This window comes from Saccharothrix xinjiangensis (genome assembly GCF_039527585.1).
Classification (GTDB): Bacteria; Actinomycetota; Actinomycetes; order Mycobacteriales; family Pseudonocardiaceae; genus Actinosynnema; species Actinosynnema xinjiangensis.
In genome coordinates, this window is record NZ_BAAAKE010000019.1 from 57,117 (window position 1) to 170,394 (window position 113,278).

At 72.7% G+C, this 113,278-nt stretch carries 107 protein-coding genes, 1 tRNA gene and 1 riboswitch (2 of these 109 only partly in view); of the genes, 57 read left to right on the top strand and 51 right to left on the bottom strand.

The window, feature by feature from the left end; translation table 11 throughout:
* The 3 genes in view from ABD223_RS29445 to ABD223_RS29455 are tightly spaced (at most 26 nt apart) and all read right to left on the bottom strand, a layout consistent with a single transcriptional unit that may run on beyond the window.
* Positions 1 to 19, bottom strand: the start of a protein-coding gene (locus ABD223_RS29445) for an SRPBCC family protein (RefSeq protein WP_344039844.1). It extends 419 nt beyond the left edge of the window; 19 of the gene's 438 nt are visible here — the first part of the coding sequence; the start codon lies at positions 17 to 19; the stop codon falls past the left edge of the window.
* Positions 20 to 45: 26 nt separating this feature from the next.
* On the bottom strand, positions 46 to 834 hold the full coding sequence (locus ABD223_RS29450) for a metallophosphoesterase family protein (RefSeq protein ID WP_344039845.1): 789 nt from the start codon (positions 832 to 834) through the stop codon (positions 46 to 48).
* An 11-nt stretch (positions 835 to 845) separates the two neighbouring features.
* The gene (locus tag ABD223_RS29455; RefSeq protein ID WP_344039846.1) at positions 846 to 1,226 is read right to left on the bottom strand and encodes a polyketide cyclase / dehydrase and lipid transport; all 381 of its coding nucleotides are present in this window, start codon (positions 1,224 to 1,226) and stop codon (positions 846 to 848) included.
* Positions 1,227 to 1,337: 111 nt separating this feature from the next.
* On the opposite strand from ABD223_RS29455, the gene ABD223_RS29460 reads away from it, so the two are divergent.
* Positions 1,338 to 3,146, top strand: a complete 1,809-nt coding sequence (locus ABD223_RS29460) for an AMP-dependent synthetase/ligase (protein ID WP_344039847.1) — start codon at positions 1,338 to 1,340, stop codon at positions 3,144 to 3,146.
* Positions 3,147 to 3,462: 316 nt separating this feature from the next.
* Complete coding sequence (locus ABD223_RS29465; protein WP_344039848.1) at positions 3,463 to 6,399, top strand: AfsR/SARP family transcriptional regulator; 2,937 nt, start codon at positions 3,463 to 3,465, stop codon at positions 6,397 to 6,399.
* Positions 6,400 to 6,655: 256 nt separating this feature from the next.
* Here the strand turns inward: ABD223_RS29465 and ABD223_RS29470 are convergent, their stop codons facing one another.
* From ABD223_RS29470 to ABD223_RS29490, 5 genes are all read right to left on the bottom strand, one after another.
* Positions 6,656 to 6,871, bottom strand: a complete 216-nt coding sequence (locus ABD223_RS29470) for a hypothetical protein (protein ID WP_344039849.1) — start codon at positions 6,869 to 6,871, stop codon at positions 6,656 to 6,658.
* A gap of 268 nt (positions 6,872 to 7,139) precedes the next feature.
* Complete coding sequence (locus ABD223_RS29475; protein WP_344039850.1) at positions 7,140 to 8,270, bottom strand: glycosyltransferase family 4 protein; 1,131 nt, start codon at positions 8,268 to 8,270, stop codon at positions 7,140 to 7,142.
* A gap of 9 nt (positions 8,271 to 8,279) precedes the next feature.
* On the bottom strand, positions 8,280 to 9,566 hold the full coding sequence (locus ABD223_RS29480) for a hypothetical protein (protein WP_344039851.1): 1,287 nt from the start codon (positions 9,564 to 9,566) through the stop codon (positions 8,280 to 8,282).
* Positions 9,567 to 9,598: 32 nt separating this feature from the next.
* Positions 9,599 to 10,639, bottom strand: a complete 1,041-nt coding sequence (locus ABD223_RS29485; RefSeq protein WP_344039852.1) for a C40 family peptidase — start codon at positions 10,637 to 10,639, stop codon at positions 9,599 to 9,601.
* 295 nt (positions 10,640 to 10,934) lie between these two features.
* Positions 10,935 to 12,284: an NYN domain-containing protein gene (locus ABD223_RS29490; RefSeq protein ID WP_380648400.1), complete on the bottom strand. Its 1,350-nt coding sequence runs from the start codon at positions 12,282 to 12,284 to the stop codon at positions 10,935 to 10,937.
* A 205-nt stretch (positions 12,285 to 12,489) separates the two neighbouring features.
* On the opposite strand from ABD223_RS29490, the gene ABD223_RS29495 reads away from it, so the two are divergent.
* Together ABD223_RS29495 and ABD223_RS29500 are read left to right on the top strand one after the other, a co-directional pair.
* The gene (locus ABD223_RS29495) at positions 12,490 to 14,193 is read left to right on the top strand and encodes a DEDD exonuclease domain-containing protein (RefSeq protein ID WP_344039853.1); all 1,704 of its coding nucleotides are present in this window, start codon (positions 12,490 to 12,492) and stop codon (positions 14,191 to 14,193) included.
* Between the two features lie 39 nt (positions 14,194 to 14,232).
* Positions 14,233 to 14,517, top strand: coding sequence for an Lrp/AsnC family transcriptional regulator (locus tag ABD223_RS29500; RefSeq protein ID WP_344039854.1), 285 nt, complete (start codon positions 14,233 to 14,235; stop codon positions 14,515 to 14,517).
* 324 nt (positions 14,518 to 14,841) lie between these two features.
* Here the strand turns inward: ABD223_RS29500 and qcrB are convergent, their stop codons facing one another.
* The 4 genes from qcrB to ctaE are packed head-to-tail and all read right to left on the bottom strand — an operon-like array spanning position 14,842 to position 19,095.
* Positions 14,842 to 16,515, bottom strand: coding sequence for a cytochrome bc1 complex cytochrome b subunit (gene qcrB / locus ABD223_RS29505; RefSeq protein ID WP_344039855.1), 1,674 nt, complete (start codon positions 16,513 to 16,515; stop codon positions 14,842 to 14,844).
* The gene (gene qcrA / locus ABD223_RS29510) at positions 16,512 to 17,636 is read right to left on the bottom strand and encodes a cytochrome bc1 complex Rieske iron-sulfur subunit (RefSeq protein ID WP_344039856.1); all 1,125 of its coding nucleotides are present in this window, start codon (positions 17,634 to 17,636) and stop codon (positions 16,512 to 16,514) included. Before qcrA ends, qcrB begins: the two co-directional genes overlap by 4 nt.
* Complete coding sequence (qcrC, locus tag ABD223_RS29515) at positions 17,633 to 18,442, bottom strand: cytochrome bc1 complex diheme cytochrome c subunit (protein WP_344039857.1); 810 nt, start codon at positions 18,440 to 18,442, stop codon at positions 17,633 to 17,635. Before qcrC ends, qcrA begins: the two co-directional genes overlap by 4 nt.
* A 44-nt stretch (positions 18,443 to 18,486) precedes the next feature.
* Positions 18,487 to 19,095, bottom strand: coding sequence for an aa3-type cytochrome oxidase subunit III (ctaE, locus tag ABD223_RS29520; protein WP_344039858.1), 609 nt, complete (start codon positions 19,093 to 19,095; stop codon positions 18,487 to 18,489).
* A gap of 84 nt (positions 19,096 to 19,179) precedes the next feature.
* Between ctaE and ABD223_RS29525 the strand changes: the two genes are divergently transcribed.
* The 3 genes from ABD223_RS29525 to trpD are packed head-to-tail and all read left to right on the top strand — an operon-like array spanning position 19,180 to position 21,088.
* Positions 19,180 to 19,572 carry a hypothetical protein gene (locus ABD223_RS29525; protein ID WP_344039859.1) on the top strand — a complete coding sequence of 131 codons (393 nt, stop codon included), beginning with the start codon at positions 19,180 to 19,182 and terminating at the stop codon, positions 19,570 to 19,572.
* A gap of 50 nt (positions 19,573 to 19,622) precedes the next feature.
* The gene (locus tag ABD223_RS29530; RefSeq protein ID WP_344039860.1) at positions 19,623 to 20,033 is read left to right on the top strand and encodes a hypothetical protein; all 411 of its coding nucleotides are present in this window, start codon (positions 19,623 to 19,625) and stop codon (positions 20,031 to 20,033) included.
* Positions 20,034 to 20,038: 5 nt separating this feature from the next.
* The gene (trpD, locus tag ABD223_RS29535) at positions 20,039 to 21,088 is read left to right on the top strand and encodes an anthranilate phosphoribosyltransferase (RefSeq protein WP_344039861.1); all 1,050 of its coding nucleotides are present in this window, start codon (positions 20,039 to 20,041) and stop codon (positions 21,086 to 21,088) included.
* A 55-nt stretch (positions 21,089 to 21,143) separates the two neighbouring features.
* Here trpD and ABD223_RS29540 read toward each other — a convergent pair whose 3' ends face one another.
* A complete protein-coding gene (locus ABD223_RS29540) occupies positions 21,144 to 21,323 on the bottom strand; it encodes a hypothetical protein (protein ID WP_344039862.1) in 180 nt (59 codons plus the stop codon).
* Between the two features lie 58 nt (positions 21,324 to 21,381).
* Here ABD223_RS29540 and ABD223_RS29545 point away from each other — a divergent pair, with 58 nt between their 5' ends.
* Positions 21,382 to 22,047 carry a lysophospholipid acyltransferase family protein gene (locus ABD223_RS29545; RefSeq protein WP_344039863.1) on the top strand — a complete coding sequence of 222 codons (666 nt, stop codon included), beginning with the start codon at positions 21,382 to 21,384 and terminating at the stop codon, positions 22,045 to 22,047.
* Between the two features lie 86 nt (positions 22,048 to 22,133).
* Here ABD223_RS29545 and ABD223_RS29550 read toward each other — a convergent pair whose 3' ends face one another.
* Complete coding sequence (locus ABD223_RS29550; RefSeq protein WP_344039864.1) at positions 22,134 to 22,550, bottom strand: cytochrome c oxidase subunit 4; 417 nt, start codon at positions 22,548 to 22,550, stop codon at positions 22,134 to 22,136.
* Between the two features lie 12 nt (positions 22,551 to 22,562).
* The gene (gene ctaC, locus ABD223_RS29555; protein ID WP_344039865.1) at positions 22,563 to 23,498 is read right to left on the bottom strand and encodes an aa3-type cytochrome oxidase subunit II; all 936 of its coding nucleotides are present in this window, start codon (positions 23,496 to 23,498) and stop codon (positions 22,563 to 22,565) included.
* A gap of 191 nt (positions 23,499 to 23,689) precedes the next feature.
* Here ctaC and asnB point away from each other — a divergent pair, with 191 nt between their 5' ends.
* A complete protein-coding gene (gene asnB / locus ABD223_RS29560) occupies positions 23,690 to 25,618 on the top strand; it encodes an asparagine synthase (glutamine-hydrolyzing) (protein WP_344039866.1) in 1,929 nt (642 codons plus the stop codon).
* Positions 25,619 to 25,752: 134 nt separating this feature from the next.
* On the top strand, positions 25,753 to 25,923 hold the full coding sequence (locus ABD223_RS29565; protein WP_344039867.1) for a hypothetical protein: 171 nt from the start codon (positions 25,753 to 25,755) through the stop codon (positions 25,921 to 25,923).
* A 151-nt stretch (positions 25,924 to 26,074) separates the two neighbouring features.
* Here the strand turns inward: ABD223_RS29565 and ABD223_RS29570 are convergent, their stop codons facing one another.
* On the bottom strand, positions 26,075 to 26,449 hold the full coding sequence (locus ABD223_RS29570) for a HesB/IscA family protein (RefSeq protein ID WP_344039868.1): 375 nt from the start codon (positions 26,447 to 26,449) through the stop codon (positions 26,075 to 26,077).
* Positions 26,450 to 26,536: 87 nt separating this feature from the next.
* Entirely contained in the window at positions 26,537 to 27,544 is a 1,008-nt protein-coding gene (locus ABD223_RS29575) for a glycerate kinase family protein (protein ID WP_344039869.1), read from the bottom strand.
* Positions 27,545 to 27,595: 51 nt separating this feature from the next.
* Between ABD223_RS29575 and ABD223_RS29580 the strand changes: the two genes are divergently transcribed.
* Entirely contained in the window at positions 27,596 to 28,237 is a 642-nt protein-coding gene (locus ABD223_RS29580; RefSeq protein WP_344039870.1) for a DUF3043 domain-containing protein, read from the top strand.
* 67 nt (positions 28,238 to 28,304) lie between these two features.
* Positions 28,305 to 29,291 (top strand): aldo/keto reductase family protein, encoded by a 987-nt coding sequence (locus tag ABD223_RS29585; RefSeq protein ID WP_344039871.1) that lies wholly within the window; start codon positions 28,305 to 28,307, stop codon positions 29,289 to 29,291.
* Positions 29,292 to 29,335: 44 nt separating this feature from the next.
* Here ABD223_RS29585 and ABD223_RS29590 read toward each other — a convergent pair whose 3' ends face one another.
* Positions 29,336 to 29,554 carry a DUF397 domain-containing protein gene (locus ABD223_RS29590; RefSeq protein WP_344039872.1) on the bottom strand — a complete coding sequence of 73 codons (219 nt, stop codon included), beginning with the start codon at positions 29,552 to 29,554 and terminating at the stop codon, positions 29,336 to 29,338.
* A 193-nt stretch (positions 29,555 to 29,747) separates the two neighbouring features.
* On the opposite strand from ABD223_RS29590, the gene cutA reads away from it, so the two are divergent.
* Entirely contained in the window at positions 29,748 to 30,074 is a 327-nt protein-coding gene (cutA, locus tag ABD223_RS29595) for a divalent-cation tolerance protein CutA (RefSeq protein WP_344039873.1), read from the top strand.
* Here cutA and ABD223_RS29600 read toward each other — a convergent pair.
* Positions 30,058 to 31,326 (bottom strand): helix-turn-helix domain-containing protein, encoded by a 1,269-nt coding sequence (locus ABD223_RS29600; RefSeq protein WP_344039874.1) that lies wholly within the window; start codon positions 31,324 to 31,326, stop codon positions 30,058 to 30,060. The two genes, cutA and ABD223_RS29600, sit on opposite strands and share 17 nt — an antisense overlap.
* A gap of 322 nt (positions 31,327 to 31,648) precedes the next feature.
* Between ABD223_RS29600 and ABD223_RS29605 the strand changes: the two genes are divergently transcribed.
* On the top strand, positions 31,649 to 31,969 hold the full coding sequence (locus tag ABD223_RS29605; RefSeq protein ID WP_344039875.1) for a hypothetical protein: 321 nt from the start codon (positions 31,649 to 31,651) through the stop codon (positions 31,967 to 31,969).
* A gap of 6 nt (positions 31,970 to 31,975) precedes the next feature.
* On the opposite strand, the gene ABD223_RS29610 is transcribed toward ABD223_RS29605, so the two are convergent.
* Entirely contained in the window at positions 31,976 to 32,176 is a 201-nt protein-coding gene (locus ABD223_RS29610; RefSeq protein ID WP_344039876.1) for a hypothetical protein, read from the bottom strand.
* 77 nt (positions 32,177 to 32,253) lie between these two features.
* Between ABD223_RS29610 and cobU the strand changes: the two genes are divergently transcribed.
* Genes cobU through ABD223_RS29625 form a run of 3 tightly spaced genes read left to right on the top strand, consistent with a single transcriptional unit; the run spans position 32,254 to position 34,572 of the window.
* Entirely contained in the window at positions 32,254 to 32,811 is a 558-nt protein-coding gene (cobU, locus tag ABD223_RS29615; RefSeq protein WP_344039877.1) for a bifunctional adenosylcobinamide kinase/adenosylcobinamide-phosphate guanylyltransferase, read from the top strand.
* Entirely contained in the window at positions 32,808 to 33,845 is a 1,038-nt protein-coding gene (gene cobT, locus ABD223_RS29620) for a nicotinate-nucleotide--dimethylbenzimidazole phosphoribosyltransferase (RefSeq protein ID WP_344039878.1), read from the top strand. Before cobU ends, cobT begins: the two co-directional genes overlap by 4 nt.
* Before the next feature lie 13 nt (positions 33,846 to 33,858).
* Positions 33,859 to 34,572 (top strand): adenosylcobinamide-GDP ribazoletransferase, encoded by a 714-nt coding sequence (locus ABD223_RS29625; protein WP_344039879.1) that lies wholly within the window; start codon positions 33,859 to 33,861, stop codon positions 34,570 to 34,572.
* On the opposite strand, the gene ABD223_RS29630 is transcribed toward ABD223_RS29625, so the two are convergent.
* Complete coding sequence (locus tag ABD223_RS29630) at positions 34,565 to 35,668, bottom strand: branched-chain amino acid aminotransferase (protein ID WP_344039880.1); 1,104 nt, start codon at positions 35,666 to 35,668, stop codon at positions 34,565 to 34,567. The two genes, ABD223_RS29625 and ABD223_RS29630, sit on opposite strands and share 8 nt — an antisense overlap.
* 75 nt (positions 35,669 to 35,743) lie before the next feature.
* The gene (locus ABD223_RS29635) at positions 35,744 to 36,949 is read right to left on the bottom strand and encodes an APC family permease (protein WP_344039881.1); all 1,206 of its coding nucleotides are present in this window, start codon (positions 36,947 to 36,949) and stop codon (positions 35,744 to 35,746) included.
* Positions 36,950 to 37,144: 195 nt separating this feature from the next.
* Between ABD223_RS29635 and ABD223_RS29640 the strand changes: the two genes are divergently transcribed.
* A complete protein-coding gene (locus ABD223_RS29640) occupies positions 37,145 to 38,641 on the top strand; it encodes a leucyl aminopeptidase (RefSeq protein WP_344039882.1) in 1,497 nt (498 codons plus the stop codon).
* A gap of 38 nt (positions 38,642 to 38,679) precedes the next feature.
* Here ABD223_RS29640 and ABD223_RS29645 read toward each other — a convergent pair whose 3' ends face one another.
* Positions 38,680 to 39,000, bottom strand: coding sequence for an oxidoreductase (locus ABD223_RS29645; RefSeq protein WP_344039883.1), 321 nt, complete (start codon positions 38,998 to 39,000; stop codon positions 38,680 to 38,682).
* A 175-nt stretch (positions 39,001 to 39,175) separates the two neighbouring features.
* Here ABD223_RS29645 and lpdA point away from each other — a divergent pair, with 175 nt between their 5' ends.
* The 7 genes from lpdA (at position 39,176) to ABD223_RS29680 (ending at position 46,903) form a co-directional block, all read left to right on the top strand.
* Complete coding sequence (gene lpdA, locus ABD223_RS29650; RefSeq protein ID WP_344039884.1) at positions 39,176 to 40,546, top strand: dihydrolipoyl dehydrogenase; 1,371 nt, start codon at positions 39,176 to 39,178, stop codon at positions 40,544 to 40,546.
* 55 nt (positions 40,547 to 40,601) lie between these two features.
* Positions 40,602 to 42,341 carry a 2-oxoglutarate dehydrogenase, E2 component, dihydrolipoamide succinyltransferase gene (sucB, locus tag ABD223_RS29655; RefSeq protein ID WP_344039885.1) on the top strand — a complete coding sequence of 580 codons (1,740 nt, stop codon included), beginning with the start codon at positions 40,602 to 40,604 and terminating at the stop codon, positions 42,339 to 42,341.
* 502 nt (positions 42,342 to 42,843) lie between these two features.
* Positions 42,844 to 43,728 carry a TIGR01777 family oxidoreductase gene (locus ABD223_RS29660; RefSeq protein ID WP_344039886.1) on the top strand — a complete coding sequence of 295 codons (885 nt, stop codon included), beginning with the start codon at positions 42,844 to 42,846 and terminating at the stop codon, positions 43,726 to 43,728.
* 43 nt (positions 43,729 to 43,771) lie between these two features.
* Positions 43,772 to 44,479 carry a phosphatase PAP2 family protein gene (locus ABD223_RS29665; RefSeq protein ID WP_344039887.1) on the top strand — a complete coding sequence of 236 codons (708 nt, stop codon included), beginning with the start codon at positions 43,772 to 43,774 and terminating at the stop codon, positions 44,477 to 44,479.
* Positions 44,466 to 45,233 (top strand): lipoyl(octanoyl) transferase LipB, encoded by a 768-nt coding sequence (gene lipB, locus ABD223_RS29670; protein ID WP_344039888.1) that lies wholly within the window; start codon positions 44,466 to 44,468, stop codon positions 45,231 to 45,233. Before ABD223_RS29665 ends, lipB begins: the two co-directional genes overlap by 14 nt.
* A 109-nt stretch (positions 45,234 to 45,342) precedes the next feature.
* Positions 45,343 to 46,374 carry a serine hydrolase gene (locus tag ABD223_RS29675; RefSeq protein WP_344039889.1) on the top strand — a complete coding sequence of 344 codons (1,032 nt, stop codon included), beginning with the start codon at positions 45,343 to 45,345 and terminating at the stop codon, positions 46,372 to 46,374.
* Position 46,375: 1 nt separating this feature from the next.
* On the top strand, positions 46,376 to 46,903 hold the full coding sequence (locus ABD223_RS29680) for an ArsR/SmtB family transcription factor (RefSeq protein WP_344039890.1): 528 nt from the start codon (positions 46,376 to 46,378) through the stop codon (positions 46,901 to 46,903).
* 33 nt (positions 46,904 to 46,936) lie between these two features.
* Here ABD223_RS29680 and ABD223_RS29685 read toward each other — a convergent pair whose 3' ends face one another.
* Together ABD223_RS29685 and ABD223_RS29690 are read right to left on the bottom strand one after the other, a co-directional pair.
* Positions 46,937 to 47,866: an LLM class F420-dependent oxidoreductase gene (locus ABD223_RS29685; RefSeq protein ID WP_344039891.1), complete on the bottom strand. Its 930-nt coding sequence runs from the start codon at positions 47,864 to 47,866 to the stop codon at positions 46,937 to 46,939.
* Between the two features lie 82 nt (positions 47,867 to 47,948).
* The gene (locus tag ABD223_RS29690; protein ID WP_344039965.1) at positions 47,949 to 48,614 is read right to left on the bottom strand and encodes a TetR/AcrR family transcriptional regulator; all 666 of its coding nucleotides are present in this window, start codon (positions 48,612 to 48,614) and stop codon (positions 47,949 to 47,951) included.
* Between the two features lie 131 nt (positions 48,615 to 48,745).
* Between ABD223_RS29690 and ABD223_RS29695 the strand changes: the two genes are divergently transcribed.
* Genes ABD223_RS29695 through lipA form a run of 3 tightly spaced genes read left to right on the top strand, consistent with a single transcriptional unit; the run spans position 48,746 to position 51,277 of the window.
* Positions 48,746 to 49,312 carry a hypothetical protein gene (locus ABD223_RS29695; RefSeq protein WP_344039892.1) on the top strand — a complete coding sequence of 189 codons (567 nt, stop codon included), beginning with the start codon at positions 48,746 to 48,748 and terminating at the stop codon, positions 49,310 to 49,312.
* 18 nt (positions 49,313 to 49,330) lie between these two features.
* Positions 49,331 to 50,257: an oxidoreductase gene (locus ABD223_RS29700; RefSeq protein WP_344039893.1), complete on the top strand. Its 927-nt coding sequence runs from the start codon at positions 49,331 to 49,333 to the stop codon at positions 50,255 to 50,257.
* Between the two features lie 15 nt (positions 50,258 to 50,272).
* A complete protein-coding gene (lipA, locus tag ABD223_RS29705) occupies positions 50,273 to 51,277 on the top strand; it encodes a lipoyl synthase (protein ID WP_344039894.1) in 1,005 nt (334 codons plus the stop codon).
* Positions 51,278 to 51,322: 45 nt separating this feature from the next.
* Here the strand turns inward: lipA and ABD223_RS29710 are convergent, their stop codons facing one another.
* Positions 51,323 to 52,345 carry a saccharopine dehydrogenase family protein gene (locus tag ABD223_RS29710; protein ID WP_344039966.1) on the bottom strand — a complete coding sequence of 341 codons (1,023 nt, stop codon included), beginning with the start codon at positions 52,343 to 52,345 and terminating at the stop codon, positions 51,323 to 51,325.
* A gap of 1,353 nt (positions 52,346 to 53,698) precedes the next feature.
* Here ABD223_RS29710 and ABD223_RS29715 point away from each other — a divergent pair.
* Positions 53,699 to 55,330, top strand: a complete 1,632-nt coding sequence (locus ABD223_RS29715) for a TIGR04141 family sporadically distributed protein (RefSeq protein WP_344039895.1) — start codon at positions 53,699 to 53,701, stop codon at positions 55,328 to 55,330.
* A gap of 528 nt (positions 55,331 to 55,858) precedes the next feature.
* On the opposite strand, the gene ABD223_RS29720 is transcribed toward ABD223_RS29715, so the two are convergent.
* Positions 55,859 to 56,902 (bottom strand): NAD(P)-dependent alcohol dehydrogenase, encoded by a 1,044-nt coding sequence (locus tag ABD223_RS29720; protein WP_344039896.1) that lies wholly within the window; start codon positions 56,900 to 56,902, stop codon positions 55,859 to 55,861.
* 92 nt (positions 56,903 to 56,994) lie between these two features.
* Here ABD223_RS29720 and ABD223_RS29725 point away from each other — a divergent pair, with 92 nt between their 5' ends.
* Positions 56,995 to 57,585, top strand: a complete 591-nt coding sequence (locus ABD223_RS29725) for a TetR/AcrR family transcriptional regulator (protein ID WP_344039898.1) — start codon at positions 56,995 to 56,997, stop codon at positions 57,583 to 57,585.
* 98 nt (positions 57,586 to 57,683) lie between these two features.
* Here ABD223_RS29725 and ABD223_RS29730 read toward each other — a convergent pair whose 3' ends face one another.
* A complete protein-coding gene (locus ABD223_RS29730) occupies positions 57,684 to 59,027 on the bottom strand; it encodes an NsdA family TPR-like regulatory protein (protein WP_344039899.1) in 1,344 nt (447 codons plus the stop codon).
* Positions 59,028 to 59,279: 252 nt separating this feature from the next.
* Between ABD223_RS29730 and ABD223_RS29735 the strand changes: the two genes are divergently transcribed.
* From ABD223_RS29735 to ABD223_RS29755, 5 genes are all read left to right on the top strand, one after another.
* Positions 59,280 to 59,633, top strand: coding sequence for a hypothetical protein (locus ABD223_RS29735; RefSeq protein ID WP_344039900.1), 354 nt, complete (start codon positions 59,280 to 59,282; stop codon positions 59,631 to 59,633).
* A gap of 18 nt (positions 59,634 to 59,651) precedes the next feature.
* Positions 59,652 to 60,497 (top strand): helix-turn-helix domain-containing protein, encoded by an 846-nt coding sequence (locus ABD223_RS29740; RefSeq protein WP_344039901.1) that lies wholly within the window; start codon positions 59,652 to 59,654, stop codon positions 60,495 to 60,497.
* A complete protein-coding gene (locus ABD223_RS29745) occupies positions 60,494 to 60,742 on the top strand; it encodes a helix-turn-helix domain-containing protein (RefSeq protein WP_344039903.1) in 249 nt (82 codons plus the stop codon). Before ABD223_RS29740 ends, ABD223_RS29745 begins: the two co-directional genes overlap by 4 nt.
* Positions 60,743 to 61,290: 548 nt before the next feature.
* Positions 61,291 to 61,626 (top strand): DddA-like double-stranded DNA deaminase toxin, encoded by a 336-nt coding sequence (locus ABD223_RS29750; protein ID WP_465269847.1) that lies wholly within the window; start codon positions 61,291 to 61,293, stop codon positions 61,624 to 61,626.
* Entirely contained in the window at positions 61,623 to 62,180 is a 558-nt protein-coding gene (locus ABD223_RS29755; RefSeq protein ID WP_344039905.1) for a hypothetical protein, read from the top strand. The genes ABD223_RS29750 and ABD223_RS29755 overlap by 4 nt, the downstream gene beginning before the upstream one ends.
* A gap of 380 nt (positions 62,181 to 62,560) precedes the next feature.
* Here the strand turns inward: ABD223_RS29755 and ABD223_RS29760 are convergent.
* The 3 genes from ABD223_RS29760 to ABD223_RS29770 all read right to left on the bottom strand — a co-directional run bounded on the left by ABD223_RS29760 (position 62,561) and on the right by ABD223_RS29770 (position 63,608).
* Positions 62,561 to 62,632, bottom strand: a tRNA-Val gene (locus ABD223_RS29760).
* Positions 62,633 to 62,645: 13 nt separating this feature from the next.
* The gene (locus ABD223_RS29765) at positions 62,646 to 63,107 is read right to left on the bottom strand and encodes a peroxiredoxin (protein ID WP_344039967.1); all 462 of its coding nucleotides are present in this window, start codon (positions 63,105 to 63,107) and stop codon (positions 62,646 to 62,648) included.
* A gap of 69 nt (positions 63,108 to 63,176) precedes the next feature.
* On the bottom strand, positions 63,177 to 63,608 hold the full coding sequence (locus tag ABD223_RS29770; RefSeq protein WP_344039906.1) for a DUF3052 domain-containing protein: 432 nt from the start codon (positions 63,606 to 63,608) through the stop codon (positions 63,177 to 63,179).
* Between the two features lie 260 nt (positions 63,609 to 63,868).
* Here ABD223_RS29770 and aceE point away from each other — a divergent pair, with 260 nt between their 5' ends.
* Positions 63,869 to 66,655 (top strand): pyruvate dehydrogenase (acetyl-transferring), homodimeric type, encoded by a 2,787-nt coding sequence (aceE, locus tag ABD223_RS29775; protein WP_344039907.1) that lies wholly within the window; start codon positions 63,869 to 63,871, stop codon positions 66,653 to 66,655.
* A 261-nt stretch (positions 66,656 to 66,916) separates the two neighbouring features.
* Here aceE and ABD223_RS29780 read toward each other — a convergent pair whose 3' ends face one another.
* On the bottom strand, positions 66,917 to 67,288 hold the full coding sequence (locus ABD223_RS29780) for a hypothetical protein (RefSeq protein WP_344039908.1): 372 nt from the start codon (positions 67,286 to 67,288) through the stop codon (positions 66,917 to 66,919).
* Between the two features lie 224 nt (positions 67,289 to 67,512).
* Here ABD223_RS29780 and ABD223_RS29785 point away from each other — a divergent pair, with 224 nt between their 5' ends.
* Positions 67,513 to 68,799 carry a substrate-binding domain-containing protein gene (locus tag ABD223_RS29785; protein WP_344039909.1) on the top strand — a complete coding sequence of 429 codons (1,287 nt, stop codon included), beginning with the start codon at positions 67,513 to 67,515 and terminating at the stop codon, positions 68,797 to 68,799.
* The gene (locus ABD223_RS29790; RefSeq protein ID WP_344039911.1) at positions 68,799 to 70,043 is read left to right on the top strand and encodes an ABC transporter substrate-binding protein; all 1,245 of its coding nucleotides are present in this window, start codon (positions 68,799 to 68,801) and stop codon (positions 70,041 to 70,043) included. The genes ABD223_RS29785 and ABD223_RS29790 overlap by 1 nt, the downstream gene beginning before the upstream one ends.
* Here the strand turns inward: ABD223_RS29790 and pnuC are convergent.
* The gene (pnuC, locus tag ABD223_RS29795) at positions 70,040 to 70,657 is read right to left on the bottom strand and encodes a nicotinamide riboside transporter PnuC (protein ID WP_380648435.1); all 618 of its coding nucleotides are present in this window, start codon (positions 70,655 to 70,657) and stop codon (positions 70,040 to 70,042) included. The genes ABD223_RS29790 and pnuC overlap by 4 nt on opposite strands.
* Before the next feature lie 62 nt (positions 70,658 to 70,719).
* Positions 70,720 to 70,843, bottom strand: a riboswitch (FMN riboswitch).
* Between the two features lie 110 nt (positions 70,844 to 70,953).
* Between pnuC and ABD223_RS29800 the strand changes: the two genes are divergently transcribed.
* On the top strand, positions 70,954 to 72,201 hold the full coding sequence (locus tag ABD223_RS29800) for a phytase (RefSeq protein ID WP_344039913.1): 1,248 nt from the start codon (positions 70,954 to 70,956) through the stop codon (positions 72,199 to 72,201).
* Positions 72,202 to 72,711: 510 nt separating this feature from the next.
* On the opposite strand, the gene ABD223_RS29805 is transcribed toward ABD223_RS29800, so the two are convergent.
* Complete coding sequence (locus tag ABD223_RS29805) at positions 72,712 to 74,235, bottom strand: alpha/beta fold hydrolase (RefSeq protein WP_380648418.1); 1,524 nt, start codon at positions 74,233 to 74,235, stop codon at positions 72,712 to 72,714.
* 119 nt (positions 74,236 to 74,354) lie between these two features.
* On the opposite strand from ABD223_RS29805, the gene ABD223_RS29810 reads away from it, so the two are divergent.
* The 6 genes from ABD223_RS29810 (at position 74,355) to ABD223_RS29835 (ending at position 80,837) form a co-directional block, all read left to right on the top strand.
* Positions 74,355 to 75,689, top strand: coding sequence for a PucR family transcriptional regulator (locus ABD223_RS29810; RefSeq protein ID WP_344039915.1), 1,335 nt, complete (start codon positions 74,355 to 74,357; stop codon positions 75,687 to 75,689).
* A 238-nt stretch (positions 75,690 to 75,927) separates the two neighbouring features.
* Positions 75,928 to 76,872: an ACP S-malonyltransferase gene (locus ABD223_RS29815; RefSeq protein WP_344039916.1), complete on the top strand. Its 945-nt coding sequence runs from the start codon at positions 75,928 to 75,930 to the stop codon at positions 76,870 to 76,872.
* Positions 76,869 to 77,846 (top strand): beta-ketoacyl-ACP synthase III, encoded by a 978-nt coding sequence (locus tag ABD223_RS29820; protein WP_344039917.1) that lies wholly within the window; start codon positions 76,869 to 76,871, stop codon positions 77,844 to 77,846. The genes ABD223_RS29815 and ABD223_RS29820 overlap by 4 nt, the downstream gene beginning before the upstream one ends.
* A gap of 61 nt (positions 77,847 to 77,907) precedes the next feature.
* On the top strand, positions 77,908 to 78,147 hold the full coding sequence (locus ABD223_RS29825) for an acyl carrier protein (RefSeq protein WP_344039918.1): 240 nt from the start codon (positions 77,908 to 77,910) through the stop codon (positions 78,145 to 78,147).
* Positions 78,144 to 79,379: a beta-ketoacyl-[acyl-carrier-protein] synthase family protein gene (locus tag ABD223_RS29830; RefSeq protein ID WP_344039919.1), complete on the top strand. Its 1,236-nt coding sequence runs from the start codon at positions 78,144 to 78,146 to the stop codon at positions 79,377 to 79,379. The genes ABD223_RS29825 and ABD223_RS29830 overlap by 4 nt, the downstream gene beginning before the upstream one ends.
* 24 nt (positions 79,380 to 79,403) lie before the next feature.
* The gene (locus ABD223_RS29835) at positions 79,404 to 80,837 is read left to right on the top strand and encodes an acyl-CoA carboxylase subunit beta (protein WP_344039920.1); all 1,434 of its coding nucleotides are present in this window, start codon (positions 79,404 to 79,406) and stop codon (positions 80,835 to 80,837) included.
* A gap of 211 nt (positions 80,838 to 81,048) precedes the next feature.
* Here the strand turns inward: ABD223_RS29835 and ABD223_RS29840 are convergent, their stop codons facing one another.
* Positions 81,049 to 81,627, bottom strand: coding sequence for a hypothetical protein (locus ABD223_RS29840; protein WP_344039921.1), 579 nt, complete (start codon positions 81,625 to 81,627; stop codon positions 81,049 to 81,051).
* Positions 81,628 to 82,128: 501 nt separating this feature from the next.
* Here ABD223_RS29840 and lanKC point away from each other — a divergent pair.
* The 4 genes from lanKC (at position 82,129) to ABD223_RS29860 (ending at position 88,309) form a co-directional block, all read left to right on the top strand.
* A complete protein-coding gene (lanKC, locus tag ABD223_RS29845) occupies positions 82,129 to 84,690 on the top strand; it encodes a class III lanthionine synthetase LanKC (RefSeq protein WP_344039922.1) in 2,562 nt (853 codons plus the stop codon).
* Between the two features lie 39 nt (positions 84,691 to 84,729).
* Positions 84,730 to 84,891, top strand: a complete 162-nt coding sequence (locus ABD223_RS29850; RefSeq protein ID WP_344039923.1) for a SapB/AmfS family lanthipeptide — start codon at positions 84,730 to 84,732, stop codon at positions 84,889 to 84,891.
* Between the two features lie 128 nt (positions 84,892 to 85,019).
* Positions 85,020 to 86,612 carry an ABC transporter ATP-binding protein gene (locus ABD223_RS29855; RefSeq protein ID WP_344039924.1) on the top strand — a complete coding sequence of 531 codons (1,593 nt, stop codon included), beginning with the start codon at positions 85,020 to 85,022 and terminating at the stop codon, positions 86,610 to 86,612.
* Positions 86,612 to 88,309 (top strand): ABC transporter ATP-binding protein, encoded by a 1,698-nt coding sequence (locus tag ABD223_RS29860; RefSeq protein WP_344039925.1) that lies wholly within the window; start codon positions 86,612 to 86,614, stop codon positions 88,307 to 88,309. The genes ABD223_RS29855 and ABD223_RS29860 overlap by 1 nt, the downstream gene beginning before the upstream one ends.
* Positions 88,310 to 88,326: 17 nt before the next feature.
* Here ABD223_RS29860 and ABD223_RS29865 read toward each other — a convergent pair whose 3' ends face one another.
* The gene (locus ABD223_RS29865; protein WP_344039926.1) at positions 88,327 to 88,830 is read right to left on the bottom strand and encodes a DUF3145 domain-containing protein; all 504 of its coding nucleotides are present in this window, start codon (positions 88,828 to 88,830) and stop codon (positions 88,327 to 88,329) included.
* Positions 88,831 to 89,261: 431 nt separating this feature from the next.
* Between ABD223_RS29865 and ABD223_RS29870 the strand changes: the two genes are divergently transcribed.
* Positions 89,262 to 90,506, top strand: a complete 1,245-nt coding sequence (locus tag ABD223_RS29870) for a hypothetical protein (protein WP_344039927.1) — start codon at positions 89,262 to 89,264, stop codon at positions 90,504 to 90,506.
* 19 nt (positions 90,507 to 90,525) lie between these two features.
* Here the strand turns inward: ABD223_RS29870 and ABD223_RS29875 are convergent, their stop codons facing one another.
* From ABD223_RS29875 to ABD223_RS29890, 4 genes are all read right to left on the bottom strand, one after another.
* Positions 90,526 to 90,897 (bottom strand): hypothetical protein, encoded by a 372-nt coding sequence (locus ABD223_RS29875; RefSeq protein ID WP_344039928.1) that lies wholly within the window; start codon positions 90,895 to 90,897, stop codon positions 90,526 to 90,528.
* A 119-nt stretch (positions 90,898 to 91,016) separates the two neighbouring features.
* Positions 91,017 to 92,378: a dihydrolipoyl dehydrogenase family protein gene (locus tag ABD223_RS29880; RefSeq protein ID WP_344039968.1), complete on the bottom strand. Its 1,362-nt coding sequence runs from the start codon at positions 92,376 to 92,378 to the stop codon at positions 91,017 to 91,019.
* 54 nt (positions 92,379 to 92,432) lie between these two features.
* Positions 92,433 to 92,999 (bottom strand): TetR/AcrR family transcriptional regulator, encoded by a 567-nt coding sequence (locus ABD223_RS29885; RefSeq protein ID WP_344039930.1) that lies wholly within the window; start codon positions 92,997 to 92,999, stop codon positions 92,433 to 92,435.
* A gap of 226 nt (positions 93,000 to 93,225) precedes the next feature.
* Entirely contained in the window at positions 93,226 to 93,885 is a 660-nt protein-coding gene (locus ABD223_RS29890) for a hypothetical protein (protein ID WP_344039931.1), read from the bottom strand.
* A 651-nt stretch (positions 93,886 to 94,536) separates the two neighbouring features.
* Here ABD223_RS29890 and ABD223_RS29895 point away from each other — a divergent pair.
* Together ABD223_RS29895 and ABD223_RS29900 are read left to right on the top strand one after the other, a co-directional pair.
* Entirely contained in the window at positions 94,537 to 96,786 is a 2,250-nt protein-coding gene (locus tag ABD223_RS29895) for a HelD family protein (protein WP_344039932.1), read from the top strand.
* A 3-nt stretch (positions 96,787 to 96,789) separates the two neighbouring features.
* The gene (locus ABD223_RS29900; protein WP_344039933.1) at positions 96,790 to 99,405 is read left to right on the top strand and encodes an NACHT domain-containing protein; all 2,616 of its coding nucleotides are present in this window, start codon (positions 96,790 to 96,792) and stop codon (positions 99,403 to 99,405) included.
* On the opposite strand, the gene crcB is transcribed toward ABD223_RS29900, so the two are convergent.
* From crcB to ABD223_RS29915, 3 genes are read right to left on the bottom strand one after another with little or no spacing between them, the layout of a single operon-like run.
* Positions 99,395 to 99,727 (bottom strand): fluoride efflux transporter CrcB, encoded by a 333-nt coding sequence (gene crcB, locus ABD223_RS29905; RefSeq protein WP_344039934.1) that lies wholly within the window; start codon positions 99,725 to 99,727, stop codon positions 99,395 to 99,397. The genes ABD223_RS29900 and crcB overlap by 11 nt on opposite strands.
* Positions 99,724 to 100,077, bottom strand: a complete 354-nt coding sequence (locus ABD223_RS29910) for a fluoride efflux transporter FluC (RefSeq protein ID WP_344039935.1) — start codon at positions 100,075 to 100,077, stop codon at positions 99,724 to 99,726. Before ABD223_RS29910 ends, crcB begins: the two co-directional genes overlap by 4 nt.
* Positions 100,067 to 100,504 carry a MarR family winged helix-turn-helix transcriptional regulator gene (locus ABD223_RS29915; RefSeq protein ID WP_344039936.1) on the bottom strand — a complete coding sequence of 146 codons (438 nt, stop codon included), beginning with the start codon at positions 100,502 to 100,504 and terminating at the stop codon, positions 100,067 to 100,069. Before ABD223_RS29915 ends, ABD223_RS29910 begins: the two co-directional genes overlap by 11 nt.
* A gap of 252 nt (positions 100,505 to 100,756) precedes the next feature.
* On the opposite strand from ABD223_RS29915, the gene ABD223_RS29920 reads away from it, so the two are divergent.
* Genes ABD223_RS29920 through ABD223_RS29930 form a run of 3 tightly spaced genes read left to right on the top strand, consistent with a single transcriptional unit; the run spans position 100,757 to position 103,995 of the window.
* Positions 100,757 to 101,563, top strand: a complete 807-nt coding sequence (locus ABD223_RS29920; protein WP_344039937.1) for an SAM-dependent methyltransferase — start codon at positions 100,757 to 100,759, stop codon at positions 101,561 to 101,563.
* 6 nt (positions 101,564 to 101,569) lie between these two features.
* On the top strand, positions 101,570 to 103,576 hold the full coding sequence (locus tag ABD223_RS29925; protein WP_344039938.1) for an EAL domain-containing protein: 2,007 nt from the start codon (positions 101,570 to 101,572) through the stop codon (positions 103,574 to 103,576).
* Between the two features lie 14 nt (positions 103,577 to 103,590).
* Complete coding sequence (locus ABD223_RS29930) at positions 103,591 to 103,995, top strand: VOC family protein (protein ID WP_344039939.1); 405 nt, start codon at positions 103,591 to 103,593, stop codon at positions 103,993 to 103,995.
* A gap of 60 nt (positions 103,996 to 104,055) precedes the next feature.
* Here the strand turns inward: ABD223_RS29930 and ABD223_RS29935 are convergent, their stop codons facing one another.
* The 5 genes from ABD223_RS29935 to ABD223_RS29955 form a co-directional block, all read right to left on the bottom strand.
* Complete coding sequence (locus ABD223_RS29935; protein ID WP_344039940.1) at positions 104,056 to 105,423, bottom strand: NAD(P)(+) transhydrogenase (Re/Si-specific) subunit beta; 1,368 nt, start codon at positions 105,421 to 105,423, stop codon at positions 104,056 to 104,058.
* On the bottom strand, positions 105,420 to 105,695 hold the full coding sequence (locus ABD223_RS29940) for an NAD(P) transhydrogenase subunit alpha part 2 (protein WP_344039941.1): 276 nt from the start codon (positions 105,693 to 105,695) through the stop codon (positions 105,420 to 105,422). The genes ABD223_RS29935 and ABD223_RS29940 overlap by 4 nt, the downstream gene beginning before the upstream one ends.
* On the bottom strand, positions 105,692 to 106,789 hold the full coding sequence (locus ABD223_RS29945) for a Re/Si-specific NAD(P)(+) transhydrogenase subunit alpha (RefSeq protein WP_344039942.1): 1,098 nt from the start codon (positions 106,787 to 106,789) through the stop codon (positions 105,692 to 105,694). Before ABD223_RS29945 ends, ABD223_RS29940 begins: the two co-directional genes overlap by 4 nt.
* Positions 106,790 to 106,875: 86 nt before the next feature.
* Positions 106,876 to 108,027 carry a nitric oxide synthase oxygenase gene (locus tag ABD223_RS29950; RefSeq protein WP_344039943.1) on the bottom strand — a complete coding sequence of 384 codons (1,152 nt, stop codon included), beginning with the start codon at positions 108,025 to 108,027 and terminating at the stop codon, positions 106,876 to 106,878.
* 198 nt (positions 108,028 to 108,225) lie between these two features.
* Positions 108,226 to 109,329, bottom strand: coding sequence for an FAD-dependent monooxygenase (locus ABD223_RS29955; protein ID WP_344039944.1), 1,104 nt, complete (start codon positions 109,327 to 109,329; stop codon positions 108,226 to 108,228).
* 61 nt (positions 109,330 to 109,390) lie between these two features.
* Here ABD223_RS29955 and ABD223_RS29960 point away from each other — a divergent pair, with 61 nt between their 5' ends.
* Positions 109,391 to 109,975 carry a TetR/AcrR family transcriptional regulator gene (locus ABD223_RS29960; protein WP_344039945.1) on the top strand — a complete coding sequence of 195 codons (585 nt, stop codon included), beginning with the start codon at positions 109,391 to 109,393 and terminating at the stop codon, positions 109,973 to 109,975.
* A gap of 548 nt (positions 109,976 to 110,523) precedes the next feature.
* Here ABD223_RS29960 and ABD223_RS29965 read toward each other — a convergent pair.
* The 3 genes from ABD223_RS29965 to ABD223_RS29975 are packed head-to-tail and all read right to left on the bottom strand — an operon-like array spanning position 110,524 to position 112,500.
* Complete coding sequence (locus tag ABD223_RS29965; RefSeq protein ID WP_033437276.1) at positions 110,524 to 110,763, bottom strand: helix-turn-helix transcriptional regulator; 240 nt, start codon at positions 110,761 to 110,763, stop codon at positions 110,524 to 110,526.
* A gap of 16 nt (positions 110,764 to 110,779) precedes the next feature.
* On the bottom strand, positions 110,780 to 111,631 hold the full coding sequence (locus ABD223_RS29970; protein ID WP_344039946.1) for an ABC transporter permease: 852 nt from the start codon (positions 111,629 to 111,631) through the stop codon (positions 110,780 to 110,782).
* Complete coding sequence (locus tag ABD223_RS29975) at positions 111,628 to 112,500, bottom strand: ABC transporter ATP-binding protein (RefSeq protein WP_344039969.1); 873 nt, start codon at positions 112,498 to 112,500, stop codon at positions 111,628 to 111,630. Before ABD223_RS29975 ends, ABD223_RS29970 begins: the two co-directional genes overlap by 4 nt.
* 187 nt (positions 112,501 to 112,687) lie before the next feature.
* Here ABD223_RS29975 and ABD223_RS29980 point away from each other — a divergent pair, with 187 nt between their 5' ends.
* Positions 112,688 to 113,278, top strand: partial view of a cytochrome P450 gene (locus ABD223_RS29980; RefSeq protein WP_344039948.1) — the 5' end (the start) only. The gene runs 609 nt beyond the window's last position; the window shows 591 of its 1,200 coding nt (coding positions 1-591); the start codon lies at positions 112,688 to 112,690; its stop codon lies off the right edge, out of view.

Consider the following 113,278-nt stretch of genomic DNA (forward strand, 5'->3'; position numbering starts at 1 on the left):
GGGTGGACTCGTCGGCCATGCGGGGAGGCTACCCGGTGGTCGGGTTCACCAACGCAGCACGTGGGGCGTGCCGGTGCGCTGGAAGTGGCCGACGTTGACGCACTCGGTCCAGCCCAGCCGCACCCTCCTGGCGAGCGGCTGGTGGACGTGCCCGAACACCGACCACCGGGGCCGCACGCGCTCGATCACCCCCACCAGCGACGTGGAGCCGCGCTCGGGCCTGCGCGCGACCACGTCGTAGGTCAGTTCGGGCACCGCGGGCGGCACGTGCGTGCACAGCACGTCCACCTCGCCCAGGGCCTCCAACGCCGCGCCGAAGTCCTCCTCGGTGCGCAGGTAGGGCCGCCACGGCGCGCGCCGGTTGGGCACGAAACCGCGGTCGAGCACGGCGCCGCCCGCGAAGCCGAACCGCAGGCCGCCGATCTCGGCGGTCCCCCCGTCGAGCACGTGCACGCCGTCGCCGGCGAACAGCGGCCACAGGGACGGGTCGTCGACGTTGCCGGGCGTGGCGTAGGTGGGCGCGCTCATCACCGCGAACAGCTCGGTGTACTGCTCCAGGATCGCCTCGCGGACCACCTCGGCGGCGTTGTCCAGGCTCTCCCACAGCGACCGCATGTAGTGGACGGTGTCCGCGCCGACGTGCCCGCGGCGCAGCCTGGCGAACACCTCGACCTTCTCCCGGCCGAACACCCGACCGAGGATCCCCTTGCCGTGGTCGTGGTAGTCGACGAAGTCGACCAGGTCGCCCAGGACGACCAGGGCGTCCGCGCCGTCACCCGCGCGGGCGAGGGCCTCCGCGTTGCCGTGGACATCAGAGACGACGTGAACCCGCACGAGTGGGGAATCTACGGCAGGGCGGGCGCGACACCCGGAGGGCGACCGGCCTCCAGGGTCGTCTTCAGGCCCAGCGAGACCTCCTTGGCGGCCAACTGGCGCCGCCGCACCTCCCGCCGGACGCGCTTGGCGGGCGGGTCGCCCGGCAGGTCCGCGCGGAGGAAGTAGTGCAGCAGGGTGCCGTCCAGGACGGGCTCCAGCCACACCTCCATCGTCCCGACCAACGCGCCGGCGACCGTCCAGCGCAGGCCCTGGACGCCCCGGTCGGCGTACACGTCGAGGGTGAGGTCGGGCCAGTACCCGCGCCACGCCGGCGGCTGCGCGAAGGCCGCCGCGACCACGGCCGGCGGCACCGCGAGGAAGGTCTCGTCCACGACGTCAACGCTGGGCACGGGTGGGAAGAGTGCCACGACACGGTCACGGAACCGTCGCCCGGCCTGGTGTATCGCCGGAATCACAGGCTAAGTTTCCCCACCGGTAACAACCAACGTCCGGAGGTTGACGTGCGCGAGTTCAGCGTCCCCGCCACCGCCACTGTGGCCGCCGAGGAGAACCTCACCGACATGGTGTGGGCGAACGCGGAGCGCTTCGGCAACGCCGTCAGCTTCCGCCGCCGCGTCGAGGGGACGTGGGTGGACCTCACCGCCCGCGACTTCGCCGCGCAGGTGCTCGCGGTGGCCAGGGGTCTGCTCGCGGCGGGGCTCCAGCCCGGCGACCGCGTCGGCCTGATGTCGAAGACCCGCTACGAGTGGACGCTGCTCGACCTCGCCATCTGGCACGCGGGCGGCGTCGTGGTGCCCATCTACGAGACCTCGTCGGCCGAGCAGGTCGAGTGGATCCTGTCCGACTCCTCGGCCAAGGCCGTGTTCGTGGAGACCTCGGAGCACCGCGCGATGGTGGAGCCCTTCGCCGGCGGCCTGCCCGAGCTCAAGCACGTGTGGCAGATCGACGGACCGTCCGGCGACGTCGGCGGCGCGATCGAGGAGCTGACCGGGCTGGGCGCGTCGGTGACCGACGAGGACGTGCACGCCCGCCGCAAGGGCGTCGCCGCGGACGACACCGCGACCATCGTCTACACCTCGGGCACGACCGGCCGGCCCAAGGGCTGCGAGCTGACCCACCGCAACCTGCTGTCGGAGATCCGCGCGGACATCACCGCGTTCCCGCGGCTGATGCAGGCGGGCAACTCGCTGCTGCTGTTCCTGCCCCTGGCCCACATCCTGGCCCGCGCCATCGCGCTGACCAGCGTCTACGCCCGGGTCACGCTGGGGCACACGCCGGACGTGAAGAACCTGGTCGAGGACCTCCAGTCGTTCCGGCCCACGTTCGTGGTGGCCGTGCCGCGCGTGTTCGAGAAGGTCTACAACGGCGCGAAGCAGAAGGCCCACGCGGGCGGCAAGGGCAAGATCTTCGACGCCGCCGAGGCGACCGCCGTGGCCTACAGCCAGGCGCAGGACGGCGGCGGCGCGGGCCTGGGCCTGAAGGTCAAGCACGCGGTGTTCTCGAAGCTGGTCTACAGCAAGCTCCAGGCGGCCCTGGGCGGGCGGTGCCTGGCGGCGGTGTCCGGCGGCGCGCCGCTGGGCGAGCGGCTGGCGCACTTCTTCCGCGGCGTCGGCGTGCCGGTGCTGGAGGGCTACGGCCTGACCGAGACCAGCGCGGCGGCGTGCGTGAACACGGAGGCGGCGTTCCGGGTGGGCACGGTCGGCCGCCCGCTGGCGGGCACCTCGGTGCGCATCGCCGAGGACGGCGAGATCCTCGTCAAGGGCGAGGTGGTGTTCCGCAGCTACTGGAACAACGAGAGCGCCACGTCCGAGGCCCTGGAGGACGGCTGGTTCCACACCGGCGACATCGGCAAGCTGGACGGCGACGGCTTCCTCAAGATCACCGGCCGCAAGAAGGAGATCATCGTCACCGCGGGCGGCAAGAACGTCTCCCCCGCCGTGCTGGAGGACCGGCTCCGGGCGCACCCGCTGATCAGCCAGTGCATGGTGGTCGGTGACGCGCAGCCGTTCATCGGGGCGCTGGTCACCATCGACCCCGAGTTCTTCCCGACGTGGAAGGAGCAGAACGGCAAGCCGGCGTCGGCCGAGGTGGCGGACCTGGTGGACGACGCGGCGCTGCGCGCGGAGATCCAGTCGGCGGTGGACGAGGCCAACGCGGCGGTGTCCAAGGCGGAGGCGATCAAGAAGTTCCGCATCCTGCCGGTGGACTTCACCGAGGCGGGCGGCGAGATGACGCCGAGCCTGAAACTGCGCCGCTCGGTGGTGGCCAACACCTACAAGCAGGACATCAAGGCCATCTACGAGGACTGATCGCCCTGCCCCCGGCAGGACTCGGCCACAGGTACAGACGGGTGGCCCGCACCATTTCGGTGCGGGCCACCCGACCCCCAGTGATCGCGTATCCGCTGACGCGGACCCGATGAGTTGTCGTCCCGGTCCCCCAACCGGGACGTCTTGAAGACTGCCGTAGTTCGCTGTCGTATCGCTGACGCGGTGATGACTCGCGGTGTCAGCGCTCGCCCTAGGCTGTACCCGGCAGGGTGCGACGAGGGGACGCGAGCGGATGGGGTCTGGGCCGTGGTTCGGTCTTCTCGGCCCGCTTGAAGTGCGCATACAGGGTCAGCCGGTGCCCGTGCGGGCCGGGAAGCACCGGGCGCTGCTGGCCGCGCTGGCGTTCCGCGCGAACCGCGTCGTCTCAATTGGCGAGCTGGTGTCGTTCCTGTGGGGCGACGACCCGCCGGCGCGCACGCGCGGCACGTTGCAGACCTACGTGATGCGGCTGCGGCAGCTGCTCGGGGACCCGTCGCTGATCCGGACCACTTCGGACGGCTACCGGTTGGTGGTGCCGCCCGAGCAGGTGGACGTGCACCGGTTCACCGCCACCGCGAGCCGGGCCCGGCAGGCCGCGCGGTCGAACCGCCTGACCGAGGCGTCCGACCTCTACGCCGAGGCGCTGGGCCTGTGGCGCGGCCCGGTGCTGGCGGACGTGCCCTCCGACGCGCTGCGCGACGACGAGGCGCCCCGGCTGGCCGAGCGGCTGCTGGTGGCGCACGAGGAGCGCGTCGACGTCGAACTGGCGCTGGGCAACCACGAGCGCGTGGTCCCGGTGCTGCGCGCGCTGACCACGGACCACCCGCTGCGCGAGCGGTTCTGGGCGCAGCTGATGATCGCGCTGTACCGGGGCAGCAGGCAGGCCGAGGCGCTGGAGGCGTTCCGGCTCGTCGACCGGGTCCTGGACGAGCAGCTGGGCATCGAGCCGGGCGCGGCGCTGCGCGAGCTGCACCAGGCGATCCTGGTGGGCGACCCGAGCCTGGCCGCGCCGGCCGGGCGGGTCGCGCCGGACGTGCCGGACCAGCTGCCGCCCGAGGTGCCCGGGTTCGTGGGTCGCGTCGAGGCGGTGGAGCGGATCTCCCGGCTGGTCGCGCCGGACGGGCAGCGCACCGCGGTGCCGATCGTGGTGCTGACCGGGGTGGCGGGCGTGGGCAAGACGGCGCTGGCGGTGCACGTGGCGCACCGGCTGCGGGACCGGTTCCCGGACGGGCGGCTGTACGTGGACCTGCGCGGGTACTCGGTGGGGCCGCCGACACCGGTGGTCGACGTGCTGACCCGGTTCCTGCGGGCGCTGGGCGTGCCGCCGGAGCAGATCCCGGTGGACCCCGACGAGCAGAGCACGCTGTTCCGGTCGCTGCTGGCCGGGCGGCGGATGCTGCTGGTGCTGGACAACGCGGCGGCGCCGGACCAGGTCCGGCCGCTGCTGCCGGGCGCGGCGAGCTGCCCGGTGCTGGTGACCAGCCGGGACGACCTGCGCGGCCTGATCGCCGTCGACGGCGCCCGGCGGGTCGGGCTGGACGTGCTGGAGCCCGCCCAGTCGCTGGCCGTGCTGGGGAGGTCCGGCGCGGCGGCGGAGGAGCTGGCCCGGCGGTGCGGGCACCTGCCGCTGGTGCTGGACGTGGCGGCGGCCTCGGTCGGCGGCGGTTCCGTGGCGCGGTACCTGGACCGGTTGGACCACCGGGACCCGCTGCACCTCGCGCACGAGGCCCTGCCCCCGGCGGCGCGGCGGCTGTTCGGGCTGCTCAGCGTCGTGCCGGGGCCGGACTTCACGCCGGAGGCGGCGGCCGCCGCGGCGGACGTGCCGGTCGCCACGGCCGCCGCGCTGCTCGACCGGCTGGCCGAGGCGCGGCTGGTGCGGTCGGTGGGCGGCCGGTACTCGTTCCACGACTCGATGGCGCGGTTCGCCGCGTCGGTCGCCGGTGACGTGGCGCCCGCGCGCCTGCGGCTGCTGGAGTTCTACGTGCGGGCGGTGGACCACTGCGCGGAGCTGCTGTACCCGGACCTGATGCGGTTGCCGTCGGCGGGCGGCGGCGGCGCGCGGCCGGCGGGGGTGGACACGGCGGCGCGGGCGCGGGCGTGGCTGGACGCGGAGCGGGCGAACCTGGCCGCGGCGATCCGGTCGGCGGCGGAGCACGGGCCGGCGGCGGTGTCGTGGCGGCTGGCCGACGGGCTGCGCGGGTACCTGTGGATCGGCAAGCACGTGACCGACTGGCTGCTGACCGCGCAGTACGGGATGGACGCCGCGCACGAGCAGCGGGACGTGGCCGCCGAGGCGGCGATGCACCAGAACCTGGGCACGCTGCACTGGCGGCTGGGCGACTTCGCCAAGTCGATCGCGCACTGCACGCGGGCGGTAGAGCTGCACCGGGTGACCGGCGACCTGGCGTCGGAGGCGGGGGTGCGCGGGAACCTCGGCGTGGTGCGGCTGGAGGCGGGCGACCTGGCGTCGGCGCGCAACGACCTGGAGACGTGCCTGGCGCTGAAGCGCGAGTCGGGCGGGCCGCGGTCGGGTGAGACGGGGGTGCTCACCGGGCTGGGGGTGCTGGCCATCGAGACCGGCGAGCTGGCCGAGGCCGTCGACCTGCTGGGCGAGGCGCTGGCGGTCAGCGTCGAGCACGGGTTGCGGAGCAGCGAGATCACGGCGTTGACGCTGTTAGGCGTGGCGGCTCAGGCGATGGGTGAGCCGCAGCGCGCGCTGTCGCGCCTGGCCGACGCGTTGCGGTTGGCGACCGAGGCGGGATTCCGGGAGGCCGCGGCGAGGGCGCTGGAGGTCACCGCGTCGGTGCGGCTGGACCTGGGCGAGCACGCGGAGGCGCTGGACCTCGCCGACCGGGCGCTGGGCGAGCTGTGCGAGGGCGGTGACCAGCGGATCACCACGAACGTGCTGGTGGTGATGGCGTCGGCGAACCGGGGCCTGGGTTCGCTGCGCGCGGCGGACGGGCAGTTCCAGCAGGCGTTGACCAAGGCCCGCCGGATCGGCTACCCGTCGGGCGAGGCGCGGGCGCTGGTGGGGCTGGCGGGCGTGCGGCGGCTGCTGGGCGAGGCGGGCGAGGCGCGGGCCCTGGCCACCGAAGCGGTCTCCCTGACCACCCGCCTGGGCTTCCGCCTGATCGAGCGGGCCGCGCGCACCGAACTGGCCGCCGCGCACCGCGCCCTGGGCGACGACCTGGCCGCCACCACCGAACTGGACCAAGCCACCCACCTGCTGGACCTCCCCCCTCCACCCCCCTAACCCCGCGTGTCCTCCACTCAGGCATCGCGTGTCCTCCACTCAGGCATCGCGAGTCGAACACTCAGGTCGACCGTGTCCCACGTTCAGGACCCCCGAGTTCTACGTTCAGGCAGCCCTCGGGGGTGACGCGAACGTAGAACTCGGGGGTCCTGAGTGTTCGACTCGCGCGGTCTGAACGTTCGACTCGCGGTGTCGGAGTGGAGGACACGTGATGCCTGAGTGGAGGACACGTGATGTCCGAGTGGAGGACACGCGGTTAGAGGTGGGATTGGTCCGGGTGGTCGTCGGAGAGGGGGACGGCGCGGAGTTGGTCAGCCACGTCGGCCGGGTCCGCTTCCAGGGTGTCGGGGACGGAGGTGGAGGGGGTGTCGCGGCCTACGGCGGCTTCCTCGTCCAGGTCGACCCCCTCCGGTTCCGGCACGGCGGGGCGCAGCTGGTCGGCCGCGTCGTTCGACGGCGTCTCCGGACTCATTCGGTGATCCTCCCGAGGCGCAGGGCTAAGGCTCGCTGCCACCGTAGGCGGCGGCAGGCGCGCTCGCATCTTGTCGTCCGGCGGGTAGCAGGTGAGCGCGTCACCGCCGAGGCCGAACCGCTGCTCGACCCGCTGTCGGAGGAGGTCCCGGCGCAGCGGGACGAGCTGGAACTCGCGAGTTGACGGCCGCGCCTCGGGCGCGGGTACGACCGCGAGCCAGACCGGGACCGGGACCAAACCCAGACCGGGCGCGCCCCGCCCCTCGGGTTCAGCCGTTGATCAGGTTCGCCAGCCGGTCCGCCAGGTCGTCCCACCGCCAGTGCCGCGTGACCCACTCGCGCCCGGCCTCGCCCATCTTCGCCGCGGTGCCCGGGTCGGCCAGCAGCTCGGCCACCGCCGACGCCACCTCCGACACCTCGCGGCCGTCCACCACGCGCCCGGTCACGCCGTCGCGCACCGTCTCCGGCGCGCCGCCCGACCGGCCCGCCACCACGGGCAGCCCGCTCGCCGACGCCTCCAGGTACACGATGCCCAGGCCCTCGACGTCCAGGCCCCGGCCCCGGGTCCGGCACGGCATGGCGAACACGTCGCCCGCGTTGTAGTGCGCGGGCAGCTCCTCCCACGGCACCGAGCCGGTCAGCACGACGTGCTCCTCGACCCCCTCGGCCACCGCCAGCTTCTCCAACGCCGCCCGGTACGGGCCGCCGCCGACCACCAGCAGCGCCGCGCCCGGCACCCGCCGCCTGATCTCCGGCAGCGCCCGCACCAGCACGTCCTGCCCCTTGCGCGGCACCAGCCGGGACACGCACACCACCACCGGCCGGTCGCCGAGGCCGTAGCGGGCGCGGAGGTCGGCGCGGGCGGCCGGGTCCGGCCGGTAGACCGAGGTGTCCACGCCGGACGGCAGGTGCTCCAGCGCCGCCATCGGCCCGAACGCCGCGGCGAACCGGGACCGCGTGTACCGGCTCACGAACGTCACCACGTCCACATCGGACCCGATCCGGCGCAGCGCCTGCCGCGCGCCGGGCAGCATCGACCAGCCCACCTCGTGCCCGTGCGTGGACGCCACCACCCGCTCCGCGCCCGCCGACCGCAGCCACGGCGCCATCAGCGCCAGGGGCGCCGCCGCGCCGAACCACACGGCGTCGCAGCGCGCGCCGCGCGCGATGTCCGCCGCCCGGCGCACCACGTCGGGCGTGGGCAGCATCAGCGTGCCGGGGTGCCGCACCACCTCGAACGGCTGCACCTCGTCGAACTCCGGGTGCGAGCCCGCGGGCGAGGTCCACGACGGCGCGTACACCACGAGGTCCGGCAACCGCACGGCCAGGGCGTGCAGGTAGGCCTGGATGCCACCGGGCCGGGGCGGGAAGTCATTGGTCACCAGGAGGGTCCGACGCACGCGCACACGTTACGGGAACGTCGCCGCCAGGTACTCGCGCCAGCCCGAGACCAGCTCGGCGACGCCCCAGCCGGTCAGCTCCGGCAGCAGCTCGTCCACTTCGGACGCGGGCGCCCGCGCCAGCCGCCGGTACAGCTCCACCAGGCCCGGTTCGCCCAGCACCGACGCCAGGTACTCGTTGAGCGACCACGCCTGCTGGTAGGCCAGCTCCATGTCGGGCCCGCGGAAGTCGGCGTCCGAGGGCAGCCCGGTCGGCGGGGCCTCGCGCACCGCGGCGGCCAGCAGCGGCGCGGCCCGCCGCGGCGGCACGCCGCTGCCCCGGTAGCCCACGTAGTCGGCGAACCCCTCCAGCAGCCACATCGGCGCGCCGTCCGCGGTCTCGCCGCGCACCGCGACGTGCGTGATCTCGTGCCGCAGCAGCACCCGCAGCGCGATCGGCGACAGGGCGCCCGCGCTGTCCGGGTTGAGCACGACCCGCTGGCCGCGCGCGGTGCGCGTGGCCGGGTCCACCCGGTCGGCCACGGCGACGCCCGCGATCGCGCCGGTGGCGAACCCTGGCCCGACCAGCGCGCTCATCTCCTCGACGCCGGAGGGCACCAGCACGGCCACCTGCCGCGCCCACGCCCGCCCCCACACCTCGGTGACCGCGCGCACCGCGCCGTCCAGCTCGGCCAGCGCCCGGCGCGCCAGCACCTCGCCGCCGGGGTGGGAGATCACGAAACCGCCGGGTCCGCCGTGCACCTGGCAGGGCCCGAAGTCCCACGGCCCGCGCCAGGTGCGCCTGCCCAGCGGCTCCAGGGCGGTGTCGGAGTTGAGGTACCAGCGGTCGCCGCGCCGGGTGAACAGGTAGGCCATGCCCTGGCCGCTGGGTTCGGCGTCCACGCCGCGCAGCCGGTAGGACAGCCGCACGCCCGGCGCCCACGCCTCGTCGGCGGCGGGCGGGACCAGCGAGGACAGGTCGGTCTCGCCGCTCCCCAGCAGGTAACCCCACTCGGCCAGCGGCACGGCGGCGAGGTTGCGGAACAGGTCGCGCTGCCGCTGCCGGAACCCGGGGTCGGCCAGCGGGTCGAGGTCGGCGGTGAACGCCGCCTCGTCGCGGGCGAGCAGCGCTCGGGCCCGCCGGTCGAGCAGCGACCGGACCTCGGTCACCCGCGCGGGCGCGGCCTCGGCGGCGGGCGCGGGCCGGTCCGGCGCCACGGCCGTGGCCAGGCCGCCCAGGAAGGTCAGGGCCACGAGCAGGGCCAGCGGCACCCGGTAGCGGCTCACGGCGCGGGGAAAGGGCGTCGGCGGGGCCATCCCGTCCAGGATGGCCCCGCCGGTCGCTCTTGTCAGCCCTCGATGCGGCGCATCGCGTAGATGGTGCCGGGGTTGGACAGCGGCACGATCTTCACCGGGACGCCGTCCGTGGAGGCGTGCACGACGTTGGCGTTGTCCACGGCCATGCCGACGTGCATTCCGCCGTTGTAGATGATCAGGTCGCCGGCGCGGACCTCGGCGCGGCTGACCGCGCGGCCCGCGCCCGCCTGGCCCTGGCTGGTGCGCGGGATGCTGATGCCCGCGAACGCGTAGGACTTCATGGTCAGGCCGGAGCAGTCCCAGACGCTGGGGCCGGTCGCGCCGTACTGGTACATGTCGCCGATCTGGTCCAGCGCGTGCTGGAGGGCCCGGCCCGCCGTGCCCGCGGGCACGGTCACGTTCGGCACGCTGCCCACCGACCGGAGCGTGGTGCGCTCCTGGGTGGTCAGCCGGTCGAGCTGGCTCTTGACCTCGGTCTTCTGCTTGTCGAGGTCGTTCTTGCGCGCCTTGATCTCGTCCGCGATGCGGATGGCCTCGTCGGTCGCGGCCTGCGCGTCGGCCTGCGCCTTGGCGGCTTCCTCGCGCGCGTTCTCGGCCGCGTCGACGGCGCCGGAGAGCCGGTCGAGCGCCTCGTCGTTGTCGGCGGCCAGCACGCCCAGCGCGGACATGCGGTTGAGGAAGTCCTGCTGGGACTCCGCGACCAGCAGCGCCGACAGCTGGCTGAACCGCGCGCCCTCGAAGGAGGCCTCGGTCAGCTTGTCGACCTGGCCCCGGAACTCCTCCTCGGCCGACTTGGCCTGGTCACCCTCCTGGGTGGCCTGGGTGAGGTTCTGGTTGGCCTGGTCGAGCTTGCCCTGGTTGAGGTCGCGCTGCTCCTCGGCGCGCAGCAGCTCCTCGTTGAGCTTGGTGGCCTGCTCGGCCAGCTCGTTGTACTTCTTCAGCGCCTCGGAGGCGTTCGCGGGGGTGTTCGGTTGCGCTCCGGCCGGTACGGGCATCGCGCCCACCGCCGCAGCGGCCACCGCCGTGGCCGCCATCGCCCCGCGCAGTCCGCGCTTGAGTCGTTGCGACGCCACAGTCGCGTGTGTCTCCTTCAGTGTGAACCGCCTACCGGTCCGGGCACGCGCAGGCGCCCGGCAGCTCAGCTGAACGTTTCCGGCTCGGCTCCCCGACAGGCCGATTCGGCGGTGAACCCGCGCCGCCGCCCAGGATGGTCGGCTGCCTCCGCGAGGTCTCGGCTAGGTTACGAAAAGTGAGCCCAATCGTCCACTAGCGGGGGACGCAAAACCTCAAGAGTTCACTTCCAGTACCGAACGGGCCAGCCGTGACCTCATGGTGTGACCCCCGGTGGTGTTAAAAACACGATCCGTGTCACACCCGGACGAGCCGGGCCAGGAGCACCGGCGAGGGCACCGGGTGGGCGCCCCGCCGCCGGACGGAGTCCGCGACCGCCCGGTCGGAGGTCACCACGACCACCGGCCGGCCCTCCGGTTCTGCGGTCACCAGCGCCCGAATCACGTCGTCGGCCAGCACGCCCGGGTCGCTGAACAGCACCCGCACCCCGCGCGGCGCGGCCGTCGGCACGGCCACCACGCCCGCGCCGTCGAACACCAGCGTCACCTCCGCGCCGGTGCGCGCCGCCAGCACCGCCAGCTGGTGCACCAGGCGGTCGCGCTGGTCGGACAGCGACAGCTCCGGGTAGCCCGTCTTGGTCACGTTGTAGCCGTCCACGATCAGGTGGACCGCGGGCAGCGCGAGCAACCGGTCCAGCGCCGCGGGGTCCTCCACCCGGCCGACCGCGCCCTGCGCCGCGCTGGCGCCCCGCACGAGGTCCGCCGGGCGCGGCCCCGAGCCGCCGAGGGCCAGCTCGCGGCGCAGGCCGTTCACCGCGCCGTCCAGGGTGTCCACCAGCAGCGCCAGGCGCACCTCGTCGGCCTGGCGGGCCTCCTTCGCGGACTGGCGCGCCACCTCGGCGTCGGCCGCGGCCCGCTGCGCCTTGGCGCGCTCGCTCTCGGCGCGCTCGCGCTCCCGGTCGCGCTCGGTGGTCAACCTGCGCACCTCGGCCTCGGCCTCCGCGCGCACCCGCTCCACCTCGACCGCCGCCGACTCGGCCCGGTCCTTGGCCTCGCGCACCCGCACGCCCTGCTCCCGCAACCGCTTGCGCAGCCGCTCCAGCTCGGCGTCGGCGCCCTGCCGGACCTGGTCCACCGCGCCGTCCAGCTCGGCCCGCTCCTCCCGCAGCCGCACCAGCTCGTGCTCCAGGCGCTCGGCCCGCTGCACGGCGGCGTCCCGCTCGGTCCGCAGCGCCGCGTCCGCCACGCGCCGGGTGACCAGCTCGATGAAGTGGTGCGCGACCTCCTCGCCCTGGAGGACCGCCGCCGCGCCCGCCGCCACCGGGTCGGGCGCGGTGACCTCCAGCGTCGCCGGCCGGTTGCGCTGGAGCCACTCCACGACGGCCGCGCGGAAGTTCGCCGACGACCGCAGCCCGGCGATGAGGGCCCCGCTGCCGAGCCGGGCGCGCTTGGTGGGCGCGAACCGCGCCACGGCTCGCAGCGACTGCGGGACGTCGACCTTCGCCAGGTCGGCCAGCGCGTCGGCGCTCAGCTCGGCCAGCCTCGTGCGCAGCGGCTCGGGCAGCGCACTCCAGTCCACAGTGGACTCGACGGGCTCGTCCGGTTCACCGGTGTCGAGCTCGTCCAGGGGCGCGGTCGGGTCTTGCACCCGTACAGGCTACGGCCCACCCTACCCATCCACCGATCCGGTAACACGGGGCAGCGGCGCTGACTGTCAGTACCGACCCACCGCACGACCGGCTGATCCCGCACCCGGTCGCCGACCCCCTCCCCGCCCGCTCCCTCCCCTCCCCTCCCTCCCTCCCGCTCCCCCCACCTCGTTTGTCGGTGGTGGCGGCTACCGTGCCGACCTGATGACCAGTCAACTCACGTTCGACGAACTGGGCACCCCGCTCCGCGACACCACGTTCGTCGTGTTCGACCTGGAGACCACGGGTGGTCGGGCGGACGAGGACGCGATCACCGAGATCGGCGCGGTCAAGGTGCGCGGCGGGCGGGTGCTCGGGGAGTTCGCCACCCTGGTCGACCCGGAGCGGGGCATCCCGCCGCAGGTCAGCGCGCTGACCGGGATCACGCAGATGATGGTCACCGGCGCGCCGCGGCTCACCACCGTGCTGCCCGCGTTCCTGGAGTTCGCGGCCGGCGCGGTGCTCGTCGCGCACAACTCCGGCTTCGACGTGGGCTTCATGAAGGCCGCCTGCCACCGCCACGGCTACGCCTGGCCCAAGCCGACCGTCGTCTGCACGGTCCGCCTGGCCCGCCGCGTGCTGACCCGCGACGAGGCGCCCAGCTGCCGGCTGTCGGCGCTGGCCGCGCTGTTCGGCGTGGCCGAGCAGCCCAACCACCGGGCGCTCACCGACGCCCGCGCCACCGTCGAGGTGCTGCACCGCCTGCTGGAGCGGGTCGGGTCGGTCGGCGTGCACTCGCTGGAGGAGCTGCTCGCCTACCTGCCCGAGGTGACCGCGGAGCAGCGCCGCAAGCGCACCCTGGCCTCGGACCTGCCCTCGACGCCGGGCGTGTACCTGTTCCGGGGTCCCTCGGACGAGGTGCTGTACGTCGGCACGGCCTCCGACCTGCGAAGACGCGTGCGGCAGTACTTCACCGCCAGTGAGGGCCGGAAGCGGTTGCGGGAGATGGTCGCGCTCGCCACGCGGGTGGACGTGGTCGAGTGCGCCCACCCGCTGGAGGCCGAGGTGCGGGAGCTGCGGCTGATCACCGCGCACAAGCCCGCCTACAACCGGCGCTCCAAGAACCCCAAGGGCGTGTGGTGGCTCGTGCTGACCGACGAGGCGTTCCCGCGCCTGTCCGTGGTCCGCGCGCCGAGGGAGGGCGCGTTCGGCCCGTTCCGGTCGCGGCGGCTGGCCGAGGCGGCGGCCGAGACCCTGCTGGAGGCCGTGCCGCTGCGGGCGTGCGCCCAGCGCATCCCGGCGCGCAACCCCTCGGGCGCCCCGTGCGCGCTCTACGAGCTGGGCCGGTGCAAGGCCCCGTGCGCCGGGAGGCAGTCGGCGGACGAGTACGCGCCCGCCGCCGACGCGTTCCGCAGGCTCGTCGCGGGCGTCGACACGGAACCGCTGGGCGTGCTGGCCGCCCAGCTGGACGCCCTGGCGGAAGCGCACCGGTTCGAGGACGCGGCCACCCGGCGCGACCGGGTGTCGTCGCTGGTGAGGGCGCTGGACCGGGGGCAGCGGCTGGCCGCGCTCGCCGCCCTGCCGGAGCTGGTGGCGGCACGGCCCGACGGCTCGGGCGGCTGGGAGTTCGCCGTCGTCCGGCACGGGCGGCTGGCGTCGGCCGGGGTGGCGCGGCGCGGCACGCCGCCGATGCCGGTGGTGGACGCGCTGGTGGCGGCGGCGGAGACCGTCGTGCCGGGCGAGGGCCCCCTGCTCGGCGCGCCGGGCGAGGAGGTGGGCGTGGTGCTGCGGTGGCTCGACCGCCCCGGCACGCGCCTGGTCCGCTGCGACGTGCCGTGGACCTCGCCCGCCGGCGGCGCCGGGTCGTGGCGGGGGTGGGTGGCGCGCGCCGACGCCGGTCGCGACCAGTACCGGGACGTGGGCCACTAGCATGTGGGCGGTCGAGAACCCCGACTGAGGAGGACCGCTGTGATCACCGCGATCGTGCTGATCCAGGCCGCCGCCGACACCATCCCGGACGCGGCGCAGGCGATCGCCGACATCGAGGGCGTCACCGAGGTCTACTCGTGCGCCGGCGACGTCGACCTGATCGCCCTGGTCAAGGTCGCCCGGCACGAGGACCTGGCCGACCTGGTGCCCGGCCGCATCTCCAAGGTGCCCGGCGTGCTGAACACGGACACCCACATCTCGTTCCGCTCGTACTCCAAGCGCGACACGGACGCGGCCTTCGCCATCGGCCTGGACGACGCCTGACCCCCACCCACGCGCGAGTCGTCCCCCCAGACCCCGCGAGTCGTACCCCCAGAACGCGCGAGTCGTACGCCCAGAACCACCGTGTCGTACGTCCAGAACGCGCGAGTCGAACGTTCAGGACCATCGTGTCGAACGCTCAAGACCCCTGAGTTCTACGTTCGCGCACCCCCGCCGACCTGCGCGGGGGTACCTGAACGTTGAACTCGGGGGTCCTGAACGCACGACACGGTCGACCTGGGCGTACGACTCGCGCGTTTGCGGAAGCACTTGGGCCCGGCTGCACCCCTGAAGAAGAGGGGTGCAGCCGGGCCCGTGTGGTGTTGGTCAGTCCTCGGGTTGGGACGGCTTGCCGGCCAGTTCGCCCGCGGACGCGTTCTCGCCGCTCAGCGCGTCGTTCCCCGAGACGCCGCGCTCGGCCCGCGCACGGGTCAGCGCCGTCGTCTCCTCCGGCGGGTCCGGGGTCAGGAAGCTGCCCGGCACCGGGTGCCCGGCCGACCCCAGCTTGTTCATCTTCTTCGGCACCGGCGCCGCCTGGTACTCCAGCGGCAGCGGGTGGCCGTGGTCGTCCACCGGGCCCAGCGGCTGGTGGACCTCGATGAACTCGCCGTGCGGCAGCCGCTTGATGATGCCGGTCTCCACGCCGTGCTCCAGCACCTCGCGGTCGGCCCGCTGGAGGCCGATGCAGAGCCGGTAGGTGAGGAAGTACGCCAGCGGCGGCAGCACCAGCAGGCCGATGCGGCCCATCCACGTCGTCGCGTTCAACGAGACGTCGAACTTGTACGCGAAGATGTCGTTCGCGCCCATGACCAGCAGCACCATGAAGTACGTGATGGCCATGACGCCCAGCGAGGTGCGGACCGGCACGTCGCGCGGGCGCTGGAGCAGGTTGTGGTGCGCGTAGTCCTTGGTGAGCTTCCGCTCGATCCACGGGTAGACCGCGGCGATGCCGGTCAGCAGCGGCAGGCCCAGCATGAACGGCAGGAACGGCTCGGGCACCGTGTAATTGCCCAGGTACAGCTCCCACGCGGGCCAGATGCGGACCAGGCCGTCGGTCCAGCCCATGTACCAGTCGGGCTGGGAGCCCGCCGAGATGTGACCCGCGTTGTACGGGCCGAAGTTCCACACCGGGTTGATCTGGAACACGCCGCCCATGATCGCCGTGACGCCCACGACGATGGCGAAGAAGCCGCCGCCCTTGGCCGCGAACACCGGCATGATGCGCACGCCGACGACGTTGGTCTCCTTGCGGCCCACGCCCGGGAACTGGGTGTGCTTCTGGTACCAGACCAGCGCCAGGTGCGCCGCGACCAGCGCCAGGATGATGGCCGGGATGACCAGGATGTGCAGCGTGTAGAACCGCGGGATGATCTCCGTGCCCGGGAACTCGCCGCCGAAGGCCAACCAGTTCAGCCAGGTGCCGATGACCGGGAACGACAGCAGCAGGCCCGCCATCACCCGCAGGCCGGTGCCGGACAGCAGGTCGTCGGGCAGCGAGTAGCCGAGGAAGCCCTCGATCGCGCCGAGCATGAACAGCACGATGCCGATGACCCAGTTGATCTCACGCGGGCGGCGGAACGCGCCCGTGAAGAAGATCCGGAACATGTGGATGACGATCGCGCCCATGAACAGCAGGGCCGCCCAGTGGTGGACCTGCCGCACGAACAGGCCGCCGCGCACTTCGAACGAGATCTCCAGCGTCGACTCGAACGCGCGGGACATCGGGATGCCCTGGAGGTTCTGGAACGTCCCGTCGTAGATGATCTCCTCCATGGAGGGATCGAAGAACAACGCCAGGTACGTGCCGGACAGCAGCAGGATGATGAAGCTGTAGAGGGCGATCTCGCCCAGCAGGAACGACCAGTGGGTCGGGAAGACCTTGTTCAGCTGCTTCCGCATGCCCGAGGCCATGTGGAAGCGGTCGTCAGCCCACTTCGCGGCGCCGCCCGTCACCCGGGCGGCCGCTCCTTGCCGCTTCGTCGGCGTGGTGATGCCGCTCATGACTTACGCTCCCAGAACGCCGGACCCACAGCCTCGATGAAGTCGCTGCGGGCAATCAAGTATCCCTCTTCGTCCACCGTGATCGGAAGCTGGGGAAGGGCGCGGGTCGCGGGGCCGAAGCGCGGCTTGCCGTAGTGGAAGACGTCGAACTGCGACTGGTGGCACGGGCACAGCAGCAGACCGGTCTGCTGCTCGTACAGCGACGCCGGGCAGCCCAGGTGGGTGCAGATCTTCGAGTAGGCGTACAGGTCGCCGTAGTTGAAGTCCTCCTGGCCGGCCCGCTTGACGATCTCCTGGCCGGGGCGGAAGCGCAGCAGCAGGACCGGGGCGTCGACCCGCTTGGTCGCCACGATGAGGGCGTGCTCGTCCTCGCGCTCGGACTCGCGGAACGGGAAGACGGTCATGTAGCCGCCGGCGTCCAGGTCCTCCGGGCGGACCAGCTGCACCTCGTGCGGGTCGCCCGTGTAGTTGCGCAGGTAGACCTTCTCGCCGTTCTCCGACTTCCAGCCCGTGTGCCACAGCGAGTCCTTGTTGTCGCTGTCCTTCCACGGGTCGCGGATGAGGCTGCCCAGCGGCAGCGCCGCCACGCCGATGCCGAACACGCCGGCGCCCAGGCCCGCGGTGCGCTTGATGAGCGACCGGCGGGCGATGGTGCTGCGGTCGCCCGCGTCGGCCAGCTCGGCCAGCACGGTCGCCTTGTCCACCTCGGCCGAGCCGCCGTCGTGGCGCTGCTGGACGGACAGCTCCTCGGGGATGAACTTCTTCGTGTACAGCAGCGCGCCCACGCCCAGCGCCGTGACGGCCAGGCCCAGGGTGAGGCCGATGATCGGCGTGTACAGGCTGTACAGGAAGTGCGCGTCGGTGCGGGGCGTCTCGTACTTCCACGGCCACCAGATGAAGGCGACCAGGAACGCGATGCCGGAGAGCGCGGAGATCAGGAACCACAGGGCGACCAGGCGCTCGGCGCGCTTCTCGGCGCGCGTGCCCTTGACCGGCCAGCGCTCCTCGTAGTGGACGATCTCCACGCCGTCCATGTTGGTGCCGAGCTTGACCAGCTCGTCCCTGCTCATGCCGGCGAGTTCCGCCTCGCCGGGCAGGTTGGTCGGCTTCTCGCCGCTCATGCCTTGGCTCCGATCCAGAGGGTCACGCCGATCAGGGCGGCGATACCCACGATGAACGCGATCAGACCCTCCGATACCGGCCCGAGGCCGCCGAGGGGGGCGCCGCCGGGGTTGTTGTTCCCGTCGGACACCGACTTGATGTACGCGATGATGTCTTCCTTCTCCTCCGGCGTGAGCTGCCGGTCGGAGAACTTCGGCATGTTCTGCGGGCCCGTCTGCATGGCCGTGTAGATCTGCTCCTCGGTCACGCCCTCCAGCTCGGGCGCGAACTTGCCGGACGACAGCGCCCCGCCGCGACCGGTGAAGTTGTGGCACGCCGCGCAGTTGAGCCGGAACAGCTCGCCACCCCGGGCCGGGTCGTCACCGCGCAGCTCGGCGCCGGTCTCCTCGGGGGACCGGGGGCCGCCGCCGCGGGACTGGATGAACGCGCCGAGCGCGTCGATCTCCTCGGGGGTGAACTTGGCGGGCTTGCGCAGGGCCTGCGCCTCCTGCCGCGCCATCGGCATGCGGCCGGAGGAGACCTGGAAGTAGACGGCGGCCTCGCCCACGCCGATCAGGCTCGGGCCGCGCCCCTCGACGCCGTCGAGGTTCTTGCCGTGACAGCTGATGCAGGTGTTGTTGTAGAGCTGCTCGCCCAGCCGCACCTGCGCCGGGTCGTCCTGCGCCACCGCGGTCTGCGGCTGCGGCGCCAGGGCGCTGAACAGGAAGCCCGCGGACAGCAGCGCGAAGCCCAGCGCGAGCAGGCCCGAGATCCGCCTGCGCAGCTTGGTGCTGCGCTTCCGGGCCCGTGTGGTGTTGGTGGTCATGTGTGCGGCAACCCTTGCTGGTGTGAGTTCGGGGTTCTTGCTGGTCAGGGCACGATGTAGATGACGGCGAACAAGCCGATCCAGACGACGTCGACGAAGTGCCAGTAGTAGGACACGACGATCGCGGAGGTCGCCTGCGCGGGCGTGAACTTGCTCAGCTTCGTGCGGACCAGCAGGTAGCCGAACGCGATCAGACCGCCGATCACGTGCAGGCCGTGGAAGCCGGTCGTCAGGTAGAAGACCGTGCCGTAGGCCGAGCCCGGGATGGTCGTGCCGTGCTCGACCAGCTGGACGTACTCGTACGCCTGGCCGCCCACGAAGATCGCGCCCATGATCAGCGTCAGCAGGTACCAGCGGCGCAGCCCGAAGACGTCGCCCCGCTCGGCCGCGAACACGCCCCACTGGCAGGTGAACGAGGACAGCACCAGGATGGTGGTGAACACCAGGGCGTAGGGCACGTTCAGGTGGGTGGGAGCCGGGGGCCACGGGCCCTCGTTCTGGGCCTTCACCGTGAAGAACATGGCGAAGAGCCCCGCGAAGAACATGAGCTCACTGGACAGCCACACGATCGTGCCGACGCTGACCATGTTCGGGCGGTTCAGCGAGTGCACGCGCTGGCCGATTGAGGGCGCTGCCGTTGTCACACGACGCATTATTGCTTGCAGGTTTTCGCCCCGCCCATCGGGTCCGGGCGGGTGCGCTGGTCATCTGGGTCACACGGAGCGGTGGGTGCGGTCATGGGGTTGCTGGGCAGGTTGCGCGGACGGCTGCGCGGCGGGGGCGGACCCGCGCTGCGGATCGATTCACCCGGACTGGTGGTGGTCGTGGAGGCGTTCGACCTCGCGGAGGCCGACTCGGCGGCGCTGGCGCGGTCGCCCGGGTGGCGCGCCGACGAGCCCGCGGTGCTGCGGCACCACCTCGAACTACCCCCTGACCAGGTAGAACGCGCCCGCGAGCTGCTCACGCCGGACGGCTGGGAGCTGCGCGTGGGCGACCGCGTGCACGCCCTGCGGGTGCAGCGGCTGGACGCGCTGCACTGCGCCCAGGAGCGGGCCAGGATGGCCGGGCTGGCGCAGCGGCTGGGCGGCGACTGGATCGGGTGGGACGCGCTTCAGGTCACAGCGCGTTAGCCGGATAACATCTCCGTCACCTGGCACCCGACCCGCCGGAGGACGCGCAGATGAGCACGCAGAAGACCCGGATCCTGGTGTTCAGCCACCGCCCCGAGGTGCGTGAGACGATCGTCACCGCGGTGGGCCGCCGTCCCGCGCCGGACCTGGGCCGCGTCGACTACGTCGAGGTGGGGGCGGTCGCCGAGGTCCTGTACGAGATGGACAAAGGCGGGATCGACCTCGCGATCCTCGACGGCGAGGCGCAGCCGACCGGCGGCATGGGGCTGTCGCGGCAGCTGAAGAACGAGATCACCGACTGCCCCCCGATCGTGGTCGCGGTGCGTCGCAAGGACGACCGGTGGCTGGCGACGTGGTCGCAGGCGGACGCGGTGCTCGTGCACCCGCTCGACCCGCTGGCCGCCGCCGAGACCGTGGCCGAGGTGCTGCGCTCGACGGCGCTGCCGGCCGTGCGCGGTTGATCGCCGTGGAGCGCACCTGGCCGTTACTGCTGAACCAGCTCATCGCCGGGACCGACCTGTCCGAGGAGGACACGTCGTGGGCGATGGACCAGGTCATGACCGGGGCCGCGACCCCGGCGCAGGTGGCGGGCTTCGCGGTGGCGCTGCGCGCGAAGGGCGAGACGCCCGAGGAGGTCGACGGCCTCGCCAAGATGATGCTGCACCACGCCCGCCGGTTCGAGGTGCCCGGCCGGGCGGCGGACATCGTCGGCACGGGCGGTGACCACTCCGGCTCGGTGAACATCTCGACGATGGCGACGCTGGTCGCCGCCTCCGCCGGGGTGCCGGTGGTCAAGCACGGCAACCGCGCGGCGTCGTCCCAGTGCGGGACGGCGGACGTGCTGGAGGCGCTGGGCGTGGCCATCGACCTGCCGCCGCTCGGCGTGCAGCGGACCGTGTCCGAGCTGGGCATCGGGTTCTGCTTCGCGCCGGTGTTCCACCCCGGTTTCCGGCACGCGGGCGCGCCCCGCCGGGAGATCGGCATCCCGACGGTGTTCAACCTGCTCGGGCCGCTGACGAACCCGGCGCAGCCCCGCGTCGGCCTGATCGGGTGCGCGCGGGAGAGCGCGGCGCCGCTGATCGCGGGCGTCCTGGCGCGCCGCGGCAGCACCGCGCTGGTCGTGCGCGGCGACGACGGCCTGGACGAGATCACCACCACGACCACGACCGCGGTGTGGGTGGTCGACGGCGGCGAGGTGCGGCGGGACCGGGTCGACCCGGCGCGGCTGGGCGTGCCGCCGGCGCGGCCCGAGGACCTCAAGGGCGGGGACGCGTCGGTGAACGCCGAGGTCGTGCGGGAGCTGGTGGGCGGGAAGCCGGGCGCGGTGCGCGACGCGGTGGTGCTCAACGCGGCCGGCGCGATCGCGGCGCACGAGGGGCTGTCCGGCGACCTGGAGGCCGACCTGGTGGCGGCGCTGGGGCGGGCGGGCGAGGCGATCGACTCCGGCGCGGCGGCGGACCTGCTGCGGCGGTGGGCGGCCCGGTCGACGGAGCTGAAGGCGACGCTCGGCCCCTGACCGGCCCTGACCGGCCCCAGGGGGACTCACCTGCCCGGAACGCCCGACCGCCCGCCTAGAACGCCGCCGGGTGCAGCTTCCGGCCCCGGTCCTCGTCGAACCGGGCGAGGCCGCGCGCCGCGTTGCCCTGCACGACGGATCGAGACCTCGCAGCCGGGGTCGGGGGCGGCGTCACCGGGTCGTCGGCGGCGCCCGGCCGGGTGTTACCACCGCGGGCGCGCCGCCGCACCGCCACCGCGAGACGCGGGACACCTTTTCGCCCCGGTGTGACGGGCTGGGTTCATCCTGGGCACATGCTCTACACGGTGATGAAACGCGTGGTGGCGCCCACGGCGCGCCTGATCTACCGACCCTCGGTCGAAGGCCTGGAGAACCTGCCCGCGACCGGCCCGGTCATCCTGGCGCCCAACCACCTCTCGTTCATCGACAGCATCGTCATCCCCATGGTGGTGCCGCGCCGCGTCTCCTTCCTCGCCAAGGCCGAGTACTTCGACGGCCAGGGCGTCAAGGGCGCGCTCTCCCGCTACTTCTTCGGCTCCCTGGGCCACGTCCCCGTGCGCCGCGGCCTCGGCCGGGCCGCCAGGGCCTCGCTGGACACCGCCAAGGCCGTCCTGGACACCGGCGGGGCGTTCGCCATCTACCCGGAGGGGACGCGGTCGCTGGACGGCCGCCTGCACCGCGGGCGCACGGGCGTCGCGCGCCTGGCCCTGGAGTCCGGCGCGCCGGTCGTCCCGGTCGGCCTGATCGGCACCGACGAGGTCCAGCCGGTGGACGCGAGGCTGCCCCGGGTGCGGCCCGTGACCATCCGGTTCGGCGAGCCGCTGCGCTTCGACCGCTACGCGGGCATGCAGGAGTCGCTGCCGGTGCTCCGCGCGGTCACCGACGAGGTCGTCTACCGGATCCTGGAGCTGTCCGGGCAGGAGTACGTCGACAGCTACCAGAACACGCAGGCGGCCTGAGCCCCGCCGCGCCCGAGCACCGGGCCGGAACGCCGAAGAGGGCCGTCACCCGGACGGGGTGACGGCCCTCTTCGGGCGGAAGGACTTCAGTCGTGGCTCGGGCCCGTGTGGTACTCGAACACCAGGCCGCCGACCGCGATCAGCACCAGCACGACCGCGATCACCAGCAGCCACACGTGCCAGAACGCCAGCGCCAGGCCGGCCAGCGCCGCGGCGGCCGCCAGGCCGATCGGCCAGTAGCTGCCCGGGCTGAAGAAGCCCAGGTCGCCCGCGCCGTCGCTGACCTCGGCGTTCGCGTTGTCCTCGGGCCGCACCTCGATGCGCCGGGCCACGAACCGGAAGTACGTGCCCACGATCAGCGCCAGGCCGCCGGTCAGCGCCAGCGCCACCGTGCCGGTGGGCTCAACGTGGTCGGTGTCCGCCCACGTCCAGTAGCCGTACACGACGGCCATCAGGAACGAGAACGCCATCACCAAGTCGAAAATGCGTGCTTCGACCTTCATCGCGGCGTCCTCCTAGTTCCCGCCGCCGGACGCCTCGCGGACGTCGCGGTCGGTGTCGAAGGGCTTGGTGGTCACGGCGTGCGGCGTGCACAGCTCGCCGCAGTCCAACTCGGTCAGCGCCTCGGCCGCGGTGTACGGCTGGCCGGTCGCCTCGTTGGTCTGCTTCCGCAGCTCCATGTACCGGTCGAAGTCGCCCTGCTCCAGTGCCCTGACCTCGAAGTTCATCACCGCGTGGTAGGTGCCGCACAGCTCGGCGCAGCGGCCGACGAACGAGCCGGTCCGGTCGATCCGCTCGATCTCGAACGAGTTGTCCTGGTTGTTCTTCTTCGGCTCCGGGAACACGTCCCGCTTGAAGTGGAACTCCGGCACGAAGAACGAGTGGATGACGTCCGTCGACTCCAGGTTGAACCGGATCGAGCGACCCTGCGGCAGCACGAGGAGCGGGATCTCGCCGGACGTGCCGACGGTGCTCACCGGCAGCTCGGCGTTGTCCTCCAGCTTGTGCTCCGGGTAGCGGAACTCCCAGTTCCACTGGAACCCGATGACGTCGACCGTCACGTCGGGGTCGTCGGTCTCCCGGATGACGTAGTTCTGCGTCACCGCGGTGAAGTAGAACAGCACGGCGACGATGATCGTCGGCACGACGACCAGGACGATCTCCAGCGGCAGGTTGTAGGCGACCTGGCGGGGCAGCTCATCGCTCTTCTTGCGGTGGAACGCCACCGACCAGAGGATGAGGCCCCACACGATGACGCCGACCGCGAGCGCGGCGACGACGGACCACGTCCACAGCTCGCGCATCGCCTCGGCCTGGGGGGTGACCCCAACCGGCCAGCCGAAGCGCATCACCTCTTCCGTGGAGCAACCCGTGGCCCCGACGCCGACCAGGCCGACCAGCCCTCCGACCTTCGCCGGCCGGGCTGCCCTGGTGCCCTCCTTCAGGCCCACTGCTCGCCGCCTCCTCGCTGCTTTCAAGCTCGCGGGCAAGGGAAACCGCCCTTGCCGGATCATGCGGGAGCGTAACCCAGCTCAATGGGGCCCACCCCTCGGGGGCCGCACCCGTGCGGTGCAGTTTCGGTCACACGGAGCACCCCCGGCATACTGGGTTCTTCTCCACACGACTCGAAAGGTGTTACGGCGTGTGCGGCCTGGTAGGACTGGTTTGCCCTGGCGAAGACGAGGCACGACGAGCGCGCCCGGCGGTGGCGGGGGCATTGCGCTGCATGCGGCACCGCGGCCCCGACGAGAGCGGCACGTGGCAGGGCGGTGAGGTCGTCTTCGGCTTCAACCGCCTGTCCATCATCGACATCGAGCACTCGCACCAGCCGCTGCACTGGGGTCCGCCCGAGGCGCAGGGCCGGTACGCGATCCTGTTCAACGGCGAGATCTACAACTACCTGGAGCTGCGGGCGGAGCTGACCAAGCAGTTCGGCGCGCAGTTCGCCACCGACGGCGACACCGAGACGATCGTCGCGGCGTACCACTACTGGGGTCCCTCGGCGGTGGCGAAGCTGCGGGGCATGTTCGCCTTCCTGATCTGGGACAAGGCGCGGCGCGTGGTCTTCGGCGCGCGCGACCCGTTCGGCATCAAGCCGCTGTACTACGCGGTCGGGCCGGGCGGCGTGGCGTTCTCCAGCGAGAAGAAGTCCGTGCTGGAGCTGGCGCCCGCCATCGGCATCCGGCCGGAGGTCGACGAGAAGGCCCTCCAGCACTACTTCATCCTCCAGTACGTGCCCGAGCCGGAGTCCCTCCACAGCCGCGTGCACCGCATCGAGTCCGGCACGTCGTTCACGGTCGCGCCGGGTGGCGAGCCGGTGGTCGAGCGGTACTTCCCGGCGACGTTCCGGCCCCGCGCGGTGCGCGGCCAGGCCGACGAGGACCGCCTGTACGACGAGATCACCGAGGCGCTGCGGGACTCGGTGGCCAAGCACATGCGCGCCGACGTGACGGTCGGCTCGTTCCTGTCCGGCGGCATCGACTCGACGGTGGTCGCGGCGCTGGCCAAGGAGCACAACCCGGACCTGATCACGTTCACCACCGGCTTCCAGCGGCAGGGCTACTCGGAGATCGACGTGGCCGCCGAGTCGGCCGCCGCGATCGGCGTGAAGCACGTGGTCCGGGCGGTGACGGCGCAGGAGATGATGGACGCGCTGCCGCTGATCACCTGGTACCTGGACGACCCGGTGGCGGACCCGGCGCTGGTGCCGCTGTGGTTCATCGCGCGCGAGGCGCGCCGGCACGTGAAGGTCGTGCTGTCGGGCGAGGGCGCGGACGAGCTGTTCGGCGGCTACACGATCTACCGCGAGCCGCTGTCGCTGGCGCCGTTCGACAAGGTGCCGACCACGCTGCGCAAGGCCATGGGCAAGGTGTCCACGAAGATCCCGCAGGGCGTGCGCGGCAAGGACCTGCTGCGGCGGGGCGCGCTGACCCTGGAGGAGCGCTACTACGGCAACGCCCGCATCTTCATGGACGACCAGCTGCGGCAGGTGCTGCGCACCTACGACCCGAACGTGTCGCACCAGGACGTGACCGCCCAGGCGTACCGCGAGTCGGCGGACTGGGACCCGGTGACCCGGATGCAGCACGTCGACCTGTTCACCTGGCTGCGCGGCGACATCCTGGTCAAGGCCGACAAGGTGACCATGGCGAACTCGCTGGAGCTGCGGGTGCCGTTCCTGGACAACGAGGTGTTCCGGATCGCCTCGCAGGTGCCGTCGGAGCTGAAGCTCACCCGGGAGACCACCAAGCACGCGCTGCGCCGGGCGATCCGCGACATCGTGCCCGCGCACGTGCTGAACCGCCGCAAGCTGGGCTTCCCGGTGCCGATCCGGCACTGGCTGAAGGACGAGATGCACGACTGGGCGGTGGACCACGTGCGCCAGTCGCAGACCGACCAGTACATCAACAAGGACGGGGTGCTCCGGGTCATCGAGGAGCACCGGTCGGGCGTGGCGGACAACAGCCGCCGGATCTGGGCGCTGCTGATGTTCATGATCTGGCACGGGATCTTCGTCGAGGGCCGGATCCGCCCCGCCATCCCGGAGCCGCAGTACCCGGTCAAGCTCTGACCCGGTCAAGTGCTGACCCGGTCTTCCGAGGGCCCCCGCCGCCACCGCGCGCCGGGGGCCCTCTCCGTCTCCCGCCGGGCGACTACCGCCCGGTAGGGCTGTTGTCAAGCGGTTTTCACGAATACGGTCGACGGGTGAGCACCCCTGAGGCGAACACCCTGGCCGAGCTGATCGACGACTGCACCGCGCTCCCGGAGGAGCTGCGGGTGACCGGGCCGACGCCGCCCGAGCCGGGCGCCGCGGCGCCCTGGCAGGTGGACGACGCGAACTACGCGCAGGTCGCGGACCTGGACGCGTACGTCTGACGCCTCCCGGCCGGCCTGACGGCCCTCGTCCGGCCTGACGCCGCCCGGCCGACCTGACGGCTCCCGGCTCTCGTCCGCCGGCACCCCGAACACGCGAAAGGCCCCCGCCGGAGCGGGGGCCTTTTCCGCGTTCAGCGGTTCGGCGCTCGATTCAGTGGAACGAGTCGCCGCAGGCGCAGGAGCCGCCGGCGTTCGGGTTGTCGATCGTGAAGCCCTGCTTCTCGATCGTGTCCACGAAGTCGATCACGGCGCCCTCGACGTACGGGGCGCTCATGCGGTCGACGGCCACCTTCATGCCGCCGAAGTCGCGCAGGGCGTCGCCGTCCAGCGTGCGCTCGTCGAAGAACAGCTGGTAGCGCAGCCCCGCGCAGCCACCGGGCTGGACGGCGATGCGCAGGTGCATGTCGTCGCGCCCCTCCTGGTCGAGCAGCGCCTTGGCCTTGGCGGCCGCCGCGTCGGTGAGCGTCACACCGTGGGTCGGCGGGGCGTCCGGAGTGGTGGCTGCGGCGTCCTGAGCGGTCGTCATGGCTCTCCCTCAGAGGTCCTTTGCGGGCATCTCTACCCGGGTAACACGGGCAGCACCCGCTTTGTTCCGCTCTCCATGGTCCCACAGCTACGTGGCGCGGGGGTGTGACCACTGCCTCGCGACGTGAGCGGCCAGGTCGGCGAGGGTGCCCGCCGGGTCGGCCAGGCTCCGCTCGACCGAGCCGGCGTGCTCGGCGACCGCGTGGGCGTCCCGCACGCCGACCGCCGCCGCCTCCCGCCTGCCGACCGAGACCTGCCCGGCGAGCACCACGCACGGCAGGCCGCGCTCGGCCGCGCCCCTGGCCACGGCGGTGACGAGCTTGCCGCGCAGCGACTGCCAGTCGAAGCTCCCCTCACCCGTGACCGCCAGGTCGGCGTGGTCCAGCGCCGCGTCGAGGCCGGTCAGCTCGCGGACCAGGCCCGCGCCGGACACGGTGCCCGCGCCGAGCGCCATCAGCCCCGCGCCCAGGCCGCCCGCGGCGCCCGCGCCGGGCCGGTCGCGCACGGCCGCCAGCTCCGCCATGGCCGCGAGCCGGGCCTCCAGGCGCTCGACGGCCTCGGGCGACGCGCCCTTCTGCGGTCCGAACGTGCGGGCCGCGCCGTGCGGGCCGAGCAGCGGGTTCTCCACGTCCGAGGCGACCACCAGCCTGGCGGTGACGGCGCCGGCGGTCGCGCGCATCCCCTCGCCGCCGTCCGTGGTGCCCGAGCCGCCGAGGCCCACGACGATGGTGCGCGCCTCCCGCGCGGCGTTGAGCAGCTCGCCGACGCCCCTGGTGGTGGCGGTCTCGGCGGTGCGCGGGCGCAGGTCGGGCGGGATCAGGTGCAGGCCGCACGCCTGGGCGGACTCCAGGTAGGCGGTGCCGTCGTGCTCCAGCCACCTGGCCTCCACCGGGTCGCCCAGGGGGCCGGTGACGGTGGTGGTGCGCACCACACCGCCGAGGGCGGTGTGCAGCACGTCCACGAAGCCGGGGCCGCCGTCGGCCAGCGGGCGCAGGCTCAGCTCGTCGCCGGGCGCGGCGCGCCGCCAGCCCTCGGCCACGGCCTCGGCGACCTCGCGGGCGGTCAGCGTGCCGCCGAAGCAGTCGGGGGCGATCACAACTCGCACCTCGCGAACAGTACTTATCGAACCATCTCCTACTCTGGTGGGGTGAGGTTCCTGCGCCGCAACGCCGACGAAGCCGCCGAGACCGCCACCACCGAGGACAGCACCCCGGAGGTGACCGCCGCGGAACCCGGACGCACACCGGGCAAGGGTCGGCCCACGCCCAAGCGCCGCGAGGCCGAGGGCAAGCGTCGCGGCCCGGTGCCGCCGCCGCCCCGCACCCAGCGCGAGGCGTTCAAGCGCTCGCGCGGCAGCGGGAGCAAGGTGTCGAAGGAGGAGCGCCGCGCCGCGGCCGTCGAGCGCAGGCAGCGCATGATGGCGGGCGAGGACAAGTACCTGCTCCCCCGCGACCGCGGCCCGGTGAAGGCCTACATCCGGGACGTGGTCGACTCGCGCCGCAACCTCATGGGCCTGTTCATGCCGCTGGCGATCCTGGTGTTCGTGGCGCTGCTCGTGCCGTCACCCGCGATCCAGCAGTACGCCACGCTGCTCACCACGTTCATGCTGCTGGCGATGATCGTGGAGGGCTTCGTGCTGGGCCGGCTGGTCAACCGGCGCGTGCGGCTGAAGTTCCCGAGCGACACGTCGCGCGGCCTGTCGATCGGCTGGTACTCGTTCATCCGGGCCAGCCAGCTCCGCCGCCTCCGCGTCCCGAAGCCGCGCGTGAGCCCCGGCGACAAGGTCTGACGGGGTTCGAGGGCCGGCCCGAACAGTTCATTAGCTTGCCGAACGAATCCTCATTAGACTCGTCGCCATGGAGTTCCGACGCCTCGGCCGCAGTGGCCTGAACATCAGCGAGATCTCGTACGGCAACTGGCTCACCCACGGTTCCCAGGTCGAGGAGGAGCAGGCGACCGCCTGCGTGCGCGCCGCGCTCGACGCGGGCATCACCACCTTCGACACCGCGGACGTCTACGCCAACACCAAGGCCGAGTCCGTGCTGGGCCGCGCGCTGGCCGGGCAGCGCCGCGAGTCGTTGGAGATCTTCACGAAGGTCTTCTGGCCGACCGGTCCGGGCGGCCCCAACGACAAGGGCCTGGGGCGCAAGCACATCGCGGAGTCCATCAACGGCTCGCTCAAGCGGCTCCAGACCGACTACGTCGACCTCTACCAGGCGCACCGGTTCGACCGGACCGTGCCGCTGGAGGAGACCATGCTCGCCTTCGCCGACCTGGTGCGGCAGGGCAAGGTGCTCTACATCGGCGTCTCCGAGTGGAACGCGGACCAGATCGCGCAGGGCGCGGCGCTGGCGCGCGAGCTGAAGATCCCGTTCATCTCCAACCAGCCGCAGTACTCGATGCTGTGGCGCGTCATCGAGTCCCAGGTCGTGCCGACCTCGGAGCGCGAGGGCATCAGCCAGATCGTCTGGTCGCCCATCGCGCAGGGCGTGCTGACCGGCAAGTACCTGCCTGGGCAGCCGCTGCCGGAGGGCTCGCGCGCGACCGACGAGACCGGCTCGAAGTTCATCGCCCGGTTCCTGAACGACGAGGTGCTGGAGAAGGTCCAGCGGCTCAAGCCGCTGGCCGAGGAGGCGGGCCTGTCGCTGGCCCAGCTGGCCGTGGCGTGGGTGCTCCAGAACCCGAACGTGGCGTCCGCGATCATCGGCGCGTCCCGGCCGGAGCAGGTGCACGAGAACGTGAAGGCCGCCGGCGTGAAGCTGGAGGCCGAGCTGCTGGCCAAGATCGACGAGGTGCTCGGCGACTCCGTCGAGTCCGACCCGCGGCTGACCATCACGCCGTGACCGCGTGAGGAACGGGGCGCCTCGCTGGGGGTGCCCCGTTCGCTTCATCGCCGGTCAGGACCCCTTTGGGCCTTGATGAAGGCCGCGAACGAGCGTGCCGGGAAGGTCAGCCGACCCCCGCCGGGGTCCTTCGCGTCCCGGACGAACACCCCGTCGGGCTCGGGACCGGCCGGGACGCCGACCTCCACGCCGCCCTCGTCCTGCCCGCTGTGGCTGCTCGTGCGCCACCGGCCCTCTCCCGGGGCGGGGTCATCCCTCGACACGTGCCGGTTCTCCTAGCGTTATCGCAGGTCAGCGATTCGCGCTCACGATAACTGCCGGTTCCGCTCTTCCTAGACTCCCGCGTCTCAGAAGGTGGACGGGGGACCTACCGCACCGGCTCGACGCCGAACGCGCCCACCCGAACCCCCTTCGCCGGTCGCCGAAGCCCCGCCGGCGAGCACTAGCCTGACGGCCATGGCCGACTTCCTCCAGGTGACCACGACAGCCGCCGACCGCGAGGCGGCGACCCACCTGGCCCGCTCCGCCGTCGCCGGCCGCCTGGCGGCGAGCGCGCACGTGTCCGGCCCGGTGACGTCGTTCTTCCGGCACCTGGGCGAGCAGGGCGAGGGCGAGGAGTGGCAGGTGACCCTGAAGACCACGGTCGAGCGCTACCCCGGGCTGGAGGCGCACCTGCGGCGTGAGCACCCCTGGGACAACCCGGAGGTGACGGCCGTGCCGCTGGCCGCCGCGTCCGAGGACTACCTCGCCTGGCTGCGCAAGACGGTCAACCCCGAGGGGTAGCGGCCGGCAGGGCCGCAGACTCGATCGCCTCGGCCACCGCCGGCGACGAGCGATGCGGCTTCAACCGCCGCACGACCTCCTGGATCTTCTCCACAGGGCGCACCGACCCCACCCCGCCTGCCAGTCGTACAGCGTGTTCGGTGACGGCGGCGGCCTGTTCGACCTCCCTGGCGTCGAGGTACGCATGGGCGAGGGAGGTCAGGTACATCGCCTTGTCGCGGGCATGGGTGTCGCCGTAGCGACTGAGCACGTCCGCCAAGACGGGCACAGCGCGAAGCGGACGCCGCAGTTGCGTCCAGCACCGCCCAGCCATGATCTTGATTTCGTCTTCGTCGACCCAGAAGACCCAGTCAGGCTCAGGACGATCATCCTGCCTGCGGACGACTTCCGCCGCCTCGGCCAGGGCGCGGTCGGCCGCATCGGCCTGACCGGCGACAGCGTGCGTCCAAGCCATGCGGTCCAACAACAACGCTCGCACCTTTGGCGTGGCGCGGCACTCGGCGGTGGCGTACGAGGCCGCGTCCGTCTCGACGTCCGGCTTGCCGACAGCAACCTGCTGATAAGCGAGGAACGAGAGGGCGTTGCCCGCCAGTACCGGGTCCTCGGCTTCCCTGGCCGCAGTGAAACCGGTGGTGTGGTACCGCTTCGCCACGTCGTGCATCCCGGCGTCGAAGGCCGCCCACCCGGCGAGCTGCGCTTGTTCGGCGATGACAGCCGCACAAGCCTTGCGGACCGCGGCCGTGCAACTGGCATCGCGCACCAGCTTCGTGGTCGCCGCCAACTCGGTGGCGTAGAGGTGGACGGTATCCGCACCGCCGAGGTAGTCGTCCAGGCGGCGGAGCCTGGCAGTGCGCACGAGCATCGTCCGCACGTCGCCCATGCCGAGTCGAGGACCCGTCCCCGATCGCACGGCACCGGGCAAGGACACCGCCAACCCCGCCATCGTCCCGAAAAATTCTCGCCGCTGCACGTCATCCCCTCCATGGTGCTCTTGTCGACCGAGCCGACGCTTGGCCTTGGCCGTGGCGACCGCTTGCTTCAAGATGCTCACCGGGACGCCGAAGCTGTCAGCGCAATGCTGCTGCCAGTAAGGCGTCGGCATCCGCTTTCCGGATTCCCAACGGGACACTTCATTGCGAGTGACCGCACGACCGGCACGCTCGGACAAGACATCGGCCTGTTCACTCTGAGAGCGACCGGCTTCGCGCCGAAGGCGGCGCAACAGCTCTCCAATGCCCGCTGGCTCGTGCATGTGACCACCCTGACCGCTGAGCAGGTGAGACGCCATCATTGTGGCCCCCGGTCCTGGCCACCCCCTGCGACATGGCCCCCTCTGGCGGCGACTCCGCCCAAACGGTCTGACGCTCACCCTTGCCACGGGCAACAACACCGGTCCGGCAGAAAGTAGTCACCGCCCCAATAGCGGGCGACACCCATCCGCGGCCTCCGACAATGTTGCTCCTACGCAACGGCGGCACAGCGAGGAGGCGACGATCGCGCACACCTCCCCATCACATTCTTCCGGAACTCGACGGCAGCACCTCCGATGTCGTAGGACAGGAGCAGGAACACCGATGTCATCACCAACCACGGAAAAGGACCGGGCGCGTCTCGTCGTCCCCTACATCGCGATGTGGAGCGAGGAAACGTCAGAAGACCCGCGACTCGTCGAACTCCCCCACGGCGCGGGCATCGCCTACGCGGACGAGATCCTCGCCGACCGCGACAGCCGGGGCGCCCCCTGGCTCATCCCCGACCGCACCCGGCACTGGCCCGGCTGGCCCGAAGGGATGCCCGTCGCCAAACCCCCGATCCGCCAACCCTGCGCACACCTGGCGACCCCGGCCTCGAAACTGGTGCGCCAACTCCAGCGCCGCGCACCCGCGAAAGCCTGAAAAGCCCTACTCCACCGGCGAAAGCGACATCGGCCCGTAGACCTCGGACTCGGCGCGCAGCAACGTCACCTGGGCCACACCGGACGACCGCAGCTCCGCCCACACCTCGCTGAACCAGTCCTCCGCCTCGCCCTGGTCCGCGAACGCCACGTCCGGGCCGTCGACCTCGCGGCCCTCCTCGTCCTGGTACCGCCACCGGTAGTCCACAACGGCCTCCTCCCAGGATGTCCTGCGGGTAACGTTCCCGGTCAGGCTATGTGCTCGTCGAACGGATGGGGTGTGGTGTGACGCGTCGGACACTGGTCCTAGGCGGCGCGCGGTCGGGCAAGTCGGCCCATGCCGAGGGCCTCCTCACCGACCCCGTGGTGACTTACGTCGCCACAGCGCGCCGCTACCCCGACGACCCCGACTGGGAGGAGCGGATCGCCCTGCACGTCGCCCGCCGCCCGGTCACGTGGACCACGGTGGAGGCGCCCGCGCCCGGCGACCTGCCCGCGCTGCTCACCGCCACCACCCCGGACGACCCGCCGATCCTGGTCGACGACCTGGCCACGTGGCTCACGGGCCTGCTGGACGACGCCGACGCGTGGGAGGGTCGCGACCCGGCACGGGTCGAGGCGGGGTGCGACGAGCTGGTGCGCGCGGTCGGGAGCACGCGCAGCCGGCTGGTCCTCGTCTCCGCCGAGGTCGGCCTCGGCGTCGTGCCCGGGACCCGCTCTGGCAGGCTCTTCCGCGATCAGCTCGGCTCGCTCAACGCGCGGCTGGCCGAGGTGTGCGACGAGGTGCTGCTGGTCGTCGCCGGGATCCCACTGCACTTGCGCGAAGCCGGAGGTAGTCGGTGACCATCGAGTTCCCGCCCGTCGAGCCGCCCAGCGGCGCCGCTCGCCGCCAGGCGGTGAGCCGCCACGCGGTGCTGACCAAGCCCGTTGGCTCGCTCGGCAAGCTGGAGGAGTTGGGCGCGTGGGTGGCCGCGTGCCAGGGCACGTGCCCGCCGAGGCCGTTCACCCGGCCGCGGGTGGTGGTGTTCGCCGGTGACCACGGGGTGGCGCGGCACGGCGTGTCCGCCTACCCGAGCGAGGTCACCGGGCAGATGGTGGCCAACTTCCTGGCGGGCGGCGCGGCGGTGAACGTGCTGGCCAACGTGGCGGGCGCGACGGTGCGCGTGGTGGACGTGGCGGTGGACGCCGACACGGCCGTCGGCGACGAGAAGGTGCGCCGCGGCTCCGGGTCGATCGACCGCGAGGACGCGCTGACGCCCGAGGAGGCCGAGCGCGCGATCGAGGTCGGCCGCAAGCTGGTGGACGACGAGGTCGACGGCGGCGCGGACCTGCTCATCGCCGGTGACATGGGCATCGGCAACACGACGCCGGCGGCGGTGCTGATCGCCGCGCTGACCGGGTCGGAGCCGGTGGCCGTGGTCGGCCGGGGCACCGGGGTGGACGACCGGGGCTGGATGCGCAAGACCGCCGCGATCCGGGACGCGCTGCGCCGCGCCCGGCCGGTGATCAACGACCCGGTGGCGCTGCTGGGCCGGTCGTCGGGCGCGGACATCGCCGCGATGGCGGGTTTCCTGGCCCAGGCGGCGGTGCGCAGGACGCCCGTGGTGCTGGACGGCGTGGTGACCGGCGCGGCGGCCGTGGTCGCCGAGGAGCTGGCGCCGGGGGCCCGCGAGTGGTGGGTGGCCGGGCACCTGTCGGCGGAGCCCTCGCACGCGCTGGCGCTGAACCACCTGGGGCTGGAGCCGCTGCTGGAGTTCGACATGCGGCTCGGCGAGGGTTCGGGCGCGGTGGCCGCGCTGCCGCTGGTGGTCATGGCGACGCGGGTCCTGGCCGAGATGGCGACCTTCGACAGCGCGGGCGTCTCCGGGCCGGCCTGATGGGTCCCGCCTGATGCGCCTGGCGCTGTCGCTGCTGACCGTGCTGCCGGTCCGCCTCGCCGGTGACGTCGACGCGCGGGCGGCGCGGCGGGCCATCGCCCTCGCGCCGCTGGTGGGCGTCCTGCTGGGCGCGGTCGCCGCGGGGCTGCTCGCCGTGCTGCCGGGGCTGCTCGGCGGTTTCCTCGTGGTGGGCTTCCTCGCGCTGGCCACGCGCGGGATGCACCTGGACGGGCTCGCGGACACCGTCGACGGGCTGGGCTGCTACGGGCCGCCCGAGCGGGCGCTGGCCGTCATGCGCGACGGGGGCGCGGGTCCGTTCGCCGTGGTCGCGCTGGTCGTGGTGCTGGGCGCGCAGGCCGCCGCCCTGCCGGTGGTCGGGTGGGGCGCGGTGGTGCTGGCGGTGACCGCCGGGCGGGCCGCGTTCGCGCTGTGCTGCCTGCGCGGCGTCCCGGCGGCCCGGCCCGAGGGGCTGGGCGCGCTGGTGGCGGGCTCCCAGTCGCGGTGGGCGGCCGCCGGGTGGTGGGTCGCGCTGGCGGTGGCCGGTTTCCTCGTCCACCCGTGGCTCGGCCCGGCCGCGGTGGTGCTCGCGGCCGGGCTCGTGCTGCTGCTCGTCGGGCACGCGCGCAGGCGCTTCGGCGGGATCACCGGCGACGTGCTCGGCGCGGCCTGCGAGACCGCCACGCTCGCGGTGCTGGCGGTCTGCGCCCTCGGACCGACCCTCAGTTGATCTTCGACATCCAGCCGTGCCGGTCCTCGACCGTGCCCTGCTGGATGCCGGTCAGGTGCCCGCGCAGCTTCATGGACACCTCGCCGGCGCGACCGCCGGAGATCGAGAACTCGCCGTCCGCGTGCTTGACGTGCCCGACCGGCGTGATCACCGCGGCCGTGCCGCAGGCGAACACCTCGGTCAGCTCGCCGGACCCCGCCTTCTTCTCCCACTCCTCGGTGGAGATCCGGCGCTCCTCCACACCGTGGCCGAAGTCGCGCGCGAGCTGGAGCAGCGAGTCGCGGGTGATGCCCGGCAGCAGCGAGCCGGACAGCTCCGGCGTCACCACGCGCGCGTCGTCGCCGGAGCCGAGGACGAAGAACAGGTTCATCCCGCCCATCTCCTCGACCCAGCGGCGCTCCACGGCGTCCAGCCACACGACCTGGTCGCAGCCCTCCGAGGCGGCCTGCGCCTGCGCCACGAGGGACGCCGCGTAGTTGCCCGCGAACTTCGCCGCGCCGGTGCCGCCGGGCGCCGCGCGGACGTACTCGGTCGACAGCCACACCGTCACCGGCTTCAGGCCGCCGGTGAAGTACGAGCCGGCGGGCGAGGCGATGAGCACGTAGAGGTACTCCCCCGACGGCCGCACGCCCAGGCCCCGCTCGGTGGCGAACAGGTAGGGCCGCAGGTACAGCGACTCCTCGCCGCCGCCCTCGGGCACCCAGCGCTCGTCGACGGCCAGCAGTTCCCGGAGCGAACCCAGGAACAGCTCGTCGGTCAGTTCGGGCATCGCCATGCGGCGGGCCGAGGCGCGGAAGCGCTCGGCGTTCGCCTCGGGGCGGAAGGAGGCGATCGAGCCGTCGGGCAGGCGGTACGCCTTGAGCCCTTCGAAGATCGCCTGGCCGTAGTGCAGCACCATGGCCGCCGGGTCCAGCTCCAGCGAGTGGTAGGGCTCGACAGCCGCGTCGTGCCAGCCCTGTTCGCGGTTCCAGCGGATCGTCACCATGTGGTCGGTGAAGTGCTGCCCGAAGCCCGGCTTCGCGAGTACCTCCGCAACGCGCTCCGGGGTCGCCGGGTGCGGGTTGGGGGTCCGGGTGAAAGGCAACGCTGTCGTCATGGCAGCACACTAGCCGCCGCGCGGACATCGGAAAATCGCCGTCCCGACGCTCGGACGTCCGACCATCCGGTCGGGCTACCCGACGGCCTGCCGGACCCGACCCAGCGCGGTCAGCCCGGTGCCCAGCGCGAGCGCCGCGCCCGTGACGAACAACGCCGCCGTGGGCGCGCTCATCGCCAGCAGCACCGACAGCCCGAGCCCCAGGCACGCCGTGCGCATCGGCCACGTGCGGTCTTCCTGGAGCAGCACGCGCGCGGAGGCGTTCGTGAAGCCGTAGTAGAACGCCGTGCCGCACGCGCCGACCGCGAGGGCGGCGCCCGGCGTCAGCGCGACCACGCCGAGCACGGCCAACGCCACCGACACCACCTCCAGCGGCCAGGCCGCGCGCACCGGCGGCAGGTCGCCGGTCTCGACCATGCCGGCGAGCGTGCGGCGGGCCGAGCCGAGCACGAAGAACAGCGAGGACACCGCGGCCACCGCCGCGCCGACGACGAGCACGGGCACCAGCGCGCGGCCGTCGGCGGCGACCAGGGCGTCCCGCAGCGGCGCGGGCGACAGCGCCAGGCGCGCCGGTCCGAGCTGGCGCAGCAGCGCCGCGCCCACGGCGAACGCCACCACCAGCACCACCACGACGACCGCCGGGATCGCGAAGCGCAGCACGCGGACGTGGAACACGCGGTCGCCCGGCAGCGGCGCGGTGATCCGCTCGAACCCGGTGAACAGCACGAACAGCAGCGTCGCGGCGCTCATGAGGCCCTCGAACGACGGGCCGCCGCCCGTCCAGGCCGGGTTGTCCGGCGGTGCGACGGCGAAGCACACGACGACCACGAGCGCGAGCACGCCGAGCACCACCGCCGCGACGGCCGCGCTCAGCCCGGCGCTCCAGCGGAAGCCCGAGGCGCCGAGCGCCGAGGTGGCCACGAGGAGGCCGATCGCGCCGACGAGCTGGTGCTCGGGGACCACGTAGGCGCCGAACGCGCCGGCCAGCGCGGCGGCCACCCCGGCCCGGCCGACCAGGTGGGCGCTCGCGCCGAGGCGCGCGGGCCACGGCCCGAGCTGGTGGCGGACGTAGGCGTAGCCGCCGGGTGCGTCCGGGTAGGCGCGGTGCTGGTCGGCGGTGGAGAACGCGCAGCACAGCGCGGTCAGCGCGGCCAGGACCAGCGCGACGGGGAACCAGGGGCCCGCTGCGGCCGCGGCGGGGGCGAAGCCCGCGAGCACACCGACCCCGAGGGTCGCGCCGAGAGCGAGCACCACGGCCCCGGCACGGGGCGTGATTGTCACCGGTACACGGTGACATATGGACCAGAGGTCCAGCTAACGCCCAAGCGGCTTACCTCCGAACGTGTTAATTGTTACTCCCCGCTATCGAAGGTACCGCCACCAAGTGCAGGAACGAGCCCCTTAGCATTCGACTCGATCAATTCCGCATCCCGACGCACGACCAGGAAGTGCCGGGAGGACCGTCGAGGAGCCGCAGTGACCGCCCCCAAACTCGCCATCACCGACAGTGACCTGAGCACCACCAACGTCGACGCCGTCGTGGTGGGCACCATCCAGGGCCCGGGAGGGCTCGTCCTGGCCGGCGGGGCGGAGGCGGTCGACACCGCGTTCGACGGCGGCCTGGTCGACGTGCTCGGCGCCGTGGGCGCCCGCGGCAGGCAGGACGAGGTCGTGACCCTGCCGACGCTGGGCCGGATCGCCGCGCCGGTGGTGATCGCGGTGGGGCTGGGCAAGCCCGCCGCCGACGGTTCGGTCGCCGAGGACCAGGTGCGCCGCGCGTCCGGCGCGGCCGCCCGCGCCCTGTCCGGCAAGAAGCGCGCCGCGACCGCGCTGTCCGCGCTGCACCTCGGCCCGGCCGTCGAGGGCACCGTCATGGGCGCCTACTCGTTCACCGCCTACAAGTCCGACAAGGGCGACGCCCCGGTCGCTCGGGTGGACCTCGTCGCGCCCGCCGGGGGCGCCGTCCGGGCGCACCGGGCGGTGGTGAAGGCGTCCACCGCGATCGCCGAGGCCGTCACCGCCACCCGCGACCTGGTCAACACCCCGCCGAACGACCTGTTCCCGGCGTCGTTCGCCGAGCGCGCCGCCGCGCTGGCCAAGGCCGAGGGCCTCGAAGTGGAGGTGCTGGACGAGAAGGCGCTGCGCAAGCAGGGCTTCGGCGGCATCCTCGGCGTCGGCGGCGGGTCGAGCCGCCCGCCGCGCCTGGTCCGCATCACCTACCGCGGTCCCAAGGCGACCAAGAAGGTCGCCCTGGTCGGCAAGGGCATCACCTTCGACACCGGCGGCATCTCGATCAAGCCGGCGCCGGGCATGGACGAGATGACCTCGGACATGGGCGGCGCGGCGGCCGTGATCGCCTCCGTGGTGCTGGCCGCGAAGCTGAAGTTCCCGCTGGAGGTCACCGCGTGGGCGCCGATGGCGGAGAACATGCCGTCCGGCACCGCCTACCGGCCCGGCGACGTGCTGACCATGTACGGCGGCAAGACCGTCGAGGTGCTCAACACCGACGCCGAGGGCAGGCTCATCCTGTCCGACGCGATCGTGCGGGCCTGCGAGGAGGGGCCGGACTACCTGATCGAGACCTCCACGCTGACCGGCGCCCAGGTCGTGTCGCTGGGCAAGCGCACCGCCGGCGTCATGGGCACCGACGCGTTCCGCGACCGGGTGGCCGCGCTGGGCCGCGCCGTGGGCGAGCAGGCGTGGGCCATGCCGCTGCCGGAGGAGCTGCGGGGCGACCTGGAGTCCCGCGTGGCCGACCTGTCCAACGTGGCCGGACACCGGTTCGGCGGGATGCTGACCGCCGGCATCTTCCTGCGCGAGTTCGTGGCCGAGGGCGTGACCTGGGCCCACATCGACGTGGCCGGGCCGTCGTTCCACACCGGAGGCCCGTACGGCTACACCACCAAGGGCGGCACCGGCGTGCCGGTCCGCACCATCGCCGCCGTGCTGGCGGACATCGCCGCGAACGGCTGAGGGCGCGCGCGGCCGGCCGGCGGTCCGGCCGGCCGCGCTCAGCCCCTGTTGTCCTTGCGCCGCGAGAACTCGCGCATCCGCTTGGGGTACCCGACGATGCCCGCGTCGTAGATCGGGATGCCCAACTTCTTGGCCAGGCGACGCGCGCCGTCCGTCCCGTCGATGCGCCGGCGCGTCCACTCACCGTCGTGCGCGACGAGCACGACCGTGGTCTCGGTCACCGTCGTCTTCGGCTCGACGTAAGCCTCCACGCCACGACGTGATGAAGCCCACTGCTCCAAGTGGGTGGTGTCGGTGGACGTGGCCGGTCTCAGCACGCCGGGACGCTGCTTCCTGCGAAAACGGTCGAAAAGACCCACCCGGTCACCTCCTGACGGCACTCCTCCACCCAATCGTGCCGGCGCGGAGGTGAAGAGGGGGGCAAGTCCTCCGAACAGGACACCGCGTCGCCGCCACCGTCACCGTAGTGACAAGATGGCCACCACACGCGCGCACCCGCGCGGAGTAAGGCATCAAGCTCTCCAGGGAGATCCCGTGACCGACACGTCCGCCGACCTCGTGATCCTCGGTGGCGGCTCGGGCGGCTACGCCTGCGCGTTCCGCGCCGCGGAGCTAGGCCTGTCCGTCATCCTGGTCGAGAAGGACAAGCTGGGGGGCACCTGCCTGCACCGCGGCTGCATCCCGACCAAGGCGCTGCTGCACGCGGCGGAGGTCGCGGACAACGCCCGCGAGGGCGACCAGTTCGGCGTGAAGTCCTCGCTGGAGGGCATCGACATCGCGGGCGTGAACTCGTACAAGGACGGCGTGATCAGCCGCCTCTACAAGGGGCTCCAGGGCCTGGCCAAGGCCAACAAGGTCACCCTGGTCGAGGGCGCCGGCACGTTCGTCGGCAACAAGACCGTCGAGGTCGACGGCAAGCGCTACACCGGCAAGAACGTGGTCCTGGCGACCGGCTCCTACGCGCGCAGCCTGCCCGGCCTGGAGATCGGCGGCCGGGTGCTCACCAGCGACCAGGCCCTCAACCTCGACTTCATCCCGGAGAAGGCGATCGTGCTGGGCGGCGGCGTCATCGGCGTCGAGTTCGCCAGCGTCTGGGCCTCCTTCGGCGTCGACGTGACCATCGTCGAGGCGCTGCCCCGCCTGGTCCCCGCCGAGGACGAGTACGCGTCCAAGCAGCTGGAGCGCGCGTTCCGCCGCCGCGGCATCAAGTTCAAGACCGGCGTGAAGTTCACCAACGCCACCCGGAACGACTCGGGCGTCTCCGTCACCCTGGAGTCCGGCGACGTGCTGGAGGCGGACCTGCTGCTGGTCGCCGTCGGTCGCGGCCCCAACACCGCGGGCCACGGCTACGAGGAGGCCGGCGTCGCGATCGAGCGCGGTTTCGTCGTCACCGACGAGCGCCTGAAGACCAGCCTGGACGGCGTCTACGCGGTCGGCGACATCGTGCGCGGCCTCCAGCTCGCGCACCGCGGGTTCCAGCAGGGCATCTTCGTCGCCGAGGAGATCGCCGGGCAGAACCCCAAGGTCATCGACGAGGCGGGCATCCCGCGCGTCACCTACTGCAAGCCCGAGGTCGCCTCGGTGGGCCTGTCCGAGGCCGCGGCCAAGGAGAAGTACGGCTCCGTCGAGACGTTCGTCTACGACCTCGCGGGCAACGGCAAGAGCCAGATCCTGAAGACCGCCGGTGGCGTCAAGCTCGTGAAGGCGCCCGATGGTCCGGTGGTCGGTGTCACCATGGTCGGCGAGCGGGTCGGCGAGCTGATCGGTGAGGCCCAGCTGATCTACAGCTGGGAGGCGTACCCCGAGGACGTGGCGCCGTTGATCCACGCCCACCCGACCCAGACTGAAGCCCTCGGCGAAGCCTTCCTCGCCTTGGCCGGCAAGCCGCTGCACGTGCACGGCTGACCGTCGCACCCCAGTCAGCCGAACTTTCGACCCACGCACGAGGAGTCAGCGAACGATGGCCTTCTCCGTTCAAATGCCCGCACTCGGCGAGAGCGTCACCGAGGGCACGGTCACCCGCTGGTTGAAGCAGGAGGGTGACCGCGTCGAGGTCGACGAGCCGTTGCTGGAGGTCTCGACCGACAAGGTCGACACCGAGATCCCCTCCCCCGCCGCGGGCGTGCTCCAGAAGATCGTCGCCCAGGAGGACGAGACCGTCGAGGTCGGCGCCGAACTCGCCGTCATCGGCGACGGCTCGGGCACCGGTTCCGACGACTCCACCTCGGGCGGCGACGCCGCACCCGCCGAGGAGGCCCAGCCGGAGCCGCAGTCCGACGACCCCCAGCCGGAACCGCAGTCCGAGGCCCCGAAGCAGGAGTCCAAGCCCGCCGAGGGCACCCCGGTCACCATGCCCGCCCTGGGCGAGAGCGTCACCGAGGGCACCGTGACCAGGTGGCTGAAGTCCGTCGGCGACCCGGTCGAGGTCGACGAGCCGCTGCTGGAGGTCTCGACCGACAAGGTCGACACCGAGATCCCGTCCCCGGTGGCCGGCACCCTGCTGGAGATCACCGCCGGCGAGGACGAGACCGTCGAGGTCGGCGGCCAGCTGGCCGTAGTCGGCTCGGGCTCCCCCGCCCCCAAGCAGGAGGAAGCACCCAAGCAGGAAGCGCCAAAGCAGGAGGCGCCGAAGCAGGAGGCGGCCCCGCAGCAGCAGGCCCCGCAGCCTCCCGCCCGCCAGGAGGCCCCCGCTCAGGAGAAGCCGCAGCAGGCCCCCACCCAGCAGGCCCCTGCTCAGGAGGAGTCGTCCGACGGCGCCCCCTACGTGACGCCGCTGGTGCGCAAGCTGGCCTCGGAGCACAACATCGACCTCGGCTCGCTGAAGGGCACCGGCGTCGGCGGCCGCATCCGCAAGCAGGACGTGCTGGCCGCCGTCGAGGCCAAGAAGACCCCGGCACCCGCAGCCGCACCCGCCGCCGCCCCGGCCGCGTCCGCCCCGGCCCAGCGCGTCGCCACCCCGGCCGCCGACACCAGCGGCAAGCGCGGCACCGTGCAGAAGCTGCCCCGCCTGCGGCAGATCGTGGCCCAGCGGACCCGCGAGTCGCTCCAGGTCTCGGCGCAGCTCACGCAGGTCTTCGAGGTGGACGTCACCAAGATCGCCCGCCTGCGCAACCGCGCCAAGGCGGCTTTCGAGCAGCGCGAGGGCACCAAGCTCACGTTCCTGCCCTTCTTCGCCAAGGCCGCCGTGGAGGCGCTCAAGCAGCACCCGGTGCTGAACGCCTCCATCGACGAGGAGAAGAAGGAGGTCGTCTACCACGGCGCCGAGCACCTGGGCATCGCGATCGACACCGAGCGCGGCCTGCTCAACGCGGTGATCGCGAACGCGGGCGACCTCAACCTGGCGGGCCTGTCGCACAAGATCGGCGACCTGGCCTCCCGGGCGCGCGCGAACAAGCTGACCCCGGACGAGCTGACCGGCGGGACGTTCTCGCTGACCAACCTGGGCAGCAACGGCGCCCTCTTCGACACCCCGATCATCCAGCAGCCGCAGGTCGGCATCCTGGGCGTCGGCGTGGTGAAGAAGCGCCCGGTGGTCATCACCGACGAGAGCGGCGACGACACCATCGCCATCCGCTCCATGGCCTACCTGGCGCTGACCTACGACCACCGCCTGGTCGACGGCGCCGACGCGGGCCGCTTCCTCACCACCGTCAAGAACCGGCTGGAAGAAGGCGCGTTCGAAGCCGACCTCGGCCTCTGAAACGCACCACCGAGGCCGCCCCCGAACACCACACCGGGGGCGGCCTCACCGCGCGCCAGCCGCACACACCCTCCCAGCGCGCCAGCACGAAGCGGGCCCAGCTCGTGGTTTCCCCGTATGGCCTGGGCGCAGCCCAACCGCGCTTGTCAAGGGGTCCACGCCCTTCGGACCCCTTGACGAGTGTGGTTGCCTCAGGCAGGCCATACGGGGAAACCACGAGCCCACGCCCTTCCCCCCGGCGGCCTGCCCAGCGGCGAGCGACCGCTTTTAGCTCTTCTTCTTCGCACTCTCCCCGCACCCGAATGTAGAACTCAGGGGTCCTGAACGTACGACTCGCGCGTCCTGAACGTACGACTCGCGATGCCCCAGTGGACGACACGCGATGTCCGAGTGGACGACACGCGGGTGGGAGCGTTCCCAGAGTGAGACGGCCGTAGGGTCGTGGTGCGGGTGACACCGGATCCGCTGTGCAACCGGGCGGACGCTGAGAGACGATCAACCCATGCGTGTCGTGGTCGCAGGTTCCTCGGGTCTGATCGGCACCAGCCTGGTGGCCGCCTTGCGCGGCGCCGGGCACGAGGTCCTGCGGTTGGTCCGCCGAAGCCCCGCCGCGCCGGACGAGCGCGGCTGGGACCCGCCCGCCGGTCGCATCGACCCGGGCACCCTGGACGGCGTCGACGCGGTGGTCAACCTGTGCGGCGCGGGCGTGGCCGACAAGCGCTGGAACGACGCCCGCAAGCAGGTCCTCCTGGACAGCCGCACGGTGCCCACCGAGGTCCTGGCCAGCGCGGTCGCCGAGCACGGCGTCCCCGTCCTGGTGAACGCCGGCGCGGTCGGCTACTACGGCGACACCGGCGACGAGCTGGTCGACGAGACCACCCCCTCCGGCACCGGTTTCCTCGCCGAGCTGTGCCGCCGCTGGGAGGCCTCCAGCACGCCGGCCGAGGGCTCGGCCCGCGTGGTGAAGCTCCGCACCGGCTTGGTGATCAGCCCCTCCGGCGGCCTGTTCGGCCGCATCAGGCCGCTGTTCTCGCTGTTCCTGGGCGGTCGCGTGGGCGACGGCCGCCAGTACATGCCCTGGGTCTCGCTGGACGACGCCATCGCGGCGATCAGGTTCGTCGTGGAGCACGACGTCCGGGGCCCGGTGAACGTCACCGCGCCCAGCCCGGTCACCAACGCCGAGTTCACCCGCACCCTCGGGCACGCGCTGCACCGCCCCACCCCCTGGGTCGCACCGCCGTTCGCGCTCAAGCTGGTGCTGGGCGAACTGGCCGAGGAGGGCATCCTGGCCGGTCAACGCGCCGTTCCCCGCGTCCTGGAACGGCACGGCTTCACCTTCCTGCACCCCGCCCTGGGCGGCGCGCTGGCAACGGCCGTCAGCCGATGACCGAACCCCCGCCCCCGACCACCTCCACCACCCCCACCTGACCGTGATCAGCGTCCTCGTCGGCCTCGTGCTGGCGCTCGCCTCACTGGTCCTGGGCCTGTCGGTGCACCGGGAGGTCCCGGCCCTGGACCGCGACCTGCACCTGGCCGCCACCGAACTGGGCCCGGACTTCACGCACGCCGCCACCGCGATCAGCTTCGTCCTCAGCCCCGGCCTGGCCACGATCACGCTGACCTCCCTGGCCCTGCGCGCCCTGCTGGCCCGGGACGCGCTCGTGCTGCGCGCCGCCGTGCTCCTCGCGGTGTCGTGGTGCACGATCCTCGCCCGCTACGGCTACCAACGCGTTCGCCCGATCGAGTACCCGCAGTGGGCGTACCCGAGCGGGCACGTCACCGCGGTCACCGCCGTCGCCCTCACCGGCGTCCTGCTGGTCGGTCAACTCGCCCGGGAACACCTCAGGCACGCGATCGCGCTGGCCGCCACGGCGGTGGCGCTCACCGCGGCCAGTCGCGTGGTGCTGGAGATGCACTGGTTCACCGACACGGTGGGCGCCGTGCTGGCGGTGCTGGGCGTCGGCCTGGTGGCCGCTCGCGCCCTCCGACTGATGCCACCGGGACGACAGCCGGAACAGCCACCAGGGCAACCACGAGAGCAACCACCGAAGCAACCGCTGAAGCACCCGCCGAAGCGACCACCGAGACGACCGTCGTGGCGCCCCCTGGGCGTAGTGTCGAGGCGTGAGCAGTCCTGACCCCTCCTGCCGCGCCTCCTCCGACCAGATCGAGGTGCGCGAGCTGGGCACCATCGACTACCTGGCCGCCTGGGACCTGCAACGCGAACTGGCCGAGGCGCGCGCCGGCAACACCACCGGCGACACCCTCCTCCTGCTGGAGCACCCGTCGGTCTACACGTGCGGGCGGCGCACCGAGCCCGAGGAGCGCCCGAAGGGCGGCGACGTCCCGGTCGTCGACGTCGACCGCGGCGGCAAGATCACCTGGCACGGTCCCGGCCAGCTGGTCGGCTACCCGATCATCGGCCTGGCCGAACCGCTGGACGTCGTGCAGTACGTGCGCCGGCTGGAGCAGGCCCTGATCCACGTGTGCGACCAGCTGGGCGTGCGCACGGGCCGCGTGGAGGGCCGCAGCGGCGTGTGGCTGCCCGCCGACGACCGCGGCGTCGAGCGCAAGGTCGCGGCCATCGGCATCCGGGTGCAGCGCGGCGTGACCATGCACGGGTTCGAGATCAACTGCAACGCCGACCTGGCCGCGTTCGCCGACATCATCCCGTGCGGCATCCGGGACGCCGGCGTGGCGTCGCTGTCGCACGAGCTGGGCCGGGACGTCACCGTGGCCGAGGTGCTGCCGCTGGCCGAGCGGGCCGTGATCGACGCGCTGAACGGCGACCTGCCGCTGACGGACCGCACCCTGGCACGCACCCTGGCACACACCCTGGAGCCCCGGGAACCGGTGGCCGCCGGCGTCACCTTCGCGGTCCGCACGAGCTGATCCCCTCCTACCAGGATCTCTTCCCACCAGGCGGCAAACGCAGGCTGACACGACCCACCCCTCCCCTCTAGTATTCCGGAATTACGGACTACCAGAGGGGAGATTCGTCGTGCTCCTGACCCGACGGCACCTGCTCTGCGCGTGCGGCTTGGCGAGCGCTTCCGCGCTCCTGTCCACCGCACCGGCCCAGGCGCAGAACCGAACACCCACCCGACCGGACGACTGGCTCTCCTGGCTGCGGGCCAACCGCCGCCACGTCGCCGTCGCACTGGACAACGGACAGGGCGGCCGGATCGCGCACCGCGCGTTCGAACCCCAGCCGCTGGCCTCCGCCGTGAAGGTGGTGCACCTGGCCGGGTACGCGAAGGCCGTGGCGACCGGCGCGGTGAACCCGGACGACCAGGTCCGCGTGGGCGACTGGGAGCAGTACTACCTCGGCCTGGACGGCGGCGCGCACCAGGCGTCCCTGCGCGCCCTGGGCATCCCGTTCTCCAACGGCGCCACCGCCGACGACCCGCAGCACCGCGTGTCGCTCGACGACCTGGTCGCATCGATGATCCGCTACAGCGACAACGCGGCCACCGACTTCCTCCGCCACCACCTCGGCGAGCGCGTGCTGCGCTCGGCGGCCGCCCGCCACGGCTGGCCGGGCGCACCGGTGCCCGAGATCCTGGGCGACGTGCTGCGCCTGGTCCTGGGCCGCCCGGTGAGCGTCCGGCAGTACCTGCGGGACCCGCAGCTCCAGCTGGAGGTGATCGGCAGGTTCCCCGACGTGCCCAGCACCTACGAGGGCCAGCGGCCGTGGGCCCGGACCACGTGGTCGGGCACGGCCGCCGGGCTGAACCGGGCGCACCGGTCGCTGACCGGGGTGGACCTGGCCCGCGGGCACCTGGAGCGGGCCCTGTCCGGCGACCTGCCGCCGGGCGTGGCCGGGATCGGCTTCAAGGGCGGGTCGCTCGCCGGCATCCTCACCGCGGGCATGAGCGTGCGCTGGGAGGACGGGCGGGTCGGCAGCGCGGCGGTGCTGCTCCAGGAGGTCGACGAGCAGCGGGCCGCCACGTCCACCGATCTGGTGAGGCTGGTCCGCCAGGCCCTGCTGGAGCCGGGCGTGCTGCGGGAATTCCAGGCGGCCCTCTCCTAGGATGGCAGCGGTGGACCTGGTGCAGCGGCTGGCCGAGCTGGAGCGGCGCGTGGCCGCCCTGGAGGGCGACGAGCGCGTCTCCGCCGAGCTGCCCACGCCCTCCGGCGGCAACAGCGGCAACAGCGGCGACGACGACGGCAACGCCGACACCGGCGGCGCGTTCGGCTACGGCGGCCAGGTGGCGCTGGGCGACGGGCAGGTCTCGTGGCGGATCGACGTGACGCCCGAGCACGCGCTGTCGCTGGCCGACCGCCCCCGGGTCGAGGTGCTGTCCGCGCTGGCCCACCCCGCGCGGGTGGAGATCGTGCGCACGCTGCTCGGGCACGGCCCGCAACCGGCCGCCGCGCTCCAGGAGGCGGCCCGGCTCGGGTCGACCGGCCAGCTGTACCACCACCTGAAGGCGCTGACCGGTTCCGGCGTGGTGGAGCAGGACAAGCGCGGGAGCTACCGCCTGCGGCCCTCGGCCGCGATCCCCGTGCTCGTCCTGCTCACCGCCGCCGCCGACGTGGCCGGCCAGCTGCGCGCCTGAACCGACCGGCCAGGGCGCCGCCCCGGAGCACCGCTACCGCACCTGCGGCGCCACCTCGGCGGCGATGAACTCGACGTGGTCGAGGTCGGCCAGGTCCAGCACCTGGAGGTAGGCCCGGGTGATCCCGGTCCGCTCCCGCCACGCGCCCAGCGCGTCCACGACCTCGGCGGGCGTGCCGGCCAGGCCGTTCTTCCGCAGCTCGTCGACCTCGCGGCCGATCGAGGCCGCCCGCCGGGCGACCTCCGCGTCGTCACGGCCCACGCACACCACCAGCGCGGCCGACCGGACGACCTCCCCCGGGTCCCGCCCGATGGCCTCGCACGCGGCGTCGACGCGCCCGAACTGCTCGACCGCCTCGGCCGCGTCCACGAACGGCAGGTTGAACTCGTCGGCGTACTTCGCCGCCAGCGCGGGCGTGCGCCTGGGCCCCTTGCCGCCGATGAGCACCGGGATGCGGCCGACGGGCTTGGGCAGCGCGGGCGAGTCGGCGAGCTGGTAGTGCTCGCCCCGGAACGAGTAGGTCTCCCCCGCCGGCGTGCGCCACAGGCCGGTGATGACCTCCAACTGCTCGGCGTACCGGTCGAAGCGCTCGCGGGTCGACGGGAACGGCAGGCCGTAGGCGGTGTGCTCGTCCTCGTACCAGCCCGCGCCCAACCCGAACTCGACCCGGCCGCCCGACATTTGGTCGACCTGCGCCACGCTGATGGCCAGCGGGCCGGGGTGGCGGAAGGTGGCGGCGGTCATCAGCGTGCCCAGCCGGATGGACGAGGTGTCCCGGGCGAGGCCGGCGAGGGTGATCCAGGCGTCGGTCGGGCCGGGCAGGCCGTCGGCGTCGCCCATCTTCAGGTAGTGGTCGGAGCGGAAGAACGCGTCGTAGCCCGCGGCCTCGGCGGTTCGCGCCACGGCCAGCAGGTCGTCGTAGGAGGCCCCCTGCTGGGGTTCGGTGAAGATGCGGAGTTCCACCGCTCCACGCTAATCGGCGCGGGAGCACGTCCGCGATTCGACCGCCTCCCCCAACCCCGCCGCTTCCCTCAGCGCTCAGCACTCAGCGCCGACGCGACCGCCTGCCTTCCCGCCGCGAGGACTCCTCCTCGGCCTTGGCCCCGCCCCCGCCCCCGTCCTCGCGCACCCGCAACCCCTCCACCACCCGAACGATGGTGCGCTCGACCTCGGCGCTGGCCTTGCGCGGGTCGGACGCCCCCGCGATCGTGCTGGCCCCCGCCGACAGCGCCCCGAACAGCAGCCGGGTCATCGTCTCCACCGGCAGCTGCTCCAGCTCACCGGACTCCACCAGCACCTCGATCGTGGACCGCAGCAGCCCGTAGCTGAAGTGCTCCTCGGCCTCGCGCCAGCGCTCCCAGCCCATCACCACCGGCGCCTCGTGGATGACGATCCGCTGGTAGGAGGGCTCCAGGCACACCCGCACGTACGCGCGCAGGCCCGCGATGGCGGTGTCCCACGGGTCGCCGGGCGCGCTGACGATCTCGGTGAGCTTGAGCATGAAGTCGTTCTCGACCGCGTCGAAGGCGGCCTCGAACAGCGCCTGCTTGCCGCTGAAGTGGTGGTAGAGCGCGCCCTTGGTCAGGCGTGCCCGCTTGGTCACCTCGTCCAGCGAGGTGCCCGCGTAGCCGCGCTTGGTGAACAGCTCCACGGCGGAGCCCACCAGCGCCTTCCTCGTCGACTCCGAGTACTCCAACCGCCTCGACCGCACTGTCACCACGTTCACAACCGTACGACATACCGACGGTACGTACTCGTGGTATGTTCACCTCATGGGTCATACCGGCGGTATGTGGAAAACCCGGGGTATGACCGCGATCACCACGAGAGAGGAGGCGCGAGATGAGCTGGACCGACTTCTACCGACGCCGTGACGCCCTGGACGCCGTGCTCCGCGACGCCGCGGGCGACCCCTCGGCACCCCTGGACTTCGACCGCGAGCTGTTCGCCACCGAGGACGACCTGCTCCTGGCCCTGCACTACCGGTGGATGCAGCAGCTCACCGGCCGCCTCGGCGTCGCGCTCGAAAGCGGCTCGGCCGACCGCGTGGGAACCGTCACCCGCACGTGGCGCGCGCTGGCCGCCGAGCAGCCGGTGCTGCGCGCCGTGCTCGACGCCCACCTCAACTCCGCCGAGAGCTCCCCCGAAGCCGTCGAGGCCACCGAAGCCGTCGAGGCCACCGAAGCCGTCGAGGCCACCGAAGCCGTCGAGCGCGAGCAGCGCATGCTGGCGCTGACCGCGGGCCTGGCCGAGCTGTCCGAGCCGGCCGACGAGATCGCCCGCGTCGGCGCGGCGTTCGAGCGCCTGATCCGCACGGAGCCCAGCACCTCGCCCAACGCGGCGCCCAGCACCTCGCACCGCAACACCATCGTCCCCGGCCGCCACCGCCGGCTCGCCAAGAGCGCCTGACACCGGTACTTGTTACGCATGGCGAAGTGGACGGAAGCGGACATCCCAGACCAGACCGGCCGCACCGCCCTGGTGACCGGCGCGAACTCGGGCCTGGGCCTGCGCACGGCCGAGGTGCTCGGCGCGAAGGGCGCGCGGGTCCTGCTCGCCTGCCGGTCCCCGGAACGCGGGCAGCGCGCGCTGGAGCGCGTGCTCGCGGCGGGCGCCAAGGCCGAGCTGGTGCGGCTGGACCTGGCCGACCTGTCGTCGGTGCGCGCGGCAGCGGCCGAGGTGCGCGAGCGGACCGGTGACGCGCTGGACGTGCTGGTCAACAACGCGGGCGTGATGGCGGTGCCGCTGGGCCGCACCGCGGACGGCTTCGAGCGCCAGTTCGGCACCAACCACCTGGGCCACGCCGCGCTGACGTGGCTGCTCGTGCCCGCGCTGCGCACGCGCCCCGGCGCCCGGGTGGTCACCGTGTCCAGCCTCGCCCACCAGGCGGGCTCCCTCGACTTCGCCGACCCCGACTACGAGGTCCGCCGCTACTCGGCGTGGGGCGCGTACGGGCAGTCCAAGCTGGCGAACCTGCTGTTCAGCAGGGAGCTGGCCCGTCGCGCCGCGAAGGCGGGCCTGGACGTGACGTCCGTCGCCGCGCACCCCGGCGTCACCGCAACCGAGCTGAGCGCGAACACCGCCCGCGCCCGGCGCAACCCGCTGTTCAGCGTGGGTGCGAAGATCTTCAACCTCACCTCCCAGTCGGCCGAGATGGGCGCGTTGCCGCAGCTCTACGCGGCGACCGCGCCCGACGTCGAGCCCGGCGGCTACTACGGGCCCGACGGGTTCCGCGGCCTGCGCGGGCACCCCGCGCCGTCGGGGTCCACCGCCGCGGCCCGCGACGAGCTCGCGGCGAGCCGGTTGTGGGACCTGACGGCCGAGCTCACGGGCGTGGAACCCGATCCCTCGTGACGTAAAGTCGGTGTCGTGACCGTCGTACCTGAAGGTCGGAAGCTGCTGCGGCTGGAAGTCCGCAACAGCCAAACGCCCATCGAGAAGAAGCCCTCGTGGATCAAGACCAAGGCGAAGATGGGCCCCGAGTACCGGGAGCTCAAGGGCCTGGTCAAGCGCGAGGGCCTGCACACGGTGTGCGAGGAAGCCGGTTGTCCCAACATCTACGAGTGCTGGGAAGACCGCGAGGCCACGTTCCTGATCGGCGGCGAGCAGTGCACGCGGCGCTGCGACTTCTGCCAGATCGACACGGGCAAGCCCGCCGACCTGGACCGCGACGAACCGCGGCGGGTGGCGGAGTCGGTGCAGGCCATGGGCCTGCGGTACTCGACCGTGACGGGTGTCGCGCGCGACGACCTGCCCGACGGCGGCGCGTGGCTGTACGCGGAGACCGTCCGGCAGATCCACGAGCTGAACCCGGGCACCGGCGTGGAGCTGCTGATCCCGGACTTCAACGCGGTCCCGGAGCAGCTGGCCGAGGTCTTCGCCTCGCGCCCCGAGGTGCTGGCGCACAACCTGGAGACCGTGCCGCGGATCTTCAAGCGCATCCGCCCGGCGTTCCGCTACGAGCGGTCGCTGGAGGTCATCACCGCCGCCCGCGAGGCGGGGCTGGTGACCAAGTCCAACCTGATCCTCGGCATGGGCGAGACGCCCGACGAGGTCACCGAGGCGCTGTCGGACCTCCACGACGCGGGCTGCGAGATCATCACCATCACGCAGTACCTGCGGCCCTCGCCCCGCCACCACCCGGTGGAGCGGTGGGTCAAGCCGGAGGAGTTCGTGACGCACAAGGAGACCGCCGAGTCCATCGGCTTCTCCGGCGTCATGGCCGGTCCCCTGGTGCGCTCGTCCTACCGCGCCGGCCGGCTGTACGCGCAGGCCGTGCAGAAGCGCGGCGACGTGCTGCCGGAGGGCCTGCGCCACCTGCTGGAGGCGGGCGGCGCGGCGCAGGAGATCACCTCGCTGCTGTCGAGCCGCTGACCTCGGTCGGCCCGGGTCGTCCGCCCCGGGCCGGCGGGTCCCGGTTCAGCCCACCTCGGTGGGCCCGCTGACCACCACGCCGTCCAGCTCCCGGGCGTACTCGCTCCCGAACGCGCTGGACGGCGTGTGCGCGCCCGGCGGCACCGCGGCCAGCCGGTGGACCGCCTTCACCACCGAGTCCGCGGTCAGGTCGTAGGCGTTGGGCCCGGTGAGCGCGGCCCGGAACCGCCGCCCCGCGCCGTCCCACACCTCGCCGAACACCTCGCAGCGGGTGCCGCGCCGCGTGCCCTCGCCCGGCCCGCCGATCCGCCTGGCGAGGTCCTTGCCGACGCGCTGGGCGAACGACGTCCGCAGCAACGGCGCGGCCAGCGGCTGGAGCGCGCCCACCAGCTTCGGCACGGTGGTGAACGTGGTGACGTTGGGGATGCCGGTGGACCGGTAGGCGGTGCTCACGTCACCCCACGGGATGGCCCCGACGTCCCGCGCCCGGTCCCGGAAGTGGGCGACCCGCCGCCGGTGGGCCAGCGGCACGGTCCTGATCACCCCGTCCACCCGGGCCCGCCCACCGAACGCGGACCCCTCCACGGCGGTCTGGGCCGTGCCCGAACTGGCGCCGCCTTGAACGACGAACGCGAGGTCCAGGTGCGTGGCCGTCGGCAGGGCCCGCTTCAGCATGGCGGCGACGCAATCGGTCGGCACCACGTCGAACCCGATGCCGGGCAGCAGCACCACCCCGGCCTCGCGAGCCTGCTCGTGCCGCCGGGCCACGGCCTCGAAGACGTCGATCTCCCCGGTGATGTCGAGGTAGTGCGCGCCCACCTCCAGGCAGGCGTCCACCATCGGCCGGGAGGTGGCCGAGAACGGCCCGGCGCAGTGGGCGACGGCATCGATGCCCTCCAGCCCCCGCACCGCGTCCCGGAGCCCGAAGACCCGGTGCTCCAACCCGAGTTCCGCGGCGAGCGGCCGCACCTTCTCCGCGGACCGCCCGGCGAGCACCGGCCGTTCCCCGCGCGCCACCGCGAGCCGGGCGACGAGCGCCCCCGTGAACCCGCTGACCCCGTAAACCATCCACGTCACACAGCGGAACCTACCAACGAGTAACCACGTGCGCGACCTCAGCCGGACGACCGCCGCCGGACGACCGCCGCCGCACGGCCGATCCCTCTGCGGACGAGCGACGGAGGTGGAACCGGGTCCCACATCACCCAAGATCGTCACCGGACGGCTCAGCGGCGACGGGCCCCGAAGGCGGACCGAGCCCATCGGCCACAGGAGGTCCTCCGACAAAGCCACGCCTCCCCGGAGCACCCGATCATGATCACCGCCGAAGTCGATCGACATCCGCATCACGGGCTCATCACGCGAATGTTCTTTCAAAAACCCGAAAGCGGCACTGCGAAAACACGACCCCCCTCGACCTCGAGACCCATCCCGCGAACCGGCCCCCCGGACACGCCAACAGGGGTCGAGCCCCGTCACGACACCCTGCGTCACAGGCGCGTCTCACATGGGGCGAAGTGTCACAAAACCGATGAACCCTCACCCGATCGGGCCAACCAACCGCAATTTTGCGGTAGAACCCACTTGACATGCGCAGATCACCCAAGAGTCAAACGGTCCGACCGGCACGCCGAGCGGTACCACGGGTCCGGAAACCCCACGGCCACCCCTTGCCCGAACCGGCATGACGGCCACGCAGGGTGAAGATCAAAACCTTGCCTCCCGGTTCCGAACTTGCATCACACGATCGAGTGATACCTCTACCTACCGTCGGTACTTAACCGCTCAGTACGGTGCTGACGGGTGTGAGAAGACCCGCCGCTGGGCGTATCAGCACACCTCATCGGTGACCGGGAGAAGCCAGCCGCTGAACTCATCCAACGAGCCGCTTGGCGACAGGGAACGCCCGAAGGGCGATTTCACTCAATGGTGAGCCCCTATAGTCGCTGGACCGGTGGGGCTCGAACAGAACGCGGCCTCCTGCGCCAACAGGAGACCGCGTGGCGTCCCGTCCGGCTTGTACGGCGTCCAAGCAGCACAGCAATAGGAGGAACAACTGTTGAGTGTAGAGCTGTTCACGTGCGCACGGCCAGCGCTCGCGCCCCCGCTACCGGGTGATACCGCCCGTACAGGGGTTCGACGGAGGGTGCTCGCCGCCATCACCCGTCCGTGGTCCCCGGAGTTCTCTCGGCAGCTGAGCAGCGCGCTCCTGCACCTGAGGGCCCGTCTCCTCCTCGGACTCGCCATGTGCGACAGGACCCAACCGGTCGTCCGGCTCGCCTGACCGGCCGCCGCGTCCCCCACTCCACTCAGCAACGCGCGACGAGATCCGCGAGAGCCGCTCCGCGCCCGCAGCGGGTCTCGTCGCGCCCGAACGACGAGGAACCAGACTTGAGTCGCCACCCACTCCCCACGAGCCCCATGTCGCTCTACCGCTTCCACGGCGGTCTCCCGCTCAGGGAGTACGTGACCCGGTGCGACGGCATCACCGTGGAGCACGACCGCCCCCTGACCATCAACGGCGCGCGAGCGCACCTCATCGCCGGCACGCGCACCGTGGACGCCCCGACGTGGAGCAGGCAGGTCATGAGCCTGAGCGGGACACCGCTGAGGCTCATGAGGAGCGCCCCCTTCGCGATCATCCTCGTGCAGGTGGGCGATTGGGTCGTGGCCGCCGCGTGGGGCGGCGGCAGGCACCTGCTCGACGACGTCCGGTTGGACGAGGACTTCGGTCTGCTCTTCGGCATCCGCCGCTTGGACCCGACCGAGCTGCGCGTGGTCAGCAGCAGCCTGCTCGACGTCTCGGCACGCGCGGTGCAGACGTCGTTCCCCTCCGGCAGCACGGTTCCCGGTTTTCGCATCGATCCCGCCGGCGAACTGGTCAACCACCTGTCCGGAATGGCGGACATGGCGGGGACGACCTACCACCGGGCCACCGGCGGCAGGCAGTGCCGCGTGCGGGCGGGCAGCTCCCCGGGCATCCAGGTCGGACACTCCCCCGAGACGTTCCTGGCCGACCTGGAAGTCATCTGCCGGGTCATCGACCAGGGCGACGAGAACTCACCCCTGCGTTTCCTCAGCCAGGTGCGACCGATCCGAGCGGACGACCCGCTGCTGCCGTCGCTGGAGGCGCGCCTCGCCGACGCGCTCGGCGGAGGCCCTCCGCACAGCCGCCTCGCGATGTGCCGGCCCGCGGCGACCGCACCGCACGTGGAGGCGACGAACTCGCTCCGGGTCGACGACGTCGGCGGTTCCGGACCACTGGACCTCGACGTCGACCTCGACGTCGGCACCATCACCGAGCGGTTCGCCCGTATCCCCGTGTTCGCCCGGATGAACGAGTTGAGGCGTGCCAGGGTGACCCCGTGCTCGGACGGACGTGGTGAGGAACCGCTGACCCGTCCGATTTCACTGGACCGGTGGCTGGTGTTCGAGACGACGACCGAGGACCGGACCGCGTGCCTGCACCAGGGCCGCTGGTACGAGATCGGGCAGGACGCGGTCCAGCGCGTCCGGGATCGGGTGGCCGAGCTGGTCTCGAACAAGAGCGGCCTGTCGTTCCCGGTCTGGGCGCCGACCGGGGAGCAGGACGACGAGCACCGGTACTGCGCGCTGGTCGCCGAGCAGCCCGGCTACCTCTGCCTCGACCGCGACTTCGGCCGCACGCCCATGCACCCGAGGTTCGAGTTCGCCGACGTGATCGGCCCGAACGACGAACTGGTGCACGTCAAGTGGCTCGGACGGGCCACTGCGGCGAGCCACCTGTTCACCCAGGCACGGGTCTCGGCGTGGGCGCAGCGCCTCGAACCGGACGCGGTCCGGCAACTCGACGCCAAGGTCAACCGGCTCGACCCCGGGCGCCGCGTGCCCGACCGCCCGCGCACCGTCGTGCCGGCCGCCGCGGGACGGAGGTGGGCCGTCAAGGAGCTGTTCACGCTCTCGCAGGTGGAGCTGCTCCGCTTGAACGAGGACCTGCACCAGCACGGTGTCCGGCTCCAGTTCGCCGACATCCCGTTCGTCCCCAAGGCGAAAGCGGGCCGTCCGGCCGCATGACGACCGGCACGAACCGCGTCCACCCGTCGACAGGAAGGAACCCAGTGACATCGTGGCTGGACCTCGCCACGGCAACCATGCAGGCCGCGGTCGCGGCCTTGACCGTGGCGACAGCGGCCCTTCGGTTGCGCCGGTCACGGCCCCGTGAGGAGGAGTAGCCGGGAACACCGCCGCTGTCGGCCGGCACGCCGGCCGACAGCGGTCCCGGGCGCCTGACGCGCGAACTTGGCGCCCGCGGAACCGCCGACGCCAGGTTGGGCCGGCCACCGGGTGACAGCACGATCACGCACTCCACGACAACCGCCGCTGTCGGCTTCGGTGAAGCGCACACCGCGTGAGTTGCGGCGGATGTCGAGGGGGCCACTCCTGGTCGCCCGACGAGCAGGAGCACGCTGATCACCGGCTTCCCCGCGACGGCGCCCCTGCTGCGGGACTGCTTCGTCGCCCGGATCGTCGACACCCCAACGGGGCCGACCACGCCGTAACCGGCCGAGAACCGATCCCGACCACGTCGAGGCCGGGGCAGGGTCAGGACAGGTCGGACAGGTCGAGGACGAAGCGGTGGCGGACGTCGTTGCGCTCAAGGCGTTCGAGGGCTTCCGCCACGCGGGCCGACGGCAGGACTTCGACGTCGGCGGTGATGCCGTGGGCGGCGCAGAAGTCGAGCATGGCGGCGGTGGCGGGGCGGCCGCCGCTGCCCGAGGAGCTGAGCTTCTTGCGGCCGACGAGCAGGTCCATCGCCTCGACGGTGACCGTGCCGAGGTGACCGAGGTGGCTGAGCGTGCCGTCCACGGCGACCAGCCCGAGGTAGGGGCCGAGGTCGTGCGGGACGGGGATGGTGTCGATCAGGACGTCGAACCGGTCGCGGGCCGCGGCCATCCGGTCGGGGTCGGTGGAGACGACGAGGTCGTGCGCGCCGAGCCGGGCCGCTTCGTCCGCGCGGTCCGCCGACCTGGTGACGACCGCGACCTCGGCGCCGAGGGCCGCGGCGAACTTGACCGCGAGGTGGCCCAACCCTCCCAGGCCGCTCACCGCCACCCGGGTGCCCGGCCCCACGCCCAGGGCGCGCAGCGGCTCCCACACGGTGATCCCGGCGCACATCAGGGGCGCCGCCGCGGCCGGGTCCAGGCCGGCGGGCAGCGGGTAGGCGAACCGGTCGCGCAGGACGTACTCGCGGGAGTAGCCGCCCAGCGTCGTGGACCCGTCGTGGCGGTCGGCGCCGCCGTAGGTCAGGGTCGGGAAGTCGCGGCAGAAGTTCTCCTGGCCCGCCGCGCACATCGCGCACTCGCCGCAGGAGTCGACGATGTTGCCGACGGCGACGGGGTCGCCGACGCGGAAGCGGGTCACGTCCGGACCGGTCTCGGTGACCACGCCGGTGAACTCGTGGCCCGGCACGAGCGCCGGCGCGTCCCCGCCGCGGTGCGCGCGGAGGGCGTGCAGGTCGCTGTGGCAGACGCCGCAGTGGTCCACGCGCACCGCGACGTCGTCACGGCGCAGGTCCCGCCGGGGGATCGACACCCGGCGCAACGCGCCCGTCGAGCCGTCCGCCTGCCAACCGGTGGTGCTCCTCATGGCGTCCCTCCAAACAGACTGTTCGGTCTGTTCGAGGTTAGGTCGGTTCCGGCGCCAAAGCAAACCGACTGTTCTGTCGTTAGGATGGGCCCGTGCCCGACGACCAGCAGTTGACCGCCCGCGGCGCGGCCACGCGGCAGCGCATCATCGACGTCGCCACCCGCGAGTTCGCCGAGCACGGCATCGCCGGGGCGCGCGTCGAGCGCATCGTCGCCGGGGCACGCACCAACAAAGCCCAGCTCTACGCCTACTTCGGCAGCAAGGAAGGCCTGTTCGACGCGATCTTCTCCAGCTCCCTGGAGCGGATCGTCAACGTCGTCCCCATCGACGCCGGCGACCTGGCGGACTGGGCCGTGCGCCTCTACGACGAGTACCTCCACCGCCCCGACCTCATCCGACTCGCCACGTGGGCCCGCCTGGAACGACGCCCCACCGGCCACCTGGTCGACGACACCGAGCGCCTCGACGAGGGCAAGCTCCGGGCCATCACCGAGGCCCAGTCGGCGGGCCTGATCCGCACCGGCGACCCGTTCGACCTGATGGCGCTGGTCATCTCCATGTCGATGGCGTGGTCACCGGTCAGCAACGTCTACGCGGCCACCGCCGACGAACCCGCCGACACCCACGACCGCCGCCGGGCCCTGCTGCGCGACACCGTCCGCCGCGCCGTCGCGCCCGACTGACCCGCCGCCCCGCCGGAACCGGAGCACGCCGCTTCCAGGATTGACGGGTCGGCGAGTGGCTTGCCGCTTCGCAGCAGTCGCCACGCGGGTCGTGCCGTCTATGCGATCAGCGAGCGGACCTGTTCGTCCAGTTCGACCACGGCCCGGTGTTGGCGGTGAGCGTTCAACTTCACCTGGAAGTCGCTCAAGCGCCGTCGGTTCCGCACCGAGCGCGCCGCCGCGATGGACGGTACCGCTCCACTCACCAGTGAGCACGCGTGGTCGACATCGCCGAGTTCGAGAACAGCCTCCGCGCGTCGCATCAAATTGGTCGCGCGGTCCACACCGCGCCCAGGGCGTTGAACGTCAAGTGATTGGCGCAGCCAGTCGTCGGTCGCACGGTGCCGCCGGAGCGCCAGGTAGCAGGCGGCCACTTCGGCGCAGTACTCGGCGTGGTCGAAGTAGGAGGTGGCCCACTCCGGCGACTCGCGTTCCCCGGCCCGTGCCATCGCGCCGTCCGCCCGCACCAGGAGGCGCTCACACTCGGCGGCATCCCCGAGCACCGCGTGAACCCGCGCTTCTCTCACCGTCATCATGGCAATGATGCGCGGCGAGGACTGCTGCGCGCCCTCACGAGCGGCCGCCGTGACCGCCAACGCCTCGACCGGCCTGTTCACGTCGAGCAGCTGAAGGCCCATGCACCTCAAGATGTTCGCGCCGATCGCCCGGTCGTCGGCGGTGTGCGCCGCCCGCAGCGCCGTCACGTAGTAACGCTCAGCCGCAGAGTGGAAGCCTGCGTCGAGACTCGTCCAACCCGCCAGCCGGCCCAGCTCGGCTGCCACGCGGAAGAGGCGACCGCCCAGTTGTTCGGTGTAGCTGCCTTGCGCCAGCAGGTCGGCGATCAGCCGCAGCTCGGCGTCGGCGATGTTGCGGACACCACCGCCACCAAGAGCGGCCTGCATCCTCCAGATCGTCGGAGTCCGCTGTTCCAGGGCTTCCACCAAGGTGGCGTCGACCGTCCCACCGCGAAGCGCGACCTCGATCCTGGGTGGTTCGAGCGTCAGCCACTGGTTGGCGACGGTGACGGCTGTCCCGGTGGCGAGAGTCAGGAAGGCGCGGCGATCAAGCACGGCAGCTCCCGCAGTCTGGTCGAGCATCGTGACAGACGCGTCCGCCGACCACGGTAGCCCGACGTCGAGCCGGTCCCCCATCGGAAGCCAGGCCGGCCACCCCAGTTGACGAACCAGGTCACGCGGAACGCCCAACTCGTGCGCCAGGGCGTACTGGGAATCTTCATCCGGAACGACGCCCCAGTTCTCCCACCGCCACGCCTTCTCACGGCGCGTCGCCATGTTTCCGACGTGGCGGGCGATGACGTTGACCAGGTCCTGGTAGGTCCAGTTCCGTTCAGCACGCACGTAGGCGAGCGGATGGGTGAAGACCACCTCTTGCCGCCTGACCATATCGTTGCCCCCTCCTCTACGCCTCCGACTGTATCGCCCCACAGGCCAAGAAGAAGGCTTTGACCAGGTTTTTCAGGCTAACGGAGGACAGAGACAACAACGAGACAACGCGTCGGCGCTTCGTCATTCTTTTGGTTTGCGGTTCCCTCCCGATAGAGCCCAGTACAGAGCACCAGCCACTTGCCGGAACACCCAGGGAATGAAAGTAGGCATGACGACGCGTCAGCGCAACACCCAACACAGGCCGGCTCGATGATCTGCACCGAAACGCTGCACCCGTGCCCGGGGGAAGGGCAACTCGTGCTCGGCTACGTGCGGGCGCTCCCTGGTCGGAGCACGGCCGTCAGCCGGGACAGGGCACGCCTGGAGCAGTGGACGGCCGGCCGCGAGCTGGCGCTGGGCGAGGTGTTCTTCGACGTCACGAGCTCGTCGCCGCTGGAGCGGTACGGCTTTCGGCGGTTGCAGGGCGTCGTGCGCCGACTGCGGCCCGTTGGTGTCGTCGTCCCGAGCGCGCGGCACGTCGCGGATGACCATGACGACCTGGCTCGCGCGCTGGGTTATTTCCGCGCGGAGGGCTCCTTGCTGCTCGTTCTCGACTCTCCCTGAAGACTGAAAGGAACTCTCATGACGGAAACGACCGGCCACGAGCGGATGAGCACCGCCCACAGTCGTGAGCTGGGCGCATACCTGCGCCTGGTTCGGAAGCGGTCGGACATCCCGTTCAAAGAGCTGCTGGAGACCTTGGCGTGGTCGGCGGGCAAGTTGTCCAAGTTGGAGCGCGGCACGCGGCACACGCACCCGCACGAGATCGCCTTCCTGCTCGGCATGTGCGGGGCGGATAAAACGTTGCGTGAACGCATCATGGCGCTGGCCGCATCACCCGACACCGGCAGTTTCGTGCGCGTGCACGACAGCTCACCGGACACCCTGTTCGGTCTGCGCACGGACGAGGAGCAGGCCACCACGATCATGTCCTACGACCCGGTCGGCATCCCCGCCCTCGTCCAGACCGACGACTACACCCGAGCCCTGACCGATGATGAAGAGACCGTCACGGCCCGACTGGAGCGCCAAAGCAGCCTGACAACCCCTTCCTGGCGCAGGGTGACGCTGTTCCTCCGCGAAACCGCCCTCAGCGCGGTGGTCGGCTCGACCGAAGTCATGCGTGACCAGCTGCTGCACCTGACCCTGCTGTCGGGCACGCCCACCACCGTCATCCGGGTCATCCCGCGATGCCAGGTCCTGAACGCCGCCCTGTGCCACCCGGCCACGCTGCTCACCCTGGACGCGCCCGCCCGGCCGATGGTCCACGTCGAGACCGACCTCGCCACCGTCTTCCACGACGCACCCGACCTCGTCGCCGCTTACCAGGACAAGTTCCGGCAACTCAACCACCTGGCCCTCGAACCGACCGAATCCCGAACGCTCCTGGCCCGCTGGGCCAACCGCTACGACGCCAAGGCGTCATGAACCCACAGCACACCGGTGTCCCACATACCGTCCGGCTGCGCAAAGAGGCCTTCACCAAGGCGACCGGACTGGCGGGCTTCCGCTCCGACTACGCCCTGGCGAGAGCCATGGGCGTCAACCGCTCCACCGTCACCCGAGTGCTCACCGGACACCTCCACCCCGGCCCGGCCTTCATCGGCGGCGCGCTCACCGCCCTGGCACCGATGCAGTTCAACGACCTCTTCCAGGTCGTCCCGACTTCCTGACGGCGAGCCCACCAGAGCACTGGGCGTCGGAACACGGCGCACCTACCGGCCAAGCCGGATCAACTCCCACGACTTTGGACACCAGATACTGATACGACTCGCTCATCAGCAATAAGATCACACCAAGGCACAAGAGGCACCAGACAGCCGCACATGCAGCACGGGATCGAAGAAGTGGAATAACGCCCAGGATTAAACTCTCCGCATACCACCACCTCAGCCTGTCACTCAATCTTGTGATCAGCCATGACCCCATCGGGGCATGCGAAAGCACCCTTTAATGAATACAATTGACATGTGCCGAAAACTACACGCATCGTCGTAGTTATTTTCGCATTTCTGACCACGGTCTTGATGACCGCGTGCGGCGGCCCAGTATGTGCTTGCACCGTTCCAGAACCGCCCGCGAACATCAGTGAAGCAGCCACGAATCCCGAATGGGCAAAAAAGCGACTACTACTCTTGCGCGGCAAGCACATCACAACAGGAATTCTGGTCAGCAGGAGCGATAATGCCGGCATGGAAATTCGATCGGGCCAGGACCAAGAATTCTATCCTCCCGCAAAGGAGATGTTCGTCGCGCGAGGCCTGATCACAGAGAGCGCACACGGCTTCTCTTGGCACAAGAGGGGAAGAGCGCTTACCTGCTCAACCACTGGGGGGTGCAGTACGCAGTCCTGGTGATCAACAACAAAGAGGGCCCGTGCGCTTCGGTGTCCGGAGTGGGCTGCTCTGGATTGACGGCGAAGGCAATCCCGCTTGGCGCAACACTGGTAGTGTGGTGGGGAGATCCGGACGCCGATCCGATGACCGTTCAGAGCAGGGCGTTCCACAACCCTGTCGATGACGACCAGGACGGGAAGAAGAAAAAGGGGCGTCGATGAGCCAGGAAATCGTCTTGCGCAACGGGATTCTCACGCTCAAGCGCAACTTGACCGAGACGTTCCGGGCGGCCGAGCCCGAAGACAGGGAAACGATTGTCGACCTGGCTTTGCTCCACCCGAATGCACGATGGTCGCTCGTGCTGAAATTTCAACCGACCGACGACAACGGCGTGATCGACGGACGACCAAGTCAACTTGTCGCAGGTGTGACCGGAGACGCCGGAGCAGCGGTTCTTTACCGGACCTCACGTTCGGGGAAGTCGAGCCTGACGTTGTGGGGCACCGTCGGAACGGATCAGAGCAACGAGCCGTCTATGGCCATCCTCGATCAAGAGTCGGACATGTTCTTTCGCCGCGACCGACTCATCCCCAAAGAAGAGTTGCGTGCGGTGATGGCTGAGTACGCCTTGAGCGGTAACGTGCTCGTGACTGCCCGGTTGACGCCGTTCGATTACGACGTCGACGCCTATCAGGTTCCGTTCCCAGAGCCCTCGATCAAGCTCCGCTGGATTGCACCAGGTGTCCCCGACCGCAGCGGGGATCCGCCGTTCTAGTGGTGCGGCCGAGACATGACGATTCGGTCGGGAGCGGCTTCGTCGAGGCCAGCCGTGCAGGAGCGCGGCTGGGGTACGAGCCGAAGAGGTGGGCATCGGGTCGAACGACGTGGTCGCTTTGCCGTCCTCGTCCGCTCGCAGGTTCCGAATCTTCGGAAGCAACCCGAACGCCTGACAGCACCCCCGCCAGAGCACGGGCGGCGGAGCGCGAGCGCGAAGCGCCGCAGCGACGCCGAGGGGGCGACAGCCCTCAGGTCGGGGTCCAGGGGCGCGAGCCCCCGGCGGGGGTCCGGGGGCGGAGCCCGCCGGGCGGGGCGCGGGGGTTGCACCCCCGCAGGACACAGCGCGGGGTGTGGGGGTTGCACCCCCACAGGACACAGTGGGCGCGGCAGGGTTCGAACCTGCGACCGCTCGGGTGTAAGCCGAGTGCTCTTCCGCTGAGCTACGCGCCCGGGTCGTCGGCGGTCAGGGCAGGGCCGCCACGGCCTTCTTCCACGCTCCCTGGTCCCGGGGTTCCCCGGGACCGTTCACTTCGGCGTACCGCACGACGCCCGACCGGTCCACCAGGAACGTGCCCCGGTTCGCCATGCCGGACTTCTCGTTGAACACACCGTACGACCTGGCCACCGAGCCGTGTGGCCAGAAGTCCGACAGGAGCGGGAACTGGTAGCCCTGTTCCTTCGCCCACGCCTTGAGGCTGAACGGTGTGTCCACGGACACACCGAGCACCTGCACGGCCTCCCGCTCGTACTCGGCCAGTTCGTCCCGCACCCGGCACAGCTCGCCGGTGCAGGTGCCGCTGAACGCGAACGGGTAGAAGACCAGCAGGACGTGCCTGGTCCCCCGGAACGACGACAGGCTCACCGGCTGCTTGTCGTAGTCGCTGAGCGTGAAGTCCGGGGCCAGGGCGCCGACCTCGACCATCAACAGCCTCCCGGTGAGCACGGCTCGGAACGGGCCCACCGCCACACCGGGGAGCCCGCCGACGAGCCTAGCTCAGCGCTTGGCCTTGGCCGACTTCGGCGACACCAGCCTCGTCGCGGACCAGTCGCCGCTGATGTTGATGTTGGAGGTCTGGGCCAGACCTGCCGTGGACACGGCCTCGGCGATGTCGCTCGGCTCCACGTGCCCCGGCCGCCCGGTCTTGGGCGTGAGGACCCAGATCGTGCCCTCCTCGGCCAGCGGCGTCGTGGCGTTGATCAGGGCGTCGGCCAGGTCGCCGTCCTCGTCCCGCCACCACAGCAGGACCACGTCCACGACCTCGTCGTCGTCCTCGTCGAGCAGCTCGCCCCCGATCCGCTCCTCGACTGCGGCGCGGAGGTCGTCGTCGACGTCCTCGTCCCAGCCGATCTCTTGGACAACAACGCCCGGTTCGATCCCGAGCCTGTCGGCGACACCGATCTTGCCGGCGTCTTCCGCGGCGACCACGGCTTCCACTCCTCCAAGTACACAAGAGCGGCAGCCGGGTACGACTGCCGCGCGATGTCACTACCAGTCGCGGCTAGGGAACACCGTCAGCCATGCCACGCGCAACCGTAACGGCGAAGACACGCCGCATCGGGTACCCCCGGATGCGGCGCCCCGGAGCCATGAGGCACGCTCTACATACCTCCTATTCGCGCGCGCGAGGGACACGATCCAGAATTACTCACCGGTAGCGGTGTCGGGGACGTGCTCTCAAGGCGACGATGGGAGCCGAGAAGACACCGGAACGAGGAGATCCCTTGGCCCCGCAGAACCCCCCTGAGCGGGTACGCGTCATCCGTGACGGCTTGGCCGCCCACCTCCCCGACATCGATCCGGAGGAGACCGCGGAGTGGCTGGAGTCGTTCGACGCCGCGCTCAAGGGCGGCGGGCAGCAGCGCGCCCGCTACCTGATGCTGCGGCTGCTGGAGCGGGCCAGGGAGAGCCAGGTCGGCGTGCCCTCGCTGACCAGCACGGACTACGTCAACACCATCCCCACCGAGCGCGAGCCGTGGTTCCCCGGTGACGAGGAGGTCGAGCGCCGCTACCGGGCGTGGGTCCGGTGGAACGCGGCGATGCTGGTGCACCGCGCGCAGCGCCCCGGTGTGGGTGTCGGTGGTCACATCTCGACCTACGCGTCCTCCGCGAGCCTCTACGAGGTCGGTTTCAACCACTTCTTCCGCGGCAAGGACCACCCCGGCGGTGGCGACCACGTGTTCATCCAGGGCCACGCCTCCCCCGGCGTGTACGCCCGCGCGTTCCTGGAGGGCAGGCTCTCCGCCCACCAGCTCGACGGCTTCCGCCAGGAGCTGTCGCACGCGGGTCCGGGCGGCGGCCTGCCGTCGTACCCGCACCCGCGGTTGATGCCCGACTTCTGGGAGTTCCCGACCGTGTCCATGGGCCTCGGCCCGATGAACGCGATCTACCAGGCGCGGTTCAACCGCTACCTGCGCGACCGCGGTTTCAAGGACACGACCGACCAGCACGTCTGGGCGTTCCTCGGCGACGGCGAGATGGACGAGCCGGAGTCGCGCGGCCTGCTCCAGATCGCCGCGAACGAGCAGCTGGACAACCTCACGTTCGTGGTGAACTGCAACCTCCAGCGGCTGGACGGCCCGGTCCGCGGCAACGGCAAGATCATCCAGGAGCTGGAGGCGTTCTTCCGCGGCGCGGGCTGGAACGTCATCAAGGTCATCTGGGGCCGCGAGTGGGACTCGCTGCTGCACGCCGACCGCGACGGCGCCCTGGTCAACCTGATGAACACCACGCCGGACGGCGACTACCAGACGTACAAGGCCAATGACGGCGCGTACGTCAAGGAGCACTTCTTCGGGCGCGACCCGCGCACCAAGGAGCTGGTCACGCCGCTGTCCGACGACGAGGTGTGGAACCTCAAGCGCGGCGGTCACGACTACCGCAAGGTCTACGCGGCGTACAAGGCGGCGGTGGAGCACCACGGCCAGCCGACGGTCATCCTCGCCAAGACCATCAAGGGCTACGGCCTGGGTCCGCACTTCGCGGCGCGCAACGCCACGCACCAGATGAAGAAGATGACCCACGAGGACCTCAAGCTGTTCCGCGACAGCCTGCGCATCCCGATCGCGGACAAGGACCTCGACCCGTACCTGCCGCCGTACTACCACCCCGGCGAGGAGTCCTCGGAGATCCAGTACCTGCTGGAGCGCCGCAAGCAGCTCGGCGGGTTCGTGCCGGAGCGCCGCGGCAAGTCCAAGGCGCTGGTGCTGCCGGGTGACAAGGTCTACGACGTGGTGCGCAGGGGCTCGGGCAAGCAGGAGGTCGCCACCACGATGGCGTTCGTCCGGCTGGTCCGCGACCTGGCCAAGGACCCGGAGATCGGCAACCGGATCGTGCCGATCATCCCGGACGAGGCGCGCACGTTCGGCATGGACTCGATGTTCCCGGCGCAGAAGATCTACAACCCGAACGGCCAGCTCTACACCTCCGTGGACGCCCAGCTGATGCTGGCCTACAAGGAGAGCGAGCAGGGCCAGATCCTGCACGAGGGCATCAACGAGGCGGGCTCCACGGCGTCGTTCACGGCCGCCGGCACGTCCTACGCCACGCACGGCGAGCCGATGATCCCGATCTACATCTTCTACTCGATGTTCGGGTTCCAGCGGACCGGCGACGGCCTGTGGGCGGCCGCCGACCAGATGGCGCGCGGCTTCGTGCTGGGCGCCACGGCCGGGCGCACCACGCTGACCGGCGAGGGCCTCCAGCACGCGGACGGGCACTCGCTGCTGCTGGCGCACACCAACCCGGCGGTGGTGGCCTACGACCCGGCGTGGTCGTTCGAGGTGGCGCACGTCGTCCGGGACGGCCTGCGGCGGATGTACGGCGACGACGCCGAGAACGTCTTCTACTACATCACCGTCTACAACGAGCCCTACCGGCAGCCGGCCGAGCCCGAGGACCTGGACGTGGACGGCCTGCTCAAGGGCCTGTACCGGTACAAGGCCGCCGAGGGCTCGGGCGGGCCGCGGGCCCAGATCCTGTCCTCCGGCGTGGCCGGGCCGTGGGCGGTCGAGGCCCAGCGGGTGCTGGCCGAGGAGTGGGGCGTGCACGCCGACGTGTGGTCGGCGACGTCGTACTCGGAGCTGCGCCGCGAGGCGGTCGAGGTCGACCGGCACAACCTGCTGCACCCCGACGAGGAGCCGCGCGTGCCGTACGTGACGCGGGCGCTGGCCGGTGCGGAGGGCCCCGTGGTGGCGGTGTCGGACTGGATGAGCGCGGTGCCGGACCTGATCCGCCCGTACGTGCCGACCGACATGGTCACGCTGGGCACCGACGGGTTCGGCTTCTCCGACACCCGCCCGGCGACGCGGCGGCACTTCCTGGTGGACACCGAGTCGATCGTGGTGGCCACCCTGGCGGCGCTGGCCAAGCGCGGCGAGGTCGAGCGGTCGAAGGTGGTCGAGGCGGCGCGGCGCTACCGCATCGACGACGTCTCGGCGGCCGGTCCGTCCACGCAGGACGCCGGCCTGGCCTGAGCGACGACCGCCGAGGGGCGTGGTCCGAATGGGCCACGCCCCTCGGCGTGTCCGCAGTAGTGCGGCCCGACCAGCGCGAACTCCGGTGTTCACGGGCGCCGGGTGTGATCGACCCCATAGACTCGGGCGCACAGCCCAGCGTCCAACGAGGGGTCGGATGGGGACGCCGCACCACGCCCTGCACCGCACGGTGCTGGCCGTCGACGTGTCCGGCTTCAGCCGGCGGAGCCGCAACCGCCAGGAGGAGGTCCGCCGGGGCCTCTACGACGCGCTGGAGACCTCGTTCGCCGAGTGCGGCCTCGACTGGTCGGCGACCCACCACGAGGACCGCGGCGACGGCGTGCTGGTGCTGATCCCGCCGAGCGTGCCCAAGAGCCGGGTGGTCGGCGCCCTGCCGCACGCGCTGGCGGGCGAGCTGCGCCGCCACAACGCCACCCGCGCCGAGGACGCCCGCATCCGGCTGCGGATCTCGGTGACCGCGGGCGAGGTGCAGCACGACGCGCACGGCGTGGTGGGCGACGAGGTCAACCTGGCGTTCCGGCTGCTGGACTCGGCGCCGCTGCGGGAGGCGCTGGACCGGGCGCCCGGCGTGTTCGCGCTGATCGTGTCGCGCCGGTTCTTCGAGGACGTCATCCGCGACGACCCGGCCACCGACCCGGACGCCTACCGGCGCGTCGAGGTGGGGGTCAAGGAGTTCCGCGGCCAGGCGTGGCTGCGCGCGCCCGAGGGCGGCCGGCCGGCCGTGCCGCCGCGCCCACGCCGGCCACCGGCGCAAGCGCGGCAGGCCGGGACGGCCGGCGGCGGTCCTGGTCCTGGCGCTGCTCGCGGCGGCGACCGCCACCGACGCGTTCGCCGCCGTGCCGGTCGAGGTGCCGCCGTGCGCCACGCCGGTGCAGCTCAACGTGCTCACCTCGGCGGAGAAGGAGCGGGTGGTCACGGGTGTGGCGGTGGAGTTCGAGAAGGAGTCCCGCGAGTTCACCCCGCACGGCTGCAAGGGCGTGAGCGTGCAGGTGACCACGGGCGGCTCGGCGCGCGAGGCGGCCGACGCGCTCAGCCGGGGCTGGCAGGAGCCGGACCACGTCCCGCAGGGCACCGAGCCGCACGTGTGGCTGCCGGACGCCTCCTTCGAGGTCGCCGGCGTGCTGGCCGCCCTGGAGGAGGGCGCCCGCCTGGCGCTGGACCACCGCGCGTCGATCGCCCGGTCGCCCGTGGTGCTGGGCGCGTCCGCGGAGCTGGCCGAGCGGATCGAGGAGGACGGCCGGGAGTTCTCCTGGCCGTCGGTCTCGCAGGCGCGGCTGGTCGAGCCCGACGCGTCGTCCGGGGCGGGCCTGGCCGCGGTCGCGGCGCTGGCGCACGCCGAGCTGGGCGGGGTGGCGCTGGACGCGCCCGACGCGCCGCTGCGGCTGCGCGGCGCGGCGAGGCGCACGACGGACGCGCCGCCGTGCGAGGGCGACGTGGCCCTGGTGGCGTCGGAGAAGGTCGTGGCGGACCGCGAGGACTGCCGGCTGCTGTACCCGCGCGGCGCGGGCGTGGCGCTGGATCACCCGTTCGTGGTGGTGGAGCGCACGGACCTGCCGCCCAACGAGCGCCGGCGGCGGGTGGTGGAGCGGTTCGAGGAGCACCTGCGGTCCGACGAGGCGCAGGCGGCGATGCGGCGGGCGGGCTTCCGCGCCGCGAACGGCACGCCGGGGCTGGTGGGCGACCCGCGCGCCCGGGTGCCCGACGAGGAGGTCGGTGTCCCGGACGGGGAGGCCCTGCACCGGGCCTGGGAGGCGGCGTCGCGGCCGGTGTCGGTCGCGCTGGCGGCGGACGAGGCGGGCGCGGGCGCGGTGGCCGCGCTGGAGCGCCTGCTGACGCCCCGGGACCGGCTGGTGCGGCTGCCGCTGGCGGGCGGCGTGCTGGAGGACGCCGTGCGCGCGGGGGCGAAGGTGGCGGTGCTGGTGTCGGCGGGGCCGATCCCGCCGGTCGAGCCCGGCACGAGCGCGCCGTTGCGGGTGGTGGCCGTCGGCCTGTTCGAAGGCGCCTGCGCGCCCACCACGGCGCTGTACTCGGCCGCCAGGTCCCACGGCGGCCCCTGCGAGGAGATCGGCCCGCAGAACGCGCTGGAGGGCGTGGCGCGGGGTGTCTGGGGAGGGATGACGTGATGCGCCTGTTCGCGGCCCTGACGCTGCTCCTGGCGGCCTGCGCGGGGTGCTCGGGCGTCCCGGACGGCCCGACCGACGACGAGGGCCCGATCACGTTCGTGGACGGCCGGGACACCTCGTCCGGCCGGCAGGTCCACCGGCTGGTGGAGCGGTGGAACGACGCGAACCCCCTGGAGACGGTGAAGTTCCTGGAGATGTCGAACTCCACGGACATCCACCGGGCCCAGCTGATGACCCGGGCGCAGGACCTGGCCGGCGTGCGCGAGGGCTACGAGGACCGCTGCTACGACGTGATGAACCTGGACACGGTGTGGACGTCCGCGTTCGCCGAGTCCGGCCACCTGGTCCCCCTGCCCGCCGGCGAGTTCGGCGCGGACCGGATGCTGCCCCAGGTGGTGGACCAGCTCCGGGTCGGGCACGACGAGGGGCGGCTGTGGGCCGTGCCGTGGCGGGTGGACGCCGGGTTCCTGTTCTACCGCCGGGACGTGCTCGAAGCCGAGGGCGAGGACCCGCCGCGCACCTGGGCCGAGCTGCGGCGGCTCGCGGTGGAGGTCGCGCCGAAGCACGGGCTGGCCGGGTACGTCGGCCAGTTCGCCGACTACGAGGGCCTGGTGGTCAACGCCGTGGAGGCGATCTGGGCCAACGGGGGCGACCCGCTGCGCCCCGACCGGTCGGAGGCCAAGGCCGGGGTCGAGTTCCTGGCGCGCGGTTTCGAGCAGGGGTGGATCCCCCCGGAGGCGACGGACTACCGCGAGGAGGAGAGCCGGGAGGTGTTCCAGGCCGGGAAGGCGCTGTTCATGCGGAACTGGCCCTACGTGCGGCCGCTGCTGGAGGGGCCGAGGTCGGCGGTGGCCGGCGACTGGGGCGTGGTGGCGCTGCCCGGTCCGAGCGCGCTGGGCGGCTGGAACCTCGCGGTGTCGCGGTGCTCGACCCACCAGCGGACCGCGCGCGAGTTCATCCGGTTCCTCACCCGCGAGCAGACCCAGGGCGAGCTGTTCCGCGACGCCGGGTGGGCGCCGAGCCTGGCCGGCCTGTACCCGGCGGGCGGCGCGGCCCTCCCCTGGGAGTCCCTGCTCGGGGAGGCGGTCCGCACCGCCCTGCCGCGCCCCACCTCCGCGTACTACGACGAGCTGACCAGCGTCATGCGGGAACGCCTCCGGCTGTCGCTGGCCGAACCGTCCGCCATCGACGGGTTGATGGACGACCTGGCCGAACGGGTCCAGGAGGTGCGCGAAGGGCGTTAGGCGGGCTTCGCGACCCTGGCCGCGGACCGCTTGGCCTCCCGGTTCCAGTCGATCCAGCCGCGGATCACCAGCACCGCGAAGACCGTGTAGACGGCCGCGCTGAAGTACAGCCCGGACTGGAGCTGCAACGGCACGCCGATCGCGTCGACCACCAGCCAGACCAGCCAGAACTCCACCAGGCCCAGGCCCTGGAGGGTGAAGGCGAGCACGGTGCCGACGAAGATCGCGGCGTCCGGCCACGGCGCCCAGCTCGCGTCGGTGGCCTGGAGGACCAGCGCGAACGCGACCGTGCCGACCGCGAACGCGCCCAGCACGGCCAGCCGCTCCCGGGTGGTGCCCTTGCGGACCACCACGCCGAACACGGGGTCGCGCCTGCGGGTCCACGCCCACCAGCCGTAGAGGGTGATCAGGGCGATCACCACCTGCCGCGCGGCCGTGCCGCCCAGGTGGGCCGACGCGTAGACGACGAACAACAGCGTCACCGAGACCAGCTGCACCGGCCAGGTCCACAGCGAGCGGCGCTGCGCCAACCAGACCACGACCAGCGCGAAGACCTGGCCCGTGAACTCGGCCCAGGAGACCTTCTGGCCGAGCACCGTGAAGCCCTGCTCCATCAAGACGTGCACCGCGTCCTCCCTCTGCCGACAGGCCGGTCCGGGGCAGGGCACGCCAACGGCACGCGCGCCTCCCATCCGGACTTTCACCGTCGGCCCCGGAGTCCCACCGGGTCAACCGCCCTGGCGGGCGGGTCGCGGGCTGTCACCGCCGGTTCGGACTTCCACCGAGCCCCGGAGCGCATGTCTGCTCACCGCGTCGAACACCGCGGGGCACCCGGGTGTTCCACGGGTGAGCAACAGCACAGAACCCGGGGTTCGGCTCCCGTACACCGCGGGCGCCTAGCCTGCGGCGAATGCGCATCCTGCTGGTGGCCGCCTTGACGCCGTTGCTGCTCGCCGCCGCTCCCGCCGAGGGGGTGGTGACGCCGGTCGCGCAGACGCGCGCCTTCGCGGACGACGCGTCCGGCTCGCCCGCGAACGCCGACGCCGACGACCCGGCCGTGTGGGTGCACCCCCGTTCGGCCGAGCGGAGCGTGGTGCTCGGGACGCTGAAGGAGGGCGGCCTGGCGGCGTTCGACCTGTCCGGGCGGACGCTCGGCCTGTACCCGGCGCCCGCCGCGCCCTCGCCGGGCGCCGCGCCCGGCCGGTACAACAACGTGGACGTGCTCAGCCGGGTGACCGTCGGCGGGCGTGCGCGCGACCTGGCGTTCGTCAGCGACCGCGGGCGGGACAGGGTCCGGGTCTACGAGGTCGACGGGCGCGGTTCGGCGGCGGGCGCGGGCGTGGTGCGGGACGTGACCGACCCCGCCGCACGGCCGGTGTTCTCCTCCTCCGAGGAGGAGGTCGACGACCAGCGCACGGTGTACGGGCTGGCCGCCGGGTTCGCCGGGCGCACGCCCGTGGTCGTGGTGAACCGGCGCAACGAGACCCGGGTGGCGCTGCTGCGCGTCGTGCCGGCCGCCGGCGGCTCGGTGGGCACCTCGGTGGCGGCGACCCTGGACCTGCCCTCGTCGTTCCCGCTGCCCGGCGGCGGGGTGTGGGCGCCGTGCGGCGAGCCCGGCGAGGGCCCGCAGCTGGAGGGCATGGTCGTGGACTCCCGGCACGGGGTGCTGTACGCGGCGCAGGAGGACGTGGGCGTGTGGCGGGTCCCGCTGCGGGCGTCCGGGTTCGGCGAGCCGGTGCTGGTCGACCGGGTGCGATCCTTCGGGGTCCCGCAGACCTACGACCCGGTGACCGAGGAGTGCGCGGTGTCCGGGCCCGACCCGGGCGTCGGCGGCCGGGTGCTGGAGGCGGACGCGGAGGGGCTGACCGTGGCGGACGGCTACCTGGTCGCGTCCAGCCAGGGCGACTCGCGGTTCGCGGTCTACGAGCGGACCGGGCGCAACCGGTACGTGGGGTCGTTCGCGGTGGGGGCGGGCCGGGGCACCGACTCGGTGGAGCACTCGGACGGCGCGCACGTGGTGACCGCCGACCTGGGGCCGCGGTACCCGGAGGGGCTGCTGGTCGTGCACGACGGTGAGCGCCGGCCGGCCGTGGGGGACGCGGACACGACCGGGTTCGCGTACGTGAGTTGGGCGGACGTGCTGGACGAGCTGGGCTGAACCGGGCTGGGGGGCTGGGCCGGGCCGGAGGGAGCCTCGGGACTGGGGCCGGGCGGGACTGGGGGCCGGGCGGGGCCGGGCCGCGCCCAACCGGACCGGGCTGCCGGAGGCCCCCGCCGGCCGGGGGCCTCCGGTGCCTGCCGGCGTCGGGGCGCCGGCTTCCGAGGGGTCGTCGGCGCCGGCTCCCGACCTGGCCCATCGGTGGTCCCCGGGTCGTACCGCGCCGGTCACGCGATTCGCCCCGCGACCGGATCGTGTCGCAGCACCCGTCACCCGGCAACCTGAAGTGGCCGCACGAAAGGGTGACTGGCGTGGCGGATCCCGCGTGGACAGTCCAGAGTGGAGGTACCGGTGGGGACCGGGGAGAGGGAAACGCTCGGCGCGGTTCGACCGCGCCGAGCGTTTTCACGTCACACCGGCTCGACCGCGGCGACGGCGGGCCGGGCAGTACGGCGAACAGCGGCCGGGCGACTTCGTGGAAGTCGCCCGGCCGCTCGCCCGCGACCCGCCTCAGGACCCCGGGCGCACGCCGACGCGCAGGGTGTCCAAGTAGGACCGGAGGTCCAGCCGCGCGGCGGCGGCGCCCTCGCTCGGGCGCGGCTCACCCGGGCAGGTCGAGCTGCTGGGCGGCAGGACCCCGCTGATGAGGTAGCGCTCCACCGCCCGGTTCACGCACCTGTTGCCGGTGCCGTAGATGCCGTGCCTGCCCTCGTCGAGCACGGTGATGAGGTTGTGGCCCAGCTCGGACGCCAGCGCCGGGCCGCTCTCGTACTGCGTCTGCGTGTCGCCCTCGGCCTGGACGACCACGCCGACCGGGTAGCCGTGGCGCTTGAGCCTCACCGCAGGCTCCGGCGGGGTGAACGTGCGGTAGGCGCAGGTCGTTGGCGCGGCCCGCGCCACGCCGAAGCCGTACGGGTAGCGGTCGCGGAAGACCCGCATGTCCTCGTAGTAGGTCTCCGGGTCCGTCGGCCAGTCGACCTCGCAGGTCACCGTGTTGAACACGCCCGAGACCAGCTCGTCCTGGGCGGAGCGGGCCATCATCAGCGCCGTGTCGGTCGGCGAGCCGGCGCGGAGCTTGGCCACCGCGTCCGCGAGGTCCGACCACAGTGGACGGTAGCGGGCGCCCACGCCCATCGCCGCGTCGAAGTCGGTCCGGGTGTGCTCGCCGATGGGGCGCTGCGCCAGCGCCGCCGCCACGCCCTCGACGTTGGCCATGACCTCCTCGACCTCGACGCCGAGCCGGAAGCGGTCGTCGCGCTGGGCCACCCACTCCGCCCAGGACTCGACGTTGCGCCGCATCGCGACGGCCTGCTCCAGGAACTGCTCGCGCCAGATCCACTCCGGGTGCACGGCCGAGTCCAGCACGCTGCGGTCGAGGCGCCCCGGGAACAGGCTGCCGTAGACCGCGCCGAGGTAGGTGCCGTAGGAGTAGCCCAGGTAGTTGATCTTCTCCTCGCGCAGGACGGCGCGCACCACGTCCAGGTCCCGGGCGGTGTTGGGGGTGTTGACGTAGGGCCGGATGCCGCCCGCCGAGCGCCGGCACGCCTGCTCGACGGCGTGGGCCTCGGCCGCCCACTTCGGGAAGTCCTCGTCCTTCGGCCGGCTCTCGGCGACGACCAGGGAGGGCACGGTGTTGCAGGTCAGCGCGGTGGAGCCGCCGACGCCGCGCGGGTCGAACCCGATCAGGTCGTAGACCTCCGCCACCCCCGAGTTGGCCAGGAAGGTGGGCATGCCCAGGCCCGAGCCGCCGGGACCGCCGGGGTTGAGCACCAGCACGCCGCGCCGCCGCGACTGGTCCTCGGCCCTGCGGCGGCTGATCAGCAGCGAGATCTTCTCCGCGGTCGGCCGGGAGTAGTCCAGCGGCAGGACCAGGTCCGCGCACTCCAGGCCGTCGCGGCAGGGTTTCCAGGTGAGCTGCTGGGTGTGGAACTCGGCGAGGGGGTCGACGCGATCCCGCCCCGCCGACGTGCCCGTCGCGGTGGCCATCACCGCGACGAGCACCAGGCCTACCGACACGAACCTGCGCACGTCCATCCTCCCGACCCGACTCCCGACTGCTCCGAACGCCACCGAAGGTAGGGCGATCGGAGCACGGCGACAGGTCGAGTCACTCGTTTGTGTCGTCCTGCGGAGCACGTGCGATGGTGGGCGGCATGACCAGCCCATCCGGGGCCGGCTCCTCGGGGACCGGCCCGCCCGAGGTCGACGCGGCGGGGTTCGACACGGCCGGGGTTGACGCGGCGGGATTCGACGCGGCCGGGGTTGACGCGCCGGGGGCTGACGCCGCCGGAGCCGCCGGGGCCGACGCGCCCGGGGTCGGCACGGCCGTCCTGGCGCCGGACACGCTGCGCGCGCTGCGGCGGGCCTCGGGCGACCTGGCCGCGGCGAGCGTGGCCGAGATGGAGTCGCGCCTGACCTGGTTCCGGCGGATGCCCGCCGACCAGCGGGCCGGGGTCCAGCTGCTCATCCAGAGCGGCGTCGCCGGTTTCGCGTCCTGGCTGCACGACCCGCAGCAGGCGATCCGGCTGACCGCGGAGGCGTTCCGGTCCGCGCCCAAGGACATCTCCCGGTGGGTGAGCCTGCGGCAGACCGTGGAGCTGGTGCGGATCGCGCTGGAGCTGTTCGAGCGGGAGCTGCCGCGGCTGGCGCGCGGCGACGCCGAACGCGCCCTGCTCAACGAGGGCGTGCTGCGGTACGGGCGGGAGATCGCGTTCTCCGCGGCCACCTCCTACGCGGCCGCGGCCGAGGCCAGGGGCGCGTGGGACGCCCGGCTGGAGGCGCTGGTCGTGGACGGGATCGTGCGCGGCGACGCGGAGGAGTCGCTGCTGTCCCGCGCGACCGCCCTGGGCTGGGACCCGGCGGCCGAGGCGACCGTGCTGGTCGGCAACCCGCCGTCGGACGACCCGCCCGCCGTGGTGTTCGAGGTGCGCAGCCGGGCGGCCCGGATCGGGCGGCAGGTGCTGCTGAGCGTGCAGGGCTCGCGGCTGGTGGTGCTGCTCGGCGGCGAGACCGGGCGGGGCGACGCGCTGGCGCGCATCTCCGAGGCGTTCGGCGCGGGGCCGGTGGTGGCCGGGCCGACCGTGGACAGCCTGGCCGACGCGCACCGCAGCGCGAGCGACGCGCTGTCCGGCCTGCGCGCCGTCGTGGGGTGGCCCGCGGCGCCGCGGCCGGTGCGGTCGCTGGACCTGCTGCCGGAGCGGGCGCTGGCGGGCGACCCGGAGGCCGAGTGGCAGCTCGTGGACCGCATCGCCCGGCCGCTGGAGGAGGCGGGCGGCTCGCTGCTGGCGACCGTGGACGCCTTCCTGGAGGTCGGCGGCGTGCTGGAGGCGTGCGCGCGGACGCTGTTCGTCCACCCCAACACGGTCCGCTACCGGCTGCGGCGCGCCACCGAGCTGACCGGGCGCAACGCCAACGACCCCCGTGACGCGCTGGTGCTGCGCGTGGCGCTGTCCGTGGGGCGGCTCGCGCGGGCCCGCGGGCTGTGGTGACCCCGAAGGGGTGAACCCGGCGGGGTGATTCCAGCGGGTGAACCTGCGGTGACACAGCGCCAGGTGTGACCCACGCCTCAGGAACCACTTGAGGCGGCATGAGCCGCCATCGACAACGCACAACGTGCATCAACGGCCATCAGCGAGTCACTTTTGTAGGAACCCTACAACAGGGGCGGCGTGGATTCGTCAGTGGCGGCATCCCGGTGGAGGGAGTCGACCGTGTTCAGTTGGGGACGTGATCGCGCTCCTAGCCCCCGGACAGGGGTCACAGACACCCGGCATGCTGGCCCCCTGGCTCGAACTCGACGGGGCCGCCGAGCGGGTCGCGGCGTGGTCCGAGGCGACCGGCCTGGACCTGGCGCGCCTGGGCACGACCGCCGACGCGGACGAGATCAAGGACACCGCGATCACCCAGCCGCTGGTGGTCGCCCTGGCCCTGCTCGCGCACGAGGAGCTGCGGCGGCGGGTCGAGCTGCCCGCCGACACCGTGGTGGCCGGGCACTCGGTCGGCGAGCTGGCCGCCGCCGCGATCGCGGGCGTGCTCGACGCCGACGACGCGGTCGCGCTGGCCGCCGTGCGCGGCGCCGAGATGGCCGCCGCCTGCGCGCTCGCCCCCACCGGCATGGTCGCCGTGCTCGGCGGCGAGCCCGACGAGGTGCTGGCCCGGCTCGACGAGCTGGGCCTGGTCGGCGCGAACCGCAACGGCGCGGGTCAGGTCGTCGCCGCCGGCCCGCTGGAGGTCCTCGACGAGCTGGTCGCGCAACCACCCGGTCGGGCGAAGGTCCGCAGGCTCCAGGTCGCGGGCGCGTTCCACACCCGGTACATGGCGCCGGCCGAGGAGGCGCTGCGGGCCCGCGCCGAGGGCATCGCGGCCTCCGACCCGGTGCTGCCGCTGCTGTCCAACGCCGACGGCGCGGTCCTCACCGGCGGCGCCGAGGTGCTGGACCGGCTGATCTCCCAGGTGACCCGCCCCGTGCGGTGGGACGCCTGCCAGGCGACCATGGCCGAGCGGGGGGTGTCCGCGGTGGTCGAGCTGCCGCCCGCGGGCGCGCTGACCGGCTTGGCGAAGCGCGAGCTGAAGGGCACCACCACCTTGGGCCTCAAGACCCCCGAACACCTCGACCAGGTCGCGGAGCTGATCGCCGCGACGCAGCCCGCCGGGACTGGAGCCGCGAGGTGACGACGTTCGCCGTGCCCGCCGGCGCGACCGGCAGCCGCATCATCGGCCTGGGCAGCTACCAGCCCGACACCGTGGTCAGCAACCACGACCTGACCCTGCGCATGGACACCACGGACGAGTGGATCCGCGACCGGGTCGGCATCGCCAACCGCCGGGTCGCCAAGCCCGACGAGCTGCTGGTCGACATGGCCGTGGAGGCCGGCGCCAAGGCCGTGGCCGACGCCGGGCTGGCGCCGTCCGACATCGGCGCGGTCATCGTGGCCACCTGCACCATGCCGTCGCCGATCCCGAACGCCGCGGCGCAGGTCGCCGACCGGATCGGGATCAGGACCGCGCCCGCGTTCGACCTGAACGCCGCGTGCGCGGGCTTCTGCTACGCGCTGGCCACCGCCTCCGACATGGTCCGCGCGGGCACCGCCGACCACGTGCTGGTGATCGGCGCGGAGAAGCTGACCGACTGGGTCGACCCGGTCGACAGGTCCACCGCGATCATCTTCGCCGACGGCGCGGGGGCCGCCGTGGTCGGTCGGTCCGACGAGCCGGGCATCGGCCCGGTGGCGTGGGGCAGCTCGGGCGACCTGGCCGACATGATCCAGATCAAGGACCGCGACTCGTTCATCTTCCAGGAGGGCCAGTCGGTCTTCCGGTGGGCCACCACGCAGATCGCGCCGGTCGCGCTGCGGGCGGTCGAGCTGGCGGGCGTCGCGCTGTCCGACGTCGACGTGTTCGTGCCGCACCAGGCGAACCTGCGCATCGTCGAGGCCATCGCCAAGCGGTTGCGGGCGAAGGGTGCGCGTGAGGACCTCGTGGTCGCACGTGACATCGTGGACTCCGGCAACACCTCGTCCGCTTCGATCCCGCTCGCGCTGGACCACATGCGCGCGGCGGGTGAGGTGCGCAGCGGTGACGTGGCGCTGCTCGTCGGCTTCGGGGCGGGCCTGTCCTACGCCGGACAGGTCGTCCGGCTGCCGTGAACACCCAGGACTCCGGTGCGGCAGAAGCCCGCCGGGCGCAGCGAGAGGAAAGGGATTTTCAGTGAGCAACGAGGACATCCAGAAGGGGCTCGCCGAGATCGTCGAGGAGGTCGCCGGCGTCGAGGCGGCCGACGTGACGGCCGAGAAGTCCTTTGTGGACGACCTGGACATCGACTCGCTGTCCATGGTGGAGATCGCCGTGCAGGCCGAGGACAAGTTCGGCGTGAAGATCCCGGACGACGAGCTGGCCAACCTCAAGACCGTGGGCGATGCGGTCAACTACATCGCCAGCAACGCATGACGACTAGCAACGATGTCGTCGTCACCGGGCTGGGTGCCACCACCCCGCTCGGTGGCGACGTCGCCACCACCTGGGACGCCCTCCTGTCCGGGCGCAGCGGCGTGCGGACGCTCACGGCCGACTTCGTCGAGAAGTACGACCTCCCGGTGAAGATCGGCGCTCCGCTCGTGGTCGACCCGACCGAGGTGCTGCCGCGCGTCGAGGCGCGCCGGCTGGACCGCTGCGAGCAGGTCGCCGTGGTCGCCGCCCGCCAGGCGTGGGCCGACGCCGGGTTCGGCGAGGACGACGTCGACCCCGAGCGGCTCGGCGTCGTGGTCGGCACCGGCATCGGCGGCGCGATGACGCTGCTCGACCAGGACGACCTGATCGAGAACGGCGGCCTGCGCAAGGTCTCGCCGCTGACCGTGCCCATGCTCATGCCCAACGGCCCGGCCGCGCACGTCGGCCTGGACCTGAAGGCGCGGGCCGGCGTGCACGCGCCCGTGTCGGCGTGCGCGTCGGGCGCCGAGGCGCTGGCCTGGGCGTGGCGGATGCTGAAGGCCGGCGAGGCGGACGTCGTCGTGGCCGGTGGCGCGGAGGCGTGCATCACCACGATCACCATGGCGGGCTTCATCCAGGCCCGCACCATGAGCACCCGCAACGACGACCCCGAGGCCGCGTCGCGGCCGTTCGACGTGGACCGGGACGGCTTCGTGCTCGGCGAGGGCGCCGGGATCCTGGTGCTGGAGCGCGAGGAGTTCGCCAGGGCCCGCGGCGCGCGGATCTACGGCAGGCTCGCGGGCATCGGCACCAGCTCCGACGGCCACCACATCACCGCGGCCGACCCCGAGGGCATCGGCCAGTCGCGGGCCATCGCGGCGGCGCTGCGCACCGCGGGCGTCGACAAGGCGGACGTGGGCCACGTGAACTGCCACGCGACGTCCACCCCGGTGGGCGACGTGATCGAGCCGCAGGCCGTGCGCCGGGCGATCGGCGACCACCCGGTGCTGACCGCGCCGAAGGGCAACCACGGTCACCTGCTGGGCGCCTCGGGCGCGGTGGAGGCCATCACCACGCTCCTGTCGGTGCGCGACGGGATCGTGCCGCCCACGCTCAACCTGAAGAACCAGGACCCGAGGGTGGACCTGGAGGTGGTCACCGGCGAGCCGCGCAAGATCGACCTCGTCGCGGCGGTGAACAACTCCTTCGGTTTCGGCGGACACAACGTCTCGCTCGTCTTCACCCAGGTCTGACCAGCCCGTTCGAGGAGTTCCACGATGACTGCCCTCGCGTCCCCGCCGGCGATCCTCCCGGGGGCGGTCCGGGAACCCGATCCCCGCGACCCCGAGGTCCGGCTCGGCCGGCTGCTGGACCCCGGTTCGGTCGCGCCGTTGCGCCCCCGCGACGGCAGCGGCGTGCTCGCCGTGCGCGGGCGGGTCAACGGCGCCCGGGTGGTGGCCTATTGCAGCGACGCCACCCGCATGGGCGGCGCGCTCGGGTCCGAGGGCTGCCGGCACATCGTGGAGGCGATCGACACCGCGGTGCGCGAGCGCACCCCGGTGATCGGGGTCTGGCACTCCGGCGGCGCGCGGCTGCCCGAGGGCGTGGAGTCGCTGGACGGCATGGGCCAGATGTTCGCGGCGATGATCCGGGCGTCCGGACGCGTGCCGCAGGTCTCCGTGGTGGTCGGCCCGGCGGCCGGCGGCGGCGCCTACGGGCCCGCGCTGACCGACGTGGTGATCATGGCGCCGGCCGGCAAGGTCTTCGTGACCGGGCCGGACGTGGTGCGCTCGGTGACCGGCGAGCAGATCGACATGGACGGGTTGGGCGGCGCGGAGGCGCACGGGCGCAAGTCCGGCGTGGTGCACGTGGTGGCGGACGACGAGCCGGACGCGTACCAGCGGGCCCGGCGGATCACCGGCCTGTTCGCCCAGCCCGGCGTGTTCGACCTGGGCTCCGTGCCGGACGGGGACGACCTGCGGGCGCTGCTGCCCGACCGGCCGCAGCGGGCCTACGACGTGAAGCCGCTGGTGCGGGCGATCCTGGACACCGGGTCGTTCGAGGAGTTGCAGGCCAGGTGGGCGCCGAACGTCGTGGTCGGCCTCGGTCGGCTCGGTGGGCGAGCGGTCGGCGTGATCGCGAACAACCCGATCCGCAAGGGCGGCTGCCTGGACTCGCTGTCGGCGGAGAAGGCGGCGCGGTTCGTGCGGATGTGCGACGCGTTCGGCGTGCCGCTGCTGGTGCTGGTGGACGTGCCCGGGTACCTGCCGGGCGTCGACCAGGAGTGGGGCGGCGTGGTGCGGCGGGGCGCGAAGCTGCTGCACGCGTTCGGCGAGGCGGTCGTGCCGCGGGTCACCCTGGTCACCCGCAAGTCCTACGGCGGCGCGTACATCGCCATGAACTCCCGTTCCCTCGGCGCCACGGCGGTGTTCGCCTGGCCCACCGCCGAGGTCGCGGTCATGGGCGCGAAGGCGGCCGTCGGCATCCTGCACCGCAAGAAGCTGGCGGCGGTGGAGGACCCGGCCGAGCGCGAGGCCCTGCACACCGCGCTGGTCGAGGAGCACGAGCGCATCGCGGGCGGCGTGGACCGGGCGCTGGCCATCGGCGTGGTGGACGAGGTCGTGGAACCGACCAGGACCCGCCGGAAGCTGGCCGAGGCCCTGGCGGCGGCGCCCGCCGGCCGGGGCGCCCACGGCAACATCCCCCTGTAACGCAGCTCGGCGATGGGGTCGCTCACGTCGGGGGGCGACCCCATCGCCGTACCCGAACGCAGAAGTCGTGCGTTCGGAGTGGAGGACACGCGGTGTCGCAGTGGAGGACACGCGGTGTCCGAGCGGAGGACACGCGCGGGGGTTCGGCGTGTCCTCCGGTCCGGTGTTGCGTGTCCTCCGGTCCGGTGTTGCGTGTTGTCCGGTGCGGTGGCTAGCAGGCGGTGAACTGGGACGTCGAGCCCTCGGTGCCCAGGTCGACGCGGAGGGCGCCGTCCTCGGCTTGGAGCGGGTAGACGACTCGCCAGTGGATGCAGTCGGCCTGGAGCTCGGCCGGGGCCTTGGCCATGTCCTGGGTGCTGGTGAAGGTCATGAGCACGCGCAGGCGGTCGGGGCTCACCGACTCGACGCGGTGGACGAGGATCGTGCCGTCGCGCGAGCTCTCGTAGTCGGACAGCCAGCGGGACCTCGGGGTCTCGTTCACGCGGCGCGCGGTGACGGTCGCGGTCCACAGGTCGTAGTCGAGGTCGTTGATCGCGTCGAAGAACTGTTGGAGCACCTCGCGCACGCGCGGGCCGTCCGGGTGCATCGAGGCGTCGATGCTCAGCTGCACGACCCCGCCGCCCGGCTGCTCGTCTCGCGGCACGGGCGCGGACGACCCGGTGCTCGGCACGGCGATCTGGTCGCCCTGCGCCGGCGCGGGCCGCTGGTACACGTCGCGGGCGAGCGCGCCGACACCGGCGGTGGCGGCGGCGACCACCAGCACGAGGGGCAGCAGCAGGCGCGGTTGCACGCCACCGAGCGTGCCACAGGCCGCGCACCGGCCCACAATCACCCGGAAGTCGCAGCACCTTCCCCGAACTTTGCGGTTTGAACGCACGGCACAGGCCCGCCGAATGCCCCGTCCGCGAAAATTTTCAACCCATTCACACCCTATCGGTCCATTACCGTAGTTAGTGTGCCTCCCACCCCCCGATGGGAGTAGCCAGCCACCGTGCGTACACCAGACCGCAATACAGCGGAGACGGACGCGAAACGCCTGGTTAACCGGTCAACATGACTGAACCTCACGGCTCCGTTGAGTGGTGGTCGGGTGAACCTCTCCGCTTTCAGGTGAGACGAAACCTGGCACTCAGGTGAACCGCATGGACCAATGACCACCTGCCGTGCCTATCTACGCAGGATGGGGTACCACGGATGGACGTACCAACTCCCCGATCTGGTGGATTGTTGGCCGCCGGCCGGCGTGCGGGAATATGCCGGTCGCCAAAAAATCGCAGGGAGGCGAATTCCAGTGGATCTCCGCTATGAGGCTTACTGCTTCGCGGACCGCCTCTTCTACGACGTGCAAAGCCAGGACGAAACCGTCAAGGACGATTTCTCACAGGCGCTGCCGCCGGTACCCGAGGGCTGGACGCAGGCTGATCGGAACATCTGGCGCCACGTCCACCCCAACGGCGTCGTGCTGCCGAAACAGGGCTGGAAGATCCACGTTTCGGCGACCGTGGTGAACGCGGGCGAGGTGCTGCTCGCCTCCTACGCGTACCTGGTCGAACGCCGGATCCCGTTCAAGTACCTGCGCACCCGGTCGATCGTCCTGGCCCGCAACTCCAAGTACGCCCCGCGCGAGGCGAGCGGCAAGCTGATCACGATCTACCCGGCCGACGAAAGCGAGCTGGGGCGCGTCCTCGCCGAGCTGTCGGAAATCCTCAAGGGCCAGGCGGGCGCGTACATCCTGAGCGATCTCCGCTACGGCGCCGGCCCCCTGTTCGTCCGCTACGGCGGGTTCGTGGAGCAGTGGCTGGAAATGGACGGCAAGCGCGTGCTGGCCATCGAGGGCCCGGACGGCGCGCTGGTGCCCGACCAGCGCAAGCCCGTGTTCTGGGTGCCCGACTGGGTGAAGGTGCCCGCCTTCCTGGAGGAGCACCTGGCCGCCCGCCGCGCGGGGAGCGCGGAGGAGTTCCCCTACCGGGTGCTCCGCTCGCTGCACTTCTCCAACGGCGGCGGCGTCTACGAGGCGGTCCGCAAGGCCGACGACGCGCGCGTGGTGCTCAAGGAGGCCCGGCCGCACGCCGGCCTGGACCGGGAGAACACCGACGCGGTCGCCCGGCTGCGCCGCGAGCACGAGATCCTGACCCGGCTCGCGGGCGTGCCCGGCGTGCCGGAGGTGTTCGAGCGCTTCAGCGCGTGGGAGCACGAGTTCATGGCCATGTCCGAGGTGCCCGGCCGCCCGCTGGGCCAGTGGCTCGGCCACAACTACCCGCTCACGCACCACGAGGTCGCCGACGAGGCGGTCACCGCCTACGCGGAGCGCGCGCTGAAGCTGGTCGCCGAGGTCGAGCGGATCGTCGACCAGGTGCACGAGCGCGGCGTGGTGTTCTGCGACCTGCACCCGCTCAACGTCCTGGTGGACGACGACGACTCGGTCTCGCTGATCGACTTCGAGCTGGCGTTCGAGGTCGAGGAGGACCGCAAGCCCACGCTCGGCTCGCCGGGCTTCCAGGCGCCGCCGGACCGCAGCGGCTTCGAGATCGACGAGCACGCCCTCGCCGCGCTGCGCCTCTACCTGTTCCTGCCGCTCAACACGGTGGTCGAGCTCGCGCCGGTGAAGCTGCGCTCGCACGTGGAGTTCATCCGGGAGCGGTTCGGCCTGTCCGACGAGTACTGCGCCCGGATCCTCGACGGCCTGGCCCGCCGCGTCGACCCGCCGACCGGTTCGATGACGACCGCGACGGCGAAGGCGATGGCGTCGATGACGTCGGACGTGCCGTGGCCGGACCTGCCGGTGGTGCTCAAGATGGTCGCCACGGCGGTCCTGGCCAGCGCCACGCCGCACCGCGCCGACCGCCTGTTCCCCGGCGACGTCGAGCAGTTCGAGACCGGCGGCACGACCTTCGGCTACGGCGCGGCGGGCGTGCTGCACGCGCTGGACACCGCCGGCCAGGGCCGGTTCCCCGACCACGAGCGGTGGCTGCTGGACGCGGTGCGCCGCGAGCCGCCCAAGGAGCCCGGTTTCATCACCGGCGCGCACGGCGTCGCCCACGTGCTGGAGAACTTCGGCTACCACGACCTGGCCGAGGAGGTCGTGCGGAGCTACGCGCCGATGGTGCCCGACACCGAGGACCACGGCTTCAGCTCGGGCCTGTCCGGCATCGGGCTCAACCTGCTCCACTTCGCCCGGACCCGCGGCGACGAGGGGTACGCCGCGCGGGCGGTGGAGCTGGGCGAGCGACTGGCCGCCGCGCTGGCGGACGTCGAGCCGCCCGGCGACAAGGCCCGCGCGGGCCTGGAGCACGGCTGGTCCGGCCCCGCGCTGCTGTTCCTGCGCCTGTTCGAGCGCACCGGCGACCGGCGCTGGCTGGACACCGGCGTCCGGGCGCTGGAGCGGGACCTGGCCGAGACGATGATCGCGCTGGACGGTTCGACGCAGGTCCGGGACGGCAACTTCCGCTCCCTGCCCTACATCGGCATCGGCAGCGCCGGCATCGCCCTGGTGCTCAACGAGTTCCGCCTCGTCGCGCCGGACCTGCCGGTCGTGGCGAAGCTGCCGGAGCTGGTCGGGAGCGCCACCGGCGAGTTCGTCGTCCAGCCCGGCCTGATGCTGGGCCGGTCGGGCCTGCTCGCCACGCTCGCCCACGCCGACGGGCCGCGGCACGCCATCGACCGGCACGTGGCGGCGCTGGCCTGGCACGCCATCCCCTACCAGGACGGACTGGCCTTCCCCGGCATCCAGCTGCGGCGGTTGTCGATGGACCTGAGCACCGGTGGCGCGGGCGTGCTGCTGGCGCTGGCCACCGTCGCGAACGGCACACCCGTGCTGCCGTTCCTCACAGCCCCGGCCCTCCCGGGCCGGTAGCAGTAACCCTTTTCCCGATCCCCCGATAAAGGAGTCACCATGGACTTCATCCTCGACCTGCAGGACCTGGAGACCCCCGAGGCCCAGTCCAACGCGATGGCGACGGGCGGCGGCGGCGGTGGCGGCGGCAGCACCACGGCCTCCAACCTCTCACTGCTGGGCGTGTGCAGCCACTCCACCCTGAGCGTGCTGGCCTGCTGAACCAGGTCAGCGGCAACGCTGCACCCCGGGTGAGCGGCGCAGGCGAAGTGCGCCGCTCACCCGGTCACCGCGGGGGCTCGACGGCATGCCGTCGGGCCCCCGCGCACATGATGCGCCCAGGAGCCGAGATGACGCTTCCCCCGGTCGTGCGCCGTGACCCGCGCTGGCTGCTGCTGGCGGTCAACGCGCTGCTGGCCACCACCGCGGGGCTGCTGCTGCCGGCCGCGCTGGCCTCGGCCGTCGACGCCGCGCTGGCCGGTCGCCCGGCGGGCGCCGCCGTGCTGTGGCTGGTCGGGCTGGCCGTGGTGGAGCTGGTCGGCGACGCGATCGGCGTGGTGCTGGCCGCCTCGATCACCGCGCGCGGCGCGGCGTGGCTGCGGCGGCGGCTGACCGGGCACCTGCTGGCGCTGGGCCACCCGGCGCGGTTCGAGGCCGGTGACGCGGTGAGCAGGTTGACCGGCGACGGCGCGCTGGCGGGCGGGATCGCGGTGCCCGCGGTGAACGTGGGCGTCTCGGTGCTGACCGCGGCGGGCGCGGTGGTGGCGCTGGCGCTGATGGACTGGCGGCTCGCGGCCGTGTTCCTGCTCAGCGTGCCGCTGGCGACCCTGCTGGTGCGCTCCCACCTGCGGCTCACCGCCTCCGACGTGGCGACCTACCAGGAGGTGTCCGGCGAGCTGTCCGCGCGGCTGGTGGACGCCGTCGGCGGCCTGCGCACGATCGCCGCCTCCGGTCGCGCCGACCAGGAGGCCGAGCGGGTGCTGCGGCCGCTGCCCCGGCTGGCGGCGGCCGGCGCGGGCATGTGGCGCACCCAGGCCCGGATGATCTGGCGCGCGGGCCTGCTGCTGCCCGCGGTGGAGCTGGCCGTGCTGACCGCCGCCGGGTTCGGCGTGGTCGCGGGCCGGTTGAGCGTCGGCGACGTGCTGGCGGCGCTGGGGTACGCGGCGCTGGGCATGGCGGTGGTCGGCCAGGCCACCGTGCTGACGAACCTGCAACGCGCCCGCGCTTCCGCGGCGCGGCTCCAAGAGGTCTTCGACACGCCCGTGCCCGAGGCGCGGCCGCCCGGGTCGGCCGCCACCGGCGAGGTGCGGCTGAGCGGCGTGTGCGTGCCGGACGCGCTGCACGACGTGGACCTGACCGTGCCCGCGGGCGCGTTCGTGGCCGTCGTGGGCAGGTCCGGCGCGGGCAAGTCCGCGCTGGCCGCGGTGATCGGCGGGCTGGCCCGGCCGACGTCGGGTCAGGTGCTGCGCGGCGGTTCCGTCGGGTACGCGTTCGAGCGGCCCGCCCTGGTGGGCGGCACGGTCCGGGACGCGGTCCGGTACGGCACGTCGTCCGGCGACGACGAGGTGCTGGCCGCCTGCCGGGCCGCGCAGGTGCACGACGTGGTGGTGCGGCTGCCGCACGGGTACGACACGCCGATGTCGGCGGCGCCCATGTCCGGCGGCGAGGCGCAGCGGCTCGGGTTGGCGCGGGCGTTCGTGCGCGAACCGGACGTGCTGGTGCTCGACGACGCCACCGCGAGCCTGGACATGGTCACCGAGTCCACTGTGGAGCGCGCGGTGGAGTCGGCGCTGCCGGGTCGGACCCGGGTGGTGGTGACGCACCGGGCGGCGACCGCGCGGCGGGCGGACGCGGTGGTGTGGCTGGACGGCGGCCGGGTGCGCGCGGTCGCGCCGCACCGGGAGCTGTGGGACGACGAGGAGTACCGGGCGGTGTTCGGCTGATGGCCTACCTGCGGGCGTTGCGGGAACAGCGGCGCGGCGTCGCGGTGCTGCTCGGCTGGTCGGTGCTGGAGGGCGTGCCCGCGCTGCTGTCCGGCCGGCTGGTGGCCCTGGCCGTCGACCGGGGTTTCGCGGCCGGCCGGCCGTGGGTCGGCGTGGGCTGGCTGCTGGCGTTCGCGTTCGTCGCGGTGCTCGGCGGGTTCGGGCTGCGGCAGGTGTTCATGCGGCTGGGCGCGGTGGTCGAGCCGCTGCGGGACGCGCTGGTGCGCGAGGTCGTGCGCGGCGTGCTGCGCGGCGGTTCGCACACCCGGCAGCCCGACGCGAGCGCGGTCGCCCGGATCACCCGGCACGTCGAGGTGGTGCGCGACGCGACCGCGGGCGTGCTGGTGCAGGCGCGGGCGCTGCTGGTGACCACGACCGCCGCGCTGGTGGGCCTGGTCGTGACGGTGTCGTCGCTGGCCTGGCTGGTGGTGCTGCCGGTGCTGGCGGCGCTGGTGCTGTTCGGGCTGCTGCTGCCGTCGCTGGCGCGCGGGCAGCGGCGGCTGGTGCTGGCCGACGAGGACGCCGCGACCGCGGCCGGGACGGTGTTCCTCGGCGTGCGGGACGTGGTGGCCGTCGGCGGGGCCGCGCACGCGCTGGACGACGTGTCGGCGCAGGTCGACCGGCAGGCGTCGGCGACCGTGCGGATGGCGTGGGCGACCTCGCTGCGCGGTGTGGTGATCACGCTGGGCGGGTTCGCGCCGCTGGCCCTGCTGCTGGTGGCGGCGCCCCCGATGGTGCGGTCCGGCGAGCTGAGCGCGGGCGAGGTGCTGGGCGCGGTGGTGTACCTGAGCACGAGCGTGCAGCCCGCGTTGCGGCGGTTGGCGGACACGGCGAGCACGGTGGTGCTGCGGCTGGTGGTGGCGCTGCGCCGGTTGGCGGAGGCCGCGCCGCCGGTCGACGAGCCCACCGGCGACGCGGCGCCCGCCGGGCACGAGGTGGAGCTGCGCGGGGTGACCTTCGGGTGGGGCGCGGGCGCCGAGCCGGTGGTGCGGTCGCTGGACCTGGTGCTGCCCGAGGGCGCGCACCTGGCCGTGGTCGGGCCCAGCGGCATCGGCAAGTCGACGCTGGCCGGGCTGGTCACCGGGCTGGTGGCGCCGCAGGCGGGCGAGGTGCTGCTCGGCGGCGCGCCGGTGCGGTCGGTGGACGCGGCGCTGCGGCGCCGGGTGGTCGCGCTGGTGCCCCAGGAGACCTACCTGTTCACCGGCACCGTGCGGGAGAACCTGGCGCTGCTCGCGCCCGACGCGTCGGACGCCCGGCTGCTGGCGGCCGCGGCGGCGGTCGGCGCGTCGGGCGTGCTGGCGCGGCTGGGCGGCCTGGCGGGCGCGATCGGGCACGCGGGCGGCGGGCTGTCGGCGGGCGAGGCGCAACTGCTGGCCGCGGCGCGGGTGCACGCCTCGGACGCGGACGTGGTGATCCTGGACGAGGCCACGTCGTCGCTGGACCCGGCGGCGGAGGCCGTGGTGGAGCAGGCGTTCGCGGCGCGCGGCGGCACCCTGGTGGTGATCGCGCACCGGCTGTCCTCGGCGCTGCGCGCGGACCTGGTGCTGGTGATGGACGGCGGACCGCCGCTGCTGGGCCGCCACGACGAGCTGATGGCGGCCTCCGGCGCCTACCGGGACCTGATGGCCGCCTGGCAACCGGCGCCGACCGTCCACTGAGGACGGCCGGCGGCCGGTCAGCCCACGCGGTGCAGCCAGGTGACGGGCGCGCCGTCCCCGGCGCGCCGGAACGGCTCCAGCGCGTCGTCCCACGCCGCGCCCAGGATCTCGTCCACGCCGTGCGCGAACGACTCCCCGCCGCGACTGCGCGCGGCCAGGGCCCGGAGCTGGTCCTCGGACACCACGATGTCGCCGTTGGCGCTGGTGCGCGCGTGCCACAACCCGAGCACGGGCGCGAAGCAGTACCGCACGCCGTCCACTCCCGGACTCGGCTCCTCCGTCACCTCGAACCTGAGCATCGGCCACGCCCTGAGGGCGGACGCGAGCCTGGCCCCGGTACCGGCCTCACCGGTCCAGTTGCACTCGGCGCGCAACTGCCCTGGCGCAGCGGGCTGCGCCGCCCACTTGAGGTCCGCTCGCTCACCGAGGGTGCCCGAGATCGCCCACTCGACGTGCGGACAGACCGCAGACGGCGACGAGTGGACGTAGACCACGCCACTGGTCTTGCCACGGGTGCTCACAGCTGACCTCCGCTACTCGACGAGGGACGTCTTCCCCTACGGCCTGCCGAGCCCCGGCGATCTTGTGAAATCCCGACTTGGTCATTCTGCCCGCTCAGGCAGCGGTCCGCCAGAAGAACCAGCCCGTTCCTCACCCGGGCGGGTCAGATACAGGACTTTCGACCCGAATTCGCGACGCCGGGGTGTTCCGGGGCTCACTTTCCGAGATCACCCGGACACGGCCGCGTGATCGACGCGGGGACCGGCGCCCGGCAGGTGGGACGGGGTCGCGCGGGCGCTCGCGGCGCCGCCGGGGCGGGGTCGGCGTTCGGAGCAACGACCCAGGTCCGATCAGGTGATGCCAGTCACGCGTGGTCAACACTCCCGACGGGGCACGTCGCCGGGCAGCCGACGGCGCTACCGTGTCTGCCCGTGTGGAACGGTGGAATGTCGTGCGGTTGATCCGGCTCGGGGCGGAACCCTCCAAGGTCGGCGCCGACGTGCGCGCCGCGCTGAGCACCTGGGGCCACGGCGACGCGGTGCTCGGCGGCGTCGCGCTGCTCGGCGTGCGCCCGCCGGACTCCCCGCGCGACCTGGACGCCGTGGTCGTGCTGCCGCGCGGCGTGCTCGTCGTGGTCGGCGTGGACCTGCCCGACCCCGCGATGCGGCTGGAGGCGCCGCTGAACGGGCAGTGGCGCATCGACGGCTGGCCGCTGACCCGGCCGGACGGCGCGCTGAGCCCCGCCGCCGAGGCGCTGGAGGCGACCACCGCCGTCGCCCGGCGCATCCAGGACATGCGCGGCGAGCCGCTGCCGGTGACCACCGTGGTGGCCGTCGGGCCGTACGTCGGCCAGGTCATGCAGCCCACCGTGGACCTCAACCGGGGCGTGCGCGTGCTGCACCCCAAGCCGACCACGCTGCTCGCCGCGGCGCGCGAGCTGGCGACCAGCGACCGGCCCTGCTCGGTCGAGCACGCCGCCAAGCTCGTCGCCGTGCTCGCGCCGACCGGTCCGCCGCCGCCCCGGCAGCACCTGCTGGCGGAGGGCTTCTCCGACGCCGCCGCCGACCTGGCGTCGGCCAGCACGATGCTGCTGCCGAAGGTCGCCGCGCCGACGCGCCGCCGGGCCCTGCCCTACCTGGTCGCGTCGGTGGTGGGCGTGCTGCTGCTCATCGCGCTGATCGTGGCGCTGACGCCGGACGGCTCCTCCGAGGGCTCGTCGGCGACCACCCCGACCTCGCAGCCGGCCACGGTCGTCGTGGACGGCCGCACCTTCGCGCCGCGCGGCGCGGACCGGACCGACGACTGCGCCGCGCACGCGTTCGGCGACGTGCGGGCGTGGCTGTCGGAGCACGTGTGCATGCAGCTGCGGCGCGCCCAGTACGAGACCGCGGTGGACGGTCGCAAGGTGGGCGTGGCGGTGTCCGAGCTGAGCCTGCCCGACGCCAAGCGGGCCGGCGAGCTGCACGCGGTGGCGTCGACCGCGGGCGCGGGCGGGGTGGTGCCGCTGGTCCGGGAGGGCCGGGGCTGGTCGGGCGGGCCGGCGTCGTTCGACCGGTCGTCGATCCGCTCGACGACCAAGGCCGGGCAGGTGCTCATCGCGCAGGCGGTGTGGGCGGAGGGCGAGTCCGACGCGGCCGACCCCGCGCTGGGACAGGTCGCCGAGCAGTCGCTGCGGCTGCCCGCCGCGCAGCAGTAGCGGCGAGGCGGCGGCGCGTTCAGCGGCCGGCGCGCACCATGCCGAACGCGATCAGGCCGAACGCCACGTGCAGCACGATCACCAGGCCCGCGACCGCGCTGAGCGACTCGGTGCCCGGTTCGCCCGCCGGCAGGCCCCACGCGAACAGCAAGCCGCCCAGCGCCGCCGCGATCCCCGGCACCAGCACCGGCACCGGCACGTGGGCCAGGCAGAACAGCGCCGCCGACCGGGCGCGGAGCAGGGTGTGCAGGAACACCGGCAGCACCAGGAAACCCGGCAGGTTCACCGCGATCGGCGTCCAGCGGGGACCGCCGGGCAGGAACGTGGTCGCGATGACGAACGCGCACCACAGCACGGCGGCGGTCGTCAGGAACACGGTCCCTCTGCTCACCGGGGCAGTCTAATGAGACGTGAGGGGTGCTTTCCCATTCAGACGACCGATGGCGGCAGGGGCGCTACGGCACTCGGACCAGGGCGAACACGGTGCGCTGACCGGTGTCGCACGGTGCGTCAGAGGCCGTAGGCCTCCAGCAGCCTCAGCCACACCTCGCTGATCGTCGGGTAGGCGGGCACGGCGTGCCACAGCCGGTCGACGGTGACCTCGCCGACCACCGCGATGGTGGCCGCGTGGAGCAGCTCGGCCACGTCCGGGCCGACGAACGTGACGCCGACCAGGGTCCGCGTGCGCTCGTCGACCACCATGCGCGCCTTGCCGCGGTAGCCGTCGGCGTGCAGGGACGACCCGGCGACCGCGATGTCCAGGTCCACCACGCGGACATCCAGGCCGGCCTCGCGGGCCTCCGCCGCGGTGCGGCCGACCGACGCCACCTCCGGGTCGGTGAACACGACCTGCGGCACGGCGGTGTGGTCCGCCGTGGACACCGGCGCGGTCCACGGCTCGGGGTCCACCGCGCCGGTGACGATGGCCGTGCCGACCGCGCGGGCCTGGTACTTGCCCTGGTGCGTGAGCAGCGCGCGACCGGTGACGTCGCCCGCCGCGTACAGCCAGTCCACCCCGGACACCCGGCCGGTGTCGTCGACGGGCAGCGGCGCGCCCGCCTCGAAGCCGTACCGCTCCACGCCGAGGTCGGCGGTCGCCGGCGCCCGGCCCGTGGCCACCAGCAGGTGCGCGCCCTCCACCGACGAGCCGTCCGAGAGCGCGAGCGAGATCCCGGCGTCCGCTGTGGACGCACCGGTGGCCCTGACCCCGGTGACGACGCGGACGCCGTCCTCGCGCAGGCCCTCGGCCACCAGGTCGCCCGCGAAGTCCTCGGCCTTGGGCAGCGGGCGCTCGCCGGACACGACCAGCGTGACCCGCGAGCCCAGCCGCGCCCACGCCTGCGCCATCTCGACGCCGACCACGCCGCCGCCCAGGACCACCAGGGAGGCGGGCGCCTCCTGCGCCGAGGTCGCCTCGCGGGAGGTCCAGTACGGCACGTCCGCCAGGCCGGGCAGTGACGGGATCCGCGGCACGCTGCCCGTGCACACGACCACCGCCCGCGACGCGGTGAGCACGCGACCGCCCACGTCGACCTGCCGCTCCCCCGCCAGCCGGCCGCGACCGCGCACGACGGTCAGCCCCGCGCCCTCGGCCCACCCCACCTGGCCGGAGTCGTCCCAGTCGGAGGTGAAGCCGTTGCGCCTCTTCAGGACCGCCGCCACGTCGAGGCGGTCGCCGACGGGCACGCCCGGCAGGCGTCGAGCGGCGGCGAGCGCGTGACCCGGGCGCAGCAGGGCCTTGCTCGGCATGCACGCCCAGTACGAGCACTCGCCGCCGACCCGCTCGAACTCCACCAACGCGGTCCGCAGACCACCCGCGGCGGTCCGGGCGGCGGCGTTCTCCCCCACCGGTCCGCCGCCGATCACGATCACGTCGAAGTCGTCGCCCACCGGTCCACCCCACACCACCCGGACCGACCCGGCAAGTCACGCGGGGTCGAACACCCCCGACAGCATCTCCAGGATCACGTCGTCGGCGGTGCGCAGCACCACCGGCCGCTCCTCCTCGTCCACCCTCTCGGCCAGCTTGAACATCGCGTCGGCGGTCTGCGCGGCCATCCGGAACGTCAGGGTGACCGGAGCGCCGCCCCGCACCTCGAAGCGGCGGACGAACAGGTCGCGGAGCCGTTCGGCCATCAGCTCGTACTGGTCGACCGACGAGTCGAGGCGGTGCCCGTCGAGCAGGTCGCTGAACCGCACCCGGCCGAAACCCGGCAGGTCGGACAGCATCTTCAGGTAGACCGCGACGACCTGCTGGACGGCTTCGCGCCAGTCCTCGGCGAGGCGGTCCTCGGTGAACAGGGTTTCCACCCGACCGAGGTACTCCTCCATCCCGCGCAGCGCCAACGCGTGCACGACAGATCGCTTGTCCGAGAAGTATTGGTAGAACGATCCAATTGGCACGCCTGCGAGCTCGACGATCCGGGCGGTGGTGATGTCGTCGTAGTCGTACTCGTTGAGCAGCGTCGCGCAGGCATCGACAATGGCGGTCACCGTGGCGGCACCGCGCTGCTGAACGGGCTGACGCCGCATCACCTTGGCTAAGCGGTTTTCAGCGGGATTTTCATGCACGCACTCATCTTGATGGATACGGACCAGTAAGCCCAAACAGACGATTCCAGAATGTGATGTGAGGTTCGCTCGGTTGCGCCGTCGGGATTGTTGGCGTGCAAAACTATTCCCGCCGAAAACGCCCTGACCACCAAAAACCCGCCGGCGGTCACCGGACGGCCCGCTGGGCGGGCACCGGATTCGCCCCCTCGGCGGGCGGCGGCCGTTCGGCCGACCGGGCGCGGGCGATCGGGGCCGGGGCGGGTCGGGGCGGTCGGGTGAGGTAGGGGCCGACCAATCGGGCGAGCGCCAGGCCGGGCGCCAGCAGCGGCACGACGGCCGACAGCGCGGCCGCCGTCGCGCCCGCGCGGACCACGTCCTTGGGGATGACCGCGACCCGGTCCACCACGAACGCCCGCCGCCCGGTGAGCGACACCAGCCCCATGACGGCGAGGAAGACCGCGAACACCGCCAGCGCCCACTTGACCGCGACGTACCCCACGTCCTCGGCCGCCGCCATCACCGCCAGCCAGCCGCACAGGGCCGACGACTGCCTGCCGGGGCTCGTCATCGCCCACAGCAGGCCGCCGGCCACCGCCAGGAACCCGGTGCGGCCGACCGCCCACGCGCCGGCGGCGTCGAGCCAGCCGGTCGGCAGGCCGGCCCAGCGCGCCGGCAGCACGTCCAGCGGGCCGGGCGCGCCGAACACCTGCCCCACCACCCAGGCCAGGGACCACGCGGAGACGACGACCGCGAACGCGAGCTGCCACCTCGACCGGTCCACCACGAGGCGGCAGAGCCTGGCCACTTCCCGGCGATGTTCCCTCACACCGGTCACCCTGCCGGGGCGGTTCGCCCCCGCCGTCCGGTTTCACCCGGCTGCCCGGGAGCGCCGCTCGACTGGTGGTCCGGCGCCGCCGCGGTCCTCACGTGGCGTGGTGGGCGGGCGCCGCCCGGGATGACGAAGGGGCATTCCGGGCGGCGCGCCGGTCGGGGGACGACGAGGCCGCGCCGTTTGGTGGATGGGCCGGCTTTCGCACGGCGGGCGGGTGGCTCCGGCGCGGTGTGCAGGACCGGCTCTCTCGCGGGGCGCGGGGCGGCGGGCGGACAAGGGTGAAGGCGGCAGCGGGCAGGGGTGGCCGGCGGGGATGGCTGCGAGGCGGGAGCAGTGACCGGTCAGGGGTGGCCGGCAGGAGTGGCGCCGGGGCAGCGGCCGGGCAGCGGTGCCGACAGGAGTGGCCGCCGGGCAGGACAGCGGGCGGGGGTCGCACCCGGCGTCGGAGGGTCGGCACCCGGTGTCCGGGCGTGCGGCCGAACGGGCGCGGCGGGCCGACCGTTGACGAAGTCTTGGCGGTACCGCGCGCGGGCGCGTGTAGTAGATTGGACGTTCTGCGCAGCAGGGAAGGGCGCAGGGCGCAAACAACCGTCAGCCGCAATGCCACGCAGGCTGATAATCCACGCTATCCAGAAAAGAGGCACGTTGTCAAGCCCCTCCGATGACCTCCGGCTCGCGGAAACCGAGGCGGAGCAGGAATACGTGTCGATGCTGTACGGCAGGCTGGACGCCCTCCGCGAGCAGAGCTCGAAGCGCCTGGCAGGCGCACTCCGGCAAACCGGGGGCACGCACCAGATGCGCTCCGAGCGGGACACTTCGGTGGCCATGTACTCCGACCAGCTGGCCCAGTACAGCGCCGTGGAGAACGGGCTGTGCTTCGGTCGACTGGACTTCCACACCGACGACCGGTTCTACATCGGCCGGATCGGCCTGTTCGACGAGGACAAGGAGTACGAACCGCTGCTGATGGACTGGCGCGCGCCCGCCGCCCGCCCGTTCTACCTGGCCACCGCCGCCGCGCCGGACGGCGTGCGCAGGCGCCGCCACCTGCGGACCAAGCAGCGCAAGGTCGTCGGCCTCGACGACGAGGTGCTCGACATCAACTCGGTGGACCTCACCCGGTCCTCGGAGGGCCTGACCGGCGAGGCGACCCTGCTGGCCGCGGTCAACGCGAGCCGCACCGGGCAGATGGGCGACATCGTCGCCACCATCCAGGCCGAGCAGGACCGGATCATCCGCACCGAGCTGAACGGCGTGGTCGTCGTGCAGGGCGGTCCGGGCACCGGCAAGACGGCGGTGGCCCTGCACCGCGCCGCCTACCTGCTCTACACGCACCGGCGGCAGCTGGCCAAGCGCGGCGTGCTGGTCGTCGGGCCCAACGCGACGTTCCTGCGGTACATCGGCCAGGTGCTGCCGTCGCTGGGCGAGACGGGCGTGCTGCTGTCGACCGTCGGCGAGCTGTTCCCCGGCCTGACCGCGGTGGGCCGCGAGCCCGCCGGCGCCGCGGCGCTCAAGGGCCGCATCGAGATGGCGGACGTGGTGGCGCGGGCGATCAAGGACCGGCAGGAGGCGCCGAACCTGGTCGAGGTCCCGTTCGACCAGGACGTGCTGCGGCTGGACCGGCGGGCCATCAGCGACGCCCGCGGTCGCGCCCGGCGCACCCGGCGGCCGCACAACGAGGCGCGGCGCGCGTTCCAGCGGGAGATCATCTCGACGCTGGCCGCGCAGGCGGTGTCCAGGCTGGGGCGGCACCTGCTGGACCAGGCCGACATCGATGACATCCGGCGCGAGCTGCGCGAGGAGCCGGCGGTGCAGGCGGTCGTCGAGCGGCTGTGGCCGACGTTGACCCCGCAGCGGCTGCTGGAGGACCTGTACGCGTCGCCGAAGCTGATCGCGAAGGCCACGCCCAAGCTCTCGCCGGCCGAGCGCGAGCTGCTGCACCGGCCGCGCGGCGCGGAGTGGACGCCGGCCGACGTGCCGCTGCTCGACGAGGCGGCCGAGCTGCTGGGCGAGGACGACACCGAGGCGAAGGCGAAGGCGGAGCGCCGGCGGCGGCAGGCGATCGACTACGCGCAGGGCGTGCTGGACATCCTCGACCTGGAGGACGACGCCGACCCGGACATCCTCATGGCGAACGACCTGGTCGACGCCTACCGGCTGGCCGAGCGGCACGGCGCCGAGCGCTACGAGACCGCGGCCGAGCGCGCCGCGGCGGACCGGACGTGGACGTTCGGGCACGTCATCGTGGACGAGGCGCAGGAGCTGTCGGCGATGGCGTGGCGGACGCTGATGCGGCGCTGCCCGTCGAAGTCGATGACCGTGGTCGGCGACATCGCGCAGACCGGAGACATCGCGGGCGCGTCGTCGTGGGAGCAGGTGCTCTCGCCGTACGTGCTGGACCGGTGGAAGCTCACCGAGCTGACCGTCAACTACCGGACGCCGTCGGAGATCATGGCCGTGGCGGCGGACGTGCTGGCCTCGGTCGACCCGGCGCTGAAGCCGCCGACCTCGGTGCGCGACAGCGGTTTCCCGCCGTGGGCGCTGGAGGTGGGCTCGGTGGCCGAGGCCCTGCCGGCGCTGGTGGGCGAGGAGGTCGCGGCCGTCGGCGACGGCAAGGTGGCGGTGATCGTGCCGGCGGCGTCGGTGGCGGAGCTGCGGTCGGTCGTGACGGGCGCGTCGGACGACCTGGACGCGCAGGTGGTCGTGCTGGGGGTGGTCGACGCGAAGGGCCTGGAGTTCGACTCGGTGCTGGTGGTGGAGCCGGCGGACATCCTGGCCGAGTCGCCGCGCGGGGCGAGCGACCTGTACGTGGCGCTGACCCGGGCCACGCAGCGACTGGGCGTCGTGCACGCGGGTGAACTGCCGGCGGTGCTGGAGGGGCTGGCTACCGTGTGACCGGTGACCGGCATCGAGGCAGCGGCGGGCCGCACGGCGGCCAAGGCGGGCGGCAAGCTCCTGGGGGCGGCGCACCGGCACCTGCGCAGGAAGAAGGTGCGCCGCGACAGCCGTGCGCTGGTCGCCCGCGAGGTGGCGGACCGGTTCCTGGGGTCGCTGGGCGGTGAGCGGGCCGAGCGCTTCCTGCGCTACCTGGGGTCGCCGGACTTCGAGGAGGTCGCGCTCCAGCTCACCCTGTGGCGGCTGCTGCGCGACCAGGAGGCCGGGGAGATCGAGCCGACCCTGCGGGAGGAGATCCGGCTCGGCCTGCGCCACGCGGTGGGGCTCGACCCCGAGCAGCTGACGGTCGGCGCGGACGTCGTGCTGGCCTCGCTGGTCGTGGCCGTGGAGGAGGAGTGCCGCGGCCTGGGGGCGGGCGCGGTCGACGAGGTGACCGCGGCGGGGGTCGCGCACCTGGCCGCCGCGGCGGCGGCCAACACCGAACTGCTCCGCCGCGTCGAGTCACCGGCCGCTTTTCACTCGTTCGGGGAGCGGTTGCGGAAGCAGGTGGCCGAGGACCACGCGGTGATCCGGATGCCCCACCTGGGCCTGCACCGGTCGGTGCCCTACTCGCAGCTGTACGTGCAGCCGTCGCTGGACGGGGTGGCGGACCTCGTCGCGCCCGGCCGCCGCACGGTGGTGCTGGGCGATCCGGGCGCGGGGAAGTCCACCCTGGCGGCGAAGCTGGCGCACGACATCGCCGTCGCCGAGGACGGCCGCGTGCCGTTCCTGCTGGTGCTGCGCAACTTCACCACGTCGTTCCGCCGCGGCGGGAAGGGCCTGGCGTGGTACCTGGGGAAGGGCTGCCAGGAGCCGTACAACATCACGCCGCCCGAGGACGCCGTGGAGTACCTGCTGGGCAACGGTCGGGCGGTCGTCATCCTCGACGGCGTCGACGAGCTGATGGAGCCGGAGCTGCGGCAGCGGTTCGCGCGGCTCGTCGAGTCCTTCACCCGCCTGTACCCGCTGGTGCCGGTGGTCGTGACGGCCCGCAAGATCGGGTACGGCGACGCGCCGCTCGACTCCGGGCTGTTCACCACCGGGGTCATCTCGCCGTTCGACGAGGAGCGGGTCGGGCGGTACGCCCGGAACTGGTTCGCGCTGAGCGAGAGCGTCCCCGAGCGGGAGCGACCGGCGTTGGCGGAGGCGTTCCTGCTCGAGAGCGGGACCATCGGCGAGTTGCGCAGCAACCCGCTGCTGCTGGCGCTGCTGTGCAACATGTTCGCTTACGAGCACTACATCCCGGGCAACCTGGCGCAGGTCTACGAGAAGTGCGCCCTGATGCTGTTCGAGCAGTGGGACCGCTCGCGCGGCATCCACGACCCGCTGCGGTTCCAGGGGCGGTTGCGCAGCGCGATCGGCTACCTGGCCTGGCAGCAGTTCACCGCGCCCGGGTCCAATACCGGGTGGCCACACGGGCGCGTGGTCCGGATGCTCGGCGACTTCCTCCAACGCACCAAGGGCCACTTACCCGGTGAAGCGGAGGAGGAGGCGGAGCGGTTCGTGGAGTTCTGCTCGGGACGTCCGTGGGTGCTGACCGATATCGGCGGCGGCCGGGAGGAGCCGAGGTACGGGTTCGCTCACCGGACGTTCATGGAGTTCTTCGCCGCCGAGCACCTCGTGCGGACCAGGTCGACACCGGAAGCGCTGTGGGAGGTGTTGAAGCCGTACCAGAACGAGGCGATGTCGGACGTCGTCAGACAACTGGCCCTACAGCAGTTCGACCGCAACCACGAGGACGGGGCCAGCGCAGTGCTACGCCTCGCCGCCGAGGGTGACGGGCACGCGCTTCATATGGCCGGCCAAGCGCTCCACTACCTGACGCCCACCCCTGCCGTGCTGCGCCTGTTGGGTGACCGGTTGGCGCGGAACGCGGCTTCGCAACCGGCGGAGGAGCAGTTCCGCTATTGGCGCACCGACGAACATCGCGAACGGGCGGTGTTGCGGGACGTTCCCCTGCAACTGGCTTGGCGAGGTCTTCCCACTAACCGACAGGCTCTCCATGAAGCGGCCACGGCCTTCCTCCGACGCCTGATCCGGCAAGGTGACGACGCCGCACACCTCGCCTGGCTCCGCCTTGGGCTGGACCGCTCGGAGGTCGCCGACTGGGTGAACTCCAACGCCTTGGCCATCTTTGCGTGCCCCGACCTCGACCTGGGGACCGTGATCGACCGCTTCGGCCTTGAGGTGCTCTACCTGACCGACGGGGTCAACCCCAAGCTGCTCAACAACGGCGATCTGGCGTCAGCCCTCGACGCCCGAACCCTGATCGAAGCCGAACTGCCCTGGGTGACCGGGAAGTGGTGGGCCGAACTTCCGACTGACGTGCCGGACCTGTGGTTCGGGACAGACGACGCGGACCTCCTGCACTTGATCAACCTGCCGCTCCTGGAGTCCTTCGAACGCCACCCGGAGCGCTTCGGTCGGATCGCCGACGTGTTCATGGACCTGGTACAGGCCCGGTCGGACAGCTGGAGCGGGAAGGAGGTGCCGGAGTTCCTACGGCGGAGGGGCGTGTCCGATGAGGTGGTCGACTTCATCGACCGCTGGATGTGGCGCGAGTTCGACGTCATCGGCTGAGCCAGTACCCGAACCCCGCCGCCGCGACCCCCGCGACCAGGCTCACCGCGACGTTGGCCACCGCCCGCCCCACCCGGCCCCCCTCCACCAGCTCCACGGTCTCCCAGCTGAACGTGCTGAACGTCGTCAGCCCGCCGCAGAACCCGGTGCCGACCAGCGCCACCACCGCCGGCGACGCCCCGGCCACCACGCCCAGCACGAACGACCCCGCCACGTTCACCAGCAACGTCGCCCAGGGGAACGCCCGCCGCACCAGCCGACCGGCCAGGTGCCTCAGCACCGCGCCGACCGCCGCGCCCAGGAACACCAACCCCACCGTCACGGCACGACCCGCCTGGTCGCACCCGCCGCGGCGGCGGTCGCCGACAGTCCCAGCAGGACGGACAGCGCCAGGTACGCCACCGCGCGCCAGTCCCCCAGCTCCACCGCGCCCAGCGCGCAAGCCGAGAACGTCGTGAAGCCGCCCAGCACCCCCACGCCGAGGAACGGCCGGGCCAGCGGGTGCAGCCGGGGCGCCAGCACCACCAGCACCCCGATCAGCGCGCAGCCCACCACGTTGACCAGGAGGGTCCCCGCCAACCCCGGCACGAGCGACCCGACCCCGTACCGGGCGGCGCCGCCCAGGCCACCTCCCAGGGCCACGGCGGCGACCACGCGGGACTCAGTTGTCACGCAGGTGGTCCACCAGGCGGTCCAGGGCGGCCAGGGCGCGCACCACGTCGGCGCGCTCGCCCGGTTCCAGCTTGTCCAGCGCGGAGCCGATGCGCTTCTCGTGCGCGGCCTGCCACACGGCCAGCTGCTCGTGCCCCTGGGGCGTGACCGACAGGCGCGCGACGCGGCGGTCGGCCGGGTCGCCGCCGCGCTCGACGAGGCCGCTGTCGATCAGCTGGCCGACCAGGCCGCTGACGGTGTTGGGCGCGAGGCGGAGTTCCGCCGCGAGGTCGCCCACGCGCATCGGCGGCCGCTCGGCGAGCGTCTGGAGCAGCTCGACCCGGGCCATCGGCAGGGCGTCCCACGGCCAGTCGCTGCGGATGCTGGTGCGCAACGCCCGGCGGAGCCTGGTGACCACGTCGGTGAGCGTGCGGGCCTCGTCTGACATGGGCGAAGGGTACTGGTCGGCAGCCCTCCGGCGGGTGGTCGCGGCACCCTCGGCACCTCGGTGCCCGACATGTGGGACGCCTTGCGCGACGGCACGTTTCCAAGACACTGACTGTGAGCTGCGACACTTTGGTGTCCACACCGACGGGTAGCTTGTACGCCGATCGGGGTCAAGCAGCTTCACCCCCTGCCGCCATCCGGACCCGTGTCAGTAATCTCGCCCCGCGGGGGCGAGGCGGACGGGTGAGGTGCGGTGGCGGAACGGCAGGACTGGGTGCCCGACGAGGTCGACACGGGGCTGCCCAGCGCCGCCCGGCTCTACGACTACCTGCTGGGCGGCGGCCACAACTTCGCCGCGGACCGGGCGCTGGCCGCGAAGTTCATCCAGGTCCAGCCCAACGCCCGCACGATCGCCCGCCTCAACCGGTCCTTCCTCAGGCGCGCGGTGCTGCACCTGGTCGACGCCGGCGTGCGCCAGTTCCTGGACCTGGGGTCCGGCATCCCCACCGTCGGCAACGTGCACGAGATCGCCGGCAGGGCCGCGCCCGGGTCGCGCGTGGTGTACGTGGACTTCGAGGACGTCGCGGTCGCGCACAGCCGGATGATGCTGGAGCACGACGACACGGCCACGATCCTCCAGGAGGACATGACCGACCCCGACGCGGTGCTGTCCGCCGCCCGCCGCACCGGCCTGCTGGACTTCGCCGAACCGATCGGGGTGCTGGCCGTGGGCGTGTTCCACTTCGTGCCGCCGGAACGGGACCCGGCCGCCGTGGTCGCCGCCTACCGCGACGCGGTGGCGCCCGGCAGCCACCTGGTGCTGTCCCAGTTCACCTCGGACCTCCAGCCCGAGGAGATGGCCGGGGTCGTCGAGGTGATGAAGAGCAGCGCGAACCCGATGTACCCGCGCACGCGCGCCGAGATCACCGGGCTGTTCGCGGGCTTCGACCTGGTCGAGCCCGGGGTGGTGCCGCTGCCGCTGTGGCGACCGGAGGAGGGCGCCGCCGAGGAGGACGCCGAGCGGGCCGGGATCTTCGCCGGGGTCGGCCGCAGGGGGTGAGCGCCCGTGTCGCCACCCGGTAGGTCACGGCGGGAACTGGCCCGCGCGTGGATGCGCGCGATCTACCCGACCGCGTACGTGCCGCTGTCCCCGGCCGAGATCGAGCTGTACCTGCTCGACCTGGTGGACGTGGTCGCGGACGCGGTGCGGGCCGAGCCGTTCACGGCCGAACCGGTCGCCGTCGTCGGCAGCCGGCTGGTCGAGGCGCGCTTCACCGGGCCGGACACGCTGCGGCGGACCGTGGAGGTGCTCGGGCCCGCCCTGCTGTCCGGCCCGGAGCCGGCCGGCGCGCCGGGCCTGGCGGAGCGGGCGGTCGCGATCCTGGGCGCGGTGGGCTCCGACTTCGCCACCGCGATGCGGCTGGACGCGTTCGACCAGCAGGAGGAGGTCAAGCAGGCGCTGCTGGCCGCCAAGCGCCGGGCGGAGCGCGGGCTGCGGGTCAGCGAGGCGCGGTTCCGCGAGGTGTTCGACGCCGCCGGGTTCGGCGTGGTGATCGCCGACCCGGGCGGCACGTGCGTCGAGGTCAACGAGGCGCTGGCCGAGATGGTCGACCGGAACCGGGCCTGGTTCGCCGGGCGGCGGTTGGTCGAGCTGTTCCACCCCGGTGACGCGGAGGCGCTGGCCGCCGCGTACCGGGCCGTCGGCGAGGGCCGGGTGGAGCGGTTCCGGGAGCGGCGGCGGCTGCTGCGCGCGGACGGCGAACCGGTGTGGGCGCACCTGGCGGTGTCGCTGCTGCGCGACGACGACGGCGCGCCCGCCTACCAGGTGACCATGGCCGAGGACGTCAGCGAGCTGCACCTGCTCCAGAAGAACCTGAGCTTCCAGCTGCTGCACGACTCGCTCACCGGCCTGGCGAACCGGCAGCTGTTCATCAGCAGGCTGGAGGCGCTGCACTCGCGCGGCGAGGTCACCCTCTACCACCTGGACCTGGACGGCTTCTCGCTGGTCAACAACGGCCTCGGCCACGAGGTCGGCGACCGGCTGCTCAAGGAGGTGGCCCGCCGGTTGGAGGTGGCGTTCGCCGGCGAGGAGACCCTGGTCGCGCGGATGGGCGGCGACGAGTTCGCCGTCGCGGTCGTCGACTCGCCGGCCGTGCCCACCCTGGTCGAGCGGATCAACGAGGCGCTGGAGCGGCCGATGGACGGCGGCGTGGCGCTGTCGTGCGGCATCGGCGTGGTGGACCGGCCCGCCGCCGGCTGGGACGTGGCCGAGCTGCTGCGCGCCGCGAACGCCACGCTGCGCCGCGCCAAGGCGGCGGGCAAGCGGCAGTGGCTGCCCTACGACCCGCACGAGGACCGCCGGTCGCGGGTGCGGTCGGCGCGGGCGGCGCGGATGCCCGGCGCGCTGGCGGACGGCGAGCTGGAGGTCGAGTACCAGCCGGTGGTGGAGCTCGCGACCGGGCGGACGCTCGGGCACGTGGCGCGGCTGCGGTGGGACGAGCTGGGCCACGACGAGTGCCTGGAGCCGGCCGAGGCCAACGGGCTGGCGCTGGCGCTCGGCCAGTGGGCGCTGCGCGAGGCGGCGGGCGAGGTGGCCGGCGTGCTGTTCTTCGAGCTGTCGGCCATGCAGTCGCGCGACGAGGACCTGGTCCGCGCGGTGAAGCGGACCCTGGACGAGACCGGCCTGCCCGCGTCGCGGCTGCGGATCTTCCTGGACACCAGGTCGATGTTCACCGAGACGGGTCAGGACAACGCGCGGGTGCTGCGCGACAGCGGCATCGCCACCGGCCTGAGCCGCTTCAACGGCGGGCAGGCCGAGCTGTCGCTGCTGGCCGAGCTGCCGGTGGGCGCGCTGGTGCTCGACCCGTCGGTGGTGGGCAGGCTGGCGGACGGGCCGGAGGGCTTCCTGCACGACGCGATCACCGGCATGGTCGGCCTGGTGCGGCGGTCCGGCACGGCCGTGCTCGTGCCGGACGTGCACGACCGGGAGCGGGCCGAGTGGTGGGCTCGGGTCGAGGTGGACGCCGCGTTCGGCGACCACTTCGGACCCGCCGTGCCTGGCTACGAGCTCTAGTACCGTCCGGTTCCGTGGCGAACCTGGAGCAGATCTCCCTCGGCGTCGAGGACTGCGAGCGCGCGGGCGCGTTCTGGGCGGCGGCCCTCGGCTACGTCCGGCGCCCGCCGCGCTTCGACGGCGACGACTGGATCGTGGTCGAGCCGCCGCCCGGCGCGCGGGGCGCGGCGATCGCCATGGACCTCAGCGAGAGCCGGGTCGAGGAGCTGCCGCGCGTGCACCTCGACCTGGACGCGGGCGAGTCCGACCTGGACGACGAGGTGGACCGGCTGGTGGCGCTGGGCGCGCGGCGGGTGGACTGGCCGCACTACCCGGCGGAGCCCGACCCGGGGCAGCTGCCTTACGTGGTGCTCGCCGACACCGAGGGCAACCGGTTCTGCGTGAGCGGCCGGCGGCGGGCAGGCCCCTTCTTCGGGTAGCCGGGCCGGCGACGGGCCCCGGCGGCGACGAACGCCGCCGGGGAGCGGCGCACGCACCTGCTACACCTGCTTCACCGCGGCCAGCAGCTTGGTCAGCGAGTCCTTCGCGTCGCCGAACAGCAGCGTCGTCTTCGGGTTGTACAGCAGGCTGTTGTCCACCCCCGCGAAGCCCGGCCGCATCGACCGCTTCATGAACACCACGGCCTTGGCCCGGTCCACGTCGAAGATGGGCATGCCGTAGATCGGGCTGCTCGGCTCGTCCCGCGCGCCCGGGTTGACCACGTCGTTCGCCCCCACCACGAGCACCACGTCGACGCTGCCGATGCCGGGGTTGACGTCGTCCAGCTCCTTCAGGCGCTCGTAGGGCACGTCGGCCTCGGCGAGCAGGACGTTCATGTGGCCCGGCATCCGGCCCGCGACGGGGTGGATGCCGTACCTGACGTCGATGCCGCGCTGCTCCAGCAGCTGGGCCAGCTCCCGCGCGGCGTGCTGGCCCTGCGCCACGGCCAGGCCGTAACCGGGCACGACCAGCACGGAGTGGGCGTAGCCGAGCAGGATCGCGACGTCCTCGACGGTGCCGGAGCGGACGGTGCGCTGCTCGTCGGCGCCCGCGGCGGTGGCGGTGGCCTTGAAGGCGCCGAACAGGATGTTGGTCAGCGGGCGGCCCATGGCCTGCGCCATCAGCCTGGTCAGGATCGTGCCGGACGCGCCGACGAGCGTGCCCGAGACGATCAGCAGCGTGTTGGCCAGCACGTAGCCCGACGCGGCCACGGCCAGGCCGGTGAACGCGTTGAGCAGCGAGATCGCGATCGGCACGTCCGCGCCGCCGACCGGCAGCACGAACAGCACGCCCAGCGCGAGCCCGGCCAGCGCCAGCAGCACCAGCAGCGTGCCGCTGCCGGTGAGCACGACGCCCAGCGCCAGCAGCGCGCTCGCCGCGGCCGCCGCGATGCCGACCACGCGGCCGGCGGGCAGCAGCACGGGCCGCGTGGTCATGACCTCCTGGAGCTTGAGGAAGGTGACCGCGCTGCCGGAGAAGCTGACCGCGCCGATCAGCACGGTGAGCACGGTGGCGACCTGGAACAGCACCGAGCCCTCGTCGACCTCCAGGAACTCGGTCAGCGCCACCAGCGCCGCCGCCGCGCCGCCGACGCCGTTGAACAGCGCCACCATCTGCGGGATGGCGGTCATCTTCACCGACCGCGCCGCCGGGATGCCGACCGCGACGCCGGCGGCGATCGCGACCAGGATGAGCAGTTCGTTGTGGACCGCGCCGTGGACGAAGGCGGTGGCCACGGCCAGCACCATGCCCGCCGCGCCGACCAGGTTGCCCGCGCGGGCGTGCTTCGGCGTGCTCAGGCCCTTGAGCGCCAGCACGAAGCACAGGGCGGCGGCCAGGTAGGCGAGCTGGACCCAGGTGGGGCTCACCGCTTGTGCCCCTTGAACATCTCCAGCATCCGGTCGGTGACCACGAACCCGCCGACCACGTTGACGGTGGCCAGGAACACCGCGGCCAGGCCGAGGACGACCTCCAGGGCGTGCTCGGCGCGGCCGGTGATGAGGATCGCGCCGACCAGGATCACGCCGTGGATGGCGTTCGCGCCGGACATCAGCGGGGTGTGCAGGATGGTGGACACCTTCGACACGACCTCGAAGCCCACGAACACGGCGAGCACGAAGATCGTCAGCAGGTCGATCACGGCAGCTCCCTCCTCAGCTCGCCCCGGTGGGTCAGGCAGCAGCCGGCCAGCACCTCGTCGTCGAGGTCCGGCTCCACCCGGCCGTCCGCGGTCATCATCAGCAGGAGGTTGGCGACGTTGCGGGCGTAGAGGCGGCTGGCGTGCACCGGCATGGTGCTGGGCATGTTCCGGGCGCCGACGACGAGGACCTCGCCGATCCAGGTGTCCTCGCCCGGCTGCGACGCGGCGACGTTGCCGCCGGTCTCGGCCGCCAGGTCGACCACGACGGAGCCCGGTGCCATCGCCTTGAGCATGTCGGTGGTGACCAGCACCGGCGCGGTCCGGCCGGGCACGGCGGCGGTGGTGATGACGACGTCGGAGGCCGCGACGCGTTCGGCGATCAGCTCGCGCTGGCGCTCCAGGAACTCCTCGGACTGGGCCTGCGCGTAGACGCCGCCCTGGGTCTCCAGGCCCAGTTCGAGGAACTTCGCGCCGAGGCTGCGGACCTCCTCCTTGGCCGCGGCGCGCACGTCGTACGCCTCGACCACCGCGCCGAGGCGGCGCGCGGTGGCGATGGCCTGGAGGCCGGCCACGCCGGCGCCGAGGACGAGCACCTTGGCGGGCGGGACCGTGCCCGCGGCGGTGGTGAACATCGGCAGGAACTTCGGCAGGCGCCGGGTGGCCTCGATCACGGCGCGGTAGCCCGCGACCAGGGCCTGCGACGACAGGGCGTCGGCCGACTGCGCCCTGGTCACCCGGGGCAGCAGGTCGAGGCTGAAGGAGGTGACCCCGTTGGCCTTGAGGACTTCGACCAGCTCCGGCTCGGCGGCCGGCTGGAGGAAGCTGATCGTGATGTCGCCCTCCCGCAGGCGGGCGGCCTGCTCGGGGGTCGGCGGTTGGACGGAGACCAGGACCTCGCAACGCCCGGCGGGGTGGTCTGGGACGACGTTCGCACCGGCTGCGCGGTAGGCGGCGTCCGAGGCGTGGGCGTGGGCGCCCGCTCCGGCTTGCACGTCCACCGTGAGGCCGGCACCGACCAGCGTGGTCACCGTTTCCGGCAGACCGGCTACGCGGCGCTCGGCGGGCCGCGACTCCGCGGGTACACCCACTCTCACGGCGATCACCGTAGACCCGGCGAGGTGATCTACGCCACAGCTTCCCCTTCATTTCAACCGTATGTACGTCTTGCTGCGCCGAACGGTCAGTGGATGACGGGGCAGACGCCCCGCGTGCCGCTCGGGAAGAAGTTCGGCACCAGCTCGCGCTCGTCGTAGTAGCGGTGGAACACGCTGGTGATGCCGCTCGACATGGGCGGCACGATCCACGTCCAGTCGGCCGGGCACGACCGGCCCGCCGCCTCCTCCTTCTTCAGGTGCGTGAGGAACCGGTCGGACTCGGTGTGGTGGTCGGTGATGGTGACGCCGGCCAGCGCGAACGAGTGCAGCACCGCCCGGTTCAGCTCGACCAGGACCCGGTCCTTCCACAGCGTCTGGACGCTGGAGGTGTCCAACCCCATCCGCTTGCCCAGGTACGGCAGCAGGTCGTACCGGTCGGTGTCGGCGAAGTTCCGCGCGCCGATCTCGGTGCCCATGTACCAGCCGTTGAACGGCGCGGCCGGGTAGTCGACCCCGCCGATCCGCAGGCGCATGTCGCTGATCGCGGGCACGGCGTGCCAGCGCAGCCCCAGCTCGGCCAGCCACGGCAGCTCGGGGTGCCCGATCGGCACCTCCATCACGGCCTCGCCGGGCAGCTCGACCAGGCACGGCTCGGCGTCCTCGCGCTCCACGACCAGCGGCAGCACGTCGAACGGGCCCCGCCGCGCGGGCGGTCGCCAGCCCAGCTCCAGCGCCCTGCCGGTCAGCTCCAGGTTGCGCCGGTCGCCCAGCACGCCGCCGTCCGCGCCGAGGTAGCCCGCGTACCTGATCAGCTGCTCGTTGCGGATGCGCGGGCCCGGCCTGCCCGGCTCGTCGGGGGCGAACACGCTGATCACCGGGCGCACCTTGCCGCCGTTGCCGGCGAGCTTGAGGTGCTCGACGCACTCGTCGGCGACCTCCTTGGGGTCGCGCAGGTCCCGCAGGTCGCGGACCTTGAGGCTGCGCCAGTACAGGCGGCCGATGCAGCGGGCGCTGTTGCGCCACGCGACGCGCGCGCCGAACACCAGCTCGGCCGCCGTGTGGCGGTACGTGCCGGTGGCGGCGACCTCGGCGTGCACCTCGGCGAGGCGGTGCTCGACGGGGCCGAGCTCCGGGTGCTCGCCGTGGTGCAGGCGGACGAAGTCCTCCGCCTCGTCGAGGTCGACGGAGGGCGCGCGCAGGGGGATGGCTTCAGCCGGGCACGAGGGGACGGGGGCCATGGCGCGTCACCGTAGTTGCCCTTGCACGGACCGTGCACCGCAGCGCTCGGGTCCCCGGGGCGGCAACCCCGCGCGGTTGGTGTCACACCACGCGTGCTTGATCGCACGAAAGAGTGACGCATCCTGCGAAAACGAGTGAGACTTGATTGTTATACGGCCGCACTCCTTTGGTTACTTGTGATTTACATCACGGCTAATTTACCCCCTATTGGGTGACAGTTCGGGCGGTGTCCAACCGGTGAACCGGTTCATGCCGCGCAAACCCACCCCGGTGGGCACGGCGCGCATGGCCGCGTCCCGCGCCTTCACCACCAACGGGTGACGAACCCGGTGCCCGAACCGGCCGACCAGGCGGGAGGCCCGCGCGATGGCCCTCGTGCGCGGCCGGCGCAGCCGGTCGTACTCGGCCAGGGCGGTCGGCACGTCGTGGCGCGCGCACATCGCGGCCAGCACCACCCCGTCCTCGATCGCGGTGCACGCGCCCTGCCCCAGGTACGGCGTCATGGCGTGCGCGGCGTCGCCCAGCAGCGCCACCCGCCCGCGCGCGTAGGCCGGCAGCGGCGTGGCCAGCTCGTGGATGTCGTGCCGCAGCACGGTCGCCGGCGGTGTCGCGTCGAGCAGGGCGGTGATCGGGTCGTGCCACCCGGCGACCAGCCGCCGCACCTCGCCCAGCTCGTCGTCGGCGCGACCGCCCGCCGGCGCGGTGGTCGCCGCGTACCAGCACACCCGGCCGTCGCCCAGCGGCAGCACGCCGAACTCCGCGCCCGCGCCCAGCGTCTGCCCGATCTCCAGGTCGGGCGGGAACCGCGCCTCGGTCACGCTGCGCCACGCCGTCGTGCCCGCGTACACCGGTCCGGGGTGGTCGGGGAACAGCTCGCGCCGGAGGCCGCTGCGGATGCCGTCCGCCGCCACCACCAGGTCCGCGTCCACCTCGTCGACCGACCGCACCTCGACCCCGGTGACCAGGCACTCCGCCGGCAGCGCCGACCGCAGCACCCGGTGCAGGTCGGCCCGGTGCACGGCCACCACGCGGTCCGACCCGGCCTCGTCGACGCGCACCAGCGCCCGCCCCCTCGGGTCGCGGATCAACCCGGCCACGCGCGGGGTGCCGATCCCCCGCACCGCGTCGGCCAGCCCCAGCGCCCCCAGGGCGCGCAACGCGTTCGGCATCACGCCCACCCCCGCGCCGACCTCGCCGAACTCCGGAGCGCGCTCCAGCACGGCCACCTCCCACCCGACCGCGCGCAACGCCACCGCCGCAGCGACCCCACCGAGCCCGCCACCGACCACGACCGCCTTCATCGCCCACCCCTTCTACACCTGTAGATGCCAGTACTCTACAGCTGTAGAAGGAGGACGCACCGTGACGGACCGCATAGCGGCGCTGGCCGACGCCGCCATCCACCTCGTGGCGACCAGGGGGATGCGCGGCCTGACCCACCGCGCCGTGGACGCGCAGGCGGGCGTGCCGACCGGCTCGACGTCCGCGTACTTCCGCACCCGCAAGGCGCTGGTCGAGGGCGTGGTGCGACGGCTGGCCGAGCTGGACGCCGAGGAGGTGGAGGCGGCGGGCCTGGCCGCGCCGCGCGACCCCGAGCAGCTCGCCGAGGGCGCCGCGCGGATCCTGGACCGGTGGATGAGCGCCGCGAGGGAGCGCACCCTGGCCCGCTACGCCTGCCTGCTGGAGGCGACCCACCACCCCGAGCTGCGTGACGTGCTGAAGCACGGCGAGGTGTCGCGCGCCCAGGCGAAGGCGGTGCTCACCGCGTGGGGCGCGCCGGAACCCGAGCGGCAGAGCCGGGAGCTGGTGGCGTTCCTCGACGGGCTGCTGTTCGACCGGCTGGTCGGCGCGGGAGCCCTGCACGCGCCCGAGCCCGGCACGCCGGAGAGCCGGGCCGAGTTGGAGGTGGCGGTGCGCTCGGCGCTGCGGGCTGTGCTGGGCCGGTGAACGAGGGCTGCGCGGACGCAGTTATCCATCTCACCAGCACTTATCCATCCCGCGCACAGTTATCCATCCCGCACCGCTTTATCCATCACGCATCAGGTGCCCAGGGGCAGGCCCAGCACCACGCGCCCAGCGGCACACGCCCTGTCCGACCACCCTGCCTCGCCCAGCCCAGCCCAGCCCAGCCTTGCCCAGCCTTGCCCTGCCCTGCCCTGCCCTGCCCTGCCTTGCCCTGCCTTGCCCGCCTGGCTGCCCTGCCCGCCTGCCGCGCCTCGCCTTGCCTTGCCCGCCCGCCTCGTCTGCCCTGCCCCGCCCCCGCCGTGCTCCTGCCCCGCCTTGCCTGTCTCGCCTCTCCCGCCTGTCCGCCCTGCCCCGCTTCGCCGCAGTCATCCACCCCGCACCGCTTTATCCATCAAGCGCCACGGCCGGCGACCGCTCGGCGTTCCAGGGCACCTGGGCGGGGCTCGCGGACGACATCGAGTCCGCCCTCGGGTGACGCGCGGGGCCGGTGGAGCGCGTAGGCGGGGGTGGCGCGAAAACGCCACCCCCGCCTACGCGGACCGCTCCGAGCTGCCCAGCCGGGGGAACGGGTCGGTGGAGAACACCACCTCCACCGGCACCTCGAAGTACTGCGCGATGCGCAGCGCCAGGTACAGGCTCGGGCTGTACTCGCCGCGCTCCAGGTACCCCACCGTCTGGTAGTGGATGCCGAGCGCCTCGGAGAGCTGCCGGCGCGACACCCCGCGTTCCGCGCGCAGCATGGCGATCCGGTTGTAGACGCTCTCGCTCACACCACAGCCCTCCGGCTCACGAGCCCCTCTGCAACGCCGCCTGGCGGCGCTGCTCCATGTCCGTGCCCGATTCCCGGCGGGCCATCCGCCGCAGGATCGTAGGCGCAAGCAGGAACCCGACCACCGCCCACGTCGCCAGCACGAGCAGCATCAGCGGCAACCGCCACGTCCCGCCCGGCTCCGCGCCCGCCGCGGCGTCGGGCAGCAGCGCCCACCTCGTGCCGTGACCCACCCAGTACACGGGGAACACCTGCGCGAGCCCCTGGAGCCACCCCGGCATGGCGGTGATCGGGTAGAAGATGCCCGAGATCGCCGTGATCCCCATCATCGGCAGCATGGTGATGCCCATCGCGCTGCCGGGGCTCTTGGTGATCGACCCGGCGACCGCGCCCCACGGCAGCGTCGCGAGCATGCCGAGCGCCAGCACGCCCACCATGGCCAGGAGGCCGACGACGCCCGCGGCGGCGAACACGTCGACCAGGAACAGCGCCGGCACGACCACGACCACGAGGCTGAACACCGTGTCCAGCGACGTCTGCACGACCCGGCCCACCAGGTAGCCGACCATGCCGTTGGGCACGGCCTTGGCGCGCAGCAGCGTGCCGTCCTCGCGGTTCATCGACAACGAGCCCGCGGGTCCGACGAGGCCGCTGAAGGCCACCGACATGCCGATCATGCTGGGCAGGGTGAGCGAGGCGAGCGACATGCCCGTGCCCTCCACCTGCGAGTCCCGCTGGAACCACAGCACGGTCAGGACGGCGATCACGGTGAAGAGGTTGAAGCCCTGGTCGGAGCTGCGCAGGCTGTGCTTGAACTCGCGCCAACCCCGGTCCAGGCCCAGCCGGGCCCCGTACAGCGTGGCGTTCACAGCGCGGCCACCTCCTCCTTCTCCGCACGCCCGCCCTCGTGCTGCTGCACGAGGGCCATGTAGGTGTCCTCCAGGGTGCTGCGGCGCACCTCCAGCTCGGAGATGCCGTGCTCGTGCCGGCGGAACAGGTCGCGGACGAACGCGGTGGCGTCGTCGGTGGTGTGCACGTGCCGGCGGCCGTCGTGGGTCCAGATCACCTCGGACTTGCCCGCGACGTGGCGGGCGAGCTGGTCCGGGCTGCCGTCGGCGATGATGCGGCCGTTCGCGAGCACGAGGATGCGGTCCGCGAGCCGCTCCGCCTCGGCCAGGTCGTGCGTGGTGAGCAGGATCGTCATGCCCTCCAGGTCCGACAGCCGGTGCACCAGGTCGTGGAAGTCGCGGCGCGCGTGCGGGTCGAAGCCCGCGGTCGGCTCGTCGAGGAACAGCAGCTCGGGGCGGCCGACGATGCCGATCGCCACGTCCAGCCTGCGCCGCTGGCCGCCGGAGAGCTTGGCGATCTTCTTGTGCGCGTGCTCGACCAGGCCGACGGTCCTGATCAGCTCGTCGGTGTCGAACGGGCGCGGTCGGTCGGGCGTGCTGTAGGGCAGGTAGTAGCGGCCCAGGTGCTCCAGCAGCTCGCGGACGCGCCAGCGCGAGTGGTCGCGCCACGACTGGAGCACCACGCCCAGCTTGGCGCGCCACGCCTCGTCGCCCCTGCCCGGTTCCTCGCCCAGGACCCGGACGTGCCCGGCCGACGGCAGCCGGAAGCCCTCCAGGATCTCGATCGTGGTGGTCTTGCCGGCCCCGTTGGGCCCGAGCAGGGCCAGCACCTCGCCGGGCGCCGCGCTGAAGCCGACGCCGTGCAGCACGTCGGTCGCGCCGTAGCGCATCCGCAGGTCCCGCACCTCGATGACCAAGGCCCCTCACCTCCCCCTCATCAGAGTGATGCCCCGTTTTGTAGCACACCTGCTATCAGCCGTACTACAGACCTTCTCTTACGGCTTATTTACTTCACAGGTTCGTGAATTTTCTGTAGCTTGCGAAGGAGGTTCTTGAACGCACTGGGAGGTGTGCGGAATGACCGAAACCATGATCGACAAGCTGCCCTTCGAGCGATCCGACCCGTTCGACCCGCCCGCGGAGCTGGGGAGCCTCCGCGAGACCGCGCCGATCAGCAGGCTCCGGTTCCCGGACGGCCACGCGGGGTGGCTCGTCACGAGCTACGCCCTGGCCCGGGAGGTGCACGCGGACCGGCGGTTCAGCAGCCGCAGCGAGCTGCACCACATCATCCGGGAGGTCGGCGGCCAGGCCGTGCCGCAGCAGCCGCCCGCCCGGCCGGGCATGTTCATCGGGATGGACGCGCCCGACCACACCCGCTACCGCAAGCTGCTGACCGGCCAGTTCACCGTGCGGCGGATGAACCAGCTGATGCCGCGGATCGAGCAGATCGTGGCCGAGCACCTGGCGGAGCTGCGGGCGCAGGGCTCACCGGCGGACCTGGTGGAGAACTTCGCGCTGCCCGTGCCGTCGATGGTGATCTGCGAGCTGCTGGGGGTGCCCTACGAGGAGCGCGAGGGCTTCCAGCGCGACACGAGCGCGGCGCTGAGCCTGAACAAGTCGTTCGAGGAGATCAGGGCGGCGTTCGAGCGGGTGCAGGAGTTCGTCGCG

What these genes read in the sequence shown, in the direction of transcription:
- ABD223_RS29720 (WP_344039896.1), bottom strand. Translation starts at nt 56,902, where the DNA reads ATGAGGAGCACCACCGGTTGGCAGGCGGACGGCTCGACGGGCGCGTTG.
- ABD223_RS29585 (WP_344039871.1), top strand. Translation starts at nt 28,305, where the DNA reads ATGGAGTTCCGACGCCTCGGCCGCAGTGGCCTGAACATCAGCGAGATC.
- ABD223_RS29680 (WP_344039890.1), top strand. Translation starts at nt 46,376, where the DNA reads ATGGCAGCGGTGGACCTGGTGCAGCGGCTGGCCGAGCTGGAGCGGCGC.
- ABD223_RS29975 (WP_344039969.1), bottom strand. Translation starts at nt 112,500, where the DNA reads ATGCGCTACGGCGCGACCGACGTGCTGCACGGCGTCGGCTTCAGCGCG.
- ABD223_RS29700 (WP_344039893.1), top strand. Translation starts at nt 49,331, where the DNA reads ATGGCGAAGTGGACGGAAGCGGACATCCCAGACCAGACCGGCCGCACC.
- ABD223_RS29630 (WP_344039880.1), bottom strand. Translation starts at nt 35,668, where the DNA reads ATGACGACAGCGTTGCCTTTCACCCGGACCCCCAACCCGCACCCGGCG.
- ABD223_RS29810 (WP_344039915.1), top strand. Translation starts at nt 74,355, where the DNA reads ATGACCAGCCCATCCGGGGCCGGCTCCTCGGGGACCGGCCCGCCCGAG.
- ABD223_RS29550 (WP_344039864.1), bottom strand. Translation starts at nt 22,550, where the DNA reads ATGAAGGTCGAAGCACGCATTTTCGACTTGGTGATGGCGTTCTCGTTC.
- ABD223_RS29600 (WP_344039874.1), bottom strand. Translation starts at nt 31,326, where the DNA reads ATGCACGAGCCAGCGGGCATTGGAGAGCTGTTGCGCCGCCTTCGGCGC.
- ABD223_RS29525 (WP_344039859.1), top strand. Translation starts at nt 19,180, where the DNA reads ATGGGGTTGCTGGGCAGGTTGCGCGGACGGCTGCGCGGCGGGGGCGGA.
- qcrA (WP_344039856.1), bottom strand. Translation starts at nt 17,636, where the DNA reads ATGAGCGGCGAGAAGCCGACCAACCTGCCCGGCGAGGCGGAACTCGCC.
- ABD223_RS29695 (WP_344039892.1), top strand. Translation starts at nt 48,746, where the DNA reads ATGAGCTGGACCGACTTCTACCGACGCCGTGACGCCCTGGACGCCGTG.
- ABD223_RS29850 (WP_344039923.1), top strand. Translation starts at nt 84,730, where the DNA reads ATGGACTTCATCCTCGACCTGCAGGACCTGGAGACCCCCGAGGCCCAG.
- ABD223_RS29730 (WP_344039899.1), bottom strand. Translation starts at nt 59,027, where the DNA reads ATGGTCAGGCGGCAAGAGGTGGTCTTCACCCATCCGCTCGCCTACGTG.
- aceE (WP_344039907.1), top strand. Translation starts at nt 63,869, where the DNA reads ATGGGAGCCGAGAAGACACCGGAACGAGGAGATCCCTTGGCCCCGCAG.
- ctaE (WP_344039858.1), bottom strand. Translation starts at nt 19,095, where the DNA reads ATGCGTCGTGTGACAACGGCAGCGCCCTCAATCGGCCAGCGCGTGCAC.
- ABD223_RS29800 (WP_344039913.1), top strand. Translation starts at nt 70,954, where the DNA reads ATGCGCATCCTGCTGGTGGCCGCCTTGACGCCGTTGCTGCTCGCCGCC.
- ABD223_RS29470 (WP_344039849.1), bottom strand. Translation starts at nt 6,871, where the DNA reads ATGAGTCCGGAGACGCCGTCGAACGACGCGGCCGACCAGCTGCGCCCC.
- ABD223_RS29710 (WP_344039966.1), bottom strand. Translation starts at nt 52,345, where the DNA reads ATGGTTTACGGGGTCAGCGGGTTCACGGGGGCGCTCGTCGCCCGGCTC.
- ABD223_RS29745 (WP_344039903.1), top strand. Translation starts at nt 60,494, where the DNA reads ATGAACCCACAGCACACCGGTGTCCCACATACCGTCCGGCTGCGCAAA.
- qcrC (WP_344039857.1), bottom strand. Translation starts at nt 18,442, where the DNA reads ATGACCACCAACACCACACGGGCCCGGAAGCGCAGCACCAAGCTGCGC.
- ABD223_RS29625 (WP_344039879.1), top strand. Translation starts at nt 33,859, where the DNA reads ATGCGCCTGGCGCTGTCGCTGCTGACCGTGCTGCCGGTCCGCCTCGCC.
- ABD223_RS29735 (WP_344039900.1), top strand. Translation starts at nt 59,280, where the DNA reads ATGATCTGCACCGAAACGCTGCACCCGTGCCCGGGGGAAGGGCAACTC.
- ABD223_RS29605 (WP_344039875.1), top strand. Translation starts at nt 31,649, where the DNA reads ATGTCATCACCAACCACGGAAAAGGACCGGGCGCGTCTCGTCGTCCCC.
- ABD223_RS29830 (WP_344039919.1), top strand. Translation starts at nt 78,144, where the DNA reads ATGACGACTAGCAACGATGTCGTCGTCACCGGGCTGGGTGCCACCACC.
- pnuC (WP_380648435.1), bottom strand. Translation starts at nt 70,657, where the DNA reads ATGGAGCAGGGCTTCACGGTGCTCGGCCAGAAGGTCTCCTGGGCCGAG.
- ABD223_RS29860 (WP_344039925.1), top strand. Translation starts at nt 86,612, where the DNA reads ATGGCCTACCTGCGGGCGTTGCGGGAACAGCGGCGCGGCGTCGCGGTG.
- ABD223_RS29660 (WP_344039886.1), top strand. Translation starts at nt 42,844, where the DNA reads ATGCGTGTCGTGGTCGCAGGTTCCTCGGGTCTGATCGGCACCAGCCTG.
- ABD223_RS29915 (WP_344039936.1), bottom strand. Translation starts at nt 100,504, where the DNA reads ATGTCAGACGAGGCCCGCACGCTCACCGACGTGGTCACCAGGCTCCGC.
- ABD223_RS29755 (WP_344039905.1), top strand. Translation starts at nt 61,623, where the DNA reads ATGAGCCAGGAAATCGTCTTGCGCAACGGGATTCTCACGCTCAAGCGC.
- ABD223_RS29805 (WP_380648418.1), bottom strand. Translation starts at nt 74,235, where the DNA reads ATGGACGTGCGCAGGTTCGTGTCGGTAGGCCTGGTGCTCGTCGCGGTG.
- ABD223_RS29495 (WP_344039853.1), top strand. Translation starts at nt 12,490, where the DNA reads ATGACCAGTCAACTCACGTTCGACGAACTGGGCACCCCGCTCCGCGAC.
- ABD223_RS29855 (WP_344039924.1), top strand. Translation starts at nt 85,020, where the DNA reads ATGACGCTTCCCCCGGTCGTGCGCCGTGACCCGCGCTGGCTGCTGCTG.
- cutA (WP_344039873.1), top strand. Translation starts at nt 29,748, where the DNA reads ATGGCCGACTTCCTCCAGGTGACCACGACAGCCGCCGACCGCGAGGCG.
- ABD223_RS29955 (WP_344039944.1), bottom strand. Translation starts at nt 109,329, where the DNA reads ATGAAGGCGGTCGTGGTCGGTGGCGGGCTCGGTGGGGTCGCTGCGGCG.
- ABD223_RS29570 (WP_344039868.1), bottom strand. Translation starts at nt 26,449, where the DNA reads ATGACGACCGCTCAGGACGCCGCAGCCACCACTCCGGACGCCCCGCCG.
- qcrB (WP_344039855.1), bottom strand. Translation starts at nt 16,515, where the DNA reads ATGAGCGGCATCACCACGCCGACGAAGCGGCAAGGAGCGGCCGCCCGG.
- ABD223_RS29780 (WP_344039908.1), bottom strand. Translation starts at nt 67,288, where the DNA reads ATGACGTCCTCGAAGAACCGGCGCGACACGATCAGCGCGAACACGCCG.
- ABD223_RS29530 (WP_344039860.1), top strand. Translation starts at nt 19,623, where the DNA reads ATGAGCACGCAGAAGACCCGGATCCTGGTGTTCAGCCACCGCCCCGAG.
- ABD223_RS29545 (WP_344039863.1), top strand. Translation starts at nt 21,382, where the DNA reads ATGCTCTACACGGTGATGAAACGCGTGGTGGCGCCCACGGCGCGCCTG.
- ABD223_RS29480 (WP_344039851.1), bottom strand. Translation starts at nt 9,566, where the DNA reads ATGGCCCCGCCGACGCCCTTTCCCCGCGCCGTGAGCCGCTACCGGGTG.
- ABD223_RS29790 (WP_344039911.1), top strand. Translation starts at nt 68,799, where the DNA reads ATGCGCCTGTTCGCGGCCCTGACGCTGCTCCTGGCGGCCTGCGCGGGG.
- ABD223_RS29950 (WP_344039943.1), bottom strand. Translation starts at nt 108,027, where the DNA reads ATGGCCCCCGTCCCCTCGTGCCCGGCTGAAGCCATCCCCCTGCGCGCG.
- sucB (WP_344039885.1), top strand. Translation starts at nt 40,602, where the DNA reads ATGGCCTTCTCCGTTCAAATGCCCGCACTCGGCGAGAGCGTCACCGAG.
- ABD223_RS29740 (WP_344039901.1), top strand. Translation starts at nt 59,652, where the DNA reads ATGACGGAAACGACCGGCCACGAGCGGATGAGCACCGCCCACAGTCGT.
- ABD223_RS29835 (WP_344039920.1), top strand. Translation starts at nt 79,404, where the DNA reads ATGACTGCCCTCGCGTCCCCGCCGGCGATCCTCCCGGGGGCGGTCCGG.
- ABD223_RS29715 (WP_344039895.1), top strand. Translation starts at nt 53,699, where the DNA reads ATGTCGCTCTACCGCTTCCACGGCGGTCTCCCGCTCAGGGAGTACGTG.